Raw genomic sequence first — 111638 nt, 5'->3', positions numbered from 1 at the left:
TGCCGTGGCGCAGGGCCTGCTTCACGCTTTCGGACGAGCGGGCGTGGGCCACGCCGCGCTTGCCGCGGATCTTGACCTCGCGCATGGCGGCGGCCACTTCCTCGTCCAGCATCCAGGTGGTCTCGGCCGGCGACTGCGGTGTGAAGTTGTCACCTGAGAGGTTCAGCTTGATCGAGTCCACGCCGTACTTCAGGAACAGGCGCACGGCCTTGCGCATCTCGTCGGCGCCCGACACGTTCACGCCGAAGCTGAACTCGGGAAAAGGCAGGTGCGGCAGGGTCTCGTCGCCCAGGGCGCCCAGCACCGTGATCTCCTGGCTGGCGGCGAGGTAGCGCGGCCCCGGGATCTGGCCGGCGTTGATCGCGTTGCGGATCACCACGTCCAGCCGCGGCTTGGCGCAGGCAGCGCCCACGCAGGAGGTGAAGCCGGCCTGCAGGTATCTCTTCGCCACCTTGGCGCACCACAGCACGTGCTCCTCGAGCGGCATGGTCTGGATGGCAGCGAGCGTGGCCGCGTCGTTCCAGGAGAAATGCGTGTGGGCCTCGCACATGCCCGGCATCAGCGTGGCGCCGGCACCGTCGATCACCGCTGCGCTGCCGGGGGCGATGGGCGCGGTGCTACGGCCCACCTGGCGGATGCGGTTGTCGCGCACCAGCACGCTGCCGGTGTAGGGGTTGTTCTGTCCGGTGCCATCGAGGATGCGCACGTTGGTGAAGACCACATCTGCCATGTTCTTCTCCGGTGAAGGTTGTCAGGCGGCCCAGCGGGTCATGGGGGACATCGAAAGAGGCCGGGCGGCCGCATGCATCTCGGGCGCCCGGTGGAATTCGCCGTCCTTCATGACGGCCAGGATGCGCGACTTGTCCTGCAGCACCGTGATGTCGGCGAGCGGGTCGCCATCCACGAGCAGGATGTCCGCCAGGTAGCCCTCGCGGATGTAGCCCAGCACCTTGCCCATGCGCATCATCGGTCCGCCCCAGGCGGTGGCCGAGAGCAGGGCTTCCATGGTGCTCATTCCCACGTACTTGACGAAGTACTCCAGGTCCTTGGCGTTGGTGCCGTGCGGTGTCCAGGCAAAGCCGTAGTCGCCGCCGGGCAGGATGCGGATGCCGCGCTTGCGCATCGCCTTCATGCTTTCGACGGCGGCTTCCAGTTCGCGGTGGTAGCCCATGGCGCGCGTGCGCTCGGGCGTCAGGCCCCACTCGCTGGCGTTGTGGCAGGTGTTGATCAGCCAGGCCAGGCCGGGAGCGATGAAGTGCTCGGTCTTGTGGGCCTCCAGCATGTCCAGCGCCTCTTCATCCGTGAAGCTGGCGTGGTAGATCACCTCGATGCCCTGCCTGACGCACTCCTTGATCGACCAGGTGGAGCGCGCATGCGCCGCCACGCGCTTGCCCCAGGCCTTGGCCTCTTCCACGCACACGCGCACTTCCTCCGAAGTGAACTGGCTCATCTCGCTGGACATGCCGGTGATGGACTCGCCCGAGAGGTTGATCTTGAGCGAGTCCACGCCCCACTTGGCGAAGGTGCGCACGCAGCGGCGCATCTCCTCGGCGCCGCTGACCACCGCGCCGAAGGCGAACTCAGACTGGGGCAGGTGCGGCTGCGTGGTGTCGCCCAGGCCGCCGGGCACGGTGATCTCCTGGCTGGCCGCGAGGTAGCGCGGGCCGATGATGGTGCCGTCGTTGATGGCGTTGCGGATCACCACGTCCAGCCGCGGCTTGGCGCAGGCGGCGCCCACGCAACTGGTCCAGCCCATGTCCAGGTAGCGCTCGGCCACCTGGGCGCACCACAGGATGTGCTCCTCGGGCGGCATGCGCTGGATGGCGTCCAGGCTGGGCTGGTCGTTCCACGAGAAATGGGTGTGGGCCTCGACCATGCCCGGCATCAGGAAGGCGCCGGCGCCGTCGATGGTGCGCGCGCCCGCGATGGGCTGCGAGCGTGCGCCGAAGCCGGTCTTCACGACACGGGCGATGCGGTTGCCCTGCACCAGGACGTCGCCGGTGAAGGGCACCTCTCCGCCGCCGTCGAAGATGCGCACGTTGGTGAAGAGCACATCGGCCATGGCGTCAGCTCCTTGAATTGGCTTGCAGGAATTCACGCAGCTCCTGCTGGCATTCCTCGGGACGTTCCACAGGCGTCCAGTGGCCGCAGCGCGGCAGCACCACCACCCGCTTGGACGCTGCGTTGTGCAGCCGGTCGGCCATGGCGCGCACGGCCTGCGGCGGCGCCACGCCGTCCTCGTCACCCGTGACCAGCAGCACGGGGCAGGCAATGCTTTCCACCGGCGCGGGCTGTGCACCGGCCAGCGCCTCGCAGCTGCGCGCATAGGCTTCGCCGCTCTGGCGCATCAGGCTTTCGCGCACGTAGGCCACCGTCACGGGGCGGCGCTGGCGGGTGTCGGCGGAGATGGCGGCGCCGATCAGTGCCTCGGTGATCTCCTGCATGCCGTTCGGTGCCGAGCGTGCCTTCTCGGCACGCTGCAGCATGGCGCTGCGCGCCGCATCCGGCGGAGCGATCAGCGGGCCGAAGAGGGCCAGGCTCGCCACCAGCTTGGGCTGCGAGGTGGCCAGGTGCTGGCAAACGATGGTGCCCATGGAGTGGCCCAGCCAGTGCGCGCGCGTCACGCCCAGCCGCGCGCAGATGTTGACGAAGGACTGCGCGTAGTGCTCGATGCTCAGCGCACCTTCCGCGCCCTGCGAGCGCCCGCTGCCGGGCAGGTCCACGCGGATCACCCGGTGGCGCGCGAGCGCGGGCATCAGCGGGGTCCATGTGTTGGAACTGCCGCCCAGCCCGTGCACGCAGACCACCACCGGGCCTTCGCCTTCCTCCTCCACCGCCAGTCGCTCGATCAGGTGCAGTGTCATGGTGTGTACGCCTCAGCCGAAGGGGTTCTCGATGGCGCCGATGCCGTCGATCTCGATGCGCACGCGGTCGCCGGCGCGCAGCCATTGCGGCGGGCTCATGCCCATGCCCACGCCGGCCGGCGTGCCGGTGGCGATGACGTCGCCCGGGTACAGCGTGATGCCGCGCGAGCAGGTCTCGATGAGGGTGGGGATGTCGTGGATCATGTCGCGCGTCAGGCCGTCCTGGCGCAGCTGGCCGTTGACCCAGCCGCGCACGCGGGTGGCGTTGCCGTCCAGCTCATCGCCGGTGACGATCCATGGGCCCATGGGGCAGAAGGTGTCGAAGCTCTTGCCCAGGTCCCACTGCTGGTGGCGCATCTGAACGTCGCGCGCCGTCACGTCGTTGACGATCGTGTAGCCGCAGACATGGTCCATGGCGCGGCTCTTCGGGATGTCGATGCCACCCTTGCCGATGATCACCGCCAGCTCCGACTCGTAGTCGATCTGCACCGAAGTGGAAGGCGAGGGCAGGCGCACCGTGTCGTGCGGCCCCACCACGCATTCGGGCAGCTTGGAGAAGACGATGGGCCAGGGGTCTTCCTCGGGCATGGTCTCGCGGAACACCGTGCTGGCCAGCTCGGCCGCATGCGCGTGGTAGTTGCGGCCCACGCAGAAGAGGCTGCGCAACGGGTGCGGCAGCGGTGCGCGCAGCTCGATCACTTCCACCGGCAGGCGCGCACCCGAAGGCGAGGGGAGCGGTTCGCCGCGGGCCAGGGCCTGGATGAGCGGGAGCACGCCGCGCGAGGCATCCCGCACGGCCAGGGGCGTGGCTTCGCGCCCGTCTGCCGAGATGGTGCCCACGTGGTCACGTCCGCCCCATTGCCAGCTGGCCATGCGCATCGGCTTGTCTCCGTCTTGCCGCGCGGTCATGTCGGGGCCCACTGCTGTAGGCCTCGCGCCGCACGGTCAGGGAACACATGTGAGGCTGCACGGAAGCGCTGCGCGCTTCGACTGCCTCTTGCACCGCTTTTGAGACTTGCGTCTCAAATTAGGATGCGTGCATCATACGGCTCGAATCCAGGGTGCCACAAGCAAGGCCAGGCCTCCAACGAATACGGACAAACCCCATGGCTCGCCTCAAACACAAGCTCTCGGAGCCGCCCGCAGAACCCGCGAGCGGCGTCAAGGCAGCCACCTTCCGGCTGCTGCTGGACACGGCGATGGACATCATCCGCCAGGATGGCCACATCCCCTCGGTGGCCGAGGTGGCGGTGCGCTCCAAGGTGTCGCGCGCCACCGCCTACCGTTACTTCACCAGCCGCAGCGCGCTGGTCACCGCCGTCATCGACAGCTCGCTGGGGCCGGTGCGCACGCTGGCTTCGGACAACCCGAGCGGGCGCGAGCGGGTGCACGAACTGTTCCTGCAGACCTTCCCGCGCTTCAAGGAGTTCGAGCCGCAGTTGCGCGCCGCGGCGCAGCTCTCCCTGGAGCAATGGGCATTGGAGCGCGCCGGCCTGCTGGAAGAGGAGCCCTACAGGCGCGGCCACCGGGTGCGCATCCTGCAGCACGCCATCGCACCGATGACGCCGGCCCTGACGCCGGCCCTGCGCGACCGTCTGCACCACGCCCTGTCGGTGGTCTACGGCATCGAGCCCTACGTGATCCTGAAGGACATCTGGGGTCTGCCCGACCGCGAGGTGGAGCGCATCGCGCTGTGGATGGCCGATGCGCTCATCGATGCCGCGCTGCGGCAGTCGGCCGCGTTGGCGGAGCCTGCGAAGGCGGCCGCTCGCCCGCGCAACGGTGCCCGCAGCGGCGCGCTCGCCACACGCTGACAGCCCCTTCGCTCATGAGCCTGCGCACGCCCGCCTGGTACGACGAGCAGTACAACAGCCGTGCCCGCATCCCGGAGCACCCCGCCATCCTCCAGCACTGGGCCGACGCCTCCGCCGCCGCGCTGCATCGGCATCCGGAATTGGTCGAATTGGCCTACGGCGAGGCGCCGCGCGAGAAGATGGACATCTTCCCGGCCGGCACGCGCGGCGCGCCGGTGTTCGTCTACCTGCACGGCGGCTACTGGCGGGCCCTCGGCAAGCGCGACCACAGCTTCGTCGCACCGCCGCTCGTGGATGCCGGCGCGATGGTGGTGCTGCCCGACTATTCGCTGTGCCCCGAGGTGACGGTGGAGCACATCGTGCTGCAAACGGTGCGCGCCCTGGCCTTCGTGCACCGGCATGCGGCCGACTACGGCGGCGACCCGTCGCGCATCGTGGTGGCGGGCCATTCGGCGGGTGGGCACCTGGCGACCCTGATGCTGGCGTGCTACTGGCAGGCGGTGGATGAATCACTGCCGGCCGACCTGGTGAAGTCGGCGCTGTCCATTTCCGGCCTCTACGATCTGGAGCCGATGCGGCACACGCCTTTCCTGGCGGCCGACCTGGGCCTCACGGCCGCCTCGGCGCTGCGCGCAAGCCCGGCCTGGATGCCGCCGCCGGCCTCAGGCCAGCTGGCGGTGGTCGTGGGTGGCGAGGAGAGCGAGGAATTCCATCGGCAGGCCGAGCTCATCCGGGCGAACTGGGGCGCAAAAGTGGTGGCCTCGGAGGTCGTGTCGGGCCGCAACCACATGAACGTGCTGCACGAGCTCGCCAGCCCGGGAAGCAACACGCATCAGCTGGCGCTGGACTTGCTGGCAATCCGCCGCGACTGAGCGCGCGTTGCGCCGGCCGGTGCTGCTGTCGGCGCGGCGAGCAGCAGGCGTTCGTAGGCTTCGGGGTCTGCGGACCGCAGTTTTTCCAGCGCCCTGGCCGCGGTGCCCAGCAGCGTGGCACGCTCCTCGTCCTTCACCGCTTCGATGCGCTGCTGCGTCTCGCGAAGGCAGCGCAGCGATTCGGCAGCCTGGGCCTGCACCTGGGCGTCGGTGCTGTTCATGCCCAGCAGCACCTCGGTGATCCAGCCCAGCTGACGGCCGTAGGTCGCGACGTCGAAGATCTTGCGCTCCATCTCGGCGTTGCCGGCCGAAGGCGGAATGCCGGCAAAGAACCAGTCGGTGTCCGGCTCGATGCGCTGCGCGACGCTGCCGCTGAAGGGAAAGTAGAACTGCGGCGACCAGAGCCAGAACCAGGGGGGCATCGACTTCTCCTTCTTCGGGCGGCGCTACGTCAGAGTTTCTTCACCAGCACCTGGCTCTTGCGGTCCCAGTTGTACTTGCGCTTGCGCGCCTCGGGGAGCCAGTCGGGGTCCACCGTCTGGAAGCCGCGCTTGATGAACCAGTGCATGGTGCGGGTGGTGAGCACGAAGATGCTTTCCAGCCCCATGGCCTTGGCGCGCTGCTCCACGCGCTTGAGGATGCGTTCGCCGTCGCCCTGCGACTGCACGGCCGAGGACACGGTCAGCGCCGCCATCTCGCCGGTGCGCTCGTCGGGGTAGGGGTAAAGCGCCGCACAGCCGAAGATCACGCCGTCGTGCTCGATCACGGTGTAGTGATCGACATCGCGCTCGATCTCGGTGCGGTCGCGCTTGACCAGCGTGCCGTCGCGCTCGAAAGGCTCGATCAGCTGCAGGATGCCGCCGATGTCGTCCACCGTGGCCTCGCGCAGGCTTTCCAGCTTCTCGTCCACCACCATGGTGCCGATGCCGTCGTGCACGTACACCTCCAACAGCAGCGAGCCGTCCACCGAGAAGGGCAGGATGTGGCTGCGCTCGACGCCGCCCACGCAGGCCTTCACGCAGTGCTGCAGGTAGAAGGCGGTATCGGACGGGCTCTGAGCCGGTGCCAGGGTGGTCAGCAGCTTCTGCGCGGCGGCCAGCGGCAGCTCGGTGTCGATGGGGTTGTCTTCGCTGATCGGCTGGGTCGGGTCCAGCGCGATGCCGGGAATCTCGGTCAGGAAAATGAGCTTGTCGGCCTGGATGCCGATGGCCACGTTGGTCGCCACCTCTTCCATGGTCAGGTTGAAGGCTTCGCCTGTGGGCGAGAAGCCGAAGGGCGAGAGCAGCACCATGGCTCCGAAATCCAGTGCCCGGCGGATGCCCGCCACGTCCACCTTGCGCACCAGGCCCGAATGCTTGAAGTCCACCCCGTCCACCACGCCCACCGGGCGGGCGGTGATGAAGTTGCCCGAGATGACCCGCACCGTGGAGCCGGCCATGGGCGTGTTGGGCAGGCCCTGGCTGAAGGCGGCCTCGATCTCGTAGCGCAGCTGGCCGGCGGCTTCCTGGGCGCAGTCCAGCGCCACCGCGTCGGTAATGCGCATGCCGTGCGAATACTTCGCCTCGTGGCCCTTGGCCTTGAGCTGCTCGTTGACCTGCGGCCGGAAGCCGTGCACCAGCACCACCTTCACGCCCATGCTCTGGATCAGTGCCAGGTCCTGGGCGATGCTCTGCAGCTTGTTCGCCGCGATCGCCTCGCCCGCCATGGCCACCACGAAGGTTTTCCCCCGGTGCATGTGGATGTAGGGCGCCACCGAGCGGAACCAGGGGACGAAAGTGAAATTGAAGACAGTGGACATGCGCCGGGAACTAGCGGAGTAGACGACGGCCCGCCGCGCGGGCGGGGATAATTCCGCGATTGTCCCCCAAGCTTTCCCATGGGCGCCCGCGCTCAACCATTTGCCTTGTCTGCCGCCGCCCCCGCCACTCCTGCCCTGAAGATCGAATTCCCCGAATCGCTGCCCGTCTCCGCCCGGCGTGAGGAGATCGCGGCCGCCATCGAGGCGCACCAGGTGGTGATCGTCTGCGGCGAGACCGGTTCGGGCAAGACGACCCAGCTGCCCAAGATCGCGCTGGCGCTGGGCCGCGGCAAGCTCAACGCGCCGCCCGGCAAGGGGCGCCTGATCGGCCACACCCAGCCGCGGCGCATCGCCGCCAGCTCGGTGGCCAAGCGCATCGCCGAGGAGCTGAAGACGCCCCTGGGCGAGGTGGTGGGCTACAAGGTGCGTTTCCAGGACCGCCTGAGCCGCGATGCCTCGGTCAAGCTGATGACCGACGGCATCCTGCTGGCCGAGACGCAGACCGACCCACTGCTCAAGGCCTACGACACGCTGATCATCGACGAGGCGCACGAGCGCTCGCTGAACATCGACTTCCTCTTGGGCTACCTGCGCGAGATCCTGCCGCGGCGGCCCGACCTGAAGGTGATCGTGACCTCGGCCACCATCGATGCCGACCGCTTCGCGCAGCATTTCGCCTCGGCCAAGGGGCCAGCTCCGACGCTGTTCGTGTCGGGCCGCACCTTTCCGGTGGAGCAGCGCTACCGCCCTTTCGAGGAGTCGCGCGACCACGACCTGAACGACGCGATCGCCGACGGGGTGGACGAGCTGTGGCGCGATCCGCGCGCCGGCGGCGACATCCTGGTCTTCCTGCCCGGCGAGCGCGAGATCCGCGAGGCGGCCGAGCACCTGCGCAAGCACCTGTCGCACCAGCCGACGCTGCGCAACGCCGAGGTGCTGCCGCTGTTCGCGCGCCTGTCGCAGGCCGAGCAGGACCGCGTCTTCGACAACCACAGCGGCCGGCGCATCGTGCTGGCCACCAACGTGGCCGAGACCTCGCTGACCGTGCCGGGTATCCGCTACGTGATCGACACCGGCACGGCGCGCGTCAAGCGCTACAGCTTCCGCAGCAAGGTGGAGCAGCTGCTGGTGGAGCCCGTCAGCCAGGCGGCCGCCAACCAGCGCGCCGGCCGCTGCGGCCGGGTGGCCGACGGCATCTGCATCCGCCTGTACGACGAGAAGGACTTCGCCAGCCGCCCGCGCTTCACCGACCCGGAAATCCTGCGCAGCTCGCTGGCCGGCGTCATCCTGCGCATGAAGTCGCTGCACCTGGGCGATGTGGAGCAGTTTCCCTTCCTGGAAGCGCCTTCGCGCCGGGCCATCGCCGACGGCTACCAGCTCCTCAATGAGCTGGGCGCGGTGGACGATGTCAACGAGCTCACGCCCATGGGCGCCGAGCTGGCCAAGCTGCCGCTGGACCCGCGCGTGGCCCGCATGATCGTGGAGGCCCGCACGCGCGGCGCGCTCGAAGAAGTGCTGGTGATCGCCTCGGCCCTGTCCGTGCAGGACGTGCGCGACCGCCCGCTGGAGGCGCAGACCCAGGCCGACCAGGCGCATGCCAAGTTCGACGACGAGAAGAGCGAATTCAGCGGCTACCTGCGGCTGTGGAAGTGGATCCACGATGCGCGTGGCGGCCAGGCCGCGCCGCGCGGTCGCGCGGCGCCTGCCGGGGCATCACCCGTGGTCGGAGCCGAAGGCCCTCATCACAAGCTCAGCAACCGCCAGTACGAGCAGCTGCTGCGCCAGAACTTCATCAACGTGCGCCGGGTCCGCGAGTGGCGCGACATCCACTCGCAGCTGCTCACGGTGGTGACCGAGCACAAGTGGCGCATCAACACCCAGCCCGCCAGTTTCGAGCAGCTGCATCAGGCGATGCTGTCGGGCCTGCTTGGCAACATCGGCTGGAAGCTGGAAGACGACGAGGCCTACCTGGGCGCCCGAGGCATCAAGTTCTACCGCCATCCCGGCGCCCACCTGAAGAAGAAGCCCGGCCGCTGGATCGTCTGCGCCGAGCTCGTGGAAACCACGCGCCTGTTCGGCCGCGGCATTGCCAACATCGAGCCGCAATGGCTCGAGCAGGTGGCCGGCCACCTGCTCAAGAAGCAGATGCTGGACCCGCACTGGGAGAAGAAGGGCGCGCAGGTGGTGGCGCTGGAGCGCGCCACGCTCTATGGCCTGGTGATCTACAGCGGCCGCCGGGTGGACTTCAGCAAGATCGACCCGGTGGCGGCGCGCGAGATCTTCATCCGCGAGGCCCTGGTGGGCGGGCAGTGGGAAAGCAACCTGCCTTTCCTGGCCGCCAACCGCAAGCTGGTGCGCGAGGTCGAGGCGCTGGAGCACAAGTCGCGCCGCCAGGACGTGCTGGTGGACGACGAGCTGATCTACGCTTTCTACGACGCGCAGATTCCCGCCGACGTGAGCAACGGTGCGAGCCTGGAGCGCTGGTGGCGCGATACCTCGCATGGCCAGCCGCGCCTCCTGTTCCTCGCGCGCGACGAGCTGATGCGGCACCAGGCGGCCGGCATCACGACCCAGGCCTTCCCACCCACCCTCCGGCTGGGCGGCGTCGACTGCGCCGCCGCCTACCTGCACGAGCCAGGCGATGCCAAGGACGGGCTCACCGTCAGCGTGCCGCTCTTCGTGCTCAACCAGGTCAGCGAGGAACGCTGCGAGTGGCTGGTGACCGGCATGCTCAAGGACAAGATACAAGCCCTCCTCAAGAGCCTGCCGCAGCGCCCGCGCTCGCGCCTGGTGCCGCTGCCGGAGACGGCCGCGCGCTATGCCGAGCAGCTTTCGGCGCCCGAGGCCTTCGGCCACGGCTCGCTGACCGATGCCCTGCTGAAGATCGTGCGCGACGCCACCAGCCTGGACGTGAAGCGCACCGACTTCAAGCTGGACATGCTGGCGCCGCACCTGTTCATGAACCTGCGGGTGGTGGACGAGCATGGCCGCCAGCTGGGCACCGGCCGCAACCTGGGCGCCTTGAAGGCCGAGCTGGGCGCGCAGGCGCGCGGTGCTTTCCAGGCCCTCGCAGGCATCCAGGTGAAGAAGTCCGCCGCGCCGGCCGATGCGAAGCCGCAGGCCGGCACCGCCCCGCGCGGCAAGGTGGTGGAAACGGCCGCCAAGGCCGAGTCCACGCCGCAGCTGCCCGCCGGCCAGCGCTACACGGCCTGGACCTTCGGCGAACTGCCGGAACTGATGGAAGTGCGCCGCGGCGCGCAGTCCCTGGTGGGCTTCCCGGCGCTGGTGGATGCGGGCGACGCGGTGACCATCGAGGTCTTCGACGAGCCCGAGGTGGCCGCCGGCAAGCATCGCGCCGGCCTGCGACGCTTGTTCGCGCTGCAGCTCAAGGACGCACTCAAGTACCTGGAAAAGAACATCCCCGACCTGCAGAAGATGGCCGTGGCCTTCATGCCGCTGGGCACGCTGGAGGACCTCCGCGCCCAGATCATCGACGTGGCGCTGGAGCGCGCCTTCCTGCAGTCACCGCTGCCGACGGACGAGTTTGCCTTCAAGAAGCGGCTGGACGAAGGGCGTGGCCGCCTGACGCTGATCGCCAACGAAGTGGCGCGGCTGGCGGGCGTCGTGCTGGGCGAATACGCCACGGCTGCGCGGAAAATCAAGGACACGAAGATCCAGCCGGAGGCCACGCAGGACGCGGCACAACAGTTGCAGCGCCTGGTGGGCAAGCGATTCGTGGCCGACACCCCATGGATTGCACTGCAGCACTTCGCGCGCTATCTCAAGGCGATCACGCTACGGCTGGACAAGCTGCGCGCCGATCCGGCACGCGATGCATCGAAGCTGGCGGAATTGAAGCCCCAGGAACAGCGCTACTGGCGGCTGGTGGCCGAGCGCAAGGGCGTGGTGGACGAGCGGATGAGCGAATTCCGCTGGCTATTGGAAGAGCTGCGCGTGAGCTTCTTCGCGCAGGAGCTGCGCACACCCCAGCCCGTCAGCATCAAGCGTCTGGACAAGGCGTGGGCGCAGCTGGGGCACTAACTGGACAAGGCTGGCAGCTAGATCCTGCCCATGAGCAGCAGGACGATGACGATCAGCAGCACCAGGCCGACGCCGCCGCTGGGCACGTAGCCCCAACCGCGGCTGTAGCCCCAGTTGGGCAATGCGCCGATCAACAGCAGGATCAACACGATCATCAGAATGAAGGACAGGGACATGCGGCTTCTCCTTGTTTTGTAGGAGGCCCCATGGTGGCGGCCCGGCAAGGCGCCGGGATTGCGAGAACGGCGCCTTCGGCGGTCAGGCGCCGCCTACCGACGGTGTCAGCCGAGCGCCTCCGACGCGCGCCTCAAGTGGCAATCGGCATGCCCTGGACCAGGCGCCTGGCCAGGCGAGGCTGCTGGAACTGCTCCACCCACCACGCCAGCGCGCGACCCTCGTGCTCGCCTCGCCAGGCGATATACAGGGGGTTGGGTTCGCGGGAGTGCGCCATCTTCTTCTCGACAAGCTCCCCGCGCTGCAGCAGGGCGGCGACGCGGTGGCGCGGGAGCCAGCCGACGCCCAGCCCGTCGCGCTGCGCCAGCACCTTCGCGCGCATGGTGGGGACGGCCAGCACCGGTTGGCCGCCCAGCAGCCCGTAGCTGCGCGCGTCGTCGCGGCGCGCGGTGTCGGCGACCACCACGGCCCGGTGCGGCAGCACCTGCTCCTGTGCCAGCGGCTCCGGCAGCCGGGCGAGCGGATGCCGCGGCGCGACGGCGAAGACCCATTCCATGGCGCCCAGTTCGGCCCAGCGCAATTGCGGGATCGAGGGCGGCGCGCTGGTGGCACCCACCACCAGGTCGGCGCGACCCTCGCGCAGGGCCTCCCAGGTACCGCCCAGCACCTCGTGCGTGAACCGAAGCTGCACACCTGAATCCAGCCTGTCGAAGCTCTGGACCAGGGGCAGCAGAGTCTCGACCTCGAGGATCTCGTCGGTGACGATGGCCAGGCGGTCTTCCCAGCCGCCCGCCACCTGCTTCACGCGCCGAGTCAGGCGCGCCATGTCCTGCGACATCCGAGCCGACTCCTGGGTGAGCAGGCGGCCGGCAGGCGTGAGTTGCAGCCGGTAGCGTCGCCTGTCAAACAGCAGGGCATCGAAGCGGGCCTCCAACTGGCGCGCCGCGTGCGAAATGGTGGAAGGCGCCTTGCCCAGCCGCGCCGCTGCCCGCGAGAGGCTGCCGGCCTGCTCGACGGCCTCCAGCAGCGCCATTTCATCCTCACTCAACATGTTCGGATCCTTCGAACGAGTTCGTCGATCGGATGGTACGGCAAGCGATCGCATGAAGAACACCATTCGTGTACGGCAATTCGCCGGATTCGAAGGAGTTTGAAAATGAATCGCTTTGACTACAAGACAGTGCTCGTTACCGGTGGCACAAGCGGCATCGGCCTGGCGGCGGCGAAGGCCTTCGCGGCCGAGGGCGCACGGGTGGTCGTCACGGGCCGGGACGCAACGGCCCTGGAAGCGGCCCGCGCGCAGATCGGCGGCGCCACGCTCGCGCTGCGCAACGACGTGGGCGACACGGGCGCGGCAAGGGCGCTGGCTGAACGACTGGGAAAGGAAGGCGTGCGCCTGGATGCCGTCTTCATCAATGCCGGCATGGCGCGTTTCGCCTCGCTGGAAGATGCGGACGAAGCCCTGTGGGACCAGACCTTCGGCACCAACGTGAAGGGCGCCTACTTCCAGATCCAGGCGCTGCTGCCGCTGCTCAACCGCGGGGCCTCGATCGTGCTCAACGGCTCGATCAATGCGCGCATCGGCATGCCCAACTCGTCGATCTACGCGGCCAGCAAGGCGGCGCTGATCTCGCTGGCCAGGACCTTGTCAGCCGAACTGCTGCCGCGTGGCGTGCGGGTCAATGTGGTCAGCCCCGGCCCGGTGAGCACGCCCATCTACGGCAAGCTGGGACTCGACGCGGCGACCCTGCAGGCCACCGCCGCGCAGATCCAGGGCCAGGTGCCGCTGGGTCGCTTCGGCGCCTCCGAGGAGATCGCCTCCACCGTGTTGCACCTGTCGGCGGCCGAATCGGCCTACATCGTCGGCACCGAGATCGTTGCCGACGGTGGCATGAGCCAGCTCTGAAGCAGGCCTCACAGCCTCGCCAACCGCCCCAGCGCATTGTTCAGCGTCTCGTCCTTCTTGGCGAAGCAGAAGCGCACCACGCGCTGGTCGAAACCGTCGCCATAGAAGGCCGACAGCGGGATGGCGGCCACGCCGATCTCGCTGGTGAGCCACAGGCAGAAGTCGGCTTCGCTCTTGTCGCTCACCTCGGAGATGTCCACGCACTGGAAGTAGGTGCCTTCCGATGGCAGCAGCTTCAGGCGGGTCTTCGCCAGGCCAGCGGCGAACAGGTCGCGCTTGCGCTGGTAGAAGGCGGGCAGCTCCAGGTAGGGCCTGGCGTCGGCCATGTACGCGGCCAGCGCATGCTGCATCGGCGTGTTGACGGTGAACACGTTGAACTGGTGCACCTTGCGGAACTCCGCCGTGAGCGGCGCCGGCGCGGCCACGTAGCCCACCTTCCAGCCGGTCACGTGGTAGGTCTTGCCGAAGCTGCTGACGATGAAGCTGCGCGCTGCCAGGCCGGGGAAGGCGGCGGCGCTCTGGTGCTTCGCCTCGCCATAGACCATGTGCTCGTACACCTCGTCGCTGATGACGAAGATGTCGGTGGGCGCGAGCAGCTCTTCCAGCTGACGCATCTCCGCCGCGGTCCAGACGGTGGCGCTGGGGTTGTGCGGCGTGTTGATGATGATGGCGCGGGTGCGCGGCGTGATGGCCGATGCGATGCGGCCGAAATCCGGGCGGAAGGTGCCGGGCGTGAGCGGCACGCGCACCACCTTGCCGCCGGCCAGGTCGATGTTGGGCACGTAGCTGTCGTAGCAGGGCTCCAGCACGATCACCTCGTCGCCCGGGCGCACGATGGCGAGGATGGCGGTGATGATGGCCTGGGTCGCACCGGCGGTGACCGTGATCTCGTCGGCCGCGCGGTAGCCGTGGCCGTAGAGCGCGGCGATCTTGGCGGCGATGGCTTCGCGCAGCGACGGGATGCCGGGCATGGGCGGGTACTGGTTGTGCCCCGCGGCTATGGCGGCCGTCACGTCCTCCAGCAGCTTCGGGTCGCAGCCGAAATCCGGGAAGCCCTGGCCCAGGTTCACCGCGTTCTTCTCGGCCGCCAGGGCCGACATCACGGTGAAGATGGTGGTGCCGACGGCGGGCAGCTTGGTGTCGAGGGCGGGAGTGCGGGCGGTCACGTTGCTCACGATGAAGTGCTCAGAGTTCGTAGTCTTGGTGGTGTCCCGAGAGGGCCTTGGCGATCAGGTGGCGGTCCAGGCGGTCCGACAGCAGTTCGGCGAATCGGAACACGAAGTTGCGCAGGTAGGCGCTGCGCTTGAAGGCCACCCGCGCGATGTTCTGACCGAAGATGTGGCCCATGGGGCGCACCACCAGATCGGAGTTGGTGTCGTCGCGCACCGCCATCTCGGCCACGATGCCCACGCCCAGGCCCAGGCGCACGTAGGTCTTGATCACGTCCGAGTCGATGGCTTCCAGCGCGATGCGCGGCGTCAGCTTGCGGTTCGCGAAGGCATGGTCGATGCGCGTGCGGCCGGTGAAGGACGGGTGGTAGGTGATGAGGGGCTCGCTGGCCAGGTCTTCCAGCGAGACGCGCTCCTTCTCGGCCAGGGGGTGGTCCTTGGGCAGCACCAGCACGTGCTGCCATTCGTAGCAGGGCAGGGTGACCAGGTCGGGGTAGTCCGCCAGCGACTCGGTCGCGATGCCGATCTCGGCCACTTCGTCCAGCACCATGCGCGCCACCTGGTCGGGCGAGCCCTGGTGCAGGCTCACGTTCACCTTGGGATAGGCCTCGCGCAGCTTGGCCACGGGCACCGGCAGCACGTAGCGGGCCTGGGTGTGGGTGGTGGCGATGGAGAGAGTGCCGGTGTCCTGGGCGCTGAACTGCTCCCCGATACGGCGCAGGTTGCCCACCTCGCGCATGATCAGTTCGATGCTGGCGATGACGTGCTGGCCCGGTTCTGTCACACGCTTGAGACGCTTGCCATGGCGCGCGAAGATTTCCACGCCCAGTTCCTCTTCCAGTTCGATGATCGCCTTGGATACGCCCGGTTGCGAGGTATGCAGCGCCTTGGCCGCCTCGGTCAGGTTCAGATTGCGGCGGACGGCCTCCTGAACGAACTTGAACTGGTGCAGATTCATAACGATTCCATCTTTATTCTGGAATCATTATGCATTCGGAATCTATCCAATGGCCGCCCAAATCTCAGTTTTTCAGGGCAAGACGGGCGAGGACATCGATCACTTCGGGGCTTTCTCCAACGGCCGCCCGCAGGTTCAACCGAAGCGCGGGATGGACTTGTTGTAGATCTGCCACCAGCCGTGGCAGGTCTTCGCGCAGGTGCTTGCCCACGCCCAGAAAGATCGGCAGCACGTCGATTTTCGAGACGCCGGCTGTCGCCAGTTCGCCCACCGCAGTCGCCAGGTCGGGTGTCGCGGCCTCCAGGTAGGCGCAGCGTACCCGCAGGCCCGGCTCCAGCGCCAGGACGCGCGCCGCCACGGCTTCCACCGGCTCGCGCCAGCGGGCATCGCGCGAGCCGTGCGCGAAGAGCACGATGCCGCGGCTGTCGCCCATTCCGGCCCTAGCGCCTCAGCACCAGCCAGCCGAAGGCCGCCAGCGACATGATGGTGTAGATCAGCCCCGGCGCCGCCGAGGTTAGCATCGGCGACCAGTTGCCCAGGTTGCCGATGTAGCCGAAGACGTTGTTGAGCAGGAAGAAGCTGATGCCGATCATCACGCCGCCGAACACGTAGGTCGTGATGCCGCTCTGGCGGAAGTGCAGGTAGGCGAAGGGCAGGGCCAGCACCACCATCACCAGGCAGGAGAGCGGATAGAACACCTTGCGCCAGAACTCGATCTCGTAGCGCTGCGCGGTCTGGCCGTTGGCGTTCAGGTGGCGGATGTACTCGAACAGCGCGGCGGTGCTCATCCTGTCGGGCTTGAGCAGGGCCACCGACACCATTTCTCTGGTGAGCGTGCTGGGCCACGTGTAGGTGGGCATGGTCACCGTGTCGATGTGCGCGCGGTCGGCGTCGGCGCGGGTGTCGTAGAGCTGGCGCTCCACCTGCTCGAGGTGCCAGCTGCCGCCGCCGATGCGCGCCGACTGCGCCGTGGTCAGTGCGCTCAGGAAGCCGCGCTCGTCGAACTCGTAGATGCGCGGATTGCTCAGGTTGCCGCCCCGCGAGATCGATGCCACGTTGACCGCGAAGGACCTGTCATCCTGCTTTTCCTTCAGCCAGGCGCCGGTGGAGCCTGTGGCCGAGAACACGCCCTTGTAGCGCGCCTCCAGCAGCTGCGACACGCGGTCGGCCGCGGGCGTCAGGTAGTCGCCCGCGATGAAGGTCAGCACGACGAAGCCCAGGCCCAGCACCAGCAGCGTGCGCAGCGCCCGCCACGGCCCCAGGCCGCTGGTGCGCAGGATGGTGTATTCGGAGCTTTGCGCCAGGCGCGCCATCACGAAGATGGTGCCGATGAGCACGGCGATGGGCAGCAGTTCGTACAGGTGGTTGGGGATCAGCAGCGCGACGTACAGCAGGGCCTGCGGCACGCCATAGCCCAGCGAGTCGGGTTTGCCGATGGACTGCATCTCGTCCACGAAGTCGAAGAAGAAGAACAGGCATAGGAAGCCCAGGGCGACGAAGCCCACCGACTTCAACACCTCGACATAGATCAGGCGCCGGATGGTCCTCACGTCGCGGCCTCTGCGATCGTCTCAGGCCGGCGGGGCCGGCTGAACTTCAGCAGCGACCAGTTGTTGTGGCGCTTGGCCAGCCACAGTAGCGCGCCCACCAGCACCCCGCCATGCAGGATCAGCAGGTAGGTCCCCGGCTGGAACTGTCCGGCCGCGACCCAGTTTTCACCGAGGTTCAGCAGGTTGTAGTAGATGACGAAGGCAAAGGTCGCGAACAGCATGTTGGCGCTGCGGCCCACGCGCGGGTTCACGCTGGTCACGGTCAGGGCCAGCACCACGAAGTTGATGGCGGCCAGCAGCATGCCCACGCGCCAGCCGAACTGGCCCAGGTTGGCGGGGGTCGGGTCGCGCAGCAGGTCCATCGTGGGGCGCACGCGGGGCCGGTCGTTGGGCGCCACGTTTCCTCCGCCCTTCGAGTTGGCGCCCAGCCGTGCGCCGTAGACGCCGAACTCGCTGATCTGCAATTCGGACTTGTCCAGCGGGCGCTCCAGGCGCTGGCCGTTGCGCAGCATGAGGTAGCGCGAGTTGTCCATGTTCTCGATGCGCCCGGTCTGGGCCGAGGTGACGATCTGCGTGTCCTTCTCCACTTCGGAGATGAAGATGTTGTTGGCGGTGGTGCCGTCGGCCGTGTCCTTGTCGATGAAGAACACGCGGTTGCGGCCCGGCGATTCCTGGAACTCGCCCGGGGCCACGCGGTCGATGTCTCCGCGGGCCTGGTAGCGGTCGCGCATGCTCTGGGTCTGCGAGTTCGCCCAGGGCCAGCCCACCAGCGACAGCGCGGCGATCAGGATCAGGATCGGCCATGCGAACTGGAACAGCGGCCGCACGAAGGCGCCCAGTCCCTGGCCGGCGGAGAACCAGATCACCATCTCGCTCTCGGTGTACATGCGCGAGAGAGTGCCCACGATCGCGATGAACAGGCACAGGCTGAGGATGGTGGGCAGGTAGCCCAGCGAGGTATAGGACAGCACGAGGAAGACTTCGGACGGATTCACGCTCCCCTTGGCCGCCAGGCGCAGGGTGCGGATCAGCATCATCGTCACCACGATGGTGAAGAGCACAACGAAGGTCGCGCCGAAGCTTCGCGACAGTTCCTTGCGCAAGGAAGATTGGAATAACATCGACAGAGAGAAAAGAAAAAGATTATGGACTTTCAACTCAAGACCCTCACTCTTTCTCGGGCGGCGACCGAAAAAGCCGATGCATTGATCGTGCTTGCGGCCGATGGCGCGATCGCCGGCCAGGAGCCCCTGACCAAGCTGCTGGCCGATGCCCGCAAGGCGGGGGACCTCCCCGACAAGGCCGGCAAGGTCCTTTCACTTTACAAGCCGCTGGTGGGTGCGCCGCGCACGGTGGTGCTGGCTTCCTCGGGCGACGGCAAGGCCGGCGGGGTTCGCAGCGCCGTGATGGCGGCGCTGGGCGCGGTCAAGTCGGCCAAGCCTGCCCGTGTCGCCATCGTTTTCGCGCAGGCGGCTGACGAGGCCGGGGTGCGTGCGGCCGTGCTGGCCGCCTCCGATGCCTGCTATGTCTACCTCACCACCACCTCCAAGGCCGAGGCCAACCCGGTGCGCAACGTGCTGCTGGGCGTGGACGACGCGGGCGCGCTCAAGGCGGCCTTCGGCGAGGCCGTGGCGACGGCCGGCGGCATCGAGTTCGCCAAGGAATGGGGAAACCGCCCTGCCAACCATTGCACCCCGACCATCCTGGCGCAGGCGGCTCGCGGGCTCGCCAGGCAAGCCAAGGTCAAGTGCGAGGTGCTGGAGCACAAGGACGTGGTGAAGCTCGGCATGGGCGCCTTTGCCGGCGTGGCGCAGGGCTCCAGCGAGCCGCTGCGCTTCATCGTCCTGAATTACCAGGGCGCTGCCAAGAGCGAAGCACCGGTGGTGCTGGTGGGCAAGGGCATCACCTTCGACACCGGCGGCGTTTCGCTCAAGCCGGCCGCCGAGATGGACGAGATGAAGTTCGACATGTGCGGCGCGGCCAGCGTGCTGGGTGTGTTCCATGCGCTTGGCGAGCTGCAGCCCGCGTGCAACGTGGTCGGCCTCATCCCCGCCTGCGAGAACATGAACGATGGCAAGGCCATCAAGCCCGGCGATGTGCTCAAGAGCATGAGCGGGCAGACCATCGAGGTGCTCAACACCGACGCCGAGGGCCGCCTGATCCTGTGCGATGCGCTCACCTACGCCAAGCGCTTCTCGCCCGCGGCGGTGATCGACATCGCCACGCTCACCGGTGCCTGCGTGATCGCGCTGGGCGGCGTTCGCAGCGGCCTTTTCTCCAGCGACGACGCGCTGGCCAATGCGCTGCAGGAGGCCGGCGAGGCGTCCATGGACCGCTGCTGGCGCATGCCGCTGGACGACGACTACGCCGAAGGCCTGAAGAGCAACTTCGCCGACATGGCCAACATCGCCGGCCGTGCCGCCGGCGCGGTCACGGCCGCCAAGTTCCTGCAGAAGTTCACTGCCGACTTCTCCTGGGCGCATCTGGACATCGCCGGTACCGCCTGGAAGAGCGGTGCTGCCAAAGGGTCCACGGGCCGTCCGGTGGGCCTGCTGCTCACCTACCTGCTAAACAGCGCTGCCGGAGCGCAAGGCGCCGAGAAGGCGTCGGTACGCAAGAAGGCGAGCCGCAAGTCGCGGTCGGCAGCGTGACCGACATCGAGTTCCGGTTCAACCTGCCCGACCCGGTTGACTATGCCTGCCGGCTGCTGCGCAAGGGCGCCATGCAGGGCGGGGCGCAGCTGGTCGTCACCGGCAGTGCGGCCACGCTCGAGGCCATCGATGCCGCGCTGTGGCAGACCGAGCCCACCGACTTCGTCGCCCACTGCCGTGCGGACGCACCGGCCGAGGTCCTGCAGCGCTCTCCGGTCGTGCTGGCCGCCGCACCCGATGCTGCGCTGCCGCATCGCTCCGTGCTGGTGAACCTGGGCAGCGAGGTGCCCGCGGGTTTCGAGCGCTTCGAGCGCCTGATCGAACTGGTGGCCGAGGACGAGGCCGCGCGCGGCGCCGGTCGCGCTCGCTGGCGCCACTACAAGGACCGCGGTTACGGCATCCGCCACCAGGACGCCTTCGCCTCGGCGGGGGGCCGGGCCTGATGGTCACCTCCAACCGCACGCCGCCGCGCTTCGTGCCCACGCTCACCGCCGTGGTCGAGGTCCAGCCCGAAGCGCCGGCCGCGGCCCCCGTGCCGCCAGCAGCAGCGCCCGCCGCGCCGGCCAGCGAGGGCGGCAACATGATCGACGACCTGCATTTCGCCCCCCTGAGTCGTGCGCCCACGCCTGCGGCGGGCACGGCCGCCATGCAGATATCGGAAGAGGATGCCTTTCGGCTCGAAGAGGAATTGCTGCACCGCGTCTTGCAGCGCGTCGACCTCTCGCTGGAGGAGCGTTTGACCGACACGGTTTCGATCGCCGTGCAAAGGCAGCTCGACGCAATGATGCCCTTGCTTCGCTCGGAAATCGAGACGGTTTTGAGGTCGCTCGTCGTTGAAGCTTTGGCCCAGGAACTATCGGAAACCCCAGGGTCTGCGCCGCCTTTGAGACCCCCATCCTTGGGCTAAACTGCGCCGCGTTCATTGGCGCGAATTGGTGCCGACGAATTAAGGCGCGGCGCGGATATTGCTCCGTCAAAGCGCCCGGTCTCACGACCGGTTTTCTTGGTCTCTCGAAATTTCTCTATTCCATACCCTGGAGGTTTCCCATGCAATTGAAATGGACTGCAGTAGCTCTGGCAGCGATTACGCTCGTGGCTTGCGGCAAGAAGGAAGAAGCCGCCGCGCCGGCGCCGACTGCGGCAGCGCCTGCGGCAGCACCTGCGGCTGCGCCTCCTGCTGAAACTCTCGTCGTGAAGATCGGGCACGTCGGCCCCACGAGCGGTGCCATTGCCCACCTGGGCAAGGACAACGAGCTGGGCGCCAAGATGGCCATCGAAGACCTGAACGCCAAGGGCCTGAAGATCGGCGACAAGGTTGCCAAGTTCGAGTTGGTGGCCGAAGACGACGCCGGCGATCCGAAGCAAGGCACGGCCGTGGCCCAGAAGCTGGTCGACAGCAAGGTCAACGGCGTGGTGGGTCACCTGAACTCGGGCACCACCATCCCGGCCTCCAAGCTGTACAGCGACGCTGGCCTGCCCCAGATCTCGCCCTCGGCAACCAACCCCAAGTACACCCGCCAGGGCTTCAAGACCACCTTCCGCGTGGTGGCTGACGACACGCAGCTGGGTGGCACGCTGGGCAAGTACGCCGTGGAAACGCTCAAGGGCAAGAACATTGCCGTGATCGACGACCGCACGGCCTACGGCCAGGGCGTCGCCGAAGAATTCGAGAAGGCCGCAAAGGCTGCTGGCGGCAACATCGTCGGCCACGAGTTCACCACCGACAAGTCGACCGACTTCAACGCCATCCTGACCAAGCTCAAGGGCGAGAAGCCCGACGTGCTGTTCTTCGGCGGCATGGACGCCGTGGGCGGCCCGATGCTCAAGCAGGTCAAGCAGCTGGGCATGAACGTCAAGTTCATGGGCGGCGACGGCCTGTGCACGGGCGAACTGGCCAAGCTGGCCGGCGATGCCGTGGGCGAAGAAATGGTGGTCTGCGCCGAAGCCGGCGGTGTCGAAGGCGACTTCAAGCAGCCGCTGGAAGACTTCAAGACCAAGTTCAAGGCCAAGAACGGCGTGGACGTGCAGATCTACGCGCCGTACGTGTACGACGCCGTGATGGTGCTGGCCGACTCGATGGTGCGTGCCGGCTCGGCCGACCCCGAGAAGTACCTGCCCGAAGTCGGCAAGACCAACTACAAGGGCGTGACCGGCCCGATCGCCTTCGACGAGAAGGGTGACATCAAGAACGGCGCACTGACGCTCTACACCTACAAGGGTGGCCAGCGTACGCAGATCGCCGTGGTGCGCTGAGCATCAGCCGGCGCAAGGCGGGGCCGCAACGCCGCGCCAAAAAAGAAAAGGGCCTTCGGGCCCTTTTTTCTTTGCTGGTGGCAGTTGCTGCGGCTACCAGAACTTCCACCACGGCCGGTCCGTCTGGTACTCGGTCGTCACCGGCTCCAGGTCGACGTAGAAGCTGTCGCGCAGGCGGCGGCGCTGTTCCACCTCGAAGGACTGCGCCAGGCCGAAAGCCTCACGCTCGCCACGCAGCGCACGCGCACGCCAGTGGTGCGCCAACTCTGCCAGGTCGGTATCGCTGAAATTGCCAGGGTTGGGGTTCAGTTCACTCATTGCATCCGTCCGTCCTCGACCCGAGCATAGCCAGCTAGCGAAGCTCGATGACGCCGGTGACGGTTCCGTTCTGGTCAACGGTGCATTTGGAGAGACGGCCGGTACTTGTGTTGCGCAGACGCACCTCGTAAATCTCGGCCGCGGTGGTCACGCCGGAGCTTTCGACCACGAAGGAGTCGGGTGGCTGCTGAAAGCGCCGGGCGGCGGCCGAGACGCAATCCTGCTGGCCCTTCGCGGGGGCCTGGCTGCCCGGTGTGCTGATGGCGCAGGCGGCCAGCAGGCCGCACAGCGCGGCCGTGGTCAACATCGAATGGCGAAGGCGCATGGCGGTCGGTAGGGTAGGGAAGAAGCGCCGACCATACAACAAAGCGCCGGCAGCGGGCCGGTCATAGGACCGCAGCAATTCGCCGCGTGCAAGTCCCTAAAAAAGAAGAGCCCGCCGAAGCGGGCCCAAAGGTTGGCCTTGTTCCAACCGAGGAGAAACGACTGAAGAAATCATTCAGGCCCGGGCGGCGGCCTCCTGGTCCTTGGCGCGCTTGCGGGCAGCGGCCACCATGGCATCGAGGTCGGCCAGGGCGCCGGGAATGGTCACCAGGCGCAGCGCCTGGTCTTCCGGAAGGGCTTGCGTCTCGTAGAGGAAGCGGATCTCACAATCGCCGATCGTGATCATGTCGCCATTGCGCAAGGCTTGGCGGCGCACCTGCTTGCCATTCACGAAGGTGCCGTTGCGGCTGCCGGTGTCGATCACGGTGTAGTGGTCACCATCCCAGTCGATCACGGCGTGCGTGCGGCTCACCCGGTCGCTGTCCAGCACCAGGGAATTGCCTTCCTTGCGACCGATGGTCGTCAGGGCACCCTTGACGTTGATCTGGCGAATGCCTTGGCCCTTGGGGAGGATGATGAGTCGCGGCATGGTTGTTATTCCTTGTGGACCGAATGTGATCCGATGGCTGAACTTTAGGCGCCGAGTCCACCAGGGCGAAGGAAATATGTGGCGCTTTGGCGCAGGGGCGTGACGTGCCCATACATGAGCAGTAAAAAGTATGCGGAATTGCACACTTTCGCCCCCTGCGCATGGATTGAATCTCTTGCGCGCCACCATTCAGGCCCTCTTCGAGCCGCCGGAAAAAAAGAAAACCCGCCGAAGCGGGTTCAAACAGCATCTCGGGGATGGAGGGAGGAGGAGGGTCTTGGAGATGCCGAGGCCCTACTGTGGCGCGAATCGCAATTCAGCCGTTTAGGTCGGGAGACCGATCTCGCGTAGGACAGGGCGCCGCGCCGTGTCGTCCATGTCGATCGCGAGGAAAAGCCAACTGGGCGTCAGCGTCACTGCGCAGAAGCGAAAAACGGGCGCAAGGGCCCGTTTTCTCTTCCTGTTTGTGGCGGAGCAGGCGGGATTCGAACCCGCGGTGGGCTATTAACCCACACACGCTTTCCAGGCGTGCGACTTAAACCACTCATCCACCGCTCCGAGCCCACGATTCTAGCAGGGCGCGGAAGCGGTTTTTCTCTTGCACCCGGATATCGGCACCCGTTGGGGGCGCTCCCCTCAGGGCGCAGGCGTCTTGCCCGCCTGCACCATGCGCATCGCCGAGGCGATAAGCGTCGCCGTCTCGGTCATGTTGCTGGGCACGATGAGCGTGGAGGACGCGTCGGCCGCCACCTTGCTGTAGGCGTCCACGGCGCGCTCGGCGACCTTGAGCTGCACCGCCTGCTCGCCGCCCGGCTGCCGGATGGCCGCGGCGATGCGCTCGATGGCCCCCGCCGTTGCCTCGGCCACCGCAGAGATGGCGGCCGCTTCGCCCTGGGCGTTGTTGATCTGCGCCTGCTTCTCGCCCTCGGAACGGGCGATGAAGGCCTCGCGCTCGCCCGTGGCGATGTTGATCTGCTCCTGCCGGCGGCCTTCCGAGGCGGCGATGAGAGCCCGCTTCTCCCGCTCGGCGGTGATCTGGCGCTGCATCGCGTGCAGGATCTCCTTGGGCGGCGTCAGGTCCTTGATCTCGTAGCGCAGCACCTTCACGCCCCAGTTGAGCGCCGCCTCGTCGATGGCAGCCACCACCTGGGCGTTGATCACGTCGCGCTCCTCGAAGGTCTTGTCCAGCTCCAGCTTGCCGATCACGCTGCGCAGCGAGGTCTGTGCCAGCTGCGTGACGGCCACGATGTAGTTGGAGCTGCCGTAGCTCGCGCGCATCGGGTCGGTCACCTGGAAGTACAGGATGCCGTCCACTTGCAGTTGGGTGTTGTCACGGGTGATGCAGACCTGGCTGGGCACGTCCAGCGGAATCTCCTTCAGGCTGTGCTTGTAGGCCACCTTGTCGATGAAGGGGATGAGGAAGTTCGGTCCCGGCGACATGGTGCCGTGGTACTTGCCCAGGCGCTCGCGCACCCATGCGTTCTGCTGCGGAACGAACTTCACCGACTGGCTGATGAAGATGATGGCGATGACCAGGATGATCACTGCAACTTCCATGGTGGCCTTGTCCTTTCGTGTTGGCGCTATCTAGGGAGAAAAAACGGGTTCAGACCTTGTCGACCACCAGCCGGCTGCCGACCACCTCGGCCACCCGGTGCATGCCGGTGGCGGGCGAGGCGCCGGGGCGGGGCATGGCAGTCCACTGGGCGCCGCGATAGCGTACCGAGGCGGTTCCGTCCGGGTTCCAGGCTTCGATGAGCACGGTGCCGCCGATGTCCAGGTTGACGTCCGGGTTGGCCTGGCTGGGCGGGCGGGCAGCGCGTTCCTTGTGCCGGACCATGTACCAGGTGAGCACCGCGCCCACGCCGACCACGGCGGCCACCACCAGCTGGGTGGTCAGGCCGGCGCCCAGGTGGGCGGAGATGGCGGCGGCGGCAAAGCCGATGCCCAGGAGCAGCAGGTAGACGGTGCCGCTGAGCAGCTCGAGCACGATGGCGGCGCCCGCGATCAGCCACCAGACGGTGGGTTCAGCCATGGCACTTTCTTTCTTCAAACATTTCTGAGCCGATTCTGCGCGAAAGACGACAAGTCTCCTTCATCTGGATTCCGTACACTTCCGCCCTCATTGCCAGTTCGGAGCCTTCCCGCCATGAAATTTCGCTTCCCCATCGTCATCATCGACGAGGACTACCGCTCCGAGAACACCTCGGGCCTGGGCATCCGTGCGCTGGCCCAGGCCATCGAGGCCGAGGGCTTCGAGGTGCTGGGCGCCACCAGCTACGGCGACCTGAGCCAGTTCGCCCAGCAGCAAAGCCGCGCCAGCGCCTTCATCCTGTCGATCGACGACGAGGAGTTCAGCGTCGGTCCCGACCTCGACCCGGCGGTGCTCAACCTGCGCAACTTCATCGAGGAAGTGCGCCGCAAGAACTCCGACGTGCCGATCTACATCTATGGCGAGACCAAGACCAGCCGGCACCTGCCCAACGACATCCTGCGCGAGCTGCACGGCTTCATCCACATGTTCGAGGACACGCCGGAGTTCGTGGCCCGCCACATCATCCGCGAGGCCAGGAGCTACCTGGAAGGCGTGCAGCCGCCGTTCTTCAAGGCGCTGATCGACTACGCGGAAGACGGCTCCTATTCCTGGCACTGCCCGGGCCACTCGGGCGGCGTCGCCTTCCTCAAGAGCCCGGTGGGCCAGATGTTCCATCAGTTCTTCGGCGAGAACATGCTGCGCGCCGACGTCTGCAACGCGGTGGAAGAACTCGGCCAGCTGCTGGACCACACCGGCCCCGTGGCCGCCAGCGAGCGCAATGCGGCGCGCATCTTCAACGCCGACCACTGCTTCTTCGTCACCAACGGCACCAGCACCTCCAACAAGATGGTGTGGCACCACACGGTGGCCCCGGACGACGTGGTCGTGGTGGACCGCAACTGCCACAAGTCGATCCTGCACGCGATCATCATGACCGGCGCGATTCCCGTGTTCATGAAGCCCACGCGCAACCACTTCGGCATCATCGGCCCGATTCCCAAGAGCGAGTTCGAGCCCAGCGCGATCAAGCAGAAGATCCGCGCCAACCCGCTGCTCTCGCACGTCGATGCCGACAAGGTCAAGCCGCGGGTCATGACGCTCACGCAGAGCACCTACGACGGCGTGCTCTACAACACCGAGACCATCAAGAAGATGCTCGACGGCTACGTGGACACGCTGCACTTCGACGAGGCCTGGCTGCCGCACGCGGCCTTCCATCCCTTCTACGGCACCTACCACGCCATGGGCAAGCGCCGTGAGCGGCCGAAGGAGTCGCTGGTGTTCGCCACCCAGTCCACGCACAAGCTTCTGGCCGGCATCAGCCAGGCCAGCCACGTGCTGGTGCAGGACTCGCAGAACCGACAGCTGGACCGGGACCTCTTCAACGAGGCCTACCTGATGCACTCGTCCACCAGCCCCCAGTACGCCATCATCGCCAGCTGCGACGTGGCCGCCGCCATGATGGAGCCGCCCGGCGGCACCGCGCTGGTGGAAGAGAGCCTGCTCGAAGCCCTGGACTTCCGCCGAGCCATGCGCAAGGTGGAAGAGGAGTTCGGCAAGGACGAATGGTGGTTCAAGGTCTGGGGCCCCGAGAAGCTCATCGACGAGGGCCTTGGCCGCGCCGACGACTGGATCATCAAGGGCGAATCCCGCACGGCCAAGTGGCACGGCTTCGGCAACCTGGCCGACGGCTTCAACATGCTGGACCCGATCAAGTCCACCGTGGTCACGCCCGGCATGGACCTGAACGGCAAGTTCGCCAAGACGGGCATCCCGGCGTCCATCGTCACCAAGTTCCTGGCCGAGCACGGCGTGATCGTGGAGAAGACGGGCCTGTACAGCTTCTTCATCATGTTCACCATCGGCATCACCAAAGGCCGCTGGAACACGCTGCTGACGGCGTTGCAGCAGTTCAAGGACGACTACGCGCGCAACCAGCCCATGTGGCGCATCCTGCCGGAGTTCTGCCAGCAGCACCCCGGCTACGAGCGCATGGGCCTGCGCGACCTGTGCCAGCGCGTGCACGAGTTGTATGCCAAGTACGACATCGCGCGCCTGACCACCGAGATGTACCTCTCGGACCTGACGCCGGCCATGAAGCCCAGCGACGCCTTCGCCTATATCGCGCACCGCAAGACCGAGCGGGTGGAGATCGACGAACTGGAAGGCCGCATCACCACCAGCCTGATCACGCCGTACCCGCCCGGCATCCCGCTGCTCATCCCGGGCGAGGTGTTCAACAAGAAGATCGTCGACTACCTCAAGTTCGCGCGCCAGTTCAACCTGGAGTGCCCGGGCTTCGAGACCGACATCCACGGCCTGGTGAGCAAGATGGACGAGAGCGGCCATCGCCGCTACTACGCCGACTGCGTGCGCAAGGAAGGCTGAGCGAACTCGCCCGCCGGCGTCAGCCCAGCCGCAGGGACATGACGCCGGCCAGGATGACCAGCGTGCCCAGTGCGCGCTGCCAGCCGAAGTCCTCGCGCAGGAACAGCGTGCCGATCAGCGCGGCGAACAGCACCGAGGTCTCGCGCAGCGCGGCCACCACCGCCACGGGCGCGTGCGTCATCGCCCACAGCGCGATGCCGTAGCTGCCCAGCGAGGCGATGGTGCCCATCAGCGCGACCGGCCAGCGCCCGCGCATGTAGGCCAGCGCCTCGCGGCGCCGCCCCGGCCGGCGCCACAGCACCAGAAGCAGGAAGGGAATGCCATCGAACAGGAACAGGCCTGCGACGTAGGCCAGGGCGTCGCCGGCGATGCGCACGCCGATGCCGTCGACGACGGTGTAGAGGGCGATGATGGCCGCGTTGGACAACGCGAAGGTCAACGCCTTGCCGCGGTGCGAGCCTTCCACGTGCATGGCCGAGCGCGACAGCCCCAGCGTGATCACGCCCACGCAGAGCACCGCCACGCCGATCCACGCGGTGCGCGACAGGCCCTCGCCGATGAAGCTCAGGCTGCCCAGCGCCACCAGCAGCGGCGCGCAGCCGCGCATCAGCGGATAGGTCAGGCCCAGGTCGCCGTACTTGTAGGCGCCGGCAAGCGCCACGTAGTAGCCCAGGTGGATCACCAGCGAGGCCAGCATGTAGGGCCAGGCCCCCGGCTTCGGCAGGCCGGTGTGCATCAACAGCGGGATGGCGACGAAGAAACCCAGGCTGTGCACCAGCGCGGTGTCCAGCGCCTTGTCCTTGCCGGCCTTGATGAAGGCGTTCCAGCTGGCGTGCAGCAGGGCGCCGAAGAGGACGGCCAGGAGGATCGGCCCGCTCACAGGCTGCAGCGCCGGGCGCGTTCCAGGAAATGCGACAGCGGTGGGGTGGGGCGGTCCGATGCCTTGGCCAGGTCGTCCCACAGGCGCAGCTGCACGGCGTCCTGGGCATGCGGCCGGGCGATGAAAGCCTGTGCTTCTTCCGCCGAAAAGACGCCGCCCTGCAGGACGAGGCTGCGCCTGGAGTCTTCGGACAGCGAGGCCCAGTGCTCGGGCCGCGTCGCGCAGAGGTAGCGCTTGGCATCCACGTGCCACTGGATGGCATGCAGCAGGCGCTCGCCGAACAGGCCGCGAAGGAAAGGCAGGGCGAAATACTGGTGCAGGTCGTCGATGCCACGCAGCGAGGGCGTCTCGCCCTGCTCGTTCAGCAGGTGGCCCAGGTCGTGCAAGAGGGCGGCGGTGACCAATTCGTCGTCTGCCGCTGCGAGTTCGGCCAGGTGCGCCGTCTGCAGCGCATGCTGCAGCTGGGTGACGGGCTCGCCGCTGTACTGCTCTGCGCCGCGGCGCTCGAACAGGGTCTGGATGTCGTCGATGTCGAGGGCCATGGCGTCAGGCGGCGACGCGCGCAGGGCTGCGCCGGCTGGACGACCGGGTGGCCACGGCCTTGGCCGGCGCCGGCTCGCCCGCAGTATTCCTGTCGCGGTAATACGCAAGGGTCCGCTCGCGGCTGTTCATCACATGCTGAAACATCGCCTGCCCGGCCGCCTCGGGGTCGCCGGCGGCGATGGCCTTCACGATCTGCTTGTGCTCGCGCGTGTACACGGCCATCGATTCCGGCGTGAGGTTCTGGCGGCGGAACAGCGAGAGTTCGTTGACCAGCTTGCGGTAGGTGGTGGTGAGCTTGGCGTTGTCCGAGAGCTCCAGCAGGCGGTCGTGGAACTTGAGGTTGAGGCGGTGGTAGTCGCGGGCGTTGTCGCCCTTCACCGCCTGGTCCATGGCGTCCACCAGCTGGCGCAGCTCCTTGACCTGGGCCGGCGTGATGGTCTCGGCCAGCTTGCGGCCCACGTACAGGTCCATCACAGCGCGCACCTCGAAGATCTCCAGCGCCTCCTGCAGCGGCACGTCGCGCACGAACACGCCGCGGTTCTTGATGGTGCTGACCAGGCCGGACTCCTCCAGCATGCGGAAGGCCTCGCGCACCGGGCCGCGTGACACGCCCAGCTGGTCGGCGAGGGTGGATTCGGTCAGCTTCGCACCGGACTGGAGCTCTCCGTCCAGGATCATGCGCTCGATCTCGGCCTGCACCAGGGTGGTGAGCGAATGGCTCTGCAACTGGGCGATGGCGGACTGGCTGGAAAGAGGGGTGGCCATGCTGGGGAAATCGTAAGAGGTTGATGGGAGATTGTCTACGATCTACCAAAGACAATAGACAAAACTCTGACGCGGGCCCCGATTTTGCTTTGCAGTTGTGTCATGAAGATGACTTCTCGCGAAGCCACATTCCTTGTTTTCCAAGAACAGATGGAGTCCCGTCCCATGACCTACGCGAAACGCATCCTGGCCGCCGCCATCGGCCTCGTCCTCTCGGGCGCAGCCCTGGCGCAGAAGACACAGCTGACCGTCTATACCGCGCTGGAGACCGACCAGCTCAAGGCCTACCAGGAAGCCTTCAACAAGGTCGAGCCCAACATCGAGATCAAGTGGGTGCGCGATTCCACCGGCGTGGTCACCGCCAAGCTGCTGGCCGAGAAGGCCAACCCGCAGGCCGACGCGGTGTGGGGCGTGGCCGCGTCCAGCATGGCCCTCTTCGACAAGAACGGCATGCTGGAGCCCTATGCGCCGATCAACCTCGACGCCATCATGCCGCAGTACCGCGACAAGAAGTCGCCGCCGGCCTGGTGGGGCATGGACGTGTTCGGCGCCGTGGTGTGCGTCAACACCGTCGAGGCCAGGAAGAAGAACATCCCGATCCCGACCAGCTGGAAGGACCTGACCAAGCCCGAGTTCAAGGGACAGGTGGTGATGCCCAACCCGGCGTCCTCCGGCACCGGCTACTTCGACGTGGTGGCCTGGCTGCAGCTGTGGGGCGACGAGAACGGCAAGGGCGGCGGCTGGAAGTACATGGACGCGCTGCACGAGAACATCGCGCAGTACACCCACTCCGGCTCCAAGCCATGCAACATGGCTGCCGCCGGCGAGTACGTGGCCGGCATTTCCTTCGAGTACCGCGGCCACACCAACAAGGCCAAGGGCGCGCCCATCGAACTGGTGTTCCCCAAGGAAGGCCTGGGCTGGGACCTAGAGTCCTTCGGCATCTACAAGGGCACGAAGAAGCTGGACGCGGCGAAGAAGCTGGCCGACTGGGCCTCGTCCAAGGACGCGATGCTGCTGTACGGCAAGAACTTCGCAGTCACCGCGCAGCCCGGCGTGGCGCCCAAGCTGGCCAACGTGCCGGCCGACTACGAGTCGCGCTTGATCAAGGTGAACTTCGACCAGGCCGCGAGCTCGCGCGAGCGCACCCTGGCCGAGTGGACCCGCCGCTACGACGCCAAGAGCGAGGCGAAGAAGTAAGGCCACTGCCATGACCGACGCCAAGTACCTGCAGCTGCAGGGCATAAGCAAGCACTTCGGCGCCTTCACCGCGCTGGACAAGGTCGACCTGGCGATCCGGCGCGGCGAGTTCGTGTGCTTCCTGGGGCCTTCGGGCTGCGGCAAGACGACGCTGCTGCGCATCATCGCGGGCCTGGAGTCGCAGAGCACCGGCAGCATCCTGCAGGGCGGGCGCGACATCTCCGTGCTGCCGCCGGCCGACCGCGACTACGGGATCATGTTCCAGTCCTACGCGCTCTTTCCCAACCTGAGCGTGTCGGAGAACGTGGCCTACGGCCTGGTCAACCGCAAGCAGCCGCGCGCCCAGATCGCCGCGCGGGTGGAAGAGCTGCTCAGGCTCGTGGGCCTGCCGGGCAGCGGCGCCAAGTTCCCGGCGCAGATGTCGGGCGGCCAGCAGCAGCGCGTTGCACTGGCGCGGGCCCTGGCCACGTCGCCCGGCCTTCTCCTGCTGGACGAGCCCCTGTCGGCGCTGGACGCCATCGTGCGCGTGCACCTGCGCAACGAGATCCGCAGCCTGCAGCGGCAATTGGGCGTGACGACCATCATGGTCACGCACGACCAGGAAGAAGCGCTGTCGGTGGCCGACCGCATCGTGGTGATGAACCACGGCGTGATCGAGCAGGTCGGCACGCCCATGCAGGTGTACCGCGAGCCGGCCAGCGCCTTCGTGGCCAATTTCGTGGGCAAGGTCAACCGCCTGCGCGCGGTGGCCGAGGGCGACCACTGGTACCGGGTGGGCGACAAGCGCCTGCGCTGCCTGCCCGACGCCGATCCGGGCTGCAACGCCGGCCGCGAGGTCTCGCTGTACCTGCGCCCCGAGGACCGCGTGGTGGACGGCCTTCGCGAGGACGATCCGCTGCGCTGCGCCGGCCGGGTGCGCAGCGTGGAGTTCCACGGTGCCAACTGCATGGCCGAGGTGGATGTCGACGGCATCCCTGACCAGTCCATGCAGCTGCAGTTCTCGCTCAACCAGATGGACGAGTTCAACGTGCACGAGGGCGGCATGGTGCATTTCGCGCTGCGCGCCGACCGCCTGCGGGTGTTCCCGACGGCCGTCGCTTGAGCGTCGAGGTGTCCATGCACGGTCCTCTCGTCGGCGTCGATCCCGCCCAGGCGCTGCGCATGACGCGGCAGGTCAAGCTGCGCATCCACTGGACCGAGCGCGTGGCGCAACTGGGCCTGGTGGCCATCGCGCTGTTGCTGGGCCTGGCCATGGTCGCGCCGCTGTTCACGATCCTGGCCAAGGCGGTGGAGTCGCCCGACGGCTCCGGCCTGGGCGCCTTCGCTGCCTACCTGGCTTCGCCGGCCCTGCTCACCAGCCTGTGGCACAGCGTGTGGGTGTCGTTGCTGGTCACGCTCATCGTGGTGCCTTTGGCCTTCGGCTTTGCCTACGCGCTCACGCGCAGCTGCGTGCCGGCCAAGGGCATCTTCCGCACCATCAGCCTGCTGCCGCTGCTGGCGCCTTCGCTGCTGTCGGCCATCTCGATCATCTACTGGTTCGGCAACCAAGGCGTTGCCAAGGAGTTCTGGCTGTCGCTGGGCTTCCCGGGGATCTACGGCGCGCAGGGCATCGTGCTGGCCGAGTGCTTCGCCACCTTTCCGCATGTGCTGATGATCCTGGTCACGGCGTTGCGGCTGGCGGATGCGCGGCTGTACGAGGCGGCCGACGCGCTGGGCACGAGCACGGTGCGCAAGTTCTTCACCATCACGCTGCCGGGCGCCAAGTACGGCCTCATCTCGGCGGCGCTGCTGTGCTTCACGCTGGTCATCACCGACTTCGGCATTCCCAAGGTCGTGGGCGGAAACTTCAACGTGCTGGCCACCGACGTGTTCAAGCTCGTGATCGGCCAGCAGGACTTCCAGCGCGGCGCGGTGGTGGCGCTGCTGCTGCTCACGCCGGCGGCGCTGACCTTCCTGATCGACCATTTCGTGCAGCGCAAGCAGAACTCGGCCCTGTCGGCGCGCGCCGTGGCGCTGGTGCCGCGGCCCTCGAAGCGCTTCGACACGGCGATGACGGCCTACTGCCTGTCCATCGCGGCGCTGATGGTCGCCATGTTCGGCATGGCGGTGTTCGCTTCCTTCGCCAAGCTGTGGCCGTACAACCTGGCGCCCAGCCTGGACCACTACGTGGCCGGCCTGGTCGATGCCGGGCTGGGCGAAGCGCTGTGGAACAGCATCCGCATGTCGGCGGGCACCGCAGTGTTTGGCACCATCATCGTCTTCGTCGGCGCCTACCTCCTGGAGAAGACGCGGGGCCTCTCGGGCTTGCGCGGCGTGGTGCGGTTGATGGCCATGCTGCCGATGGCCGTGCCCGGCCTGGTGCTGGGCCTGGGCTACATCTTCTTCTTCAACGCGCCGGGCAACCCGCTCAATGGCCTGTACCAGACCATGAGCTTGCTGGTGCTGTGCACCGTGGTGCACTTCTACACCACCGGCCACCTGACGATGGTGACGGCGCTCAAGGCCATCGACCCGGAGTTCGAGGCCGTGTCCGCTTCGCTCAAGGTGCCGTTCTACCGGACCTTCTGGCGCGTGACGCTGCCCATCTGCCTGCCCACGCTGCTGGACGTGTCGCGCTACTTCTTCATCAACGCGATGACGACCATCTCGGCGGTGGTCTTCCTCTACTCGCCCGACACCAAGGTGGCGGCGGTGGCGATTCTCAACCTGGATGAAGCCGGCGAGACCGGCGCCGCCGCGGCGATGGCGGTGCTGATTGCCGGCGTGTCCCTCGTGGCGACGCTGCTCTTCCTGTTGCTGGGCAAGTGGCTCGAGGCCCGCACGCAGGCCTGGCGCGGTGCGTCGCGCGCTTGAACCCTTTCACTTCTTTCCAATGACAGACACGCGATTCGACCTGATCGTGGTCGGTGCCGGCATCGTCGGCCTGGCCCATGCCTACACCGCTGCCCGCCAGGGGCTGAAGGTGTGCGTGGTGGAGCGTGACGCCGCCTGCGTCGGCGCTTCCATCCGCAACTTCGGGTTCATCACCGTCACCGGACAGGGTGCGGGTGATACGTGGCGGCGCGCGCGCCGGGCGCGCGAGGTGTGGGGCGAGGTGGCGCCGGCAGCGGGCATCGCCACGCTGCACCAGGGCCTCTGGCTCAGCGCATTCAGACCGCAGGCACTGGCAGTGCTTCAGGAATTCATGGCCACCGAAATGGCCGAGGGCTGCGAACTGCTCGCCGTGGGCGAAGCCGCCCGCCGCGCACCGGCGCTCGAGCTGGCGGGCGCCCAAGGCGTTCTCTACAGCCCGCACGAAATTCGAGTCGAGTCGCGGACCGCCATCGGCCGACTCGCGCGCTGGCTGGCCGAGGCGATGGGCGTGCAGTTCCGCTTCGGCGAGGCCGTGCTCGAAGTCGCCGCGCCGCGCGTGCGCACCTCGCGTGCGCTGATGCATGCCGAGCGCGTGGCGGTGTGCACCAACACCGATCTCAACGGCCTTTTCGCCGAGAGCATCGCGCAATACGACCTTCGGCTGTGCCTGCTGCACATGCTGCGCGTACAGCCGCAGGACGACTTCAAGCTGCCGGGCTCGGTCATGTCCGACCTGAGCCTGGTGCGCTACCACGGCTACAGCAAGCTGCCCGCCGCGCAGAAGCTGCTTGCGCAACTGCAGGAAGAAGAGGGCGAGGCCCTGGCCAACGGCATCCACCTCATCGTGGTGCAAAGCGCCGACGGCTCGCTGGTGGTGGGCGATTCGCATCACTATGGCGCGGCACCGGAGCCCTTTGCCGACCAGCGTGTGGACGAGATCATCCTGGCGCACATGCACAAGGCGATCAAGGTGGCGCCGGGTTCGCGCGTGAGCGAGCGCTGGGTGGGCATCTACCCCTCGTCCGCCACCACCGACTGCGTCATCGATGCGCCCGACGACGCCACCCGCCTGGTGCTGGTGACCAGCGGCACGGGTGCCAGCACCGCCTTCGGCATTGCCGAGGAAGTCTTCGCCGCCTGGTAGCGGCCACTCAACGGATTCACTCATGACAGCAGCAGCAGCACATCCCCAGAAACTCTCCGCCGTGGTCTTCGACTGGGCGGGCACCATCATCGACTTCGGCTCCTGCGCGCCCATGGGCGCTTTCGTGAAGCTGTTCCGCCAGTATGAGATCGACATCAGCATCGAGGACGCACGCGGCCCCATGGGCATGGCCAAGTGGGACCACATCCAGGCCCTCGGCCGCCTGCCGCACGTGGCGGCGCAATGGCAGGCGCGCCATGGCAAGCCCTTCACCGACAGCGATGTCGATACGCTCTACGAAGTGTTCACGCCAATGAACGCGGCCATCGTGGCCGACTTCGCGGACTTCATTCCCGGCGCGCTGGAAGCCGTGCAGCAGATCCGTGCGCGCGGCCTGAAGATCGGCTCCACCACCGGCTACAACCGGCCCATCATGGACATCGTCACGCCGATCGCGGCCCGCGCTGGGTACGTGCCGGACAACCTGGTGTGTGCCGGCGACCTGGTCGCCGGCCGCCCGTCGCCGCTGATGATGTATCGCAGCTTCGCCGACCTGGGCGTGTGGCCGGCTTCATCGGTGGTGAAGGTGGACGACACCGGCGTGGGCATCGAGGAAGGCCTGAACGCCGGCACCTGGACTGTCGGCCTGGCGGTGAGCGGCAACGGGGTGGGACTGCCCCTGGCCGACTGGCAGGCGCTGCCTGCCGACCGGCAGCAGGCGCTGCGCGCCGCAGCCACGGAGAAGCTGAAGGCCTCGGGTGCGCATTTCGTGATCGACAGCGTCGCCGACCTGCTGCCGGTGCTGGACGAGATCGAAAACCGGCTCAAGGCCGGGCAGACGCCCTGAGCCTCGATCAGCCGAGGTCCGGCCGCTCGCGCAGGAAGCGCGCGAAGCGCGGCAGGCCGCTTTCGGTGGCGCCGTTGTAGCGGTAGCTGATCCAGCTGCCCACCGGCGGGGGTGCCTCGCGCTGCGCGTCGGTCAGGCCGGTGCCCAGCTTGAAGCGCCGCCCGTCGGGCATCTCCACGATCAGGGCGCCCAAGCGGCTCGCGTTGCGGCCCTTTCCGTTGACGTGGGCCACTACGCGGGCGTCGGCATCCTCGTAGGTCTTGACCTTGAGCAGGTCGGTGCTGCGCTCGGCCCGATAGGGGGCGCTGCCCAGGTGCAGCATCAGCCCTTCGCCGCCGCCACGCACGGTGCGCTCCAGCAACACCTGCAGGTCTTCCGGCGTGGTGGCGCGCTGCTGCGCGACCGGCACCAGCGAGGGCGCGGTGGCCACGGGCAGCAGGCGGCGCAGCACGGACAGCCGCTCGGTGAAGCTGCCGGGCTGGGCCGGCAGGTCGAAGACCATGAAGCGGACTTCGCGCCAGGCGGCGTCCTGCGGCGTTTGGCTGCGCGCAGTGGAGACCGCCTGCTCGAAGCGGCCGCGGCCGGCCCACAACTCGCCATCCATCGGCACGCCGGGCCAGTGGGCAGTGAACCATGCCGGGGCGACGACGCGTTCGCCGCCGCGCAAATAGAGTTGCTTGCCGTCCCAGTAGGCGCGCACGCCGTCGAATTTTTCGCTCACCCAGTAGTCGTTCAGCGACATGCCGGGCCGGTAGCCCGTGGCGAGCATCAGGGGTGGCGCGGCTGCGAGCGCCTTCACGCCCGGCACGAGCGCGCCCAGGGCGGCGAGCAGGAGCGAACGGCGATTCAGGGACATGGGAACTGGGGAGATGGGGCGAAGGAATCGGGCCTGAAGATGGACGGCTCGCATGAGTGCACCGATTGTCGGATGCCCTGGCCGGCCAGTCGCAGGCTGGCTGCCCTGGGACGGCGGTGAAATCGCGCCGGAATACGCAGATTCCGCCGGGACAGCGGCCCCGGCGGACGGGGGCGATCAGCCCTCGGACATTCCGCCCACGACGTTGCTGAAGCCGCCGTCGACGTAGGTGATCTCGGCGCTGACGCCACTGGCAAGGTCCGACAGCAGGAACGCAGCGACGTTGCCCACCTCGTCGATGGTCACGTTGCGGCGGATCGGCGCCACGTCGGCCACGGCCGAGAGCATCTTGCCGAAGCCCTTGATGCCGCTGGCGGCCAGCGTCTTGATCGGGCCGGCGCTGATGCCGTTGACACGCATGCCCTTGGGGCCGAGCGACTCGGCCAGGTAGCGCACCGAGGCTTCCAGGCTGGCCTTGGCCAGGCCCATGGTGTTGTAGTTGGGCAGCGCGCGCTCGGCGCCCAGGTAGGTGAGCGTCAGCAGGGCCGACTTGTCGTTGAGGTAGGGCAGGGCCGCCTTGGCCATGGCCGGGAAGCTGTAGGCGCTGATGTCGTGCGCCACCCTGAAGCCCTCGCGCGAGAGACCCTCGAGGAAGTCGCCGGCGATGGCTTCGCGCGGGGCGAAGCCGATGCTGTGCACGAAGCCGTCGAACTTGGGCCAGGTCTGCGCCAGGTCGGCAAACAGCTTGTCGATCTGGGCGTCATCGCCCACGTCGCAGTCGAACACCAGCTTGGAATCGAAGTCGGCGGCGAACTCGGTGATGCGGTCCTTGAAGCGCTCGCCCACGTAGCTGAAGGCCAGTTCGGCACCTTGCTGGTGGCACGCCCTGGCGATGCCGTAGGCGATCGAACGGTTGCTCAATACACCCGTGATGAGTAGTTTTTTGCCGGCGAGGAAGCCCATATGAATGCCTTTTGAAGTGACGCTTCGAAAATCTTGTGCAGAATTCTCGCATGCGAGCATTGTGGCTACTGGGATTGGCACTGCTGGCGGCCCCCTCGTGGGCCGCCCATGCCTACGCGCAATTCGGCGACATCAAGTATGCGCCGGGGTTCACGCATTTCGACTACGTGAACCCGGATGCGCCCAAGGGCGGCGAGATCCGGATGGTGCCGCCCACGCGGCCCACCAACTTCGACAAGTTCAATCCTTTCACGCTCAAGGGCACCGCGCCCGCGGGCCTGGGCAACCTGATGTTCGAAAGCCTGCTGGTGGGCAACAGCCAGGAGCCCACCACGGCCTACGGCCTGCTGGCCGAGGACGTGGAAGTGGCGCCCGATAGGCTTTCGGCCACCTTCCGGCTCAACCCCAAGGCGCGATTCAACGACGGCACCCCCGTGCTGGCCGCCGACGTGGTGCATTCCTTCAACACGCTGATGAGCAAGGAGGCGGCGCCGCAGTTCCGCGTGATCTACGCCGAGGTGAAGAAGGCCACCGCCGTCGGCGAGCGCACCGTGCGCTTCGACTTCGCCTCCGCCAACCCCGAGCTGCCGCTGGTGGTGGGTGGCATGCCGGTGTTCGGCCGCGCCTGGGGCGCGGGCAAGCCCTTCGACCAGGTCATCACCGAGCTGCCGGTGGCGTCGGGCCCCTACAAGCTGCCGAGCGCGCGCCTGGGCCGCGACATCAGCTACGTGCGCGACCCGAACTACTGGGGCGCCGACCTGCCGACGCGCAAGGGCCAGTTCAACTTCGACCGGGTCGCCTTCAAGATCTACCTGGACGAGACGGCCCGCTTCGAAGGCCTGAAGGCCGGCGAATACGACTTCATGCGCGAGTTCATCTCGCGCAACTGGGCGCGGCAGTACACCGGCAAGGTGTTCAACAGCGGCGAGGTGGTCAAGCGCGCCTTTCCCAACGGCAACCCCGGCGACTACCAGGGCTGGGTGTTCAACCTGCGCAAGGACAAGTTCAAGGACGTGCGCGTGCGCCAGGCGATCGGCCTGGCCTTCGACTTCGAGTGGCTCAACAAGCAGATGTTCTACGGCCTGTACAAGCGGGTCGAGGGCTGGTTTCCCAACAGCGAGTTCCATGCCGAGGGCCTGCCTTCGCCCGAGGAGCTGGCCCTGATGGAGCCGCTGCGGGCCAAGCTGCGGCCCGAAGTGTTCGGGCCGGCCGTCGTCTCGCCTACCACGGCGCCGCCGCACAGCCTGCGCGAGAACCTTCGGCAGGCGCAGAAGCTGCTGGCCGAGGCCGGCTGGACTTATCGCGACGGCGCGCTGCGCAATGCCAAGGGCGAGCCCTTCGCCATCGAGGTGCTCAACGACCAGCCCTCCACCGTGCGCGTGATGGCGCCCATGCAGGGCGCCCTGCGCAAGCTGGGCATCGACATGACTTTCCGCAGCGTCGACTTCTCGCTGGCGCAGCAGCGCATGGACAACTTCGACTTCGAGATGACCACCATCCGCCTGCCGGGCAGCAATGCACCCGGCAGTGAACTGCTGGACCGCTTCAGTTCCCAGGCTGCCCAGACACCCGGGTCGTCCAACATCTGGGGCATCCAGGACCCGGCCATCGACGCGATCGTGGGCAAGGTGGTCTCGGCCAAGACGAGGCCCGAGCTGGTCACGGCCATGCGCGTGCTCGACCGGGTGCTCTCGCATGGCCACTACGGCATTCCGCAGTACTACGGCGATGCCTTCCTGATCGGCTACCGGCCCGCGCCCTTCGTGTTGCCGCCGACCATTCCGCCCTACTATGACGCCGGCAACTGGGCTATGAGCACCTGGTGGGCCTCGCCCTCGAACAAGTAGAACAACAAGCGCCATGGCCAGCTACATCTTCAAGCGACTCCTTTTGATGCTGCCGACGCTTCTCGGCGTGCTGCTCATCACCTTCGCGGTGATCCAGTTCGTCCCCGGCGGCCCGGTCGAGCAGATGGTGGCGCAGCTTCAGGGCCGCGACTCGGGCGGCGAGGGCGCGGCCTCGTCCGGCGCCGGCTACCGCGGCCGGCAGGGCCTGGACCCGCAGCGCATCGAGGAGATCAAGAAGCTCTACGGCTTCGACAAGCCGGCGCACGAGCGCTTCTGGTCCATGCTCAAGTCCTTTGCGCGCTTCGACCTGGGCACCAGCTTCTACCAGCGCAAGGACGTGTGGACGCTCATCAAGGAGAAGCTGCCGGTGTCCATCAGCCTGGGCCTGTGGACCTTCTTCATCAGCTACCTGGTGGCGGTGCCGCTGGGCGTGGCCAAGGCCGTGCGCTCGGGCACGCGCTTCGACTTCGTCTCCACGCTGGTCGTGCTGGTCGGCTACGCCATCCCGGGCTTCGTGCTGGGGGTGGCGCTGCTGGTGGTGTTCGGCGGGCAGCTGCAATGGTTTCCGCTGCGCGGGCTGACCTCGTCCAACTGGGAGCAACTGGGCTGGGGCGCGCGCATCGTCGACTACCTGTGGCACATCACGCTGCCGCTCATCGCCATGGTGCTGGGCAGCTTCGCGGTGACCACCATGCTGACCAAGAATTCCTTCCTGGAGGAGATCCGCAAGCAGTACGTTCTGACGGCGCGTGCCAAGGGTCTGGACGAACGCAAGGTGCTGTGGAAGCACGTGATGCGCAATGCGCTCATTCCCATCATCACCGGCTTTCCCTCGGCCTTCATCGGCGCCTTCTTCGCCGGCTCGCTGCTGATCGAGACGCTGTTCTCGCTCGACGGCCTGGGCCTGCTGAGCTACGAGAGCGTGATCCGGCGCGACTATCCGGTGGTGCTGGGCACGCTCTTCCTGTTCACGCTGATCGGCCTGGTGACCAAGCTGATTTCCGACCTCTGCTACGTGCTGGTCGATCCACGGGTGAAGTTCGACTGACATGAGTTCCACGCCAACGGCATCCCTCAGCCCCGGCCGCCGCGCATGGCGGCGCTTCAGGCGCAACCGGCTGGGCTTCTGGAGCCTGGTGCTCTTCACCGCGATGGTGGTGCTCTCGCTCTTCGCCGAAGTGCTTTCCACCGACAAGCCGCTGGTCGTGCGCTACGAGGGGCAGACCTACTTCCCCGTGCTGCGCGACTATTCGGAGAAGACCTTCGGCGGCGACTTCGAGACGCCGGCCGACTACCTCGACCCCTTCATCCGCGAGCGCATCACCCAAGGCGGCAACTGGGCCGTCTACGCGCCCAACCCCTACGGGCCGCGCACGCTGAACTACTTCGCCAAGCAACCCAACCCGGCGCGGCCTTCGGCCGAGAACGTGTTCGGCACCGACGACCGGGGGCGCGACCTGCTGGCGCAGCTCATCTACGGCTTCCGGGTGAGCGTGCTCTTCGCGCTGGCGCTCACGGCGATCGGCGTGGTGCTGGGCATCGCCACCGGCGCAGTGCAGGGCTACTTCGGGGGCAAGACCGACCTGGGTTTCCAGCGCTTCATCGAGATCTGGGGCTCGATGCCGGAGCTGTACCTGCTGATCATCTTCAGCGCCATCTTCGCGCCCAGCGTCGCGCTGCTGCTGGTGCTGCTGAGCCTGTTCGGCTGGATGGGGCTGTCGGACTACGTGCGCGCGGAGTTCCTGCGCAACCGGCAGATGGACTACGTGCGCGCCGCCCGCGCCCTGGGCGTGAGCAACCTGCGCATCATGCGGCGCCACATCCTGCCCAACAGCATGACCCCGGTGGTCACCTTCCTGCCGTTCCGGATGAGCGCCGCCATCCTGGCGCTGACCTCGCTGGACTTCCTGGGCCTGGGCGTGCCGCCGGGCACGCCGTCGCTGGGCGAGCTGCTCAACCAGGGCAAGGCGAACCTGGACGCCTGGTGGATCTCGATCTCCACCTTCGCCGTGCTGGTGGTCACGCTGATGCTGCTGACCTTCATGGGCGACGCACTGCGCGACGCGCTGGATCCGAGAAAGATGGACCGATGAGCAAGCTCCTGGACGTGCAGGACCTGCATGTCGCCTTCGGCGGCAAGGAAGTGGTGCACGGCATCAGCTTCGAGCTGGCGGCCGGCGAGAAGCTGGCGCTGGTGGGCGAATCGGGCTCGGGCAAGACGGTGACGGCGCTGTCGCTGCTGCGCCTGCTCCCCGATGCGGACGTGTCGGGACGCGCGCTCTTCGCTCCAGGCGAAGGGCAGGGCGGTGGCCAGCCGCGCGACCTGCTGGGCCTGAGCGAGCGGCAGCTGCGCGGCGTGCGCGGCAAGGACGTCGCCATGATCTTCCAGGAGCCGATGACCGCGCTGAACCCGCTCTTCCCGGTGGGCGACCAGATCGCGGAGGTGCTGGAACTGCACGAGGCCATGTCCTCGGCGGCGGCCCACGAGGCCGCGGTGCAGCTGCTGGCCGAGACCGGCATTCCCGACCCGAAGCGGCGCGCGATGGCCTTCCCGCACCAGCTTTCCGGCGGCCAGCGCCAGCGCGCCATGATCGCGATGGCCCTGGCCTGCAAGCCGCGCTTGCTGCTGGCCGACGAGCCCACCACCGCGCTGGACGTGACGCTGCGCGTGCAGATCCTCGACCTTCTGGATGCGCTGGCGGCCAGGCACGGCATGTCCGTGCTCATCATCACCCACGACCTGAACCTGGTGAAGCGCTTCGCCGACCGGGTGGCGGTGATGGAGAACGGCCACATCGTCGAGCAAGGCCGGGTGGCCGAGGTGTTCGGTGCGCCGCAACATGCCTACACCCGCAAGCTGATCGACAGCCGGCCCACGCGCGACCCGGCCGAGGTGGCGCCCCGCACGGCGGAGGCGCCGGTGCTGAAGGCGCAGGGCCTGCGGGTGATCTACCCGGTGCCGCTTCCGGGCATCCGCGGCTGGTTCAGCAAGGGTCGCTTCGTGGCGGTGCAGGGCGCCGACCTGCAGGTGCGGCCGGGCGAGACGCTGGGCATCGTGGGCGAATCCGGCTCCGGCAAGTCCACCCTGGCGCTGGCGGTGCTGGGCCTGTTGCCGCACGAGGGCGCGCTGCAGGTGGACGGCCAGGGCTGGAGCGGCGGCAGTGCCAACCGCGCGCTGCGTCGCTTCGTCCAGGTGGTGTTCCAGGACCCGTTCTCTTCGCTTTCGCCGCGCATGACCATCGAGGAGATCGTCGGCGAAGGCCTCACGGTGCACGACAGCACGCTGGTCGAGGCGCAGCGCCGCGAGCGGGTGGTGCAGGCGCTGGCCGAGGTCGGCCTGGGCGAATCGCAGTTCCCCGGCCTGCTGGCGCGCTATCCGCATGAATTCTCCGGTGGCCAGCGCCAGCGCATCGCCATCGCCCGGGCCTTGATCGTGCAGCCGCAGCTGCTGGTGCTGGACGAGCCCACCAGCGCGCTGGACGTGACCATCCAGAAGCAGGTGCTGGCGCTGCTGCAGCGCCTGCAGCGCGAGCGCGGCCTGAGCTACCTGCTCATCACCCACGACGTGGAGGTGATCCGCGCCATGGCGCACCGCGTGATGGTGATGAAGGACGGCGCAGTGCTGGAAGCCGGCGAAGTCGACCGCGTGCTGGATGCACCGCAGGACCCGTACACGCGCAAGCTGGTGGCGGCGGCCCTGGATGTCTGAGCAGGGCGGCTACGACCGGCGCGGCGCCTGGCGCGCGGCCATGGCGTGCATGGTCTGCCTGGCGGTGGCCATGGGGCTGGGACGCTTCGCCTTCACCCCGGCGCTGCCGCTGATGCTGCACGAAGGCAAGCTGGACCTCCAGGGCGGGGGCGTGCTGGCCTCGCTCAACTACCTGGGCTATCTGGTCGGTGCGCTGTCCTGCGTCGCCATCCACGCACGGGCCTCGGCCATGGTGCGCATTGGCCTGGCGAGCACCGCCGTGCTGCTGCTGGGCATGGGCCTGCTGCATGGCTTCGGCGCCTGGGGCGTGATGCGCACCGCGGCAGGGGTGATGAGCGCCTGGACTTTTGTCTTTGCCTCCGGGTGGGGGCTGCGCCGGTTGGCCGAGACCGGCGCCCCCAAGCTCGCCGGCGTGATCTACGCCGGGCCAGGCGTGGGCATCCTCCTGGCGGGCGTGCTGGGCAGCGTCACCGGCCGCTGGGGCGCCGATGGTGCGTGGCTCGGCTACGGGCTGGCGTCCGTGCTGCTCAGCGCCTTGATCTGGCGGATATTCGACGACGGCGACCACCATGCACCGGCCGCGGCGGCCCCACCTGCTGCAGCGGGCGCCGCAGCCGGGGCGAACGCTGCAGCCGCGGCCAGCGACGCCCGCTGGCTGGTCGCCCTCTACGGCCTGGCCGGTTTCGGCTACATCATCACCGCCACCTTCCTGCCGGTGATCGCCCGCCAGGCGCTGCCCGGCTCGTCCTGGCCGGACCTGTTCTGGCCCCTGTTCGGCCTGGCGGTGATCCCAGGCGCCATCATGGGTGCCCGATTGCCCCTGCACTGGGACAACCGCCTCATGCTGGCCGGCGCCTATGCCATGCAGGCACTGGGCGTCCTGCTGTCCGTGGCCTGGCCGACGGTGCCTGGCTTTGCACTGGGCAGCCTGCTGCTGGGCCTGCCTTTCACTGCCATCACCCTGTTTGCGGTGCGGGACGCCCGGCGTTTGCGCGGCAACGCTTCGGCCGGGCTGATCGGCCTGGCAACGGCTTCCTATGGGGTGGGGCAGATCCTGGGGCCGCTGTTTGCGGCACCGCTGGCGCAACGGACCGGTTCCTTTTCGGTGCCCTTGCTGGCGGCGGCGGCGGTGCTTGCGGCTGGCGCCCTGCTGTTCGTAGCCGTCTGGTGGCAGAAAATTCGGGTCGCGGCGCGGTCGAATTGATCTGATTGCGCCTTCAGAGGCGATTACGCGCTAGTCATTTAGCACGAATTTCGCGCAGATGGCATATAATTTGAGGCTCACGACCAAAACGGGCGGGTACCAACCGCCCGTTTTTCGTTTGTGCATTCTTATTCGTGTGGCGCCCAGCGCAAACGCCATTCGAAGTACTTCAGGAAAACATCTAGACACGTGGCATTGCAGCAGACAGTGGAACAAACCGTGGCCGGGCTTGGCTACGACCTCGTCGAGATCGAACGCTCGGCCGGAGGCTTGCTGCGCGTCACGATTGATTTGCCCTGGGCCGGCCCCCAAGTAGGGGAGGCGGCAGCCGGTGCGTCGGAGCCCCTGGTCACGGTCGAGGACTGCGAGAAGGTCACGCGCCAGCTGCAGTTCGCGCTGGAGGTCGACAACGTCGATTACAAGCGGCTGGAGGTGTCCTCACCCGGCATCGACCGTCCGCTGCGCAATGAAAAGGATTTCGAGCGTTTTGTCGGCGAAGTGATCGACGTCACGCTCAAGGCGCCCATCGGCGCGGCGGGTTCGGGTGCCAGCACTCCGGTGGCTGCCAACCGCAAGAAATTCCGCGGCACGCTGGAGCGAGCCGAAGGCGGTGGTTGGCAGATCGTCTGGAGCGAAGAGCCGGCGGTCAAGCCGGGCCAGAAGGTGAGCAAGAAGCGCGCGCCGGCACCGCTGCAGGCGCTGGGCTTCGCCCTGGACGAGTTGCGCGAGGCGCGGCTTGCGCCGATCGTGGATTTCAAGGGCCGCAAGGCCAAAGCCCGTGAGGGTTCGATTGACAGTGCCGGTGGCGATGCTGCCGGCTTGACCGAGGAGAGTGGGGCATGAATCGCGAAATGTTGATGTTGGTGGATGCGATCTCGCGCGAGAAGAACGTCGAACGCGACGTGGTCTTCGGTGCGGTCGAGTCTGCGCTGGCGCAGGCCACCAAGAAGCTCTACCAGGGCGAAGTGGACATCCGCGTGGCTGTCGATCGCGACAGCGGTGAATACGAAACCTTCCGCCGCTGGCACGTCGTTCCCGACGAGGCCGGCCTGCAGCTGCCCGACCAGGAAATCCTCCTGTTCGAAGCCAAGGAAGAAATGCCCGACATCCAGATCGACGAGTACATCGAGGAATCGGTGGACTCCGTGCCGATCGGTCGCATCGGCGCCATGGCCGCCAAGCAGGTCATCCTGCAGAAGATCCGCGACGCCGAGCGCGAGATGCTGCTCAACGACTTCATGTCGCGTGGCGAGAAGATCTTCACCGGCACCGTCAAGCGCCTGGACAAGGGCGACATCATCGTCGAGGCCGGCCGCGTCGAAGGCCGCCTGCGCCGCAGCGAGATGATCCCCAAGGAAAACCTGCGCAACGGCGACCGCGTGCGCGCCATGATCATGGAGGTCGACCTGACGCTTCGCGGCGCGCCGATCATCCTGTCGCGCGCGGCCCCCGAGTTCATGATCGAGCTGTTCCGCCAGGAAGTGCCCGAGATCGAGCAGGGCCTGCTGGAGATCAAGAGCTGCGCCCGCGACCCCGGTTCGCGCGCCAAGATCGCCGTGCTCTCGCACGACAAGCGTGTCGACCCCATCGGCACCTGCGTCGGCGTTCGCGGCACGCGCGTCAACGCCGTCACCAACGAACTCGCCGGCGAGCGCGTCGACATCGTGCTGTGGAGCGAAGACCCGGCCCAGTTCGTGATCGGTGCCCTGGCTCCGGCCAACGTCAGCTCCATCGTGGTGGACGAGGAAAAGCACGCCATGGACGTGGTGGTCGACGAGGAAAACCTCGCCATCGCCATCGGCCGCGGCGGCCAGAACGTTCGCCTGGCTTCCGACCTCACCGGCTGGAAGATCAACATCATGGACGCCAACGAGTCGGCCCAGAAGCAGGCGCAGGAAACCGACAGCAGCCGCAAGCTGTTCATGGAAAAGCTGGATGTGGACGAGGAAATCGCCGACATCCTGATCGCCGAAGGCTTCACCAGCCTGGAGGAAGTGGCCTATGTGCCCATCTCCGAGATGCTGGACATCGAAGCTTTCGACGAAGACACGGTCAACGAGCTGCGCTCGCGCGCAAAAGATGCGCTCCTGACCATGGAAATCGCGAAAGAAGAAGGCGTGGAGAGCGTGTCGCAAGACCTGCGTGACCTGCCGGGCCTGGATGGCGACCTGATCGCCAAGCTGGCCGATTCCGGCGTGCATTCGCGCGACGACCTGGCCGACCTCGCGGTCGATGAACTTACCGATATCACCGGCCAGAGCGCCGATGACGCCAAAGCCCTGATCTTGAAAGCCCGCGAACATTGGTTCGCCGGCCAAGAGTGACGTGATGGAGCCCCGAACCACATATGTCCAGCACCACCGTTGCCGAGTTCGCCAGCGAACTCAAGAAGACTCCCGAAATCCTGCTTGATCAGTTTCGCAGCGCAGGCGTGCCCAAGGCTTCGCCTGGCGACGCCATCACCGAGGCCGACAAGCAGCGCCTGCTCGGCCACCTGAAGGCCGCGCACGGCACCGCCGAGCCCGAGCGCAAGAAGATCACCCTGGTGAAGAAATCCACCAGCGAGATCAAACAGGCCGACGCCACTGGCCGCGCCCGCACGATCCAGGTGGAAGTGCGCAAGAAGCGCACCTTCATCCAGCGTGACGAGCCCCATGGCGCACCCGTTGCCGAGGCACTCGTGCCCGAGTCGGCGCCGGTTGCTGCGCCCGCCGCTCCCCTGATCGACGAAGCCGAGCTGGCTCGTCGCGAGGAAGAGGCGCGCCGCCAGGCCGAACTGCTGCGCCGCCAGGAAGAAGAGCTGGTCGAGAAGCGCCGCGTTCGCGAGGAAGCCGAAGCGCGTGAACGCGAGCAGGCCGAGAAGGCCGAGCGCGCGGAGAAGGAAGCCCAGGCCCAGCAGGCGGCGCAAGCTGCCCAAGCCGCCAAGGCCGAGGAAGCGCGAAACAAGGTGGCTCCGGCGCCTGCCAAGGCTGCCGACGAGAAGGCCGTGGCCGAAGCTGCCGCCGCGAAGTCGGCTGCCGAGAAGGCTGCTGCCGAAAAGGCCGCTGCCGAAGCCGCTGCCGCGCAAGCCAAGGAAGACGCCAAGGCCAAGGCCGCCGCCGAATCGAAGGCACGCGCCGACGAGGAAGCTGCCCGCGCCCGCGACCTGGACGAGCGCCGCCGCAAGGCTTTGGCCGAGGCCGAAGCCATCCGCGCCATGCTGGCGCAGCCGGCCCGCGTGCTGGTGCCCCACAAGGCGCCCGAGAAGGTCGTGGCCAAGCCAGCCGTGAAGGGCACGCTGCACAAGCCCGCGACGCCCGCGGCTCGCCCAGGCGCGCCTGGTGCGGCCGCTGCGCCCGGCGCGGCAGCTGCCGCCGGTGCACCCGGCAGCAAGGACGTCAAGTCCGCCAAGCTGTCGTCCAGCTGGGCTGGCGATCCGGCCAAGAAGAAGGAAATCAAGACCCGCGGCGACGCCAGCGGCGGCGTGGGTCGTGGCAATTGGCGTGGTGGCCCGCGTGGCCGTCGCGGCAACGACCGTGGCCAGCACGAGCATGTGCAGGCCGCGCCGGTCGAGGCGCGCGTGATCGAAGTGCACGTGCCCGAGACCATCACCGTGTCCGAACTGGCCCACAAGATGTCGGTCAAGGCCGGCGAGGTCATCAAGCACCTGATGAAGCTGGGCCAGATGGCGACCATCAACCAGTCGCTGGACCAGGACACCGCGATGATCATCGTGGAAGAAATGGGCCACAACGCGGTGGTGGCGGCGCTGGACGATCCGGAAGCCTTCATCACCGAGGAAGCCGATGCGCACGCTGCAGAATCGCTGCCGCGCGCCCCGGTGGTCACCGTCATGGGCCACGTGGACCACGGCAAGACCTCGCTGCTGGACTACATCCGCCGCGCCAAGGTGGCGGCTGGCGAAGCCGGCGGCATCACGCAGCACATCGGTGCCTATCACGTGGAAACCGAGCGCGGCATGGTGTCCTTCCTGGACACCCCGGGCCACGAGGCCTTCACGGCCATGCGTGCCCGCGGTGCGCAGGCCACCGACATCGTGATCCTGGTGGTGGCGGCCGACGACGGCGTCATGCCCCAGACCAAGGAAGCCATCAAGCACGCCAAGGCGGCCAACGTGCCGATCGTGGTGGCGATCAACAAGATCGACAAGCCCGATGCCAACCTCGACCGCGTCCGCCAGGAACTGGTGGCCGAGGAAGTGGTGCCCGAAGAGTACGGTGGCGACACCCCCTTCGTGGGCGTCTCGGCCAAGACCGGCCAGGGCGTGGACGAACTGCTCGAGCAGGTGCTGCTGCAGGCCGAAGTGCTGGAACTGAAGGCACCGGTCGACGCACCGGCCAAGGGCCTGGTCGTCGAAGCGCAGCTGGACAAGGGCCGCGGCCCGGTCGCGACGGTGCTGGTGCAGGCCGGTACGCTCAAGACCGGCGACGTGGTGCTGGCCGGCTCGACCTATGGCCGCGTGCGCGCCATGCTCGACGAGGACGGCAAGACCATCAAGTCGGCCGGCCCCTCGATCCCGGTCGAGATCCAGGGCCTGACCGAAGTGCCGCAGGCCGGCGACGAGTTCATCGTGCTCAACGACGAGCGCCGTGCGCGCGAAATCGCCACCTACCGTGCCGGCAAGTTCCGCAACACGAAGCTGGCGAAGGCGCAGGCCGCCAACCTGCAGAACATGTTCAGCGACCTGAGTGCGGGTGAAGTGCAGATCCTGCGCATCATCATCAAGGCCGACGTGCAGGGTTCGCAGGAAGCGCTGGCGCAGTCGCTGCTCAAGCTGGCGACCGAGGAAGTCAAGGTGCAGATCGTCTACGCAGGCGTGGGCGGCATCAGCGAGTCCGACATCAACCTGGCCATTGCCTCCAAGGCGGTGGTGATCGGCTTCAACGTGCGTGCCGATGCGGGCGCGCGCAAGCTGGCCGAAGGCAATGGCGTGCAGCTGAACTACTACAGCATCATCTACGACGCCGTGGATGAGGTGAAGGTGGCGATGTCCGGCATGCTGGCACCCGAGCGCCGCGAAGAGATCATCGGCTCGGCCGAGATCCGCACGGTGTTCGTCGCCTCCAAGATCGGCACGGTGGCCGGCTCGTACATCACGTCCGGCCATGTCACCCGCAGCTCGCACTTCCGCCTGCTGCGCGACAACGTGGTGGTCTACACCGGCGAGGTCGAGTCGCTGCGCCGCGTCAAGGACGACGTGCGCGAAGTGCGCGAAGGCTTCGAGTGCGGTATCAAGCTCAAGAACTACAACGACATCAAGGAAGGTGATCAGCTGGAGTTCTTCGAGATCAAGGAGATCGCCCGGACGCTGTAAGCGCCCGACGCGAAAGTCGCCATGCCCAAGAGAAAAGCCGCAGCCCCCAACCGCGCGTTCAAGGTGGCCGATCAGATCCAGCGCGATCTGACGGAGCTGATCGCGCGCGAGTTGAAGGACCCGCGCGTGGGCATGGTGACCATCCAGGCCGTGGAAGTCACACCCGACTACGCCCACGCCAAGGTCTTCTTCAGCATTCTGGTGGGCGACCCCGAGGAAACCACCGAGGCGCTCAACCAGGCCGCCGGCTTCCTGCGCAACGGCCTGTTCAAGCGCCTGCAGATCCACACGGTGCCCACGCTGCACTTCCACTTCGACCGCACGACGGAGCGCGCTGCCGACATGAACGCGCTCATCGCCCAGGCCGTCGCCTCCCGTTCCAAAGAAGAATAGGCATGAACGCGCCACGCACCAGGGTGCAGCGGCGCCCTGTGCATGGGGTGTTGCTGCTCGACAAGCCGCTGGGGTTTTCCAGCAACCAGGCCTTGCAGAAGGCCAAGTGGTTGCTGCGCGCCGAAAAAGCCGGCCACACGGGCACGCTGGACCCGCTGGCCACCGGCGTGCTGCCGCTGTGCTTCGGCGCGGCCACCAAGTTCAGCCAATTGCACCTGGATGCGGACAAGACCTACGTGGCGACCGCGCAGCTGGGCATTCGCACCAGCACGGGTGACGCCGAGGGCGAGCGCCTGTCGGAGCGCGCCGTGAACGTCAATGCCGACGACCTGTTGCGCGTGACTGCGCAGTTCACCGGCCCGATCCGCCAAGTGCCGCCCATGCACAGCGCGCTCAAGAAGGACGGCAAGCCGCTCTACGAGTACGCCCGCGAGGGTGTGGAGGTGGAGCGCGCCCCGCGCGACGTCGTCATCCATGAGCTCGCGATCGCCTTCGAGCCCGACTTCGCCCAGAGCCAGCGCATCCGCATCACGGCGCGCGTGAGCAAGGGCACCTACATCCGCACCCTGGGCGAGGACATCGGCGAGGCGCTGGGCTGCGGCGCCCACCTGAGCAGCCTGCGCCGCACCGAGACCGGCGGCTTCACCGAAGACCAGTGCGTGAGCATCGAGGCACTGGAAGCCATGGACGAGGATGAGCGGCAGGCCCGCCTGCTACCCGCCCAGGCCCTGGTGGCCGATCACGCGCGCGTCACGCTCGGCCCCGAAGATTCCGGCCGCTTCCTCTCCGGCCTGCGCCGGCGCGGCCAGTGGCCCGATGCGCCGGCCGTGGCCGTGTGGGGCAGCCAGCCCGCCTGCTTCCTGGGCACGGCCCATGTGAAGGCCGGCGAACTCATTCCGGGGCGCTTGCTGAGCCCCATCGAAATCCAGCAAATCATTCTTCTCGAAAACGCATCGACCACTTGCGAAACAACACCATGAGTACCCAACAGATCCGCAACATCGCCATCATTGCCCACGTTGACCATGGCAAGACCACCATGGTGGACCAGCTGCTGCGCCAGTCCGGCACCTTCGCCGAGCACGAGAAGGTGGTCGACACGGTGATGGACAACAACGCGATCGAAAAGGAACGCGGCATCACCATCCTGGCGAAGAACTGCGCGGTGACCTGGAAGGGCATGCACATCAACATCGTCGACACCCCCGGGCACGCGGACTTCGGCGGCGAGGTGGAGCGTGCGCTGTCGATGGTCGACGGCGTGGTGCTGCTGATCGACGCGCAGGAAGGCCCCATGCCCCAGACCCGCTTCGTCACGAAGAAGGCGCTGGCCCTGGGCCTGAAGCCCATCCTGGTGGTCAACAAGGTGGACAAGCCCGGTGCGCGTCCCGACCAGGTGGTGAACGCCGCCTTCGACCTGTTCGACAAGCTGGGCGCCACCGACGAGCAGCTGGACTTTCCGGTCGTCTTCGCCTCGGGCATCAACGGCTGGTCCTCGAAGGAAGAGGGCGCGCCGGGCGAGCAGTGGGGCCCCGACATGTCGGCCCTGTTCGACACCATCCTGGAACACGTGCCGGCGCACGCGGGTGACCCGCAGGCACCGCTGCAGCTGCAGATCTCGGCGCTCGATTTCTCCACCTTCGTCGGCCGCATCGGCGTGGGCCGCATCAACGCCGGCACCATCCGCCCGATGATGGACGTGGTGGTGATGGACGGTCCCGACGGCAAGTCGATCAAGGGCCGCGTCAACCAGGTGCTGACCTTCCAGGGCCTGGAGCGCGTGCAGGCCACCGAGGCCGGCCCGGGCGAGATCGTGCTGATCAACGGCATCACCGACATCAACATCGGCAGCACGGTCACCGACCCGGCCACGCCGATGCCGCTGCCCATGCTCAAGGTCGACGAGCCGACCCTGACCATGAACTTCTGCGTCAACACCAGCCCGCTGGCCGGCCGTGAAGGCAAGTTCGTGACCAGCCGCCAGATCTGGGACCGCCTGCAGAAGGAACTGCAGCACAACGTTGCGCTGCGCGTGAACGAGACCGACGAGGAAGGCGTGTTCGAAGTGATGGGCCGTGGTGAACTGCACCTGACCATCCTCTTGGAAAACATGCGCCGCGAAGGCTACGAGATGGCCGTGTCGAAGCCGCGCGTGGTGTTCCGCGACATCGAGGGCGTGCGCTGCGAGCCGATCGAGATGGTCACGGCCGACATCGAAGACCAGCACCAGGGCGGCGTGATGCAGGCCCTGGGCGAGCGCAAGGGCGAGCTGGTCAACATGGAGCCGGACGGCCGCGGCCGTGTCCGCCTGGAATACCGCATCCCCGCGCGCGGCCTGATCGGCTTCACCAACGAATTCCTGAACCTGACGCGCGGCTCGGGCCTGATCTCCAACATCTTCGACGGCTACGAGCCGCACAAGGGCGACATCGGCGGCCGCAAGAACGGCGTGCTGATCTCCATGGACGACGGCGAGATCTTCACCTACGCGCTGGGCAAGCTCGACGACCGCGGCCGCATGTTCGTGCGCGCCAACGACCCGGTGTACGAGGGCATGATCGTGGGCATTCACAGCCGCGACAACGACCTGGTGGTCAACGCCACGCGCACCAAGCAGCTGACCAACTTCCGCGTGTCCGGCAAGGAAGACGCGATCAAGATCACGCCGCCCATCGACCTCACGCTGGAATACGGCGTGGAGTTCATCGAGGACGACGAACTGGTCGAGATCACGCCCAAGAGCGTGCGCCTGCGCAAGCGCTTCCTGAAGGAACACGAGCGCAAGCGCGCCTCGCGCGAAGCCTGATCGCCGCCGCGCGATGACGGTGCTGACGCACGGGCGTGCGGTGTGGCTGATGGTGGCCGTGACCCTCATGTGGGCCACGGCTGGGGTGGTCACGCGTCACCTGGAGCATGCGCGCAGCTTCGAGGTGACCTTCTGGCGCAGCCTCTTCACCGCCATCGCGCTGGTCATCATCCTGCCGCTTTGGCAGGGCCGCGCCGAAGTCACGCGCAAGGTGCGCCAGGGCGGGCGCGAGCTGTGGTTCTCGGGCCTGTGCTGGGCGGTGATGTTCACCGCCTTCATGGTGGCGCTGACGCTCACCACCACCGCCAACGTGCTGGTGACGATGGCCCTCGGGCCGCTGTTCACGGCCATGGTGTCGCGCTTCTTCATCGGACACCGGCTGCCGACGCGGACCTGGGCCGCGATCGTGGTGGCCGGCGCGGGCATCGCCTGGATGTACGCCACCAAGCTGGAGCAGGGCCAGATGCTGGGCACGCTGGTGGCGCTGTGCGTGCCGCTGGCCGCCGCCTGCAACTGGACCGTGGTGCAGCACGCGAGTGCCCACGGCCACAAGGTGGACCTTGTGCCTGCGGTGCTGATCGGCGCGGTGATCTCCGCCGCCGCCACGCTGCCGCTGGCCTGGCCGCTGCAGGCGAGCCTGCACGACATCTCGCTGCTGGCCTTCCTGGGGCTGGTGCAGCTGGCGATTCCGTGCACGCTTTCCGTGATGTGCGCGCGGGTGCTGAAGGCGCCCGAGGTCTCGCTGCTCGGCCTGCTGGAGGTGATCTTCGGCATCGCCTTCGCGTGGGTCGGCGCCAACGAAGTGCCGGCGCCGCAGGTGCTCACCGGCGGCACGCTGGTCATCGCCGCGCTGGTGGTCAACGAATGGCTGGGCTGGCGCGCGCGCAGCCTGCAACCGGCCTGATCCGGCGGGACGGGCGTTTGTCTGACAACGCGCGATGCAAGTCGCGCGTTCTGCTTTTGACAATCCAGAAAACTAGGATAGCTAATGCGAACTTTTGTGGTGGGTCTCACCCTGGCAGGTGTTTTTTCAGCCTTGCCGATGGCCGCTTCGGCCCAGGTTTCGGTCAACATCAACGTGCCCGGCGTGATCGCCGTGGCACCGCCTCCGCCGCGCGTCGAATACGTGCCGGCGCCGCGCCCCGGCCACGTCTGGGTGGAGGGCAACTGGTACTGGCAGCAGAGCGACTACGCCTGGCGTCCGGGCTACTGGCAGCGTGCGCGGCCGAACTACGCCTACGCGCCGGGCCGCTGGGTACCGGTGGGCGGCGGCTATCGCTGGGTCGACGGCGGCTGGAAGCCGCACAAGGGCGACAAGCACTACGACAAGCACTACGACAAGCACTACGACCGGCATGACGACCACCGGCATGGGAACAAGCACGGCCGTGACCATGGTCACGGACACGGCCACGGTCTCGATTGACGTGCGCCCGTTGCGGTCTTGACCTCGAGGAGAAGCACCCAAATGAAGAAACTGGTCCTGTCAGCTGCCCTGCTCGCGGGCATCGCCCCTGTCGCCGCAACGGCGCAGGTCTCCGTGAACATCAACGTGCCGGGCGTGATCGCGGTGGCGCCGCCGGCGCCGCGCTACGAGCCGATTCCGCCACCGCGACCGGAGCAGGTCTGGGTCCAGGGCAACTGGTATTGGGGCAGCCGCGACTACGCCTGGCGGCCCGGGCACTGGGAGCGCGCGCGACCCGACTATGACTATGCGCCGGGCCGCTGGGTGCGCGCGGACGGCGGCTACCGCTGGGTCGAGGGCGACTGGAAGCCCAAGGGAGGGCACGGCAATGGCCACTGTCCGCCGGGACAGGCAAAAAAAGGGCGCTGCTGAAAGCAGCGCCCCTTGCGTGACAGCAGGTTTCCGGCGGCTATCGATCAGGGACGTGCGAGCTTCCACACGCCGTTGAAGCCGTCGCCGGTGCGGTCACCGGCCTTGGCGTCCTTGGACCAGTAGTACAGCGGCCAGCCCTTGTAGGCCCACTGCTTCTTGCCGTCGTCGCGCGTCACCACGCTGTAGCCGCCCATGGGCTTGGCCGAGTCGGGTGCGGCCAGTGGCGGCCAGTTGGTGGCGCAGGGGCCGTTGCACGTCGACTTGCCGCTGCCTTCGGTGTCACGCGTGAAGGTGTAGAGCGACATGCCCGAAGGACCGATGAGCACGCCGTCGACCGTCTTGGTCGGCGTGTCGGCCGTGGGGGACATGCTGCCGCAGCCTGCCAGCAGGGCGGCGGCGAGGATGGAAGCGCTGACAAGTTTCATGAGGTCTTTCTCCTTGGTTGACGACTGAGACAAAAGGGATCTGACGCGTTGCAGTGTATGCGGGGCTTGCGTGCTCAAAGCTGCTTGTAGACCACGTCGGCAAGCGCGAGAAGCTTCTCCCGCGGCAGCTTGCCCGCCAGGGCGTAGCCGAAGCCCTGGTCGACCCAATAGAAGCTGGCCACCGGCTCGCCGGCGGCGAAGTGAAATGCGCTTTCCTGCGCGGACGCCCCCTTGCGATCGGTCAGCGCGCCGATGTAGAGCGTCACGCGCTGGCCGGCGCCATCCTCGAACATGAACTGCGCCCGCGCGCCCTCGGCCCCGGGCAGCAGGCGGCCGCCCACCAGCGCGTAGCCCTCGGCGTTCAGGTCGGGCACCTTCAATGGCTTGTCGAGCCGGCGCGAGAGCCACTGCACCAGGTGCTGCTGTTCGGTGGCGGCCACCTCCACCGGATGGCGCTTCTCGGGCGAATACACCGCATGGGCCACGGCCGCGTCGTGCGCAAAGGCCAGGGCGGGTGCTGCTGCACGCGTGGCCTGCGTGCCGACGGCGCTGCGCATGTTCCATTGGCCATGGCCGATCCAGCCCGCACCGAATGCCACGAGCACGGAAGCCGCGAGGGCACCGGCCTGCATCCAGCGGCGCGACCAGAAGCGTTGGTTTCCGGCCTGCTCGACCGTTTGCAGAAGGTGCTCGGGCACGGGCTCGTGCAGCAGTTCGCGATGCAGGCCGCGCAAGGCTTCGCGCTGGGCAGCCCAGCGGCGGGCATCGTCGTCGGAATCGGTGGGGGCACTCATGATGCGTTCGCCATGTTCGTTCACTTGAGCCGGCGCAGCGCAGGACGCGTGCTGGCCGGAGGCTGCCCGCCTTCCATGAGCTCCGCCAGGCGCGCGCGGGCACGCGAGAGGCGCGACATCACCGTGCCGGCAGGGATGTCCAGCACCTTGGCGATCTCCTGGTAGCTGAAATCTTCCAGTGCGGCCAGCAGCAGCACGGCGCGCTGCTCGGAGGGCAACTGCAGCAGGCAGCGCTGCAGGTCGATCATCAGATCGGGCTCGGCGCCGGGTGCCTGCAGGTCGTGCGCCACGTCGTCGATGTCCAGCAGCGTGCGTGCGCCGGCCCGGCGCAGCTGGTTGACCCAGACGTTGTGCATGATGGTGAAGAGCCAGGCGCGCAGGTCGCTGCCGGCGCGCCACAGGCTCCACTTGGCGCAGGCGCGCTCCAGCGTGTCCTGCACCAGGTCGTCGGCCGCCCAGGCGTCGCCGGTGAGCGCGCGCGCATAGCGGCGCAGGGCCGGGATGCAGGCGACGATGGGTGCGGTGTTCAAGATGGTGACAGCAGGTGTTGTGATGGGATCAACACCTGGTGCCAGCCGATTATTCCGTCACCCCGCAAAAAAACGTCAGCGGTTGCGGCTCTTCATCGCGCGCTCGACCTCGCGCTTGCCTTCGCGGTCCTTGATGGTGTCGCGCTTGTCGTGCTCGGCCTTGCCCTTGGCCAGCGCGATCTCGCACTTCACCTTGCCGGCTTTCCAGTGCAGGTTCAGCGGCACCAGCGTGTAGCCCTTCTGCTCGATCTTGCCGACCAGGCGCTTGATCTGCTCCTTGTGCAGCAGCAGCTTCTTGGTGCGCACCGCGTCGGGGTTGACGTGGGTGGAGGCGCTCTTGAGCGGATTGATCTGGCAGCCCACCACGAAGAGCTCGCCGTTGCGGATCACGACGTAGCCGTCGGTGAGCTGCACCTTGCCCTCGCGCAGGGCCTTCACTTCCCAGCCTTCAAGCACCATGCCGGCCTCGAAGCGCTCTTCGAAGAAATAGTTGTAGGCCGCCTTCTTGTTGTCGGCGATGCGGGAGTTGGTGTCGGTTTTCTTGCTGGTGGAAGCCATGGTCTCGCTGAGATGGGGTCTGCATGGCTTCAATACAATGCCGCAGGCCTGCCACGCGATTCTATGAAAACAGTCCACAAGTCCGTCCTCATCTGGTTCAGCGCTGAAGAAATGTATGCGCTGGTCACCGATGTGGCGCGTTATCCGGAGTTCCTGCCGTGGTGCGACAAGTCGCGGGTCCTCGAAGAGGACGAGGCCGGCATGACGGCTGAAGTGGGCCTGGCCTTCAGCGGCCTTCACCAGTCCTTCACCACGCGCAACACCCATGTGCCGGGGCGCGAGGTACACATCAAGCTGATCGACGGACCCTTCTCGCGCCTGGACGGCATCTGGAAATTCACGCCCGTGGGCGACGAGGGCGAGCGGGCCTGCCGCGTGGAGCTGGATCTGCACTACGGCTTCAACAGCGTCACCCTGCAGACGCTGGTGGGCCCGGTGTTCGACAAGGTGGCCTCCACGCTGGTCGATGCCTTTGTCAAGCGCGCCGAGCAGGTGTACGCGGCGGTGCCATGAGCATTCGCGTCACGCTGGTGTGCGCGCCCTCGCCGCGCGAGGTCCATGAAGAAGAGCTTGTGCTGACCGATGGTGCCAGCGCACAGGAAGCCGTGCGTGCCAGCCACCTCGCCGCGAGCCGTCCGGAACTGGATTGGCAGTCGCTGCAGCCGGGCGTGTGGGGCAGGGCAGTCGCGTGGGACTCGGCGCTGAAGGACGGCGACCGCATCGAGCTGTGTCGCGGCCTCCTGGTCGATCCGAAAGTGGCGCGCCGCGAACGGTTCGCGCGCCAGGGCGCGCGTGGCACCGGCCTTTTCGCCAAGCGCCGCACGGGCGCCAAGGCGGGCTACTGAGTCTTTACTTGCAGTCGCTGTCGATGACGGACTGAAGGCGCCGCATCTCCTGCGCGCGCATGTTGTCGTCGATGATTTCGCGCTCGCCCTGGGCATTGAGCCGCGCCACGCGGATGCCGCTGTCGTAGGTGGCCTTGGCCTGCCGTGCGCGATTGCAGTTCTCGGTCTTGGCCTGTGCGACCTTTTTCTCCTCGGCGGCCTTCTTCGCCTTTTCCTCTTCCTCGGCCTTCCGGGTCTTCTCTTCCAGTTCCTTGTCCACGCGGGGCTTTGTCTCGGGGGCGGGCGCCGGCGCAGCGGCCGTGGCGGCGCCCGGCGCCTTGCCCGCGTCGTCGCCGCCCAGGTTGACCACGCCTGGCGCCGGGCGCGGCGGCGGCAGGTTGCCGCGGCGCAGGATGTTCTTCTCGGGAACGTCCGGCGGCGGCGCGGTGTCGCTGAACACCGGCTTGCCGGTCTTGTCGATCCATTGCCATTGGGCCTGCGCGCCCATGGGCAGCAGCAGGCAGCAGCCCAGGCAGGTCGACAGCAGCGAGGCGAGTTTCATGGTCGGAAGTTTAGCGCCGGCTTACCTTTTGCAACGAGTTTGGATCGCACGCTTTGGGGCCGGCGCGGTGAATCCGCCACATACATTCGTATGCCTTGCGCCCGTGTAGGCCCATCGCGCAGCGGGTCGCGGGTTAGTACCGATCAATCGTTACAATCCGTCTTTTGGAGCCTCACCCATGCGCCTTCTTGGAAAAGCGCTCACCTTCGACGATGTGTTGTTGGTGCCAGCGTACTCCCAGGTCCTGCCCAAGGACACTTCCCTCGCCACCCGCCTTTCGCGAAACATCACGCTGAACCTGCCGCTGGTCTCCGCGGCCATGGACACGGTCACCGAAGCGCGCCTTGCGATCGCGATCGCGCAGGAAGGCGGCATGGGCATCGTGCACAAGAACCTCACTGCGCAGCAACAGGCTGCCGAAGTGGCCAGGGTCAAGCGCTACGAGTCGGGCGTGCTGCGCGATCCGGTGGTCATCACCCCCACGCACACCGTGCTGCAGGTCATGCAGCTGTCGGAAGAACTGGGCATCTCGGGCTTCCCGGTGATCGACGGCGGCAAGGTGGTGGGCATCGTCACCGGCCGCGACCTGCGCTTCGAGACGCGCTACGACGTGCCGGTGAGCGAGATCATGACGCCGCGCGAGCGCCTCATCACCGTGCCGGACGGCACTTCGCTGGTCGACGCGAAGGCGCTGCTGAACAAGCACAAGCTCGAACGCCTCCTGGTCATCGACAAGAACAACGTGCTCAAGGGCCTGATCACGGTCAAGGACATCACCAAGCAGACCAGCTTCCCCAACGCCGCGCGCGACCCCTCGGGCCGCCTGCGGGTGGGCGCAGCCGTCGGCGTGGGCCAGGGCACCGAGGAGCGCGTCGAGGCGCTGGTGAAGGCCGGCGTGGACGCGATCGTGGTCGACACCGCGCATGGCCACAGCGCCGGCGTGATCGAGCGCGTGCGCTGGGTCAAGGACAACTATCCGCAAGTCGATGTGATCGGCGGCAACATCGCCACCGGCGACGCCGCCCGCGCGCTGGCCGATGCCGGCGCCGATGCGGTCAAGGTCGGCATCGGCCCCGGCTCCATCTGCACCACCCGCATCGTGGCAGGCGTGGGCGTGCCGCAGATCATGGCCATCGACAACGTGGCCACGGCGCTGCAGGGCACGGGCGTGCCGCTGATCGCCGACGGCGGCATCCGCTACTCGGGCGACATTGCCAAGGCCATCGCGGCCGGCGCCAGCACCGTGATGATGGGCGGCATGTTCGCCGGCACCGAAGAGGCGCCGGGCGAGATCGTGCTGTTCCAGGGCCGCAGCTACAAGAGCTACCGCGGCATGGGCTCCATTGGCGCCATGCAGCAGGGCAGCGCCGACCGCTACTTCCAGGAAGCCACCACCGGCAACCCCAACGCCGACAAGCTGGTGCCCGAGGGCATCGAAGGCCGCGTGCCCTACAAGGGCTCGATGGTCTCCATCGTCTACCAGATGTCCGGCGGCCTGCGGGCCAGCATGGGCTACTGCGGCTGCGCCACCATCGACGAAATGAAGGCCAAGGCCGAGTTCGTCGAGATCACCACGGCCGGCATCCGCGAGAGCCACGTGCACGACGTGCAGATCACCAAGGAAGCGCCGAACTACCGCGCCGAATAATTCTGGCTACTTTCCTGATTCAGGCCAAATTAGTATAATTTGGCCTGTTTTCATTTTCAGGCCAGAACATGCAGACCATTCCCGTGCACCAGGCAAAAGACCGCTTCTCGGCGCTGCTGCAAGCCGTCGAGGCGGGTGAGGAAGTGGTCATCACGCGCCACGGCAAGAAGATTGCGCGCATCGTGCGCGAGGCGGATTCCCAGCCCTCCAGCACCGAGCGCGAGCGCCTGCGCCAGGAGGCGCTGGAGCGGCTGAGGGCCTTCCAGGCCCGGGTCAAGCCCGATCCGGACTACAAGGCCGGCGACTGGAAGGCGTACCGCGACGAGGCGCGGCGCTGAAGGCATGAAGCCCATCGTGATCGACGCATCGGCAGCGGCGCCCTGGTTCATTCCGGAGGAGCGCTCGGCGGTCTCGGAGCAGATCTATGTCGACGTCGTCACTTCGTCCGGCCAGTTTCGAGCGCCTTCGCTGTGGGTCTGGGAGACGAGCAACATCCTGCTTACCGCATTCAGGCGCCGGCGGATGTCGCAGGACGAGTTCGATGCCGGCCTGGCCCTGCTGGATGCCTGCCCGATCGAATTCGATCCCGCACCGAACCTGCACTACCGCTCGCAGACCCTGCGCCTGGCCCAGGCGCATGGGCTGAGCTTCTACGACGCGAGCTACCTGGAGCTGGCACTGCGTCTCAATGGCCAGCTGGCATCGCTGGACCGCGCCCTGGTCAACGCCGCAAAGAACTGCGGCATCCCCTGTCTGGACTTCTGATCATCATGCAACACGACAAGATCCTCATCCTCGACTTCGGCTCGCAGGTCACCCAGCTCATCGCGCGCCGTGTGCGCGAGGCGCATGTGCTCTCCGAAGTCCATCCCTGCGACGTGAGCGACGAATGGGTCCGCGAATACGCCAAGGATGGGCATCTCAAGGGCGTGATCCTCTCGGGCAGCCATGCCAGCGTGTACGAGGAATCCACCGACAAGGCGCCGCCCGCGGTGTTCGAGCTCGGTGTGCCGGTGCTGGGCATCTGCTACGGCATGCAGACCATGGCGCACCAGCTGGGCGGCAAGGTCGAGGGCGGCCACAAGCGCGAATTCGGCTTTGCCGCGGTGCGCGCGCATGGTCACACCGCGCTGCTCAAGGACATCGCCGACTTCACCACGCCCGAAGGCCACGGCATGCTCAACGTGTGGATGAGCCACGGCGACAAGGTCACCGAGCTGCCGCCGGGCTTCAAGCTGATGGCCTCCACGCCTTCCTGCCCGATCGCCGGCATGGCCGACGAGCAGCGCCACTTCTACGGCGTGCAGTTCCACCCCGAGGTCACGCACACCGTGCAGGGCAAGGCGCTGCTGGAGCGCTTCGTGCTGGGCATCTGTGCTGCGAAGCCCGACTGGGTCATGCGCGACCACATCGCCGAGGCGGTGGAGAAGATCCGCGAGCAGGTGGGCGAAGAGGAAGTCATCCTGGGCCTGTCGGGCGGCGTCGATTCGAGCGTGGCCGCGGCGCTGATCCACCGCGCCATCGGCGACCAGCTCACCTGCGTGTTCGTGGACCACGGCCTCTTGCGCCTGAACGAGGGCGACATGGTCATGGAGATGTTCGAGGGCAAGCTGCACGCCAAGGTCATCCGCGTGGATGCCAGCGAGCTCTTCCTTGGCAAGCTGGCCGGCGTGAGCGACCCGGAAGCCAAGCGAAAGATCATCGGCGGCGAGTTCGTCACCGTGTTCAAGCAGGAGGCGGCCAGGCTCAAGGCGGGCGACGGCGGCCACAAGGGCGCCACCTTCCTGGCGCAGGGCACCATCTACCCGGACGTGATCGAGTCGGGCGGCGCCAAGAGCAAGAAGGCCGTCACCATCAAGAGCCACCACAACGTGGGCGGCCTGCCCGAGCAACTGGGCCTCAAGCTCCTGGAGCCCCTGCGCGACCTGTTCAAGGACGAGGTGCGTGAGTTGGGCGTGGCGCTGGGCCTGCCGCCCGAGATGGTCTACCGCCATCCCTTCCCGGGCCCGGGCCTGGGGGTTCGCATCCTGGGCGAGGTGAAGAAGGACTACGCCGACCTGCTGCGCCGCGCCGATGCGATCTTCATCGAGGAGTTGCGCAACTTCCGCGACGAAGCGACCGGCAAGACCTGGTACGACCTGACCAGCCAGGCTTTCACGGTGTTCCTGCCGGTCAAGAGCGTGGGCGTGATGGGCGATGGCCGCACCTACGACTACGTGGTGGCGCTGCGCGCGGTGCAGACCAGCGACTTCATGACCGCCGACTGGGCCGAGTTGCCTTACGCGCTGCTCAAGAAGGTGTCGGGCCGGATCATCAACGAGGTGCGCGGCATCAACCGCGTGACCTACGACGTTTCGAGCAAGCCGCCGGCCACGATCGAGTGGGAGTAATCCGCGCCGGCCGATGACGGCAGGGGTGGGCGATGTTCTGCCCTCATATTGCAAATGAGAATTAATCGCATCTAAAATAGTCCGGTGAGCAATACACCGGGCACTTCTCGACATTCCATCGGCATTGCGCCGCAGCGCGCCTGGCGCTGGCGAACCCGGCTGGGCCTGGGCATCACGGGCGCCGGCGCGCTGGTGATGCTGCTTCAACTCTGGCACGCCATACGGGGCGATCCGGTTCTGGTCGGGGCGCTGCTGGGCGGTTCGGCTGCGGCGCTCGCCACTGCGCTGGGCACCTTGCCCGTCCTGCTGTCCCAGCGCCTTTCCGACCGCGTTCAGGACACGCTTTTCGGCTTCGGCGCCGGCGTGATGCTGGCCGCCAGCGCGTTCTCGCTGGTGATTCCCGGACTCGAGGCCGCGCGCAGCGCGGGCATCTTCGGGGGTGGCCGGTGGGCGGCGGGCGCCGTTGTCGGCTGCGCAATCCTGCTGGGCGCCCTGGCCCTGCTCGCCATGGACCGGCTGCTGCCGCATGAACACTTCTTCAAGGGCCGGGAAGGCGTTGCCGCGCGCAAGCTGCGCCGCACCTGGCTCTTCGTCATTGCCATCGCGCTGCACAACCTGCCAGAGGGCCTGGCGATCGGCGTGGGCTATGCGGGCAACGACGGCATGCGGGCGAACGCGCTGGCCGTGGGCATCGCCATCCAGGACGTGCCGGAAGGCCTGGTGGTCGCGGCCGCGCTGCTGGCCGCAGGCTACCGCCGCGCCTTCGCGGTCGCGCTGGGCGTGGCGTCCGGGTTGGTGGAGCCGATAGGCGCTGTCGCCGGCGCCGCCATCGTCGGCTACTCCGCTGCGCTGCTGCCCTGGGGGCTGGGCTTCGCCGCCGGCGCGATGCTCTTTGTGATCAGCCACGAGATCATCCCGGAGTCGCACCGCAAGGGGCACGAGGCCTTCGCCACGGCGGGCCTGATGGTGGGCTTCGTGCTGATGATGATGCTCGATACCGCGCTCGGCTGACGGCGCATCAACCGGGGAGAAGACAAGGACCATGCAGTCTCAGGCAGCCACCGATTTCGACCAACTGGCCGACGAGCACATCGCGCTGATGCGGGACTACGCGAGCGCACAGGTACGCTGCAGCGCACAACTGCGCTCCCAGGCCCGCGAGATCGAGCGGCTGAGTGCGCAAGCCGTCCGGTTGCGCGCGGCCGCGATCGTGCGCGAGACCGCGCTGGCCTGGGAGCGCGAGGACCGCGCGGCGCTCGAGGCGGCCATTCCCGGCCTGCCGAAGCGAGTGACGCTGGCCCGGCGCATCGATGCCCTGCTGGCTCGCATCCAGGATCTGATGCGCGAGCGCCTGCATTGGGAACGATCGGGTCGCCGCTCCCCACCGGCAGCCGTACCGGACCCTGCCGTCCCACGTTCCGACGATCCCGAAAGTCTGGAAGCAAGCCTGGGCGCCGCCGACCTGGTGATCTGCCAGACCGGCTGCCTCAGCCACGGCGCGTACTGGCGTGTGCAGGACCACTGCAAGCGAACCGGCAAGGCCTGCGTGCTGGTGGAAGAACCGGATGCCTTGCGTATCGTCCGGATCCATCGGGCGCCCGAAGGGCAAGGCAGGGCACGCATCGCGACGCTCGCGACGGAGCAGGGCGACTGACGCCGGCGGTCATTGCGGCAGCGGAGGATCTGCTGCAATGTGACGCGCATGCCCGCCGCCACTGACCGCCTGTTCTTCGCCCTGCGCCCGGACGCGCGCACCGCGCAGCGCATCGAGGCACTGGCGCAGGACGTCCGGCAGGCGCACGGCCTGCGCGGCAAGACCCTGGGGCCCTCGCGCTTTCACGTCACGCTGCACCTGGTCGGTGACTTCATCGGCCCCGTTCCGCAGGAGGTTCTGGACCAGACCCTGGCCGCGGCGCGGCCTGTGGCGGCCCGCGCTTCGCCATTTGTCATCGGTTTCGACAGCGTTGCAAGCTTCATCCGCAAGCGCCGCAACATGCCGCTGGTGCTGCTGGGCCAGGAGGGCTTGCAGGACGCGGCCCGGCTTCAGCAGGACCTGATGGCCGCCTTCGTCGATGCCGGCCTGGCGCGCGAGCCGCTGCAGCGCTTCACGCCGCACCTGACCCTTCTGTACGACGACATTCCGCTGGCACCGAGCCCGATCGAACCGGTGGCGTGGCCCGTGGACGCGCTGTTCGCAATGCGCAGCCTGCTGGGCCGCAGCCGCCACGAGGTCTTGGCGCGCGTGCCCCTGGGTGCCTGAGCGCGCGCCCTTACCATCTGCCTGCGCATCAAGGCGTGAGCAAGGAAAGACGAGGCACGGCGTGAGCATTCTGGTGGGCACCGCATCCTGGACCGACAAGACGCTGATCGATTGCGGCCGCTTCTATCCCAAGGAGGCGAAGACGCCGGAGGCGCGGCTGCGCTTCTATGCGTCGATCTTCCCCATGGTGGAGGTCGATTCGAGCTACTACGCCATTCCCGCGCCACCGGTGGCGGTGAACTGGGCCGAGCGCACGCCCGATCATTTCGTCTTCAACGTGAAGGCCTTCCGCCTCTTCACCGGTCATCAGACGCAGCCGATGGTGCTGCACAAGGACATCCAGCAGGAGCTGGCCCGGCGTGGTCCGGTGCCGCGCCAGATGTATTACCGCGACACCCCGCCCGACATCGTCGACGAGCTGTGGCGGCGCTTTCACGAGGCCCTCGCGCCGCTGAAGGCCAGCGGCAAGCTGGGCCTGGTGCATTTCCAGTTCCCGCCCTGGCTGATGCGCAACCGCGAGGGCGTGGCCCACGTCACGCATTGCGTGGAGCGCATGGCAGGGCAGACGGTGAGCATCGAGTTCCGCCATGCCTCGTGGTTCGACAGCGAGGCGCATCGCCAGAGCACGCTGGCGATGCTGCGTGAGCTGAAGGCGGTGCACACCGTGGTCGACGGGCCCCAGGGCTTTGCCAACAGCGTGCCGATGCTGGCCGAGCCGACGCACCCCGACTACGCGCTGGTGCGGCTGCATGGGCGCAACGCCGTCACCTACAACATCAAGGGTGCGGCCTCGGCGGCGGAACGCTTCGACTATGACTACAGCGACGCCGAACTGCGCGAGTTGGCCGCCGAGATCGTGCGCATTGCCTATCGCGTGCGCAACACGCAGGTGGTGTTCAACAACTGCGACCAGGACAAGGGCCAGCGCAACGGCATGTCGCTCATGAAGCTGCTCGAAAGCGTGGCGCCGCCAGCTGTGTAGGCGGCAGGAATTCACGTCTGCCGCGAAATTCCAACAGCCTGTAGTTCGTTGGTGTTAGTGCTCCGCGTTCGTACTCAAAAAGCACGACAGTGCATCGGAAGTTCCGGGTTACATTCAGTCGCAATTTGTCAACCGGACCCCGGAAAGATGAGCACGTCGGAAGCCAGCGTTCAGTCCACTTCGCCGTTCACGCGCGGCAGCAACCGGCGTCAGGTCCTGACGCGTGTCGCGGGCGCCGCGGCGGCGACCCTGCTGGGCATGCCGGTGTTCGCGCAGTCCAAGACCATCCGCATCGGCGCGAGCTTCGACAACAGCGGCGTCGAGAAGGCCAATGGCTCCGGTCTCTTCGCCGGCTCCAGCGCCTGCATCAATGCGATCAACAAGGCCGGCGGCATCAACGGCAGCAAGATCGAACTCGTGCTGGCCGACGACCAGTTCAAGCCCGACGTGGCCAAGTCCAACGCGCTGGCCTTTGCCAACGACGCCTCGGTGCTGGCGATGATCCACCCACTGGGCACGCGGCAGACCGCCGAGATCATGGACGCCGTGCCCGGCATGGCGGTGGTCGGTCCCAACACCGGCACCGTGGCGCTGCGCAAGAAGAACGCGCCCAACACCTTCTGGGTGCGGGCCAACTACGACCAGGAAGTCGACAAGCTGATCGCCACCGCCGCGGTGCTGGGCATCAACAGGATCGGCATCGTGCATTCGAACGACCCGCTGGGCCAGTCGGTGCTGGCCGCGAGCAAGGCTTCGCTGGCCAAGTACAAGCTGGAGCCCGCGGTGATCGCGACCACGCCCAGCACCATCAGCCCGGAAGTGGAGCCCGCGGCCGCGGCCATCGCCAAGGCCGCGCCGCAGGTGGTCATCACCGGCCTCGCGGGCACCGCGCCGGCCTTCATCAAGGCGCTGCGCAAGGCGGGCGGCAACAGCACGGTCTACGGCCTGTCGATCATGGCCAGCTCGCTCACGCCCATGGGCAACGAGGCGCGCGGCGTCGGCTTCGCGCTGATCGTTCCGTCGCCGTACTCCACGCGCTTCGACCTGGTGCGCCGCTACCAGGCGGACATGGAAGCCAGCGGCAGCAAGGACTTCTCGCTGCCCAGCCTGGAAGGCTACATGGATGCCAGCGTGCTGGTCGAGGGCCTGCGCCGCGCCGGCCCCGCGCCCACGCGCGCGGCGCTCATCGCCGCGTTGTCGAGCATCGAGACCTTCGACATGGGCGGCATCAAGATCAACTTCGGCCGCGGCAACCGCGAAGGCAACCAATTCGTCGACGTTGCGGTGATCGGAAGCAACGGACGCCTGGTGAGCTGAGGCCGCGGCGCTTATAGTGCACTAGCCCATGTCTTTGGTCCTGTTGCACAAGCTGTCGTTGGTCGAATTGCCCGTGGCCCTCACCGTGGGCGACGACGTGGACGGACTTCGCATCCTCAAGATGGCCGGCCACGTGACGGCGCAGATTCCACCGCCGGTTCGAACACTTTCGGGCTACGACCAGCCACCGGCGGTGGCCGTCGCCATCACGCCGATGGGGCGGCGCATGCTGGAGCGCTTCCCGCTGCGGCCCGGCGACCCGCTGGCCGCCTGAGGCCTTCGCGCTCAGGCGCCGGCGCTGATCGCCGCCTGCCAGCGAGCCGCCGTGTCTTCCGGATCTTCCGCGGTCACGATGGCGCGCACCACCGCGACCGAGCCCACGCCCGTGGCCAGCACCGAGGCCAGGCGCGCTTCGTCGATGCCGCCGATGGCCACCTGCGGATAGCCGCGCGTGAGCTGCGCATAGCCGTCGAGCCGGGCCACGCCCTGCGGCACGGTCGCCATCTTCTTGAGCGTGGTCGGGAAGACCGCGCCCATCGCGATGTAGCTCGGGCTCACCTTGTCGGCCCGCAGCATCTCGGCGTAGCCATGCGTGCTCACGCCCAGGCGGAGGCCGGCATCGCGGATCTCCTTCAACTCTTCGGCCGTGAGCGCGTCGAGGTCTTCCTGCCCCAGGTGCACGCCGTAGGCGCCGGCGGCGATGGCCGCGCGCCAGTGGTCGTTGATGAAGAGCAGCGCGTCGGTGCCGCTGACTTCGGCCACGGCGGCATGCACCTCGCGTGCGACGGCCTGCGCGTCCTCGGACTTGAAGCGAAGCTGCACCGTCGGCACGCCCATGCGGGCGCAGCGGCCCACCCAGGCGGCATCGGGCAGCACGGCGTACAGGCCCAGGTTCAGCGGGCAGGGCGGAAAGGCATTGGCGCGCGCGGCGGGCGGGAAGCTGCCCATGCCGAAGTCGGCAGCAGCAACGGGCCACGCCTGCGCAACGAAGCGGCCGGTTCGCCCGGTCTGCGCCTGCCAGGCGCGGCCCAGCACTTCGGCGTCGATCTCGATGAAGCCCAGGCGAAGGGCCGCCGTCTTGGCGGCGCGGTACACCGCGTCGTCGCTGCCGAACTGCGAGGCCTGCACGTGTGCGTCCGGCGAGACGCCGAAGCGCTGCGCGTGGGCCTGCACGATGGCCTGCGCCATCGCTTCCATGTCCTGCGGTCGGGTGCTGCTGTCGTTCATTGGCTTTGTGCGTGGTGCCAGAAGGGCGTGCCGAGCACCGGGGTGCTGGGCTGCGCGGATTCCTGCGCGGTCATGGCGCCCGCCAGGAAGGCGGCGCGGCCGGCAGCCACCGCGTCGGCGAAGGCGCCGGCCATCGCGACCGGGTCCTGCGAGAGTGCGACGGCCGTGTTGAGCAGCACGCCGTCGTAGCCCCATTCCATGACCTGGCAGGCGTGCGAGGGCAGGCCCAGGCCCGCATCCACCAGCAGCGGCACGTCCAGCCGCTCGCGCAGCGTGCGCAGCGCGTAGGGGTTGACGGGGCCGCGGCCGGTGCCGATGGGCGCGGCCCAGGGCATCACGGCCTGGCAGCCGACATCGACCAGGCGCTGGCACAGCACCAGGTCCTCGGTGCAGTAGGGCAGCACCTGGAAGCCCTCGCGGATCAGCGTCTGGGCGGCGCCCACGAGGTTGAGCGTGTCGGGCTGCAGCGTGTAGTCGTCGCCGATCAGCTCCAGCTTGATCCAGGGCGTGTCGAAAAGCTCGCGTGCCATCTGCGCGGTGGCGATGGCTTCCTCGGCGCTGTGGCAGCCGGCGGTGTTGGGCAGCACCGGCACCTTCAGCTCGCGCAGCATCTCCCAGAAGCCGTTGTCGCCGCCGGCGCTGCCGGGCGTGGCGGTCTGACGGCGCAGCGAGGCGGTCAGCATGGCGGGCTTCGCGCGGCGCACCGCGGATTCGAGCACGTCGGGCGACGGGTAGCGCGCGGTGCCCAGCAGCAAACGGCTGTCGAAGGACTGTCCGTACAGGACCAGGGTGTCTTTCTTGGAAGTGCTCATGCGTGTCTCTTTCTTTCTCAGCCGCCGGTGACGGGGCGGATCACTTCGATGCGGTCGTTGTCCTGCAACGCGCGGGCGTCGTACTGCGAGCGCGGCACGAACTGCCGGTTGACGGCCACCGCGAAGGGCGGCGTGGCCTGGATGGCGGCCAGCGCGTCGGGCAGCCGCGCGTCCTGCGCCAGCTCGTGAGGGGTGTCGTTGATGAGGACCTTCATGGGGTGGTGCCTGCCTTTTCCTGGCAGGACGCAAGCTGCAGCGTGCGCATGCCGGGCAGGCCGAAGCGCTCGGCCAGCGGCGAGCGGCCTTCGCTCAGGAGTTCGAGCACGATGTCCAGCACCGCCGGCGCGATCATGAAGCCGTGGCGATACAGGCCGTTGACCTGCAGCACGCGTGGCTGCGGCTGCCGCACGTCGGGCAGGTTGTCGGGCAGCGTGGGGCGGCATTGTGTGGCGATCTCCAGGATGCGCGCCTCGGCAAAGCCGCTGTGCACGGCGTAGGCGGCCGAGAGCAACTCCAGCGTGGAGCGCACGCTGGCGGGCGAGAGGTCTTCCGATTCGATCTCGGTGGCGCCAATCACATAGACGTCGCCCGGCTTGGGCGCGATGTAGAGCGGATAGCGCGGATGCACCAGCCGCGTGGGCCGGGTCAGCTTCACCTCGGGCGCATGCACCCGGATGACCTCGCCGCGCACGCCGCGCAGCGCGCGCCACTGCGGCTTGGCGCCCAGGCCGCGGCAGTCGATGACCCAGCCGGGCTGGCCGGCGGTGCCGGGCGCGAAATCTTCCGGTGCGCGCGGCGAGTTCCAGTGCAGGCGCACGCCGGGATGCTGCTGCAGGCTGGCGAGCAAGGAGGCGAGCAGGGCGCGGTTGTCCAGCTGGCCTTCCTGCGGCAGGAACAGGCCCTTGGCGAAGCGCGTGCCCAAGGCGGGCTCGAGTGCCGCGATGGCCGCACCGTCGATGCTCTGCATGGCGGGCAACTCGGGCACCGCTTCGCAGGTGCCTTGCAGGATGCGCGCGAGCCGCATGGCCTCGGGTGCATCCTGCCGATGCCACAGCACCAGCGTGCCTTCACGCTGGAAGAACACCGGCTGCGCCAGCGGCGCGATCAGCTCGGGCCAGCGTGCGAGCGCGTGATGGCCCATGCGCACCAGCGGCGCGGGCGCCACGGCCGATTCGGCCAGCGGCGCGAGCATGGCCGCGGCCACGCGCGCGGCGGCGCCCTCGGCTTCGCTGCTGCCGGCCTCGTGCACTTCCACCTTGCAGCCGGCCCGCGCCAGGCTCATGGCCAGCAGGCGGCCCATCAGCCCGGCGCCGAGGATGGCGACGGAGCCGAAGGGCAGGGCAGGCGTGCGCGAGGAATTCATGGCTTCAGGAAAACGCATGCGATGCGTGACAGATAATTTTCAACATGACCACGACATTCTCCGGCGCGACCGCTTCCGACACGACCAGCCTGCGCTATGCCCGCGTGCTGACCATCGCGGGCTCCGACAGCGGGGGCGGCGCCGGCATCCAGGCCGACCTGAAGACCTTCGCGGCCCTGGGCTGCTTCGGCATGAGCGCCATCACCGCGCTCACCGCGCAGAACACGCTGGGCGTGAGCGGCATCCACGGCGTGCCGGCGGCCTTCCTGAAGGCGCAGATCCAGGCCGTGGTGGAAGACATCGGCGTCGATGCCGTGAAGCTGGGCATGCTGCATGCGCCCGACATCGTCGAGGTCGTGGCCTGGGCCATCGACCACTACAAGCTGCCCAACGTGGTGCTGGACCCGGTGATGGTGGCCACCAGCGGCGACCGGCTGATCGCCGAGGAAACCGTGGCCGGCCTGGTGCGCGAGCTGTTCCCGCGCGCCGTGGTGGTCACGCCCAACCTGGACGAGGCGGCGCTGCTGGTAGGCCATCCCATCGAGGCGGCGCATGCGCTCGATTCGGCGGCCGCGGAGCTGCTCGCGCTGGGCGCACGTGCCGTGCTGCTCAAGGGCGGCCACCTCCCGGGCGACGAGGTGGTGGACCTGCTGGTCCAGCGCGACGGCCGTTCGCTGCGGCTGGCATCGGAGCGCATCGCCAGCCGCAACCTGCACGGCACCGGCTGCACGCTGTCCTCGGCCATCGCCGCTCACCTGGCGCTGGGCGCCGGACTGCCCGAGGCCGTGGCCAGCGCCCGCGACTACGTCATCGGCGCGATGCGTGCCGGTGCGCAGGTGCGGGTGGGCCAGGGCCACGGGCCTCTCAACCACGGCTTTGCGCCAGTGCCGACGCACCGCCTGCCGCTGACGCCGACGGACGCGTAAGCCAGGCCAGCAGGAAGGTCGCCAGCAGCGCCGGCAGGGCCGAGCCCCATTGCGGCATCAGCTTGCCGCAGGCGTGGTAGACCACGATGCCGCAGATCCAGATGAAGGCGGCGCTCCAGTCGATGCGCCGCTCGACCGCCTGGGCCCAGCGCGCGCCCGTGCCCAGGCGGCCCAGGATCACGCCGTACAGCGGCACGAACACCGAGCTCAGCAGCAGCAGGAAGGGCTCCAGGCTGTGCATGGGCAGCACCAGCGCCAGCGCGATGCACAGCGCGGCAATCACCAGGCCCCAGCGGCGCACGCTCCAGCGTGGGCGCAGGCTGTGGGCCGAGACCGAGCCCGAGTACACGTCGCCATAGGCGTTGTCGAGTTCGTCGATGAGGATCAGGCCCAGCGCCACCAGGCCGCCCTGCGCCAGCAGCAGGGCCGTCACCAGCGAGGTGCCGGGTTGCGCCACGCTCACCACCATGACGCCCAGCGCATAGCACCAGATATTGGCCAGCGCATAGCCGATCCACGTGCCGCTCATGGCACCGGCCGCGCCGCGCGGGCCGCGCTGGCCGTGGCGCGCGTAGTCGGCCACCAGCGGCAACCAGGAGACCGGCATGGCGATCACCAGGTCGAGCGCGCTGAACAGGCCCATGCTGCCGTCGCCCTGGCGCGACCAGAAGGCCGACATGCCCTGCGCATTGAGCTGCTGCGCGAACTGCCAGGTCAGCCAGATCAGCGAGAGCACCACCAGCGGCAGGCCGAAGCGGCTCACGAAGCGGCGCACCAGCTTCACCATCGAACCCGCGAGCAGGGCCAGCAGCACCGCGCCCCACAGCAGCGTGGTCAGCACCGTGCCCAGCGCGCCGTCGAAGCCCAGCCCGAAGGCCTGCTTGCCGATGGCCTGCGTGCTCTCGCGCATGATGACCAGCTCGAAGGTGGTCCAGCCCACCAGCTGCACGATGTTGAGCACCACCGGCAGCCGCGCGAAGGCGCTGCCGTAGGTGCGGTGCATGAGGCCGGCGCTGGCCAGGCCGCTCTCGCAGCCCAGGCGCGCCGTCCAGGCCAGCAGCCCCGCGCCGATCACCGAGCCCAGCAGGATGGCGATGACCGCCTCGCGCGTGCCCACCGCGGGCACCAGGTAGGCGCCGACCTGCATCACCAGCAGCCCCACGCCCAGGCTGAACCAGAGCGAGAGATGGTCGTGCCAGTGGAAGGCCCGGGCGCTGTCGGCGATGGGGGTCAGGGCCTCGTTCGGGCCCGTGCTGCTGTCGTTCAAGGTTGCCATTCAAGTGCTCCGCAATCAAGCAATGTTTGGCAGGTGGGCGAGGGCCCGGGGCAAAGGCCGCGACATGAAAGAGAACGCGGCCACCGAGCACCAGCTTCCCTGCGCGAGGATTACCTCAATCAGGTTCGAAGGGTTTTTTCTCAGCCAGCCTGCGATGCAGCCCGACACCCCTAGCAGCGGTCGATTCTACGCTTCGGCCCCTTGGGCGCCTTGACCTGGGACAGCTACCTCCCGTAGCACTTCCCAGGGTTTTCCCCATGGGGTTGAAGCCTCCAGTTTTCTATTATTTGTCCGAACAAATAGCCAAATAGGTCAAATCAGATGCTCACCGCTGTCCAGGTCAAACCGCAACGCTACGTGGCCAGCTACGGCCGCTACCTCGAGGATTTCGTCGTCGGCGATGTCTACGAGCACCGCCCCGGCCGCACCATCACCGAGGCCGACAACATCAATTTCTCGCTGATGACGATGAACGCGCATCCCATGCACTGCGATGCCAACTTCGCGGCCAGGAGCGAGTTCAAGAAGCCGCTGGTCAACAGCGGCCTGTCCTTGGCCATCGTGCTGGGCATGACGGTGAACGACGTCAGCGCCAAGGCCATTGCCAACCTGGGCTGGAAGGAGATCAAGCTCACCGCGCCCGTCTTCCCCGGTGACACGCTCTATGCCGAGTCGGAGGTGATGGAAGTGCGCGAGTCGAAGAGCCGCCCCACCCAGGGCATCGTGACCACCTGCACCCGCGGCTTCAACCAGGACGGCGTGAAGGTCATGGAGTTCATCCGCATGTCGCTCATTCCGCGCCGCGGCGCAGGCGTGGGCGACTGAGCCGCCCGCCTGCGCCCACCGCTTTCCATCATCGAGGAGACAAACCGATGCCTTTGCACAAGAACATCAAGGCCGTGGCCCTGGGCCTGGCCTTCACGGCCGCGGCCACCGCGGCGCAGGCCGCCTACCCCGACCGCCCGATCCGGCTGGTGGTCGGCTTCCCGGCCGGGCAGGCCACCGACATGATCGCCCGCGTGGCGGCCAAGAAACTGCAGGACGCGCTGGGCCAGCCGGTGGTGGTCGACAACAAGGCCGGCGCGGCCGGCATCATCGGCTCGGAGATCGTGGCCAAGTCGGCGCCCGACGGCTACACGCTGGTGGTGGGCTCCAGCGGCACGATGGCGATCAACCCCAGCCTGTATTCGAAGCTCTCGTACAGCCCGACGCGCGACTTCGCGCCGGTGAGCATGCTGGCGGTGGTGCCGCTGTTCCTCGCGGTGAACCCGGCCTTTCCGGCGCAGACCGCGGCCGACCTGGTCAAGCAGGCCAAGGCCAACCCCGGCAAGATCAACTACGGCTCGGCCGGCAGCGGCGTCACCAGCCACCTGACCATGGAGCTGTTCAAGCATGCGCAGGGCATCGAGCTCACGCACGTGCCTTACAAGGGCAGCCCCGCGGCGGTGACCGACCTGATCGCCGGCCAGGTGCAGGTGATGATCGACACCGGTCCCGCGCTGCTGCCGCACATGCGCACCGGCAAGGTCCGCGTGCTGGCGGTGGCCGCCAAGAAGCGCAACCCCGCCGCCCCCGAGGTGCCGACCATGGCCGAGGCCGGGCTGGGCAACTTCGAGGCACCGGCCTGGGTCGGCCTGGCCGCGCCCAAGGGCACGCCGCAGGAAATCATCGACACGCTCAACAAGGCCCTGCAGGCCCACTGGCGCGACGCGCCCGACGTTCGCGAGCAGCTCAACGCCCTGGGCGCCGAACCCTCGGTGACGAGTCCCGACGAGTTCAGCCGCTTCATCCAATCCGAGATCGACAAATGGGCGCTGGCCGTGAAGCTGTCCGGCGCCAAGGTCGACTGAAAAGAGAACCCAAGCTCATGACCCACGCCGAACCCGCGGCCCGCGCCGCCGCCACCACCCTGTCGAGCCAGCTGGCCGGCTTCGCCACTGGCCTGCGCCTGGAGGACGTGCCCGCCGGCGTGCGCTCGCGCGCCAGCTACCTGATGCTCGATGCGCTGGGCATCGCCCTGGCCAGCACGCAATGGGACTTCTCGCGGGTCACGCTGGCCGGCCTGCGCGAACTGGCCGGCGAGGGCGGCGACACGCCGGTCATCGGCTACGGGCAGAACCTGCCGATGCGCGACGCGGTGGTCATGAACGCGCTGCTGGTGCACGGCCTGGACTACGACGACACGCACCCGTCCGGCGTGATCCATGCCACCACCTCGGTGCTGCCGGCGGTGCTGGGCCTGGGGCATCGCCAGCGCGCCACGGGCGCCGAACTGCTGGCCAGCTACATCGTCGGCATGGAGACCGCCACGCGGCTGGGCGCCGCGGCCAAAGGCGGTTTCCACCAGGTGGGCTTCCACCCCACGGGCCTGATCGGCACCTTCGGCTGCACGCTGGCCGCTGCACGCATGCTGGGCCTGTCGGTGGACCACACCACCGACGCGCAAGGCATCGCGCTGTCCTTCGCCTCGGGCAGCCTGGAATTCTTGCAGGACGGCGCGTGGACCAAGCGCATCCACCCCGGCTGGGCCGGCGCAGGCGGCATCACCGCCGCCACGCTGGCGAAGAACGGCTTCATCGGCACGCGTGCGGCGTATGAAGGCCGCTTCGGCCTGTACCGCAGCCACCTCGGCCCGCTGGCCGATGCCTGCGACCTGTCGCTGGCCACGGCTGGCCTGGGCGAGACATGGGAGATCGAGCGCGTGGCCGTCAAGCCGGTGCCGGCCTGCCACTTCACGCATGCCTGCGCCGACGCGGCCGCGCGCCTGCATGCCGACTGGAAGGGTGCCCCCATCCGACGCATCGTCGCCAAGGTGCCGACCGGCGCCATGAAGACGGTGTGCGAACCCATCGAGAACAAGCGGCGCCCGGCCAATGCCTACGAGGCGCAGTTCAGCATTCCCTATTCGGTGGCCACCGGCCTGCGCCTGGGCGGCTTCACGCTCGATGCGCTGGAGCCGCGCGCCTACGAGGACGCGCAGACCCTGGCCATCGCCGCGCTGGTGGAATGCGAAGCCGACCCCACGGCCGACTTCCCGCGCTACTTCGGCGGCGAGGTGATCGTCGAGCTGGCCGACGGCCGCGTGCTGCGCCATGCCGAGCCCGTCAACCGCGGCGCCGAAGGCCGGCCGATCAGCGGCGGCGACATCGCCCGCAAGTTCACCGACAACGCGACGCGCGCCGTGTCGCAGGCGCACGCCGACCACATCCTCAATGCCGTGCTTGACATCGAGCGCGGCAACGCCGCCGAACTGGCCCAACTGCTGGGCACCCCCGCCCGTCTGGAGAAAAACGCATGAACGCCCGCCACCAACCCGTGGTCCACGATGCCGAGCAGGAGGAGCTGATCCTCGACATGCTCGACCGCTTCCTCGCCGTGGAGGTCAAGCCCCACGTGCACCAGCTGGAGCAGGACGACGAGTACCCCGCCGAGATCGTCGAGAAGATGAAGGAGATGGGCCTGTTCGGCTGCCTGATCGCGCCGGAGTACGGCGGCCTGGGGCTGTCGACACGCACCTACGCCAAGATCATCGAGCGCATGTCGACGGTGTGGATGTCCATCTCCGGCATCATCAACTCGCACCTCATCATGGCCATGGCGGTGCAGCGCGCCGGCACCGAGGAGCAGAAGCGCCACTACCTGCCGCGCTTCGCCAGCGGCGAGCTGCGCGGCGGCGTCGGTCTGACCGAGCCCGATGCAGGCACCGACCTGCAGGCCATCCGCACCACCGCCGTGCTGGACGGCGACCATTACGTGGTCAACGGCAGCAAGATGTGGATCACCAACAGCCTGCACGGCAACTGCATCGCGCTGCTGGTGAAGACCGACCCGAAGGCGCAGCCGCGCCACAAGGGCATGAGCCTGCTGATCGCCGAGAAGGGCGAGGGCTTCATCGTCAGCAAGAAGCTGGAGAAGCTGGGCTACAAGGGCATCGACACCTGCGCGCTGGCTTTCGAGAACTACCGCGTGCCGGTGGACCGCCTTGTGGGCGGCGTGGAAGGCAAGGGCCTGCAGCAGGTGCTGGGCGGGCTGGAGCTGGGCCGCATCAACGTGGCCGCCCGCGGCCTGGGCATTGCGCAGGCGGCGCTGGACGAGGCCATCGCCTATGCGCAGGTGCGCAAGACCTTCGGCAAGCCGATTTGCGAACACCAGGCCATCCAGCTCAAGCTGGCCGAGATGGCCACCCGCACGCAGGCCGCGCGCCTGCTGGTGAACGCCGCCGCCGAGGCCTACGACCGCGGCGACCGCTGCGACATGGAAGCCGGCATGGCCAAGTACTTCGCCACCGAGGCGGGCCAGGAGAACGCGCTGGACGCCATGCGCATCTTCGGCGGCTACGGCTACTCGAAGGAATACAACATCGAGCGCCTGTACCGCGACGCGCCTCTGCTGCTCATCGGCGAGGGCACCAACGAACTGCAGCGGATCATCATCGCCAAGCAACTGATCGAGAGGAACCCGGCATGAACGCGCCCGAGACCCTGGCCCACGCACGGGCACGCGAGGCCGCGCATGCGCATGTCGACACGCAGGCGAACCTGCCCCTGGCGGGCCTGCGCATCATCGCGGTGGAGCAGTACGGCGCCGGCCCCTTCGGCACGCAGCACCTGGCCGACCTGGGCGCCGAGGTGATCAAGATCGAGAACCCGCACGACGGCGGCGACGTCGGCCGCGCGGTGGGCCCGCACTACTTCGGCCCGGGCGACAGCCACTTCTACCAGTCTTTCAACCGCAACAAGAAGAGCATCACGCTGGACCTCAAGAAGCCCGAAGGCCAGGAGGCATTGCGCCGCCTGGCGGCCGAGGCCGACGTGGTCTTCAACAACCTGCGGGGCGACCTGCCGTCCAAGCTGGGCCTGACCTATGCGCAGCTCAAGGACGTGAATCCGCAACTGGTCTGCGGCCACCTGTCGGCCTACGGCCGCACCGGCTCGCGCGCCGCGTGGCCGGGCTACGACTACCTGATGCAGGCCGAGGCCGGCTACCTCTCGCTCACCGGCGAGCCCGACGGTCCGCCGGCGCGCATGGGCCTGTCGATCATCGACCTGATGACCGGCACCACCGCCGCCATGGGCCTGCTGGCCGGCGTGGTGGGCGCGCGGGCCAGCGGCGTGGGCCGCGACATCGACGTGAGCCTCTTCGACGTGGCGCTGCACAACCTGGCCTACGTGGCGACCTGGTACCTCAACGCGGGCAAGGCCATCGGACGCGAGACGCGTTCCGCCCATCCCTCGCTCACGCCCAGCCAGCTCTACAGGACGCAGGACGGCTGGATCTTCCTCATGTGCAACAAGGAGAAGTTCTGGGGCGTGCTGGCGCAGTGCATCGGCAAGCCCGAGTGGGCAGACGCGCCGGAGTTCAAGACCTTCAAGGACCGCCTGGCCAACCGCGAGCGCATCACGCAGGAACTGGACGCCGTGCTGCAGACCGCCACCACCGAGGAGTGGATGAAGCGCTTCGCCGGCAAGGTGCCGGCCGCGCCGGTGTACGACGTGGCGCAGGCACTGGACAGCGACTTCGTCGCCGAGCAGGAGCGCCTGCTCGAATTCGACCACGCCGGCGGCCCGGTGCGCATGGTGGCTTCGCCGGTGCGCGCGGGCGCGCACCCGACCCGGCCCGCGCCGGCCATGGGCGAGCACACCGACGAGGTGCTGCGCGGCGCCGGCTTCAGCGACCAGCAGATCGAGGCCATGCGCGGCAAGGGCGCCATCTGAGCAGGCTGGCCCCGCAGCGCACCCGCACAATCCGGGCATGACCACCGAGAACGCATACAGCCTCCCAGCCTCGTCCGCCTCATCCCTCGGCGCGCCGCAGCCGCGCTACATGCAGCTGGCCAAGACGCTGCTCAACGAGATCGAGGGCGGCAAGTACCCGGTGGGCTCGCAGCTGCCCACCGAGCTGGAGCTGTGCGAGCAGTTCGGTGTCAGCCGGGCCACCGCGCGCGAGGCGCTGCGCCGCCTGGTGCAACTGGGCCTGGTGGTGCGGCAGCCGCGCGTGGGCACCACGGTGAAGGCCACCAAGGCCGACGCCGGCGGCTACCGGCAGAACGTGGCGGACGTGAGCGACCTCTACCAGTACGCCACCGACACCACCCTGGTCATCGAGAGCAGCGAGACGGTGCTGATCGCCGACGAGCAGGCGCAGCGGCTGGAAGCCAATGCCGGCGAGACCTGGCTGCACCTGCGCGGCCGCCGCCATGCCGCCGCGCAGGCGCTGCCCATCTGCACCACCGAGCTGTGGCTGCACCCGGCCTTCCGCGCCATCCGCGGGATGATGGGGCCGCTCAAGGGCGCGGTGCACGCCGCCATCGAGCAACAGTTCGGCGAGCGCGTGGCGGTGGTCGAGCAGGAGATCCGCGCCGTGTCCCTCACGCGCGAGCAGGCCGCCATGCTGCAGGCAGCGCCGCGCAGCCCGGCCCTGTGGGTCTGCCGCCGCTACCGCAACCGGCACGGCCAGTTGGTCGAGATGTCGGAGAGCACGCACCCGGCCGACCGCTTCAGCTACAACACCCAGCTGCGCCGCGAGTGGGAGGCCGGGGGACGATGAACGAGCGCGCCTGGCTGCCGCTGGCCATCACCACCGCCATCCAGGTGCTCGTGTCGGCGGCCGTGCTGACGCTGCCCGTGATGGCACCGGCCGTCGCGCTGGCGCTGGGCACCTCGCCGGCCTACACCGGGGTGTACGTGGCCATCGTCTATGGCGGCGCCATGCTGGCCAGCCTGGCAGCGGGCACGGCGGTCACGCGCTTCGGGGCGATACGCATGAGCCAGGTCGGGCTGCTGCTGTGCGCAGCCGGCCTGGCTTTGTCGGCGCTGCCTTCGCTGCCGGCCATCGCGCTGGGCGCGCTGCTGATCGGGCTGGGCTACGGGCCCATCACGCCTTCCAGCTCGCACCTGCTGGCGCGGACGACGCCGGCGCATCGCATGTCGCTGGTGTTCTCCGTCAAGCAGACCGGCGTGCCGCTGGGCGGCGTGGTGGCCGGCGCGGTGGTGCCGGGCCTGATGCTGTGGGGCGGATGGCAGGCGGCACTGCTCGCCGTCGCTGCTGCCAATGTGCTGTGCGTGCTGCTGGCGCAGGTGCTGCGCAAGGAGCTCGATGTCGACCGCGACCCGCAGCAGAAGCTGGTGCTGGGCAACCTGGCGCGGCCGGTGCGGCTGGTGCTGGCGCATCCGGCGCTGCGCATGCTGGCGGGCTGCTCCTTCGTGTTCTCGATGTGCCAGCTATCGCTGACGGCCTACCTGGTCACCTACCTGGATGCGGTGCTCGCCTACGGGCTGGTCGCCGCGGGCCTGGCGCTGTCTCTGGCGCAGATCGGCGGCGTCATCGGCCGCGTGCTGTGGGGCTACGTAGCCGACCGCTGGCTGGGCGCGCGGCGCATGCTCACGGCCCTGTCGGTGCTGATGTGCGTGTCGGCGCTGGCCACAGCGCTGCTGGATGGCCGGCTGCCCTCGGTGCTGGTGCTTGCGGTGCTGATCGTGTTCGGCGCCTCGGCCATCGGATGGAACGGTGTGTACCTGGCCGAGACCGCGCGGCAGGCGCCGCCGGGGCAGGCCAGCATCGCGACCGGCGGTACGCTGGCCGTGACCTACTTCGGCGTGGTGCTGGGGCCGCCGGCCTTCGGCGCCCTGGCGACCGTCTTCGGCAGCTACCGCGCCGGCTTCTTCGCGCTGGCCGTGGCCACCGCGCTGTGCACCTTGGCGCTGCTGCGCGGCCGGCGCCAGGCCGCGGCCACCGGCGCCGCCTGAACCTTTATTTCGACAAAGCCATGACCGACCGCAGCTATCTTTTCGTGCCCGGTGACCGCCCGGAGCGTTTCGACAAGGCCCTGGCCAGCGGCGCCCACGCCATCGTGATCGACCTGGAGGACGCGGTGCAGCCCGCCCACAAGGACACGGCCCGCGCCGCCGTCCGCGACTGGCTGGCCACCACCGGCAAGACGGTGGTGCTGCGCGTGAACCCCGCCGGCACCCCCTGGCACGACGCGGATTGCGAACTGCTGTCCTCGCCGGCCGTGGCCGCGGTGATGCTGCCCAAGGCCGAGTCGGCTGCGCAGCTTCAGGCCCTGGCAGGCCGCCTGCGCGAAGGCCAGCGGCTGCTGCCGCTGATGGAGACCGTGGCCGGCCATTTCGCCGTGGCCGCGATGGCGCGCGTGCCCCAGGTGCAGCGCCTGGTCTTCGGCACGGTCGATTTCATGGCCGACGCCGGCATCCGCGGCGACGCGCAGGAACTGGACGCCGTGCGCACGCAACTGGTTCTGGTGTCGCGCCTAGCCGGCCTGCAGGCGCCGGTGGACGGCGTGACGCTCAGCACCGACGACGCGGCGCAGGTCGCGCAGGACACGCAGCGCTCGCGCCGCTTCGGCATGGGCGGCAAGCTGTGCATCCATCCGAAACAGGTCGCGCCGGTGAACGAAGGCTTTGCGCCCACCGAGCGCGAGATCGACTGGGCCCGCCGCGTGGTGGCTGCGCTGGCGGAAGGCCGCGGTGCCGTGACCGTCGACGGCAAGCTGGTCGATCGGCCGGTGGAATTGCAGGCCAAGGCGATCCTGACGGAGGCCGCGGGGCAGGGCTGAGGCGACGCTTGCGTATGGCACGGCACCGCGCGTGCCGGGTGAGGAGAATGCGGGGGAATGACCCGCCAGCTTTCCAATTCGTCGATGGGCGCCGCGCCGGATGCTTCGCACCCTGATCGCGGTGCAGCGACTGGGTCCGCGCTGCACGACATCTTGCAGGTGGCGCAGCGTCGCTACCGCATGCCGGCCTTGCCGGCGAACGCGGAGGACGCCGCTGCAACAGGGGGCGAAGCGGCGCTGGCCTTTGCCATCGAAGCTGCGCGACAGGCCCTGGTCCACGGCGCCACGCCGGACCCTGCGCTTCGGGATGCTTTCGCGCAGGCTTTGGCCGAGTTGATCCGACGCGCCATGGCGGTCGAAGGTGGCGACCCCGTGTTCCAGGCGCAGGTCCTGCACGCGCGCGACGCGCAGGTACAGGCCTGGGTGAAGCTCGGCGCGCTGGCCGCCGCCGACGAGCGCAGCCTTAGAAGCGCGGTCGATGCCTTCGCGCATCCCGGCAAGCTGCACGCGATGCCCGAGGGGCCGCAGCGCCGCGAACTCGAAACCCTGCATGCGCTGGCCGTCTCGGGCGACTGGCACGCGCTGGCCTCCACGGCGTCGTCGCTCGACCCGCAGCAAGCCGCGGACCTTCAGGAAGGATTGCGCAGGCTGATGGCCCAACCGGCGCTGCAACGCCAGCAGCAGGCGCAATCCCTTCGGCTGGCGGAGCCGGTGCGGCGCTACCTCGAACTTCGTGCGAGACGGGCGCCGGAGGCGGGCAGCGCCGCCGCGCTCGACCAGGGCCGTGTTTCGGCACGCGAGGGCGACCTCGCGGAGCACGCCGCAGCCAACGCACTGGGTCGCGTGGCCGAATTCCTTCACCGGCGCAGCGGGGTGGCGCACCGGGTGGCGCGGAGCCTGCGCACGCCGCGCCAGCTCACCGGTGGCGGCGCCGAGCGCGCGAAGGAAGAATGGGACGCCGCCATCGTGAAGGAGGCCGGCGCGGGTGCACAGGCACTGGTCCTTCTCGCGGAGGTGAAGGCCGCGCCGGCAGCGGCCACCACCGACCTGCCGCGCCTGCTGCGCGGGCTGGCGCAGTTGTCATCGGTCGATGCGCACGCCGTCCAGGAGTTCAAGTCAGCCGACGGGCCGCTGCGCCTTCGCGGCGATTCCTTGCAGGCGCTGCAGCCTGTGCAGGGCGCGCTGCCGGCGCAGGTGATCTATCTCAGCACCGCACCGGCCGAGGCGCGTGTGGCGCTCCTAGGCGCGGCGGCCCGGGCCAGGCTGATGGCCGAAGCGGCGAGCCTGCGCTTCGCTGCCGAGATCGAGGCGGGCCGCAAGCCTTCACCCGCCGCACTGGCGACTGTGTGGGAAGACCTCAGGCACGAGCCACGGCTGCGTCAGGTCCTGGAGCAATTCGACAACGCGCGGCGTGCGCGTGAAGCGATGCTTCACCCGGACGACCTGCTGCTTGCGTTGCGGGCGATCGATCGCTCGCCCTGAGCGCGCGGACGGGTCGGATGTTTTGTTTCTGCACCCCTCAAGTTTTCCGCAGAACTGCCGATAGGGATCAGTGGCCGACTTTCCGCGCTGCGCCTATCCCATGAAACTCAGAAACCGAATCCTTCTTCTTTGTGTCGCCGCCTTGCTCGGCATGGTTGTCCTAGCCGCCGTCTCGCTGTCCACGCTGCGCCAGTCGATGATGAAGGAGAGGACCGCGCAGCTCTCCACCCTGGTCGTGCTGGCGCACGCGTCCCTCGAGAGACTGCATGCGCAGGAAAAGGCCGGCGAACTCTCGCGCGAGCAGGCCCAGGCCGAGGCGAAGAAGCTCATCGGCAGCCTGCGCAAGGACGAGCTCTATTTCTTCGTCCGCGGCTACGCCAACGACGTGAACTACGTCCACCCCAATCCCAAGCGCATCGGCATCGTCGATGCCAAGGGCGGCAAGGAAGCGGGCGAGCGCTACCGCGCGGCGCTGGCCGGCCGCACCGTGGGCACCGTCGTCGCCCTGGGCACGCGGCCCGGCACCAAGGAAGAAGTCGAGAAGCTCTACGCCATCATCAAGTTCGAACCCTGGGACTGGATCGTGGGCTTCGGCGACTACATCGACGACATCGACACCGCTTTCTGGCGCAGCACGGTGATCCTGCTGTCCATCGGCGGCGTGCTGGTGCTGGTGCTGGGGGCGCTTGCGTGGAGCATGGCCCGCAACCTGTACCGCCAATTGGGCGGCGAGCCCGACTACGCCTCGGCGGTGGCCCGCAAGATCGGAGCGGGCGAGCTGGGCATCGAGGTGAAGGTCGGCCAAGGCGACCACCAGAGCCTGCTGCACGCCATGCAGCAGATGCAGCAGAACCTGGTGGGCGCGGTGCGGGAGATCCGCTCGTCGACCGACACCATCGCGACGGCCTCGGGCCAGATCGCCTCGGGCAACCAGGACCTGTCCTCGCGCACCGAGGAGCAGGCCAGCTCGCTGGAAGAAACGGCCGCTTCGATGGAGCAGCTCACCAGCACGGTCAAGCAGAACGCCGACAACGCACGCCAGGCCAACCAGCTCGCCGTCTCGGCATCGGAAGTGGCGGTGAAGGGCGGCACGGTGGTGGGCCAGGTGGTCGACACCATGGCCTCGATCAATGCGTCGTCCAAGAAGATCGTGGACATCATCGGCGTGATCGACGGCATCGCCTTCCAGACCAACATCCTGGCGCTCAACGCAGCCGTGGAAGCGGCACGTGCCGGCGAACAAGGTCGCGGTTTCGCGGTGGTGGCTTCCGAAGTGCGCAGCCTGGCCCAGCGCTCGGCCGCAGCGGCCAAGGAGATCAAGGGCCTCATCGACGACTCGGTGGGCAAGGTGCAGGCCGGCAGCGAGCTGGTGGGCGAAGCCGGCCAGACCATGCAGGAGATCGTGAGCAGCGTGAAGCGGGTGTCCGACATCATCGGCGAGATCACCGCGGCCAGCCACGAGCAGACCCAGGGCATCGAGCAGATCAACCAGGCCATCACGCAGATGGACCAGGTGACCCAGCAGAACGCCGCGCTGGTGGAAGAGGCCGCCGCTGCCGCGCAGTCGATGCAGGAACAGGCCGGCAGCCTGGTGCATGCGGTGAGCGTCTTCAAGGTCTGAGCGAAGGCTGCGGCCCTCCCTGCAGCCTGGAGGCAAAGGCCAAACCGCCGGAGGGCCACGGGCAACAATCACGATACTGTATATAATTACAGTATCGTGGCCGTACCCCTCCTGCGCAAGCTCGCCATCCTGGCCGACGCCGCCAAGTACGACGCTTCCTGCGCGTCCTCCGGCGGTGCCGCGCGCAACTCGCGCGACCAGCTCGGCATGGGCTCGACCACCGGAGCCGGCATCTGCCACAGCTACGCGCCCGACGGCCGCTGCATTTCGCTGCTGAAGGTGCTGCTGACCAACTGGTGCATCTACGACTGCCTGTACTGCGTCAACCGCGAGTCGAGCAACGTGGAGCGCGCCCGCTTCTCGCTGGACGAGGTGGTGCAGCTCACGCTGGACTTCTATCGCCGCAACGTCATCGAGGGGCTGTTCCTCAGCTCCGGCATCATCCGCTCGCCCGACTACACGATGGAGCAGCTCATCGAGGTGGCCCGGTGCCTGCGCGAAGACCATCACTTCCGCGGCTACATCCACCTCAAGACGATCCCGGATGCGAGCGCCGAGCTGGTGGCGCGCGCCGGGCTGCATGCGGACCGCCTGAGCATCAACATCGAGCTGCCCTCCCAGGCCTCGCTGGTCCAACTGGCACCGCAGAAGGACGCGGGCGCCATCAAGCGCTCCATGGCACGCATCCGCCTGCAGCTGGACGACAGCGCGCAGGAGCGCGAAAAGGCGAAGCAGACCCGCTCGATGGCCGCTGCGCCCGCGGCCCGGCCCCCGCCGCCGCGCTTCGCGCCCGCCGGCCAGAGCACGCAGATGATCGTGGGCGCCGACGCGTCGGACGACCGCGCCATTCTTCGCACCAGCGTCTCGCTCTACCGCAGCTACAGCCTCAAGCGCGTCTACTACAGCGCGTTCAGCCCGATCTCGCATGCCAGCGCGCTGCTGCCCGGCCGGCCGGCGCCGTTGATGCGCGAGCACCGGCTCTACCAGGCCGACTGGCTGATGCGCTACTACGGCTTCGAGGAGCAGGAACTGGTGACCGAGGACGGCATGCTGTCCCTGCAGATGGACCCGAAGCTGGCCTGGGCGCTGGCGCATCCGGACTGGTTCCCGGTGGACCTGAACCGGGCGCCAAAGGAAACGCTGCTGCGCGTGCCCGGCCTGGGCACGCGCTCGGTCGAGCGCCTGCTGGCCGCGCGCAGCACCCGGCAGATCCGCAAGGCCGACATCCAGCGCCTGGGCGGGCCGGCCACGCGGGTGCTGGCCTTCGTGGCGCTGCCGGACCATCGGCCGGCGAACAACGCAGGCGCCTTGCTGAGTGCGGCCGCCAGCCAGCGCGATTCCGGACGCACGCGCGCATCGCCGGATCGTGTCCAGGGCGATCTGTTCGGCACGGACGAGCCGCCGGTCGTGCCCTTGCCCGGCCTGGCTGGGGGCGGGAGGGCGTCGTCCTGGGTGCAGGAGCAGAGCGCAGGGATCGTCTGATGGCCGTGGCCTTGCACCTGGGCGCCCCCGACGATTTCGACGGATTTCTGGCGGCCTTGCGCGAGGCCTTGCAGCGCGGCTTGCTTCCGAACGAGGTCCGCTGGCGGGACGGCGTGGCCGACCAGTCCTCCCTGTTCGATCAGGAAGCGGCGTCTTCGCCGGCTCCGGTATCGCGAGTCGAGGAAGGCGGACTGCGCCTGCCGCGGGCCTTCATCGAATTGCTGCGCACGGCGATGCTGCACGACAGCCCCGGCCGCTTTCATGCGGCGCATGCGCTGGCCGAAGCCATCCTGCGCGATCGGCGTGCCTGGAAGGACACGCTGCGCGAAGAGCGGTTGCAGCTCGAGCGCATGGCGCGCGAGGTGCGCCGCGAGATCCACAAGATGCACGCCTTCGTTCGCTTCCGGCCGATCGTCGACGAGGCGGGCGAGTGCCATGTCGCCTGGTTCGAGCCGGAGCACCACGTGGTGCGTGCGGCGGCGCCATTCTTCGTCGACCGCTTCGCCTCGATGCGCTGGGCGATCCTGACGCCGCGCGGCAGCGTGCGCTGGGACCGGCGCGAGCTGGTCTTCGGCCCTGCCGCCGCGCGCGCCGATGCACCCGGCGCGGACGAAGGCGAGGCCCTGTGGCTGGCGTACTACCGCAGCGTGTTCAATCCCGCGCGCGCCAATCCGAACATGATGCGAAAGGAGATGCCCGTGCGCTTCTGGCGCAACCTGCCCGAGGCCGCGCAGATTTCCACGCTGCTTCGCGAGGCGGATGCGCGCACCGTCGAGATGGAGTCGCAGGTCAGCCCCGGGCGCGAGCGGCGGGCAGGCGTGGCGGCACGGGCCGCGGGACACGCGGCGGGGGTGGAAGCGACAGGCCGCCACGCATGCGGGCGTTCCTCGCCGGCTGCGCAGGGCGTGGAGCCCGCCGATCGGCTGGCCGGGCTGGCGCGGCTGGCCGCGGGCTGCGAGCAATGCGCCTTTGCCGCCGACGCCACGCAGACCGTGTGGGGCGAGGGCGCAGCCGGCGCGGCACTGATGTTCGTGGGCGAGCAGCCCGGCGACCAGGAAGACCTCGCGGGCCGCCCCTTCGTCGGCCCGGCCGGCCAGCTCCTGCGCCGGGCGATCGACAGGTTGCAGTGGCCGCCGGAGCAGCTTTACTTCACCAATGCGGTCAAGCATTTCAAGTACGAATGGCGCGGCAAGCGCCGCCTTCACAAGACCGCGGCGCAGCGCGAGGCGCAGGCCTGTTCCCAGTGGCTGGAGGCCGAGATCGCGGCGGTCCGGCCGCGCGCGCTGGTGGCACTGGGCCGCACCGCGCTCACCAGTCTGCTGGGCATGCAGGTGGGCATCGAGGCGAACGCTGGCCAGTGGATCACGCGCGCCTCCGACGGCTTGCCTGTCTTCGTGATGCCGCATCCGGCCGCCGTGCTGCGCAGCGCGGGCAACGACCTGGCGCAGCGCGAGCAGGAATGGACCGCATTGCTGGCGGATGCAGGGCAGGCCTTGACCGCATGAGCTGCCGGCGTCGGCCTACATCGCCCGGGCGCCAGGGTGCTAGCGTGGCACCACCACTACAGGAGACAGAGCATGAAGGGCAATCCGAAGCCGGGAGAAAAGGTGACATGGAACACCTCGCAGGGTGAGACCCGGGGCAAGGTCGTGCGCAAGGTCACCGGCACCGCGCACGCCGCCGGCCACGAGGCCAAGGCGTCGCCCGCCTCGCCGCAGTTCGAAGTGAAGAGCAGCAAGACCGGGAAGAAGGCCATCCACAAGGCCAGCGCCCTCAAGCGCGCCGGAAGCTGACTCAGCGCCGCAGCGCCGTCACGAAGTCGGTCATTCCCGCCAGCCCGGCGGCGAAGCGCGGCTCCAGGAAGGCGCCAAGCCGCGGCATCAGCAGCTCCAGCATGAAGATGCCGGCCAGCAGCGTCAGCGGGAAGCCGACCGCGAAGATGCTGAACTGTGGCGAGGCCCGGTTCAGGATGCCCATGGCCAGGTTGAGCGTGAGCAGCGCGGTGACCAGCGGCAGCGACAGCATCAGTCCGGTGGAGAACACCTGGCCGCCCGACTGCACCAGGAACATCCAGCCCTGCGCCGACAGCGGTGCATCGGCCACCGGCAGGGCCTGAAAGCTCCCGGCCAGTGCGGCGATCAGCGCCAGGTGCCCGTCCACCGCCAGGAAGATCAGCAGGGCAAGCATGTTCAGCAGGCGCGAGACCACGGCCGTCTGGCCGCCGCCGCCCATGGGGTCGAAGAAGGACGCGAAGGACAAGCCCATCTGCAGGCTGATGTATTCGCCGGCCGCCATCACCGCCGCGAACACCAGGCGCATGGTGAAGCCCATGGCCCCGCCGATGAGCACCTGCTGGATCATGATCCACAGGCCGCCGGCCGATACCACCGGCGTGTCCGGCATGGGGCCCAGCGTGGGGCCCAGCACCACCGCCAGCAGCACCGCGATGGCCACGCGCACCCGCCGCGGCACCCAGGTCTCGCCGAAGATGGGCGCGGTGCTGACCAGCGCGAGCATGCGCACGAAGGGCCAGAGAAAAGCCGCCATCCAGGCGGCCCATTGCACCGAGTTGACCGTGAAGACCGGTGGCATCGAAGGGAGTGCGCAGCGAGGGCGCGGGTCAGCCCACCAGCTGCGGAATGCTGGAGAAGAGCTGGCGCATGTAGTCCAGCATCTGCGCCAGCATCCACGGCCCGGCCACCACCAGCGTGATGAACACCGCCAGCAGCTTGGGAATGAAGGACAGCGTCGCCTCGTTGATCTGCGTGGCCGCCTGGAAGACGCTGATGATCAGGCCCACCACCAGCGCCACCAGCAGCAGGGGAGCGCCCAGCACCAGCGAGAGCTGGATGGCATGGGTGCCCAGGGTCATCACGGATTCGGGCGTCATGTGAAGAAGCTTTCCGCCAGTGCGGCGATGAGCAGCTGCCAGCCGTCGGCCAGCACGAACAGCATCAGCTTGAAGGGCAGGGCGATGCTGGCGGGCGGCACCATCATCATGCCCATGGACATGAGCACGCTGGCCACCACCAGGTCGATGATGAGGAAGGGAATGAAGATGGTGAAGCCGATCTGGAAGGCGGTCTTCAGCTCGCTGATGACGAAGGAGGGCAGTAGGATGCGCAGCGGCACGTCCTCGGGGCCCTGCATCTCCGGCACCTTGGCCAGGCGCGCGAACAGCGCCAGGTCGGTCTCGCGCGTCTGCTTGAGCATGAAGGTCTTGAAGGGCTCCACGCCGCGCTCCAGCGCCTTCTCGGCGCTGATCTTGTTGGTCGAGAAGGGCAGGTAGGCCTCGTCGTAGACCTTGTCGAACACCGGCGCCATCACGAAGAAGGTGAGGAACAGCGACAGCCCCACCAGCACCTGGTTGGGCGGCGAGGACTGCGTGCCGATGGCGGTGCGCAGCAGGCCCAGCACGATCAGGATGCGGGTGAAGCTGGTCATGCACAGCATCAGCGCCGGCAGGAAGGACAGCGAGGTCAGCAGCAGCATCGTCTGGATGCTCAGCGACCAGGTCTGGCTGCCGCCGGGGCCGGGCGTGGTGGTCAGGCCCGGCAGGCCCTGCGCGAAAAGTCCGGCGGGCAGCAGCAGCGCGCCCAGCAGCAGCGCGCCGTTGCGCAGCCGGCGCGGCAGGAAGACGGAAGAGCTCATGAACCGGCGCGCGCCTTGATGCCCAGCGACTGGCGCAGCAACTGCGAGAAGGCCTGCGTGGCGTTGGCCAGCGGCTCGGGGGCGCGCATGGCCGGGGTCGCCGGGTGTGCAGCCGGCGTGGCCTGCGCGGGCAGGGTGTGCAGGGTGTGGATGTTCTGCGGCGTCACGCCCAGCACCAGCCACTGGTCGGCCACCTCGACGACCACCACGCGCTCGCGCTGGCCCACCGAGGTGCTGGAGATCACCTTCACCACGTGGCCGCCGCCGAAGCGCTGCAGGCCGAAACGCCGCGCGAGCCATGCGCACAGCAGGATCAGGCCCAGCACGCAGGCCATGCCGAAGGCAGCCTGGAACAGCCCGCCCATGCCGACACCCGGAGCCGGCACGGGTGCTGGCGTGCTGGGCACCGTGGGCAGGTTGGCATGGGCCGCCATGGCGACCGTCCCCATGAGGACCGCGGCCGCCCGCCATGCACGCAGGACGAGCTTCATGCGCGGGACAGCTTCTGCATGCGTTCCGACGGCGTGATGATGTCCGTCAGGCGAATGCCGTACTTGTCGTTCACCACCACCACTTCGCCCTGGGCGATGAGGTAGCCGTTGATGAGCACGTCCAGCGGCTGGCCGGCCAGGCCGTCCAGCTCCACCACCGAACCCTGCGAGAGCTGCAGCAGGTTCTTGATGGTGATGCGCGTGCGGCCGATCTCGGCGGTGAGTTGCACCGGCACGTCGAGCACGCGCGAGATGTCCAGCGCGGACGCGGCTGCGGCCGTGCGGTTCTCCAGTTGCGGGAAGACCTGGTTGCCTGCCGGGGCGGCCGCGGGTGCGGGCGCCTGGGCCACCGGGGTCACCTGGGCCGCGCTGGTCTGCTCGGCCAGGGCGCTCGCCCAGTCGTCGTCGACGGCGGAGGCAGGGGTGGTGTTGTCAGTCATGGTCTTTCTTCAAATCGCTGTCTTGGTGGGAGATCATCTGTTGCACGCGCAGGGCGTAGTGCTCGTTGCTGACGCCGTAGCCGCACTCCATCACCGGAATGCCGTCGACCTTGGCGAGCACGCTGGCCGGCAGGTCGATGGGCAGCACGTCGCCCACCTCCAGGCCCATCACCTGGCCCACGGTGGAGGGCAGGTTGAGGAACTCGGCCACCAGTTCCACGTCGGCGCTCTGCATCTGCTGCGACATGGTCTTGATCCAGCGCTTGTCCACCTCGACCTGGTCCTGCATGGGGTTGGACAGCAGGTCGCGGATCGGCTCGATCATCGAATAGGGAATGCACACGTGCAGGAAGCCGCCCACCGGGCCGAACTCGATCTGCAGCGTGGTGTTCACCACCACCTCGTTGGGCGCCACGATGTTGGCCAGCTTGCCGTGCATCTCGGCGCGCACGTAGTCGAAGTCCAGCGGGTACACCGGCTGCCAGGCATCGCCGTAGCAGCCCAGCGTCAGGTCCAGCAGGCGGCGGATGATGCGCTGCTCGGTGCGGGTGAAATCGCGGCCTTCCACGCGCACGTGGTAGCGGCCGTCGCTGCCAAAGAGGTTGTCCACCACCAGGAACACCAGCTTCGGGTCGAACACGAACAAGGCCGTGCCGCGCAACGGCTTGAAGTGCATCATGTTGATGTTGGCCGGCACCGGCAGGTGCCGCACGAACTCGCCGTACTGCTGGATCTGCACCGGGCCCACCGAGATGTCGGGGCTGCGGCGCATGAAGTTCAGCAAGGCGCCGCGCAGGTGGCGTGCGAAGCGCTCGTTGATGACCTCCAGCGTGTGCATGCGGCTGCGCACCACGCGGTCCGGCGCGCCCAGGTCGTAGGCGGGCAGGCCGTCCTGCGGCGTGGCGGGCAGCGTGGACTGGTCGACCGCGCCGCCGGTAACGCCGCGCAGCAGCGCATCAACCTCGTCCTGCGAGAGGACCTGTTCATAGGCCATGGATCTGCTGTCCCGGCCCGCTTACTGGACGACGAAGGCGGTGAAGGACACGCCGGTCACGCCCTGGGGCGGCAGCGAGTCGTTCAGCGGACGGTTCAGCTCGGCCTGGATCTCGCCGGCCAGGCGCGACTTGTCGTCGGTGGTCTGCAGCGAGTCGGACTGGCGGTTGGACAGCAGCATCAGCGTGCGGCTGCGCAGTTCGGGCATGAATTCGCTGATCTGCGACTTGGACTTCTCGTCGCGCACCTTCAGCGAGATGCCCACGTGCAGGAAGCGGGGGCGCCCCTCGGTCTGCAGGTTGACGGTGATCGGTTCCAGGTTGAGGAAGATGGGCTTCTCGGCCACGGCGGCCTTGGGTTCGCTGCTTTCCGAACCCTGCGTGCGGGTCATGGCGTAGGCCGCCACGGCCAGGGCGCACAGGCTGATGGCGAGCACGGCGCCGATCAGCATCTTCGAGGTCCGCGCAGGGGCGGCGGCGGCGGGAGTTGTCGCAGGAGTAGGGCTGGTGGCCATGGGTCGCTCTTTGAAGTTGGGCTATTTTTTCCGGAAGGGACCGGATGCGAAGGGCCGAGCAAGAGGGAAAAAAGGGCTCATCTCCCCCATTGCCCGTCTTGGCGCTTCGCGTCGCGGTGCCGGATCGCGGCCCGAGGGCCGCGTGGATGTCAGGCGAAGGTATCGATGCCGGTGCTGGCGCGCGCACCGGAGCTGCTCGCACGCACCGCGAGCGGCGCGTCGTCGGCCGCGGTCTCGCGCTGCGCGCCGCGCAGGTTCGGGCGGCCCTGCTGCTCGAAGCCGCGCTCCTGCTGGCCGAAGGCCTGCTGCTGCTGCGTGCCGGCGTCCACCGAGGTCTGGCCGAGCTGGATGCCCTGGCTCGCCAGCGTGTCGCGCAGTTGCGGCAAGGCGGCCTCGACCGCGCGGCGCACGCTCTCGTGGGCCGAGACGAACATCGCCTGCGCCTGGTTGTCGCCCAGCGTCAGCGTGACCTTCAACGGGCCGAGACCGGCGGGGTTGAGGCTCAGCTCGGCCACATGGTTGCCGTCGGCGCCCATGCGGATCATCTGGCGCCCGACGTCGGCGCCCCAGCCCTCGCTGCCCACCGGCGTGGGCACGGCCAGGCGTGCGACGGGGGGCTGCTGGGCGGTTGAGGACGTGGCCGAGGCTTGCGCCATGGCGGCCTTGAAGTTCATCGAGGCGGGCAGGGTGCTGGCGGTGTCGGCCTCCGAGCTCGTGTCGGGCAGCGGCCGGTCATCGGCCCGCAGCGCAGCGGCGGCGGGTTCCGGTGCGACCTTGGGGTCGACCGCGGCGATGGCCGGTGCGGCATTGCCTGCCTTCGGCTCGGGGGCGCCAGTCGATGCGGCACCGGCGAGAGGCGCAGCCGGTGCGGCGGAGGCCGATGCGGCTGCCACGACGGGGGCGGACTGCGCGGTGATCTTGTAGTCGGATGTCGCGCCGGCGTCGGCCTTCACCTTCTTGCCGTCTTCCGAGGCGGCATCTGACCTGGCATCCGCCTTGGCGTCGGCGATCGGCTTGCCCGACGCCCTGGCTTGCGCGGTGGCCGCATCCTGCGGCTGCGAATCCGTGAGTGCCGTGTCGCCGGCGGCTGCGGCGAGCGGCGGGTCGGCTTTGGCGAGCGCGCTCGCATCGGCAGCGCCGTGCAGGGACGCGCCGGTGCCGTCGGCCGCCGCCTGGCGTTTCTGGGCGGCCTGCGTGGCGAAGGCCGGGGTCAGCATGGCCATGGCCAGCAGGTCCACCGGCGAACGCTCTTCCGTCGATTCCGCCGATGAGGCGCCGCGGCGGCGCGCCAGGGGCGAGGCCGAGGCGGCGTCGTCCTGCCGCTCGGTCTTCTCGCCGGCCTTCTGCCCGCGGGACTCGCGCGTGCGGGCCAGGGCGGCACCGAAGCTGTCGGTCGCGCCGGCCTGCGCGTCGCGCGCCCGCGCGGCGCCGCCGCTGGCCGAGGCGCTGGTGGAGGCGGGCGCGGCGTTCGATGCGGTGGGAATCGAGAGAAGCGGAGAACTCATGTGCTTGAACCTTGTGTCATTGCGCCGATGCGGCCTGCTTGGCCACGAAGAACTGGCGTGCGGCCCGTTCGTCGCTGTCGCGCTGCTCGCGCTTGGCTTGGACCATCTGCGCCTGGCGCCGTGCGCGCTCGGCCAGGGTGTCGAAGGAGTTGAGGCGGCGCTTGTTTTGCTGCCAGTCGTTGCGGCCATGCTCCAGCCGCAGATCCGCCTGCTGGGCGATGCCGCGCTGTTGGGCGATGGCGCCGTCGAGCGTGGTCAGGAAGTCCTGGTAGTTGAACCACTGCGAGGTGGAGACGCCCTGCTGCATCAGCACCTGCAGCTGCGCCAGGTAGTCCTGCCGGTACTGCACGAGGATGCCCAGCTTCTGCGTGGCGCTGAGCTGCGCGCTCTGCAGCGCGCCCAGGCGCCGCGCGGCGTCATCGGTCTTGTCGCGAGCCAACTCGATGAGCAGGTCCAGGGGAAGTTTCTGTGCCATGGGGTTCAGGCTCCTTGGGTGTCGAACAGGCGCTCCATCTCCACGATGGAGTCCTCGTAGCCGCTGCGCTCGTTCATGCCCTGCTGCAGGTAGGCCTCGATGCGCGGGTACAGGGCAATGGCCTTGTCCAGCTGCGGGTCGTGGCCGGCGGCATAGGCGCCCACGCTGATGAGGTCGCGGTTGCGCTGGTAGCGCGACAGCGTCTGCTTGAAGCGGCGCACCACCTCGAACTGCTCGGGCGTGATGAGCGCGGTCATCGCGCGGCTGATCGAGGCCTCGATGTCGATGGCGGGGTAGTGGCCCGCCTCGGCGAGGTTCCGGGACAGCACGACGTGGCCGTCCAGGATGGCGCGTGCCGAGTCGGCGATCGGGTCCTGCTGGTCGTCGCCTTCGGACAGCACGGTGTAGAAGGCGGTGATCGAGCCGCCGCGGCCGTGCGCGTCGCGTGCGCCGTTGCCGGCACGTTCCACCAGCGCCGGCAGCTTGGCGAACACCGAGGGCGGGTAGCCCTTGGTGGCCGGCGGCTCGCCCACGGCCAGCGCGATCTCGCGCTGTGCCATGGCGTAGCGGGTGAGCGAATCCATGATCAGCAGCACGTCCTTGCCCAGGTCGCGGAAGTACTCCGCCAGGCAGGTGGCATAGGCCGCGCCCTGCAGGCGCAGCAGGGGCGAGTTGTCCGCAGGCGCGGCCACCACCACCGCGCGGGCCAGGCCTTCCTCGCCCAGCGTGTGGTCGATGAAGTCCTTCACCTCGCGGCCGCGCTCGCCGATCAGGCCCACCACGATCACCTCGGCGCTGGTGTAGCGGGCCATCATGCCCAGCAGCACGCTCTTGCCCACGCCGGAGCCGGCGAACAGGCCCATGCGCTGGCCGCGGCCGACGGTGAGCATGCCGTTGATGGCGCGCACGCCGGTGTCCAGCACCGAGTCAATGGGCGCGCGCTGCAGCGGGTTGATGGGTGCCGTCGACAGCGTCACCTGCTTGTCGACGACCAGGGGGCCGCGTCCATCCAGCGGACGGCCCACCGCATCGACCACGCGGCCCAGCATGCCCACGCCCACCGGCAGGCGCTTGGTCTGCACCGCGCCGCCGGGCGAGCTCGGGTCGGCCATGCCGGGGCGCGCGAACACGCGTGCGCCGGGCAGCAGGCCGGCCACTTCGGTCTGCGGCATGAGAAAGAGGCGGTCGCCCGCAAAACCGACGACCTCGGCCTCGGCATGGCGCTGCGGATAGCCGGGCGGCAGTTCGATCAGGCAGTCGCTGCCCACCGGCAGCTGCAGGCCCACGGCCTCCAGCACCAGGCCGACGGCACGGGTCAGGCGGCCGGAGACCGCGGTGGGCACGCGACGGCCCACTTCGTGGCGAGCCTGGTTGATGGCGGCGTGCCAGGCGTTCAGGTGCGGGTTGGTGGTCGGCGGCGGCGCCGCGATCTGCTCAAGCATGGGCTGCCTTCGTCTCGCCGGCCAGGGCGGCGGTGACGCGCTCCAGGCGCGTTTCCAGCGTGGCGTCCACCTCGCTGCCGGTGGTCTGCACGCGGCAGCCGCCGCGTGAGATGTTGTCGTCGGCGCGCAGCTGCCAGCCGGCCTCCTGCAACTCGGTTCCCAGGCTCGCGCGCACCAGCGCCACGTCCTCGGGATGCAGCAGCAGGCGGGGCTCGCCCTGCAGCGCGTGCTCGGCGGCCAGCATCTGGCGCACCAGCGTCACGATCCAGCCGGGCTCCACGTTCAGGCTGTGATGGATCACCTGGCGGGCCACGTCCAGGGCCAGCGCGACCAGCGAATCCGACAGGTCGTTCTCTGCGCGTCGCAGCGCGGCGGGCAGGGACCGGGACAGGGTCAGCAGCTGCTGCGCGTGCGCGCTGGCCAGGGCCAGGCCCTCGGCGCGGCCTGCTGCCAGCCCTTCGGCATGGCCCTGGGCCAAGCCTTCGCGTCGGCCGTCGGCTTCGCCAATGGCGCGCGCGTCGATGCGCAGGCGCGCCAGCAGCTTCTCGTCAAGAGATGGCGTGAGCGCAGGGCGCGGCGCGGCTGCGGGTGCGCTCTCCGCCGCGGGGCGGGATCCCGTTGCGGCGCGGCGGCCCGCCGGCGTGCCGATGGACTGCATCTCCCAGCGTTGCCAGGCGGACTCGGCCGGGCCGGCGTGTGCGGTCGCGGTGGCGGCCTGTGCGCTGCCGCTGTTGCTGCGCTTCATCGCAGCGTAGGTGGCGGCCAGGCTGCTCGTGCCGGCAGAGGCTTGCTTAGATGAAGTCATCGGTACCCGGGGCGGCTATGGTGACTTCGCCGGCGTCGGCCAGGCGGCGCACCACCTGCAGGATGGTCTTCTGCTCGGCCTCGACCTGCGAGACGCGCACCGGTCCGCGCAGGTCCATGTCCTCGCGCAGGGTCTCGGCCGCGCGCTGCGACATGTTCTGCAGGAACTTGTCGCGCAGCTCCTGCGGCGCGCCCTTGAGGGCGATGATGAGCGACTCGGCCTCGATGTCCTTGAGCACGCGCTGGATGCCGCGGTCGTCCAGGCCCATGAGGTTCTCGAACACGAACATCTCGTCGATGATGCGCTGGGCCAGGGCCTCGTCCTGCGCACGCACATGGGCAATGGCTTCCTGCTCCTGCGTCGTGTTCATCAGGTTGACGATCTCGGCGGCGGTGCGCACGCCGCCCAGGCGGCTGCGCTTGAGGCCTTCGCCCGAGAGCATCTCGGACAGCACCTCGGTCAGCTCGGCCAGCGCGGCCGGCTGCACGCCGCCGAAGGTGGCCACGCGCACGATCACGTCGTGGCGCAGGCGTGCCGGCAGCTTCTCCAACACTTCCGATGCCTTGCTGCGGTCCAGGTGCACCAGCAGGGTGGCCAGGATCTGCGGATGCTCGTCGCGGATCAGCTCGGCGACTTCGCCGGCTTCCAGCTCGTTGAGGCGCTCGATGCCGCCGCGCGGCGAATCGGGCTGGAGGATGTCTTCCAGCAGGTTGCTGGCGCGTTCGTCGCCCAGGGCCTTGGTCAGCACCGCCTTGATGTAGCTGCCCGAGCCCAGGTGCAGGGCGGACAGCTGCTCGGTCTCGGCGCGGAAATCGGCCAGCACCTGGGCCAGCTCGTCGTTGGACACATGGCTGAGCTGCGACATCGCCACGCCCACGGACTGGACCGTCTGGGTGGGCATGTGCGCGAGCGTGGCGGCGGCGCGGTCTTCGCCCAGCGCCATCAGCAGGATGGCGGCTTTGCGCTGGTTTGCGGTGTCATTCATGGGGGGTCATCCAATGCTTGATCAATGCAGCAACCAGGCGCGGGTCTTCCTGCGCGAGCTGCTGCGCGTATTCCAGGTCGACGCGCTGGCGTTCGGATTCACGCAGGCGCAGCTGCTCGCGGGCGTCCTGCTGCTGCTGCTCCTGGAGCGCGGCCTGCTCGGCCGGCGGCAGGGAAGGCGCGCCGTCCGCGGCGGGCAGCAGCTCCTGCTGCTTGCGCTTGCGGGGGCGCAGGAAGCTCAGCCACAGCACCAGCACCACCAGGGCGATCAGCGCATACTGGCCGATGCTCTTGCCCAGCTCGATGGCCTGCGGGTCCTTCCACAGCGGCAATTCCACCGGCACCGGCTCGCGTTCCTGGATGAAGGAGCTGTTGACCACGTTGAGCGAGTCGCCGCGCTCCTGGCTGAAGCCCATGGCTTCCTTCACCAGGTTGCGGATCTGGTCCAGCTCGGCGGCGGTGAGGGCGGTCGATGCCGGCTTGCCTTCGGTGCCGGCGCCTTCGCGGTTGTTCACCACCACGGCCACCGACAGGCGCTTCACGCCGCCGGCACCTTGCTGCACGTGGCGGATGCTGCGGTCGAGCTCGTAGTTGGTGGTGCTGTCCTTGCGCGAGTTGCTCGGGCCGCTGCTGGCCGTGCTGCTGGCGGTCTGTGCAGCCGGCGCGGCTGCTCCCGGCGCACCGGGGGCGCCCGGCTTGCCGGGTGCATTGGGCGCGGCGGCCGTGCTGATCGGCGCGCTCGGGTTCGTGGGCGGCTGGTTCGTCAGCGCGCCGGGCACACCGCCGGGCGGCGTGCCGCCCTGCTGGGCCGACTCGCTGGACTGCTGGCTTCGCACCGCCTTGGCCTTGGGATCGTCGTTGGGGCGGAACTTCTCGTCGGTGTGTTCCACCACCGTGAAGTCGATGTCGGCCGCCACCTGCGCACGCACGTTGCCTGCGCCCAGGATGGGCTGAAGGATCGACTCGATGCGGCGCACGTAGGTCTGCTCGATCTCCTGCGCGAACTTGAGCTGGCTCACGTCCAGGCCGCGCGCGCCGCTGTTGGCGGCCGAGAGCAGGTTGCCGCGCTGGTCCACCACCGTCACGCTCTTGGCGTCCAGGTCGGGCACGCTGCTGGAGATCATGTGGACGATGGCGCTGACCTGGCCTTCGTCGATGCTGCGGCCGCGCTGCAGCGTCAGCACCACCGAGGCCGAGGGCTTCTTCTGCTCGCGCACGAAGAGCGATGGCTTGGGCAGCGCCAGGTGCACGCGCGCCGCTTCCACCGTGCCGATGGATTCGATGGAGCGCACCAGCTCGCCTTCCAGCGCGCGCTGGTAGTTGACCTGCTCGGTGAACTGGCTGGTGCCGAACTTCTGGTTGTCCATCAGCTCGAAGCCCACGCCGCCGCCCTTGGGCAGGCCCTGGGACGCCAGCTTCAGGCGCAGCTCGGGCACCTTGTCGGCCGGCACCATGATCGCGCCGCCGCCTTCGGCGAATTTGTAGGGCACGTTCATCTGCGACAGCGAGGCGATGATGGCGCCGCCATCCCGCTCGGTCACGTTGGCATAGAGCACCTTGTAGTCAGGCGCTCGGTTCCACAGCACGAAGGCCGCCAGGGCGGCCACGAGTGCGGCGCCGCCGAGGATCATCGGCAGCTTGGGCTGTGCGCGCAGCCGCTCCACGAAGGGCAGGGCGGTCGGCAGGCCGGAGACGGGTGCTCCGGTCGGCAATGCGGGGACGGGCGCGGCAGTGGTGGCGGCGCTCATTCGGCTTGGCTCATGGCTTGATGGATGCCCGCGTGGTGCAGAGGCACGCACGTAGAAGGAAGTCGTCGTTCTCGATGAGAGTTCATGGCCTTGTGGCCGGGTGCTGTCACCAGGCCGCTTTGTCGTGTGCGATGGATTCTCCGCACCCCTCTTCAAATCGATTGGGCGAACAGCCCGGGCTTTTCCCTTCAGTTGCCTTCATGCGAAAGAGAGGTGCGTCGCTACGCTTCTCCGGTCGCGGGTGCACCCATGCGCCCCTGTGAGTTCGCTCTTGCGAGCCACGCATCCCACAACATCAGCAGAAAGGTTTACACACATGTCGATCGCAGCCATCGAGTCCGTGTTGCATCAGATGCGCGCCACCGCGCTCCAGGGCGGCTTCGCCCCCCGCATGGATTCCGGCGCATCCGAGGCCGTGCAGGGCAGCGGCGGCTTTGCCGGTGAATTCAAGCGCACGCTCGAGCGCATCAACGGCACGCAGCAGCAGGCCTACGGCAAGGCCGAGGACTTCGAACTGGGCAAGCCCGGCGTGGCGCTCAACGACGTGATGGTCGACCTGCAGAAGGCCAACGTGGCTTTCCAGACCGGGCTGCAGGTGCGCAACCGCCTGGTGGCGGCCTATCAGGAAGTGATGAGCCTGCCGGCTTGAGCGACGGGGACATAGGTTGAAGACCCCGGTTTCATCGGCCCGCAGAAATTTTGCAAACGCCCCTAAAGCTTTGAAAAGGCCTGCCGATAACCAAACCAACGATGGCTTGAGTCCTCCCATGGTGGGAGGAATGACCAGCGTTACGGCCCCAGGCCGGAGTCACCAACCTTAAGTCACAGGAGTTTGAAATGGCGCAAGTCATCAACACCAACAGTCTCTCCCTGCTCACGCAGAACAACCTGAACAAGTCGCAGTCGTCGCTCAACACGGCGATCGAGCGACTGTCGTCCGGCATGCGCATCAACAGCGCCAAGGACGACGCAGCTGGCCAGGCCATCGCCAACCGCTTCACCGCCAACATCAAGGGCCTGACGCAAGCCACCCGCAACGCCAACGACGGCATCTCGATCGCCCAGACGACCGAAGGCGCCCTGACCGAAGTCAACAACAACCTGCAGCGCGTTCGCGAACTGTCGGTGCAAGCTGCCAACGGCACGAACTCGGCCAGCGACCTGGACTCGATCCAGGCTGAAATCTCGCAGCGCCTGGAAGAAATCAACCGCGTTTCCGAACAGACGCAGTTCAACGGCGTGAAGGTCCTGTCGGCCGACGCTGGCAAGCTGACCGTGCAAGTCGGCGCGAACGATGGCGAAACCATCGACATCGACCTGAAGGAAATCACCGCCAAGACGCTGGGCCTCGACGGCTTCAACGTGAACGGCAAGGGCGTTTCCGCCAACAGCAAGGCCACGGTCACGAACCTGCTGGCTGCCGGCGGCGTCGCTTCGGGCAACGACTACACGGTCACGACCACGCATGAAGCCGTGACGGCCGACCAGGCCTTCGCCAAGCTGAGCTCCGGCGACGTCGTGACCCTGAACGACGGCACCAACGACATCGCCTACACCTACGACGCTGCCTCGAAGAGCTTCTCCTTCACCCACGCAGTCCTGGCAGCCGACGTCACGGCCGAAGCCACCAAGCTGACCCCGACCACGGGCAAGGTCTCTGGCGTGTACGACAACGGCGGCACCGGTGCCACCGCTTCCTTCGAAGTCGATGCCCTGGGCGCCGTCACGATCGGTGGCCAGAAGGCCTACCTGGCCGCCACCGGCGAGCTGAGCACGAACGACCCCGGATCGGGCGCGCAAGCCTCCCTGGACGACCTGATGACCGGCGCTGCCGGCACGGCAGGCAGCACGGTGACCGTGGGTGCCGTCAAGTACACCAGCGACGGCACGGACCTGTCGTACAAGGACACCATCGCTGCCGACGCGCTGAAGGCCGACTTCGCTGCCGCCACCGGCGTGACCGCCACGGTCCAGCTCAAGAGCGGCCTGCTGAACGCCACGATGGCCTTCGACGCCGGCGAATCCACCGACACCTATGTCGATGGCGAGGGCGAGTTCACCACGACCGCCAGCTACGACACGGTCTACACCGTGGACCCGGACACCGGCGAAGCCACCGTGAAGAGCACCGATGCCGCCATCGCTGGCACCAAGTACGAAGACAAGGTCGGCGCCACCGCCTATGTCAACAGCAAGGGCCAGCTGACGACCGACACGACCAGCAAGGGTGCCAAGACGGAAGACCCGCTCAAGGCCATCGACGCCGCCCTGGCGAAGGTCGACGAGCTGCGCGGTTCGCTGGGTGCAGTGCAGAACCGCTTCGACTCGGTGATCGCGAACCTGGGCACCACCATCACCAACCTGTCGTCCTCGCGTTCGCGCATCGAAGACGCGGACTACGCGGTGGAAGTGTCGAACATGACCCGCGCGCAGATCCTGCAGCAAGCCGGTACCTCGGTGCTGTCGCAAGCCAACCAGACCACGCAAGGCGTGCTCTCCCTCCTGCGTTAATCCACAACAGAAAGGTATGGAAGTGCCGGGCCCGCTCCGAAAGGGGCGGCTCCGGCAGCCGCAGACCCCCGGGTCTGCGCTGTCCCCTGAGGCCACGCGCCTGGCCGAGGCCTCAGCGGACAGCGAATCTTCCAGTCAAGGTGCAACCCATGTCGAACCCGCTCCCAGCCATTCCCGCCAAGGAAAGCCCCTGGACCCAGGTGCTCGCCGGTCGCACCGCGCCGCCGCTTGCAGCAGAAGGCGCCGAGCCGACTGCCGAGCGTGCAGGGGAGGCGACACCCCCTCAGGTCGAGGCCGCGGTGAGCGAGATCAACGACGTGCTCCAGAGCCGCTCGGTCAGCCTGCAGTTCGAGATCGACAAGGACACCGACAAGGTCATCGTGAAGGTTGTCGACCAGACCAACGGCGTGGTGATCCGCCAGATTCCGACCGAGGAAGTGGTCCACATTGCCAAGGTCATGGGCAAGGCGCCCGGCCTCCTGGTGAACCAGCAGGCCTGAAGCCCGCGGCACCCCAACACACGAATTCGAGGACATCCAGAACATGGCGACCATCAGCAGCGTAGGCGTAGGCTCCAACCTGGACCTGAGCAGCCTGCTCACCCAGCTCCAGACCGCGGAAAACGCGCCGCTCGCGGCGCTGCAGACCAAGGCCAAGAGCTTCACGAGCAAACTGTCGGCCTACGGACAGATCCAGAGCGCGCTCGAGTCGCTGCAAAACGCGGCCAAGAAGCTGGGCGACCCGGCGCTGTTCCAGGCCGTGACGGGCACGCCCACGGTGAGCGGCATCCTTTCCGCCTCGTCCACCGACGCCAGCGCCGCGGGCAACTACAGCATCACCGTCTCGCAACTGGCGCAGGCCCAGTCGGTGATCGCCAAGGGCCAGTTGACCTCGAGCACCGCCATCGGCAGCGGCAAGGTCACCATCGATTTCGGCACCGTCAGCGGCGGCACGCTGGACCCGGCCACCGGCACCTACAGCGGTGCCAGCTTTGCCTCCGACCTGACCCGTCCCGCAAAGTCGCTCACCATCGATTCGACCAACAACACGCTCACCGGCATCCGCGATGCGATCAACGCGTCCGATATGGGGGTGTCCGCCAGCATCGTGAACGACGGCAGCGGCACGCCCTACCGCCTGGTGCTCCTGTCGAAGGAGACGGGAGAGGCCTCGAGCATGCGGATCAAGGTCGACGGCGACGCAGCGCTTCAGAACCTGCTGGGCAACGACCCGGCCGGCACGCAGAACCTGCAGCAGACCCTGGCGGCACAGAACGCCAAGCTCAACGTCAACGGCATAGCGGTCACCAGCGCCACCAACACCGTGAAGGAAGCCATCCAGGGCACCACGCTGACCCTGGTGCAGACCGGCACCACCGGCCTGTCGATGAAGGCCAACACCACCGCCATGACGACGGCGATCAACGACTTCGTCAAGGCCTACAACAGCCTGCAGGGCACCGCCAAGACCCTCACGACCTACGACGCCGACACGAAGAGCGGCTCCGCGCTCACCGGCGATTCGACGCTGCGCAACCTGATGAACCGCGTGCGCGGGGTGCTCAGCTCGCCACAGGCCAGCGGCAGCAACGAGGTCAAGGTCCTCAACGAGATTGGCGTCGCCTTCCAGAAGGACGGCACGCTGGTTGTGGACAGCACCAAGCTGGGCAAGGCGCTGGACACCAACCTGGCCGGCGTCTCCAAGCTTTTCGCCAGCGGCACCGGCAGTACCTCCGGCTACGGCAAGCAGCTGGATGCACTGGTGACCTCCCTCACATCCACCGGCGGCAGCCTTCGGGTTGCATCGGATGGCGTGACCGCGACCATCAAGGACCTGGACACGCAGTACGACGCGATGGAAACGCGCATCGAGGCCACCATGGCGCGTTACAAGGCGCAATTCACCAGGCTCGACGTGATGATGAGCAGCATGAACAGCACGTTGAGCTATCTCTCGCAGCAGTTCGAGGCGATGAACGCTTCCGCCAGCAGCAAGTAAGTCGAGGCACACGCCATGTACACACACCACAGTTACCGCAGCGGCGCCGGCGCCTATGCGCGCGTCGGCATCGAATCGAGCGTGATGAGCGCCTCGCCGCACCAGTTGATCGTGCTGCTTTTCGATGGCGCCAAGACCGCCATCGGCATGGCACGCCACCACATGGCGCAGAACGAGATCCAGGCCCGCGGCAACGCGATTTCCAAGGCCATCAACATCGTGGACAACGGCCTGCGTGCCAGCCTGGATGCCAAGGCAGCAGGCGCCGAGGCGGCCAAGCTGGTGGAGAACCTGTCGGCGCTCTACACCTACATCGTGCAGCGCCTGCTGCAGGCCAACCTGCGCAACGACGCAGCCGCGCTCGACGAGGCCGACACCCTGCTGGACAGCATCGCATCGGCATGGCGGGAGATCGGCGCAGCGACTGCGCCGGGCAATTGAACAGATCACGAAAGAGAGAGACACCATGTCCGTCAACAGCGAAGTCGTCCATTGCTACGACCGGCTCGCCACCCTCACAGAGCGCATGCTGGAGCTGTCGCGCGAAGAAGAATGGGGCCAGCTTCCCGGGGTCGAGTCGCTTTGCGCCGCCCTCATCGATCGCCTCAAGGAGATCGAGCCCGCTACCTCGCTGGACACTTCCCAGCGCGACCAGGTGCGCCGCTCCCTGCTGCGCGTGCGCGCCGACCAGGAGGAAGTCTGCCGCCTGGTCAAGCCCCAGCTTCGCATCCTGCTGGGCAGCATCGCGCAACTGCAACAGCAGGACAGCGTGAACAAGGCCTACGGAACCACGCACTGAACCCGGCCATGACCGCACCCCTTGCCAAGGTTGACGCACTCCAGGCGGCGCGAATCGCGCCGTGGGTGGAGCTGCTGTCGCCCAAGGCACCCGCGGGTGCCGGTCCTGCCCAAGCCGTCCTGAATGCCCCCCGTGTCGACAACGATGTCCTCCTGCCCCAAGGCGCCGCACTGCGGCCCCAGGGCGCCGCTGCCGGCGAGCCGCGCAGTGAGGGCGTCGCTGCGAGTGTGCGCCCGTCGAGCAGCACGGAACTGTCGGCCGCGGCACGCGTCATCCTCGACCTGCTTTCCGAGCACGCCGACAAGAATGCCGGGCCGGTGCGGGGGCAGCATCCGCTGTGGCCTGCTGCGCAACGCGCGCCGAGTGCAGCGGTGCTGGCGAGCGCGCTCTCGCAGCAGGTCTCGGACTCGGGCCTTTTCTACGAATCGCACCTGGCGCAGTTCGCCGCTGGCGCGCGCAGCCTTGCACAGATGCAGCGTGAGCCGCAAGCCGGCCTGGCGCGCGCGGCAGCAGAAGCCGCACGCACGACCGCGCAAGAAGATGGCGCGCCGGCAATTCCGCAGCTGCCGCGGCAGCCTGCGGGCGAGCTGGTGTCCGTGGCTGTGGCGCAAGCGTCGGCCCCAACCATGCCCGCGCTCCTTCCCGCGGCACCGGTAACGGCTGCACCCATGACGAATACGCAACAGGGCCCCGAGGCTGCGCACGCCGACCCGGCGAATCCGACCGAGCTGCAGGATGACGCGGCCGAGATGCCGCAGCGCGTGGCACATGGCGCGCCAGCCCTCGCTCCGGCTCCAGCGGCGAACGCCGCGCTCGCCAGGTATGCCGATTCCGCGCAGATGGCCGATCGCACGCCCGCCTTCGCAGCCGCTTCCGACCTGCCCGCCGTGAACGCGGTCCATCCGCAGGCGGCACCGCTGGTGCACCAGCAGCTCGACCTGCTGGCCAGCGCGATGTTCCGCTGGAGCGGTGAAGCCTGGCCCGGCGTGGCGATGGAATGGTCGGTGCAGGAGGAGGGCGCCCGCGCGCACGGTGAACCGGAGCAGACGGCAGCGCCGCAGTGGTCCACCGCTCTCACGCTGCAGCTGCCGCGCCTGGGTCGGGTCGACCTGCGCATGCAGTTGGACGGCAACAGCGTTCGTGCCCAGCTCGCGGCGCCGCAGGCCGATGCATTGATGCAACTTCGCGTTCATCGCTCGACGCTGTCGCAGCGCATGGCTGCCGCGGGCTTCGAGCTTCGCGCACTGCAACTGGACCCGGAGCTGGCCGCGTGAACGGCGAAGCGATCAACCAGCGCCTGAGCGCGGTGGCCTTGTCACATCGCGACCCGGACCGTGCGCCGATGGTCGTGGCCAAGGGCTACGGCGCCGTGGCCGAACAGATCATGCGCGCGGCGCGCGAGCACGGCCTGTACGTGCATGCCTCGCCCGGGCTCAACCAACTGCTGATGCAGGTGAAGCTCGACGCGCAGGTGCCGCCGGCCTTGTACGAGGCGGTGGCCGAAGTGCTGGCCTGGCTGTGGCGCATCGAGGAGGGCGGAACGCCCGAAATTGCGTCGCGGATGGATTAAGTAATGCGCATTTATTACAAACCAACCCAGTACTTTAATCCTAATACACGAACTTATTACTTTTCATAGAGGAAGCGACTGTGGAATTATTCCGCAATATCCCAAGTGATGTTCAAAACTGTGACCTCCGTCACTCCAGTGACGTACAGAAAATTGAAACACTGTGATACAGTTTCTTTAGTTAACAAAGTTTGTGAATTGGATGGAGAGAGCGACGTGAATATTAATGACAACTCAATTGCGTTGAACAACGAAATTGCCCGTGAGATAAACGACATCAATCTGGCCTATATCCTGCTGGCCCAGAAAATGGTCAAGCAAGACAAGGCGGCTTCGATGATCCGCTTGGGCATCGGGACCAAATTGGCCGACATGCTGGCGAATATGTCGATTACCCAGATCATCAAGCTGTCTAATTCCAAATTCCTCATTTTCAGCCCCCGACTTGACGACGAAGCCTCAATTCACGCAGTCGGAAATGAAGAAAAAGATTCGGCGCTGCAGCGTGCCCATATGTCGATCCTGATGGCCGGCCGCCACAGTGCGGCGAAAAATCAAGCGTAATCAGAAATGAGCCAAAAAAGCGTTTTAGGTGAAGTCAGGCAGGTCCAGCTCGCCGTGGACCTGATCAATCTCGGGGCCCGCCTGCAGTTCCTGGAGGCCGAAGTCGGCCTGAGCCGCGAGCGCCTGATCCGCTTGTACAAGGAAATCAAGGGTGCTTCGCCGCCCAAGGGGCTGCTGCCTTTTTCGGCCGACTGGTACATGACCTGGCTGGCCAACATCCACTCGTCGATGTTCTACAACATCTACCGGTTCATGCGCAGCCACGACGACGGCGGTGACCTGCAGGCGCTCATCAAGAGCTACCGCATCTACCTGGAACAGGCCGACCTGCCCGAGGGCAGCACGGTGCTGGACTTCACCCGCGCCTACACCATGGTCCGTTTCTTCGACAGCGGCATGCTGCAGCTCAACAGCTGCTCGCGCTGCAACGGCGAATTCGTCTCCCATGCCTACGACGACAAGCACGACTACGTGTGCGTGCTGTGCCGTCCGCCTTCGCGCGCCGGCAAGGTCCGCACGGCCGACAAGCCGGCGCAGCCACGCCGCACAGGGCGCAGCGCGCTGGGTCGCCCGGGCCTGACGGCAGGGCTTGCCGGCGTGGCCCTGGGCTGCAGCGCGGCCGCGGGCTGAGTTCATTCAATCAACAAGGGCCTGAGGGTCGAAGGGGAAGCTCGTGCTCGTTCTGGTGGGTTATCTGGTGGTGCTGGGCACCGTGTTCGGTGGCTACGCCCTCATGGGAGGCCACTTCGGTGTGCTCTTCCAGCCCATCGAAGTGCTGATGATCGGCGGCGCTGCGCTGGGTGCCTTCATCGCGGGCAACAAGGGCAAGACCATCAAGGCCACCTTCAAGGAGCTGCCGCGCCTGCTGCGCAGCACCAAGCGCGACCGCCAGCTCTACATGGACCTGCTCGGGCTGCTCTACGAACTGCTGGCCAAGGCGCGCAAGGAAGGCATGATGAAGCTCGAGTCGGACGTGGACAAGCCCGAGGAGAGCGAGATCTTCAAGCGCTATCCCAGCATCACGGCCGACCCGGGCGTGATGGAGTTCCTGCGCGACTACCTGCGCCTGGTCATCAGCGGCAACACCGATGCCTTCGAGATCGAGGCCCTGATGGACCACGACATCGAGACCATCACGCACGAGGCCCTGGTGCCTTCTCACAGCATCGCCCGAGTGGCCGATGCGCTGCCGGCCCTGGGCATCGTGGCCGCGGTGCTGGGGGTGGTGCACGCGCTGGGGTCGGCCAACCTGCCGCCGTCGGAGATGGGCGAGCTGATCGCGCACGCCATGGTGGGCACCTTCCTGGGCGTGCTGCTGGCCTACGGCTTCGTCACGCCTCTTGCCTCGCTGATCGAGCAGCGGGTGGCCGAAGGCATGAAGGTGTACCAGTGCGCCAAGGTCACGCTGCTGGCCAGCCTGAACGGCTATGCGCCGCAACTGGCGGTGGAATTCGGCCGCAAGGTGCTGTTCTCGACCGAGCGTCCTTCGTTCATGGAGCTCGACGAGCACGTGCGCGAAGTCAAGGCGCGCTGACGCCAGGATCGGGGCGCTGACATGAGCGAAGAAAAGAAGATCGTCATCAAGAAGGTGCATGGCGGCCACGGCGGCGGCCATCACGGCGGCGGCTGGAAGATCGCCTACGCCGACTTCATGACGGCCATGATGGCCTTTTTCCTCGTGATGTGGCTGCTGTCCATCTCCAGTCCCAAGCAGCGCGAGGGCATCGCCGAGCATTTCCGCATGCCGTTGAAGGTGGCCTTGAGCGGCGGCGAGAAGGTGGCCATGAACTCCAGCGTGGTGCCGGGCGGCGGCGCCGACCTGCAGCACGTGGACGGCGAGGTGAAGCTGGCCGAGAAGGACGACGACGCGGACGCCGATCGCCTCGACCAGATGAAGAAGAAGCTGGAGGACCTGATCGAGAACAGCCCCAGCTTCAAGCAGTTCCGACACCAGATCCTGATCGACATCACCACCGAGGGCCTGCGCCTGCAGATCGTGGACAACGACAAGCGGCCCATGTTCGATCTGGCCAGTGCACGCGTGCTGCCGCACATGCGCACCATCCTGCACGAACTGGGACCGTGGCTCAACGAGCTGCCCAACAAGATCACCGTGTCGGGCCACACCGACGCCGTCATCTATTCCAACGACCGCAACTACGGCAACTGGGAGCTCTCGGCCGACCGCGCCAATGCCTCGCGCCGCGAACTGCTGCTGGGCGGCATGGGCGACACCAAGGTGCTGCGCGTGGTGGGCCTGGCCGACAGCATGCACCTGGACCGCGCCGATCCGAAGAACCCGATGAACCGGCGCATCAGCATCATCGTTCTCAACCACCGCACGCAGGACCGGATCGAGCGGGAGAACAGCATGGACCCCACACTGGTGCTGCAGGGCAAGCTGCCGGTGAGGCCGTCCTAGGCCGCAACACATACAGCGCCGGCGCCGTCCGGCGATCAAGAAGACAAGACCATGGATCTCAGCCAATTCACCCAAGCCTTTTTCGTCGAGGCCGTCGAACTCCTGGGCGAGATGGAGCACCTGCTCCTCGAACTCGACCTGGATTCGCCCGACGCCGAACAGCTCAACGCCATCTTCCGGGCGGCGCATTCGATCAAGGGCGGCGCGGCCACTTTCGGCTTCACCGCGCTGACCGACACCACGCACCTGCTCGAAACCCTGTTGGACCGCGCCCGCCATGGCCAGCTCAAGCTCAGCTCGCCCATGGTCGACGCATTTCTGGAAACGAAGGACGCCTTGCAAGAACAAATGACGGCCTACCAGGCGGGCAACGAACCTGAGCCTGAACGAGTGGCGCACATCTGCGCCGTGTTGCAGCAGCTCGCCCTCGAGCATGGCAACGGCGAGCAGGCCTCGGCCCCGGCACCAGTGGCCGCGCCTGCGCCCGTGGCTGCACCGGCCGCCGAAGCCGCCGAAGCCGGCGAAGGCGGGGAGGGCGTGCTGAACGTCAGTTTCACCGGCCTGTCCGACAGCGAGACGAACCTGCTGTCCGAAGAGCTGGTCAATCTCGGCCAGGTGCTCTCCAGCACGCCCGGCAAGGGCTCCCTGGACGTGCGCCTGCGCACCGCCTGCGCGCCCGACGACATCGTGGCCGTGTGCTGCTTCCTGATCGACGAATCGCAGATCCGCATCCGGCGCGAGGCGCCGGCGGACGCCGTGGCGCAGCCCGCACCCGAGGCGGCCGTGCCCGTCGCCGCCGCACCGGTGGCCGAGGCCGTGCCCGCCAAGGTGGCGGCGGCTCCGGCGCCGGCCGCTGGCGGCGCCGCTGCGGCAACGGCGTCCAAGGAATCGAGCTCGATCCGCGTGGATGTGGAGAAGGTGGACCAGCTCATCAACCTGGTGGGCGAGCTGGTGATCACGCAATCGATGCTGACCCAGGCCGCCACCAGGCTGGACCCGGTGGCCTACGAGCAGTTCCTCAGCGGCCTGGGCCACCTGGAGCGCAATGCGCGCGACCTGCAGGAATCGGTGATGTCCATCCGAATGATGCCCATGGACTACGTGTTCAGCCGTTTCCCGCGCGTGATCCGCGACGTGAGCGCCAAGCTGGGCAAGCAGGTTCGCCTTGACACCTTCGGCAAGGAGACCGAGCTGGACAAGGGCCTGATCGAGCGCATCGTCGATCCGCTGACGCACCTGGTGCGCAACAGCCTGGACCACGGCATCGAGACGCCGGATCAGCGCACCGCCAAGGGCAAGGACGCCACCGGCCAGCTGCTGCTGTCGGCGCAGCACCACGGCGGCAACATCGTGATCGAGGTGAGCGACGACGGCGCGGGCCTGAACCGCGAGAAGATCCTGGCCAAGGCCCTGCAGAAGGGCCTGCCGGTGAGCGACACCATGCCTGACGAGGAGGTGTGGCAGCTGATCTTTGCGCCGGGCTTCTCCACCGCCGAGCAGGTCACCGACATTTCGGGCCGCGGCGTGGGCATGGACGTGGTCAAGCGCAACATCCAGGAAATGGGCGGCCACGTGGAGATCATCTCCCGCGAAGGCGCGGGCACCACCACCCGCATCGTGCTGCCGCTGACGCTGGCCATCCTCAACGGCATGTCGGTGAAGGTGGGCGAAGAGGCCTACATCCTGCCGCTGTCCTACGTGATCGAGTCGCTGCAGCCGCTGTCCGAGCACCTGCACTCCATCACCGGCGAAGGCCGCGTGATCAAGGTGCGCGGCGAATACCTGCCGCTCATCGAGCTGCACCGCGTGTTCGACGTGGCCGGCGCCCAGGACGACGCCACCCAGGGCATCCTGGTCATCGTGCAGGCCGAGAACAGCCGCTTCGCCCTGCTGGTGGACGAGTTGCTCGGCCAGCACCAGGTGGTGGTGAAGAACCTGGAGACCAACTACCGCAAGGTGCCGGGCATCTCGGCCGCGACCATCCTGGGCGACGGCAGCGTGGCCTTCATCATCGACGTGGGCGCCATGCCGCGCATCCGCCGCGCCCAAGCCGCGAGTGCCGTGGCCCTGGCCGACGCCGCGCGCACCGAAGCCGTTTCCGCCTGAGCCAGCCCCGGGCCCCGCGAGCCGTCGTGCCGCGCGGGCCTTCGATTCGTGAAAAACCGAGAGAGAACAAGCAATGGCCGTTGAAACACTCAGGAGCGCGCAGCACGATGACCTGGCCAACCTGATGGCGGGCCCCACCGGCTACCTGACCCACACGATGATGCTGGACGCACGCCGGCGCGTGGCGGGCTACCGGATGGCCTGGCACGAGCCTGCCGCCCAGGGCAAGTCGGGGCAGGCCGCACGCCTTACCGCGCTGGCCGACTACCTGGCCGAGCACCTCAACCCGCGCAGAACCGGCTGGCGGCTGGGCCGCACCTCGCTCTTCTTCGACGTCACGGCCGACCCCTCGCTGCTGGCGAGCCTGCAGTCGCTGCCGCAGGAGCACGTGGTCCTGTGCATCGGCCCGGAAGACTTCCTGCCCGAGGCGATTCCGGCGCTGCAGTTCATCCGCGAACATGGGTTCGGCCTGATGCTGTGCCGCGCGCCGGAGCTGCCCGGCCCCAGCCCGCTGCGCGACCTGCTGACGCATTTCGACGTGGGCGCTGGCAACCCCGCGCTGCTCGAGCGCATGGGCCGTGAGCTGGAGGAGGACGGCCTGCTGCTGCGCCCCATCATCACCGAGGCCGTCGTGGACACGGGCGAGGCGCCACAGAAGTCCGACGAGGTGGACGAAGCCACCATGCACCCCGAGTCGATGCTGA

At 67.9% G+C, this 111638-nt stretch carries 114 protein-coding genes, 1 tRNA gene and 1 riboswitch (2 of these 116 only partly in view); of the genes, 68 read left to right on the top strand and 47 right to left on the bottom strand.

From position 1 onward, the window contains the following. The 4 genes in view from BM345_RS14665 to BM345_RS14650 are tightly spaced (at most 21 nt apart) and all read right to left on the bottom strand, a layout consistent with a single transcriptional unit that may run on beyond the window. A protein-coding gene (locus BM345_RS14665; RefSeq protein WP_093380594.1) for a metal-dependent hydrolase family protein crosses the window boundary here: on the bottom strand, positions 1-730 show its 5' portion. The gene continues 557 nt to the left of window position 1, outside the view; the window shows 730 of its 1287 coding nt (coding positions 1-730); it begins with the start codon at positions 728-730; its stop codon lies off the left edge, out of view. A 21-nt stretch (positions 731-751) separates the two neighbouring features. Further along, entirely contained in the window at positions 752-2062 is a 1311-nt protein-coding gene (locus BM345_RS14660) for a metal-dependent hydrolase family protein (RefSeq protein ID WP_093380592.1), read from the bottom strand. Positions 2063-2066: 4 nt separating this feature from the next. Next, positions 2067-2864: an alpha/beta fold hydrolase gene (locus BM345_RS14655; protein WP_093380591.1), complete on the bottom strand. Its 798-nt coding sequence runs from the start codon at positions 2862-2864 to the stop codon at positions 2067-2069. Between the two features lie 12 nt (positions 2865-2876). Beyond that, positions 2877-3743, bottom strand: coding sequence for a fumarylacetoacetate hydrolase family protein (locus tag BM345_RS14650; RefSeq protein ID WP_093380589.1), 867 nt, complete (start codon positions 3741-3743; stop codon positions 2877-2879). Between the two features lie 227 nt (positions 3744-3970). Here BM345_RS14650 and BM345_RS14645 point away from each other — a divergent pair, with 227 nt between their 5' ends. Together BM345_RS14645 and BM345_RS14640 are read left to right on the top strand one after the other, a co-directional pair. Further along, entirely contained in the window at positions 3971-4678 is a 708-nt protein-coding gene (locus BM345_RS14645; protein ID WP_093380588.1) for a TetR/AcrR family transcriptional regulator, read from the top strand. 14 nt (positions 4679-4692) lie between these two features. Continuing rightward, positions 4693-5550, top strand: a complete 858-nt coding sequence (locus tag BM345_RS14640) for an alpha/beta hydrolase (protein ID WP_093380586.1) — start codon at positions 4693-4695, stop codon at positions 5548-5550. Here BM345_RS14640 and BM345_RS30130 read toward each other — a convergent pair. Together BM345_RS30130 and argA are read right to left on the bottom strand one after the other, a co-directional pair. Continuing rightward, on the bottom strand, positions 5511-5972 hold the full coding sequence (locus tag BM345_RS30130; RefSeq protein WP_175545014.1) for a hypothetical protein: 462 nt from the start codon (positions 5970-5972) through the stop codon (positions 5511-5513). The genes BM345_RS14640 and BM345_RS30130 overlap by 40 nt on opposite strands. A gap of 29 nt (positions 5973-6001) precedes the next feature. Next, a complete protein-coding gene (gene argA / locus BM345_RS14630; RefSeq protein ID WP_093380585.1) occupies positions 6002-7348 on the bottom strand; it encodes an amino-acid N-acetyltransferase in 1347 nt (448 codons plus the stop codon). A 105-nt stretch (positions 7349-7453) separates the two neighbouring features. Between argA and hrpA the strand changes: the two genes are divergently transcribed. Continuing rightward, entirely contained in the window at positions 7454-11389 is a 3936-nt protein-coding gene (gene hrpA / locus BM345_RS14625; RefSeq protein WP_093380583.1) for an ATP-dependent RNA helicase HrpA, read from the top strand. A 17-nt stretch (positions 11390-11406) separates the two neighbouring features. Here hrpA and BM345_RS14620 read toward each other — a convergent pair whose 3' ends face one another. Next, positions 11407-11565: a DUF3309 family protein gene (locus BM345_RS14620; RefSeq protein ID WP_093380582.1), complete on the bottom strand. Its 159-nt coding sequence runs from the start codon at positions 11563-11565 to the stop codon at positions 11407-11409. A gap of 131 nt (positions 11566-11696) precedes the next feature. Then, a complete protein-coding gene (locus BM345_RS14615; RefSeq protein WP_093380580.1) occupies positions 11697-12614 on the bottom strand; it encodes a LysR family transcriptional regulator in 918 nt (305 codons plus the stop codon). Between the two features lie 105 nt (positions 12615-12719). Between BM345_RS14615 and BM345_RS14610 the strand changes: the two genes are divergently transcribed. Further along, on the top strand, positions 12720-13469 hold the full coding sequence (locus tag BM345_RS14610; RefSeq protein WP_093380579.1) for an SDR family oxidoreductase: 750 nt from the start codon (positions 12720-12722) through the stop codon (positions 13467-13469). A gap of 8 nt (positions 13470-13477) precedes the next feature. On the opposite strand, the gene BM345_RS14605 is transcribed toward BM345_RS14610, so the two are convergent. From BM345_RS14605 to lptF, 5 genes are all read right to left on the bottom strand, one after another. After that, on the bottom strand, positions 13478-14647 hold the full coding sequence (locus BM345_RS14605) for a pyridoxal phosphate-dependent aminotransferase (protein ID WP_093380577.1): 1170 nt from the start codon (positions 14645-14647) through the stop codon (positions 13478-13480). Between the two features lie 7 nt (positions 14648-14654). Continuing rightward, positions 14655-15596 (bottom strand): CysB family HTH-type transcriptional regulator, encoded by a 942-nt coding sequence (locus tag BM345_RS14600; RefSeq protein WP_093380576.1) that lies wholly within the window; start codon positions 15594-15596, stop codon positions 14655-14657. A 64-nt stretch (positions 15597-15660) separates the two neighbouring features. Beyond that, a complete protein-coding gene (locus tag BM345_RS14595) occupies positions 15661-16029 on the bottom strand; it encodes a sirohydrochlorin chelatase (protein WP_093380574.1) in 369 nt (122 codons plus the stop codon). Positions 16030-16036: 7 nt separating this feature from the next. Next, positions 16037-17146 carry an LPS export ABC transporter permease LptG gene (gene lptG, locus BM345_RS14590; protein WP_093380572.1) on the bottom strand — a complete coding sequence of 370 codons (1110 nt, stop codon included), beginning with the start codon at positions 17144-17146 and terminating at the stop codon, positions 16037-16039. Beyond that, positions 17143-18267 (bottom strand): LPS export ABC transporter permease LptF, encoded by a 1125-nt coding sequence (gene lptF, locus BM345_RS14585; RefSeq protein WP_093380571.1) that lies wholly within the window; start codon positions 18265-18267, stop codon positions 17143-17145. Before lptF ends, lptG begins: the two co-directional genes overlap by 4 nt. A gap of 24 nt (positions 18268-18291) precedes the next feature. Here lptF and BM345_RS14580 point away from each other — a divergent pair, with 24 nt between their 5' ends. The 4 genes from BM345_RS14580 (at position 18292) to BM345_RS14565 (ending at position 22050) form a co-directional block, all read left to right on the top strand. Beyond that, positions 18292-19797, top strand: a complete 1506-nt coding sequence (locus tag BM345_RS14580; RefSeq protein WP_093380569.1) for a leucyl aminopeptidase — start codon at positions 18292-18294, stop codon at positions 19795-19797. After that, the gene (locus BM345_RS14575; protein WP_093380568.1) at positions 19794-20240 is read left to right on the top strand and encodes a DNA polymerase III subunit chi; all 447 of its coding nucleotides are present in this window, start codon (positions 19794-19796) and stop codon (positions 20238-20240) included. The genes BM345_RS14580 and BM345_RS14575 overlap by 4 nt, the downstream gene beginning before the upstream one ends. After that, entirely contained in the window at positions 20240-20704 is a 465-nt protein-coding gene (locus BM345_RS14570; protein WP_093380566.1) for a beta/alpha barrel domain-containing protein, read from the top strand. Before BM345_RS14575 ends, BM345_RS14570 begins: the two co-directional genes overlap by 1 nt. A 140-nt stretch (positions 20705-20844) precedes the next feature. Further along, positions 20845-22050: a branched-chain amino acid ABC transporter substrate-binding protein gene (locus BM345_RS14565; protein ID WP_093380564.1), complete on the top strand. Its 1206-nt coding sequence runs from the start codon at positions 20845-20847 to the stop codon at positions 22048-22050. A gap of 93 nt (positions 22051-22143) precedes the next feature. Here the strand turns inward: BM345_RS14565 and BM345_RS14560 are convergent, their stop codons facing one another. The 6 genes from BM345_RS14560 to BM345_RS14535 form a co-directional block, all read right to left on the bottom strand. Beyond that, positions 22144-22368 (bottom strand): hypothetical protein, encoded by a 225-nt coding sequence (locus BM345_RS14560; RefSeq protein ID WP_093380562.1) that lies wholly within the window; start codon positions 22366-22368, stop codon positions 22144-22146. 34 nt (positions 22369-22402) lie between these two features. Beyond that, entirely contained in the window at positions 22403-22675 is a 273-nt protein-coding gene (locus tag BM345_RS14555) for a hypothetical protein (RefSeq protein ID WP_093380560.1), read from the bottom strand. A gap of 192 nt (positions 22676-22867) precedes the next feature. After that, positions 22868-23281: an FHA domain-containing protein gene (locus tag BM345_RS14550; protein WP_175545012.1), complete on the bottom strand. Its 414-nt coding sequence runs from the start codon at positions 23279-23281 to the stop codon at positions 22868-22870. A 467-nt stretch (positions 23282-23748) separates the two neighbouring features. Beyond that, positions 23749-23839, bottom strand: a tRNA-Ser gene (locus tag BM345_RS14545). Positions 23840-23917: 78 nt separating this feature from the next. Continuing rightward, on the bottom strand, positions 23918-24838 hold the full coding sequence (locus tag BM345_RS14540; RefSeq protein ID WP_093380557.1) for an SPFH domain-containing protein: 921 nt from the start codon (positions 24836-24838) through the stop codon (positions 23918-23920). Positions 24839-24887: 49 nt separating this feature from the next. Beyond that, a complete protein-coding gene (locus BM345_RS14535; RefSeq protein WP_093380556.1) occupies positions 24888-25316 on the bottom strand; it encodes an NfeD family protein in 429 nt (142 codons plus the stop codon). Between the two features lie 114 nt (positions 25317-25430). On the opposite strand from BM345_RS14535, the gene BM345_RS14530 reads away from it, so the two are divergent. After that, positions 25431-27704 carry an arginine/lysine/ornithine decarboxylase gene (locus BM345_RS14530; protein ID WP_093380554.1) on the top strand — a complete coding sequence of 758 codons (2274 nt, stop codon included), beginning with the start codon at positions 25431-25433 and terminating at the stop codon, positions 27702-27704. 19 nt (positions 27705-27723) lie between these two features. On the opposite strand, the gene BM345_RS14525 is transcribed toward BM345_RS14530, so the two are convergent. The 3 genes from BM345_RS14525 to BM345_RS14515 are packed head-to-tail and all read right to left on the bottom strand — an operon-like array spanning position 27724 to position 29892. Next, positions 27724-28584 carry a DMT family transporter gene (locus BM345_RS14525; protein ID WP_254789738.1) on the bottom strand — a complete coding sequence of 287 codons (861 nt, stop codon included), beginning with the start codon at positions 28582-28584 and terminating at the stop codon, positions 27724-27726. Further along, positions 28581-29126 carry a phosphonate degradation HD-domain oxygenase gene (locus tag BM345_RS14520; RefSeq protein WP_093380553.1) on the bottom strand — a complete coding sequence of 182 codons (546 nt, stop codon included), beginning with the start codon at positions 29124-29126 and terminating at the stop codon, positions 28581-28583. The genes BM345_RS14525 and BM345_RS14520 overlap by 4 nt, the downstream gene beginning before the upstream one ends. 4 nt (positions 29127-29130) lie before the next feature. Continuing rightward, positions 29131-29892: a phosphonate utilization associated transcriptional regulator gene (locus BM345_RS14515; protein WP_093380551.1), complete on the bottom strand. Its 762-nt coding sequence runs from the start codon at positions 29890-29892 to the stop codon at positions 29131-29133. A gap of 165 nt (positions 29893-30057) precedes the next feature. Here BM345_RS14515 and BM345_RS14510 point away from each other — a divergent pair, with 165 nt between their 5' ends. Genes BM345_RS14510 through phnX form a run of 5 tightly spaced genes read left to right on the top strand, consistent with a single transcriptional unit; the run spans position 30058 to position 35936 of the window. Next, complete coding sequence (locus BM345_RS14510) at positions 30058-31092, top strand: putative 2-aminoethylphosphonate ABC transporter substrate-binding protein (RefSeq protein ID WP_093380550.1); 1035 nt, start codon at positions 30058-30060, stop codon at positions 31090-31092. 10 nt (positions 31093-31102) lie between these two features. After that, positions 31103-32194 (top strand): putative 2-aminoethylphosphonate ABC transporter ATP-binding protein, encoded by a 1092-nt coding sequence (locus BM345_RS14505; RefSeq protein WP_093380548.1) that lies wholly within the window; start codon positions 31103-31105, stop codon positions 32192-32194. A gap of 59 nt (positions 32195-32253) precedes the next feature. Next, complete coding sequence (locus tag BM345_RS14500; RefSeq protein ID WP_093380746.1) at positions 32254-33945, top strand: putative 2-aminoethylphosphonate ABC transporter permease subunit; 1692 nt, start codon at positions 32254-32256, stop codon at positions 33943-33945. 19 nt (positions 33946-33964) lie between these two features. Then, entirely contained in the window at positions 33965-35089 is a 1125-nt protein-coding gene (locus BM345_RS14495) for a TIGR03364 family FAD-dependent oxidoreductase (RefSeq protein ID WP_093380547.1), read from the top strand. Between the two features lie 22 nt (positions 35090-35111). Beyond that, positions 35112-35936 carry a phosphonoacetaldehyde hydrolase gene (phnX, locus tag BM345_RS14490; protein ID WP_093380545.1) on the top strand — a complete coding sequence of 275 codons (825 nt, stop codon included), beginning with the start codon at positions 35112-35114 and terminating at the stop codon, positions 35934-35936. Positions 35937-35943: 7 nt separating this feature from the next. Here the strand turns inward: phnX and BM345_RS14485 are convergent, their stop codons facing one another. Together BM345_RS14485 and fabI are read right to left on the bottom strand one after the other, a co-directional pair. Then, positions 35944-36792, bottom strand: coding sequence for a DNA ligase (locus BM345_RS14485; RefSeq protein ID WP_093380544.1), 849 nt, complete (start codon positions 36790-36792; stop codon positions 35944-35946). A gap of 177 nt (positions 36793-36969) precedes the next feature. Further along, positions 36970-37755: an enoyl-ACP reductase FabI gene (gene fabI, locus BM345_RS14480; RefSeq protein WP_093380542.1), complete on the bottom strand. Its 786-nt coding sequence runs from the start codon at positions 37753-37755 to the stop codon at positions 36970-36972. Positions 37756-37805: 50 nt separating this feature from the next. On the opposite strand from fabI, the gene BM345_RS14475 reads away from it, so the two are divergent. The 14 genes from BM345_RS14475 (at position 37806) to BM345_RS14410 (ending at position 54865) form a co-directional block, all read left to right on the top strand. Next, positions 37806-39602: an extracellular solute-binding protein gene (locus BM345_RS14475; RefSeq protein ID WP_093380540.1), complete on the top strand. Its 1797-nt coding sequence runs from the start codon at positions 37806-37808 to the stop codon at positions 39600-39602. Positions 39603-39615: 13 nt separating this feature from the next. Next, positions 39616-40650 (top strand): microcin C ABC transporter permease YejB, encoded by a 1035-nt coding sequence (locus tag BM345_RS14470; protein ID WP_093380538.1) that lies wholly within the window; start codon positions 39616-39618, stop codon positions 40648-40650. A 1-nt stretch (position 40651) separates the two neighbouring features. Continuing rightward, positions 40652-41695, top strand: coding sequence for an ABC transporter permease (locus tag BM345_RS14465; RefSeq protein ID WP_093380536.1), 1044 nt, complete (start codon positions 40652-40654; stop codon positions 41693-41695). After that, positions 41692-43311, top strand: a complete 1620-nt coding sequence (locus tag BM345_RS14460) for an ABC transporter ATP-binding protein (protein ID WP_093380534.1) — start codon at positions 41692-41694, stop codon at positions 43309-43311. Before BM345_RS14465 ends, BM345_RS14460 begins: the two co-directional genes overlap by 4 nt. Next, positions 43304-44515, top strand: coding sequence for a YbfB/YjiJ family MFS transporter (locus BM345_RS14455; RefSeq protein ID WP_093380532.1), 1212 nt, complete (start codon positions 43304-43306; stop codon positions 44513-44515). Before BM345_RS14460 ends, BM345_RS14455 begins: the two co-directional genes overlap by 8 nt. 189 nt (positions 44516-44704) lie before the next feature. Continuing rightward, positions 44705-45358, top strand: a complete 654-nt coding sequence (rimP, locus tag BM345_RS14450; RefSeq protein ID WP_093380530.1) for a ribosome maturation factor RimP — start codon at positions 44705-44707, stop codon at positions 45356-45358. Next, positions 45355-46839, top strand: a complete 1485-nt coding sequence (nusA, locus tag BM345_RS14445) for a transcription termination factor NusA (protein ID WP_093380529.1) — start codon at positions 45355-45357, stop codon at positions 46837-46839. Before rimP ends, nusA begins: the two co-directional genes overlap by 4 nt. Positions 46840-46862: 23 nt before the next feature. Beyond that, a complete protein-coding gene (gene infB, locus BM345_RS14440; RefSeq protein WP_093380527.1) occupies positions 46863-49829 on the top strand; it encodes a translation initiation factor IF-2 in 2967 nt (988 codons plus the stop codon). Positions 49830-49850: 21 nt separating this feature from the next. Next, the gene (gene rbfA, locus BM345_RS14435; RefSeq protein WP_093380525.1) at positions 49851-50222 is read left to right on the top strand and encodes a 30S ribosome-binding factor RbfA; all 372 of its coding nucleotides are present in this window, start codon (positions 49851-49853) and stop codon (positions 50220-50222) included. 2 nt (positions 50223-50224) lie between these two features. Continuing rightward, on the top strand, positions 50225-51202 hold the full coding sequence (gene truB, locus BM345_RS14430; protein ID WP_093380524.1) for a tRNA pseudouridine(55) synthase TruB: 978 nt from the start codon (positions 50225-50227) through the stop codon (positions 51200-51202). Beyond that, a complete protein-coding gene (gene typA / locus BM345_RS14425; protein WP_093380522.1) occupies positions 51199-53028 on the top strand; it encodes a translational GTPase TypA in 1830 nt (609 codons plus the stop codon). The genes truB and typA overlap by 4 nt, the downstream gene beginning before the upstream one ends. Positions 53029-53041: 13 nt before the next feature. After that, positions 53042-53932: a DMT family transporter gene (locus BM345_RS14420; protein ID WP_093380521.1), complete on the top strand. Its 891-nt coding sequence runs from the start codon at positions 53042-53044 to the stop codon at positions 53930-53932. A gap of 138 nt (positions 53933-54070) precedes the next feature. Next, entirely contained in the window at positions 54071-54454 is a 384-nt protein-coding gene (locus BM345_RS14415; protein ID WP_254789737.1) for a DUF2076 domain-containing protein, read from the top strand. A gap of 42 nt (positions 54455-54496) precedes the next feature. Continuing rightward, on the top strand, positions 54497-54865 hold the full coding sequence (locus BM345_RS14410; protein WP_093380518.1) for a YXWGXW repeat-containing protein: 369 nt from the start codon (positions 54497-54499) through the stop codon (positions 54863-54865). Positions 54866-54909: 44 nt separating this feature from the next. On the opposite strand, the gene BM345_RS14405 is transcribed toward BM345_RS14410, so the two are convergent. From BM345_RS14405 to smpB, 4 genes are all read right to left on the bottom strand, one after another. Continuing rightward, on the bottom strand, positions 54910-55290 hold the full coding sequence (locus tag BM345_RS14405; protein ID WP_093380516.1) for a COG4315 family predicted lipoprotein: 381 nt from the start codon (positions 55288-55290) through the stop codon (positions 54910-54912). A gap of 74 nt (positions 55291-55364) precedes the next feature. After that, positions 55365-56084, bottom strand: a complete 720-nt coding sequence (locus BM345_RS14400; RefSeq protein WP_139237522.1) for an anti-sigma factor family protein — start codon at positions 56082-56084, stop codon at positions 55365-55367. Positions 56085-56104: 20 nt separating this feature from the next. After that, the gene (locus BM345_RS14395; RefSeq protein ID WP_093380512.1) at positions 56105-56614 is read right to left on the bottom strand and encodes an RNA polymerase sigma factor; all 510 of its coding nucleotides are present in this window, start codon (positions 56612-56614) and stop codon (positions 56105-56107) included. A gap of 75 nt (positions 56615-56689) precedes the next feature. Next, positions 56690-57172 (bottom strand): SsrA-binding protein SmpB, encoded by a 483-nt coding sequence (gene smpB, locus BM345_RS14390; RefSeq protein ID WP_093380510.1) that lies wholly within the window; start codon positions 57170-57172, stop codon positions 56690-56692. A 63-nt stretch (positions 57173-57235) separates the two neighbouring features. On the opposite strand from smpB, the gene BM345_RS14385 reads away from it, so the two are divergent. Both BM345_RS14385 and BM345_RS14380 read left to right on the top strand, forming a co-directional pair. Next, a complete protein-coding gene (locus tag BM345_RS14385) occupies positions 57236-57685 on the top strand; it encodes a type II toxin-antitoxin system RatA family toxin (RefSeq protein WP_093380508.1) in 450 nt (149 codons plus the stop codon). Beyond that, positions 57682-58017, top strand: a complete 336-nt coding sequence (locus BM345_RS14380) for an RnfH family protein (RefSeq protein ID WP_093380507.1) — start codon at positions 57682-57684, stop codon at positions 58015-58017. Before BM345_RS14385 ends, BM345_RS14380 begins: the two co-directional genes overlap by 4 nt. 4 nt (positions 58018-58021) lie before the next feature. Here BM345_RS14380 and BM345_RS14375 read toward each other — a convergent pair whose 3' ends face one another. Continuing rightward, on the bottom strand, positions 58022-58558 hold the full coding sequence (locus tag BM345_RS14375) for a DUF4124 domain-containing protein (RefSeq protein ID WP_093380505.1): 537 nt from the start codon (positions 58556-58558) through the stop codon (positions 58022-58024). A gap of 178 nt (positions 58559-58736) precedes the next feature. On the opposite strand from BM345_RS14375, the gene guaB reads away from it, so the two are divergent. The 10 genes from guaB to BM345_RS14325 all read left to right on the top strand — a co-directional run bounded on the left by guaB (position 58737) and on the right by BM345_RS14325 (position 67429). Then, the gene (gene guaB / locus BM345_RS14370) at positions 58737-60206 is read left to right on the top strand and encodes an IMP dehydrogenase (RefSeq protein ID WP_093380503.1); all 1470 of its coding nucleotides are present in this window, start codon (positions 58737-58739) and stop codon (positions 60204-60206) included. A 68-nt stretch (positions 60207-60274) separates the two neighbouring features. Next, the gene (locus BM345_RS14365; RefSeq protein ID WP_093380501.1) at positions 60275-60544 is read left to right on the top strand and encodes a type II toxin-antitoxin system Phd/YefM family antitoxin; all 270 of its coding nucleotides are present in this window, start codon (positions 60275-60277) and stop codon (positions 60542-60544) included. A 4-nt stretch (positions 60545-60548) separates the two neighbouring features. Beyond that, positions 60549-60971, top strand: coding sequence for a type II toxin-antitoxin system VapC family toxin (locus tag BM345_RS14360; RefSeq protein WP_093380499.1), 423 nt, complete (start codon positions 60549-60551; stop codon positions 60969-60971). Between the two features lie 5 nt (positions 60972-60976). Next, positions 60977-62596: a glutamine-hydrolyzing GMP synthase gene (gene guaA, locus BM345_RS14355; RefSeq protein ID WP_093380497.1), complete on the top strand. Its 1620-nt coding sequence runs from the start codon at positions 60977-60979 to the stop codon at positions 62594-62596. A 171-nt stretch (positions 62597-62767) separates the two neighbouring features. Next, entirely contained in the window at positions 62768-63607 is an 840-nt protein-coding gene (locus BM345_RS14350) for a ZIP family metal transporter (RefSeq protein ID WP_254789744.1), read from the top strand. A 31-nt stretch (positions 63608-63638) separates the two neighbouring features. Beyond that, positions 63639-64250: a DUF2325 domain-containing protein gene (locus BM345_RS14345; protein ID WP_093380495.1), complete on the top strand. Its 612-nt coding sequence runs from the start codon at positions 63639-63641 to the stop codon at positions 64248-64250. A gap of 48 nt (positions 64251-64298) precedes the next feature. Beyond that, positions 64299-64856 carry a 2'-5' RNA ligase family protein gene (locus tag BM345_RS14340; RefSeq protein ID WP_093380493.1) on the top strand — a complete coding sequence of 186 codons (558 nt, stop codon included), beginning with the start codon at positions 64299-64301 and terminating at the stop codon, positions 64854-64856. Between the two features lie 61 nt (positions 64857-64917). Further along, positions 64918-65838 carry a DUF72 domain-containing protein gene (locus BM345_RS14335; protein WP_093380491.1) on the top strand — a complete coding sequence of 307 codons (921 nt, stop codon included), beginning with the start codon at positions 64918-64920 and terminating at the stop codon, positions 65836-65838. 147 nt (positions 65839-65985) lie between these two features. Beyond that, positions 65986-67155 carry an ABC transporter substrate-binding protein gene (locus tag BM345_RS14330; protein ID WP_093380489.1) on the top strand — a complete coding sequence of 390 codons (1170 nt, stop codon included), beginning with the start codon at positions 65986-65988 and terminating at the stop codon, positions 67153-67155. A 28-nt stretch (positions 67156-67183) separates the two neighbouring features. After that, a complete protein-coding gene (locus tag BM345_RS14325; protein ID WP_093380488.1) occupies positions 67184-67429 on the top strand; it encodes a hypothetical protein in 246 nt (81 codons plus the stop codon). Between the two features lie 11 nt (positions 67430-67440). Here the strand turns inward: BM345_RS14325 and BM345_RS14320 are convergent, their stop codons facing one another. Genes BM345_RS14320 through BM345_RS14305 form a run of 4 tightly spaced genes read right to left on the bottom strand, consistent with a single transcriptional unit; the run spans position 67441 to position 70557 of the window. Beyond that, entirely contained in the window at positions 67441-68382 is a 942-nt protein-coding gene (locus BM345_RS14320) for a thiamine phosphate synthase (RefSeq protein ID WP_093380486.1), read from the bottom strand. Then, on the bottom strand, positions 68379-69194 hold the full coding sequence (locus BM345_RS14315) for a thiazole synthase (RefSeq protein WP_093380485.1): 816 nt from the start codon (positions 69192-69194) through the stop codon (positions 68379-68381). The genes BM345_RS14320 and BM345_RS14315 overlap by 4 nt, the downstream gene beginning before the upstream one ends. 17 nt (positions 69195-69211) lie before the next feature. Beyond that, a complete protein-coding gene (thiS, locus tag BM345_RS14310; protein WP_093380484.1) occupies positions 69212-69409 on the bottom strand; it encodes a sulfur carrier protein ThiS in 198 nt (65 codons plus the stop codon). Then, positions 69406-70557 carry an FAD-dependent oxidoreductase gene (locus tag BM345_RS14305; protein ID WP_093380482.1) on the bottom strand — a complete coding sequence of 384 codons (1152 nt, stop codon included), beginning with the start codon at positions 70555-70557 and terminating at the stop codon, positions 69406-69408. Before BM345_RS14305 ends, thiS begins: the two co-directional genes overlap by 4 nt. Positions 70558-70601: 44 nt before the next feature. Between BM345_RS14305 and thiD the strand changes: the two genes are divergently transcribed. After that, positions 70602-71483, top strand: coding sequence for a bifunctional hydroxymethylpyrimidine kinase/phosphomethylpyrimidine kinase (gene thiD, locus BM345_RS14300; protein ID WP_093380481.1), 882 nt, complete (start codon positions 70602-70604; stop codon positions 71481-71483). Here thiD and BM345_RS14295 read toward each other — a convergent pair. Continuing rightward, complete coding sequence (locus BM345_RS14295; protein WP_093380480.1) at positions 71422-72759, bottom strand: purine-cytosine permease family protein; 1338 nt, start codon at positions 72757-72759, stop codon at positions 71422-71424. The genes thiD and BM345_RS14295 overlap by 62 nt on opposite strands. Positions 72760-72838: 79 nt before the next feature. After that, positions 72839-72941: riboswitch (TPP riboswitch) on the bottom strand. Between the two features lie 139 nt (positions 72942-73080). On the opposite strand from BM345_RS14295, the gene BM345_RS14290 reads away from it, so the two are divergent. The 13 genes from BM345_RS14290 to BM345_RS14230 all read left to right on the top strand — a co-directional run bounded on the left by BM345_RS14290 (position 73081) and on the right by BM345_RS14230 (position 87709). Beyond that, positions 73081-73584: a MaoC family dehydratase gene (locus BM345_RS14290; RefSeq protein ID WP_093380479.1), complete on the top strand. Its 504-nt coding sequence runs from the start codon at positions 73081-73083 to the stop codon at positions 73582-73584. A gap of 47 nt (positions 73585-73631) precedes the next feature. Beyond that, positions 73632-74609 carry a tripartite tricarboxylate transporter substrate binding protein gene (locus BM345_RS14285; protein WP_093380477.1) on the top strand — a complete coding sequence of 326 codons (978 nt, stop codon included), beginning with the start codon at positions 73632-73634 and terminating at the stop codon, positions 74607-74609. Between the two features lie 17 nt (positions 74610-74626). Further along, a complete protein-coding gene (locus BM345_RS14280) occupies positions 74627-76057 on the top strand; it encodes an MmgE/PrpD family protein (protein ID WP_093380475.1) in 1431 nt (476 codons plus the stop codon). Next, a complete protein-coding gene (locus BM345_RS14275) occupies positions 76054-77226 on the top strand; it encodes an acyl-CoA dehydrogenase family protein (protein WP_093380474.1) in 1173 nt (390 codons plus the stop codon). Before BM345_RS14280 ends, BM345_RS14275 begins: the two co-directional genes overlap by 4 nt. Continuing rightward, a complete protein-coding gene (locus BM345_RS14270; protein ID WP_093380472.1) occupies positions 77223-78473 on the top strand; it encodes a CaiB/BaiF CoA transferase family protein in 1251 nt (416 codons plus the stop codon). Before BM345_RS14275 ends, BM345_RS14270 begins: the two co-directional genes overlap by 4 nt. Before the next feature lie 37 nt (positions 78474-78510). Continuing rightward, the gene (locus BM345_RS14265) at positions 78511-79305 is read left to right on the top strand and encodes a GntR family transcriptional regulator (RefSeq protein WP_093380471.1); all 795 of its coding nucleotides are present in this window, start codon (positions 78511-78513) and stop codon (positions 79303-79305) included. Next, a complete protein-coding gene (locus BM345_RS14260; RefSeq protein WP_093380469.1) occupies positions 79302-80504 on the top strand; it encodes an MFS transporter in 1203 nt (400 codons plus the stop codon). The genes BM345_RS14265 and BM345_RS14260 overlap by 4 nt, the downstream gene beginning before the upstream one ends. A gap of 20 nt (positions 80505-80524) precedes the next feature. Continuing rightward, the gene (locus BM345_RS14255; protein WP_093380743.1) at positions 80525-81331 is read left to right on the top strand and encodes an HpcH/HpaI aldolase/citrate lyase family protein; all 807 of its coding nucleotides are present in this window, start codon (positions 80525-80527) and stop codon (positions 81329-81331) included. 57 nt (positions 81332-81388) lie between these two features. Beyond that, complete coding sequence (locus tag BM345_RS14250) at positions 81389-82813, top strand: hypothetical protein (protein ID WP_254789736.1); 1425 nt, start codon at positions 81389-81391, stop codon at positions 82811-82813. A gap of 151 nt (positions 82814-82964) precedes the next feature. Beyond that, on the top strand, positions 82965-84434 hold the full coding sequence (locus BM345_RS14245; RefSeq protein WP_368086482.1) for a methyl-accepting chemotaxis protein: 1470 nt from the start codon (positions 82965-82967) through the stop codon (positions 84432-84434). 96 nt (positions 84435-84530) lie between these two features. Continuing rightward, on the top strand, positions 84531-85916 hold the full coding sequence (locus tag BM345_RS14240; RefSeq protein WP_093380468.1) for a putative DNA modification/repair radical SAM protein: 1386 nt from the start codon (positions 84531-84533) through the stop codon (positions 85914-85916). Next, entirely contained in the window at positions 85916-87421 is a 1506-nt protein-coding gene (locus BM345_RS14235; RefSeq protein WP_093380466.1) for a UdgX family uracil-DNA binding protein, read from the top strand. The genes BM345_RS14240 and BM345_RS14235 overlap by 1 nt, the downstream gene beginning before the upstream one ends. Before the next feature lie 72 nt (positions 87422-87493). Next, complete coding sequence (locus BM345_RS14230) at positions 87494-87709, top strand: hypervirulence associated TUDOR domain-containing protein (RefSeq protein WP_093380464.1); 216 nt, start codon at positions 87494-87496, stop codon at positions 87707-87709. A gap of 1 nt (position 87710) precedes the next feature. Here the strand turns inward: BM345_RS14230 and fliR are convergent, their stop codons facing one another. The 13 genes from fliR to fliF all read right to left on the bottom strand — a co-directional run bounded on the left by fliR (position 87711) and on the right by fliF (position 98964). Then, positions 87711-88508, bottom strand: coding sequence for a flagellar biosynthetic protein FliR (gene fliR / locus BM345_RS14225; protein ID WP_093380463.1), 798 nt, complete (start codon positions 88506-88508; stop codon positions 87711-87713). 28 nt (positions 88509-88536) lie between these two features. After that, positions 88537-88806, bottom strand: coding sequence for a flagellar biosynthesis protein FliQ (gene fliQ / locus BM345_RS14220; RefSeq protein WP_093380461.1), 270 nt, complete (start codon positions 88804-88806; stop codon positions 88537-88539). Then, the gene (fliP, locus tag BM345_RS14215) at positions 88803-89567 is read right to left on the bottom strand and encodes a flagellar type III secretion system pore protein FliP (protein WP_093380460.1); all 765 of its coding nucleotides are present in this window, start codon (positions 89565-89567) and stop codon (positions 88803-88805) included. Before fliP ends, fliQ begins: the two co-directional genes overlap by 4 nt. Further along, complete coding sequence (fliO, locus tag BM345_RS14210; protein ID WP_093380458.1) at positions 89564-90058, bottom strand: flagellar biosynthetic protein FliO; 495 nt, start codon at positions 90056-90058, stop codon at positions 89564-89566. Before fliO ends, fliP begins: the two co-directional genes overlap by 4 nt. Continuing rightward, complete coding sequence (fliN, locus tag BM345_RS14205; protein WP_093380457.1) at positions 90055-90498, bottom strand: flagellar motor switch protein FliN; 444 nt, start codon at positions 90496-90498, stop codon at positions 90055-90057. Before fliN ends, fliO begins: the two co-directional genes overlap by 4 nt. Beyond that, entirely contained in the window at positions 90491-91492 is a 1002-nt protein-coding gene (gene fliM, locus BM345_RS14200; protein WP_093380455.1) for a flagellar motor switch protein FliM, read from the bottom strand. The genes fliN and fliM overlap by 8 nt, the downstream gene beginning before the upstream one ends. A gap of 21 nt (positions 91493-91513) precedes the next feature. Beyond that, on the bottom strand, positions 91514-92005 hold the full coding sequence (fliL, locus tag BM345_RS14195) for a flagellar basal body-associated protein FliL (protein WP_093380454.1): 492 nt from the start codon (positions 92003-92005) through the stop codon (positions 91514-91516). A 149-nt stretch (positions 92006-92154) separates the two neighbouring features. After that, positions 92155-93510: a flagellar hook-length control protein FliK gene (locus BM345_RS14190; protein ID WP_093380452.1), complete on the bottom strand. Its 1356-nt coding sequence runs from the start codon at positions 93508-93510 to the stop codon at positions 92155-92157. A 16-nt stretch (positions 93511-93526) separates the two neighbouring features. After that, positions 93527-93985, bottom strand: a complete 459-nt coding sequence (fliJ, locus tag BM345_RS14185) for a flagellar export protein FliJ (protein ID WP_093380451.1) — start codon at positions 93983-93985, stop codon at positions 93527-93529. A 5-nt stretch (positions 93986-93990) separates the two neighbouring features. After that, complete coding sequence (gene fliI, locus BM345_RS14180; RefSeq protein ID WP_093380449.1) at positions 93991-95427, bottom strand: flagellar protein export ATPase FliI; 1437 nt, start codon at positions 95425-95427, stop codon at positions 93991-93993. After that, positions 95420-96232: a flagellar assembly protein FliH gene (gene fliH, locus BM345_RS14175; RefSeq protein WP_254789735.1), complete on the bottom strand. Its 813-nt coding sequence runs from the start codon at positions 96230-96232 to the stop codon at positions 95420-95422. Before fliH ends, fliI begins: the two co-directional genes overlap by 8 nt. After that, entirely contained in the window at positions 96219-97217 is a 999-nt protein-coding gene (gene fliG, locus BM345_RS14170) for a flagellar motor switch protein FliG (RefSeq protein ID WP_093380448.1), read from the bottom strand. Before fliG ends, fliH begins: the two co-directional genes overlap by 14 nt. After that, positions 97210-98964, bottom strand: a complete 1755-nt coding sequence (fliF, locus tag BM345_RS14165; RefSeq protein ID WP_093380446.1) for a flagellar basal-body MS-ring/collar protein FliF — start codon at positions 98962-98964, stop codon at positions 97210-97212. The genes fliG and fliF overlap by 8 nt, the downstream gene beginning before the upstream one ends. Before the next feature lie 316 nt (positions 98965-99280). Between fliF and fliE the strand changes: the two genes are divergently transcribed. The 14 genes from fliE to BM345_RS14095 all read left to right on the top strand — a co-directional run. After that, the gene (gene fliE, locus BM345_RS14160) at positions 99281-99613 is read left to right on the top strand and encodes a flagellar hook-basal body complex protein FliE (protein WP_093380445.1); all 333 of its coding nucleotides are present in this window, start codon (positions 99281-99283) and stop codon (positions 99611-99613) included. A 188-nt stretch (positions 99614-99801) separates the two neighbouring features. Continuing rightward, positions 99802-101475 carry a FliC/FljB family flagellin gene (locus tag BM345_RS14155; protein ID WP_093380443.1) on the top strand — a complete coding sequence of 558 codons (1674 nt, stop codon included), beginning with the start codon at positions 99802-99804 and terminating at the stop codon, positions 101473-101475. A 149-nt stretch (positions 101476-101624) separates the two neighbouring features. Continuing rightward, positions 101625-101975, top strand: coding sequence for a flagellar protein FlaG (locus BM345_RS14150; RefSeq protein ID WP_093380441.1), 351 nt, complete (start codon positions 101625-101627; stop codon positions 101973-101975). 43 nt (positions 101976-102018) lie between these two features. Continuing rightward, on the top strand, positions 102019-103473 hold the full coding sequence (gene fliD, locus BM345_RS14145) for a flagellar filament capping protein FliD (protein WP_093380440.1): 1455 nt from the start codon (positions 102019-102021) through the stop codon (positions 103471-103473). 15 nt (positions 103474-103488) lie between these two features. After that, complete coding sequence (gene fliS, locus BM345_RS14140; protein ID WP_093380438.1) at positions 103489-103914, top strand: flagellar export chaperone FliS; 426 nt, start codon at positions 103489-103491, stop codon at positions 103912-103914. Positions 103915-103939: 25 nt separating this feature from the next. After that, positions 103940-104272: a flagellar protein FliT gene (locus BM345_RS14135; RefSeq protein WP_254789734.1), complete on the top strand. Its 333-nt coding sequence runs from the start codon at positions 103940-103942 to the stop codon at positions 104270-104272. Positions 104273-104280: 8 nt separating this feature from the next. Continuing rightward, positions 104281-105546, top strand: coding sequence for a flagellar hook-length control protein FliK (locus BM345_RS14130; protein ID WP_093380436.1), 1266 nt, complete (start codon positions 104281-104283; stop codon positions 105544-105546). Continuing rightward, positions 105543-105842 carry an EscU/YscU/HrcU family type III secretion system export apparatus switch protein gene (locus BM345_RS14125; protein WP_254789733.1) on the top strand — a complete coding sequence of 100 codons (300 nt, stop codon included), beginning with the start codon at positions 105543-105545 and terminating at the stop codon, positions 105840-105842. The genes BM345_RS14130 and BM345_RS14125 overlap by 4 nt, the downstream gene beginning before the upstream one ends. 216 nt (positions 105843-106058) lie before the next feature. After that, on the top strand, positions 106059-106406 hold the full coding sequence (gene flhD / locus BM345_RS14120) for a flagellar transcriptional regulator FlhD (protein ID WP_254789732.1): 348 nt from the start codon (positions 106059-106061) through the stop codon (positions 106404-106406). 6 nt (positions 106407-106412) lie between these two features. Next, positions 106413-107036, top strand: coding sequence for a flagellar transcriptional regulator FlhC (gene flhC, locus BM345_RS14115; RefSeq protein WP_093380433.1), 624 nt, complete (start codon positions 106413-106415; stop codon positions 107034-107036). A gap of 43 nt (positions 107037-107079) precedes the next feature. Next, complete coding sequence (gene motA, locus BM345_RS14110; protein WP_093380432.1) at positions 107080-107940, top strand: flagellar motor stator protein MotA; 861 nt, start codon at positions 107080-107082, stop codon at positions 107938-107940. Positions 107941-107961: 21 nt separating this feature from the next. Next, positions 107962-108828 (top strand): flagellar motor protein MotB, encoded by an 867-nt coding sequence (gene motB, locus BM345_RS14105; RefSeq protein ID WP_093380430.1) that lies wholly within the window; start codon positions 107962-107964, stop codon positions 108826-108828. 51 nt (positions 108829-108879) lie between these two features. After that, positions 108880-110934: a chemotaxis protein CheA gene (cheA, locus tag BM345_RS14100; protein WP_093380429.1), complete on the top strand. Its 2055-nt coding sequence runs from the start codon at positions 108880-108882 to the stop codon at positions 110932-110934. A gap of 73 nt (positions 110935-111007) precedes the next feature. Beyond that, positions 111008-111638: the 5' portion of an EAL and HDOD domain-containing protein gene (locus BM345_RS14095; protein ID WP_093380427.1), read on the top strand. 605 nt of this gene lie beyond the right edge of the window; only the first 631 of its 1236 coding nucleotides appear in the window; the start codon lies at positions 111008-111010; the stop codon falls past the right edge of the window.

The sequence above is a fragment of the Variovorax sp. OV329 genome (assembly GCF_900114785.1).
Lineage (GTDB): Bacteria > Pseudomonadota > Gammaproteobacteria > Burkholderiales > Burkholderiaceae_C > Variovorax.
Note: the sequence above shows the minus strand (reverse complement) of the source record. Positions and strands in the feature narration are given on the sequence as shown.

What these genes read in the sequence shown, in the direction of transcription:
- BM345_RS14655 (WP_093380591.1), bottom strand. Translation starts at nt 2,864, where the DNA reads ATGACACTGCACCTGATCGAGCGACTGGCGGTGGAGGAGGAAGGCGAA.
- phnX (WP_093380545.1), top strand. Translation starts at nt 35,112, where the DNA reads ATGACAGCAGCAGCAGCACATCCCCAGAAACTCTCCGCCGTGGTCTTC.
- BM345_RS14280 (WP_093380475.1), top strand. Translation starts at nt 74,627, where the DNA reads ATGACCCACGCCGAACCCGCGGCCCGCGCCGCCGCCACCACCCTGTCG.
- BM345_RS14375 (WP_093380505.1), bottom strand. Translation starts at nt 58,558, where the DNA reads ATGAAACTCGCCTCGCTGCTGTCGACCTGCCTGGGCTGCTGCCTGCTG.
- BM345_RS14470 (WP_093380538.1), top strand. Translation starts at nt 39,616, where the DNA reads ATGGCCAGCTACATCTTCAAGCGACTCCTTTTGATGCTGCCGACGCTT.
- smpB (WP_093380510.1), bottom strand. Translation starts at nt 57,172, where the DNA reads ATGGCTTCCACCAGCAAGAAAACCGACACCAACTCCCGCATCGCCGAC.
- fliP (WP_093380460.1), bottom strand. Translation starts at nt 89,567, where the DNA reads ATGAGCTCTTCCGTCTTCCTGCCGCGCCGGCTGCGCAACGGCGCGCTG.
- guaB (WP_093380503.1), top strand. Translation starts at nt 58,737, where the DNA reads ATGCGCCTTCTTGGAAAAGCGCTCACCTTCGACGATGTGTTGTTGGTG.
- nusA (WP_093380529.1), top strand. Translation starts at nt 45,355, where the DNA reads ATGAATCGCGAAATGTTGATGTTGGTGGATGCGATCTCGCGCGAGAAG.
- BM345_RS14340 (WP_093380493.1), top strand. Translation starts at nt 64,299, where the DNA reads ATGCCCGCCGCCACTGACCGCCTGTTCTTCGCCCTGCGCCCGGACGCG.
- BM345_RS14255 (WP_093380743.1), top strand. Translation starts at nt 80,525, where the DNA reads ATGACCGACCGCAGCTATCTTTTCGTGCCCGGTGACCGCCCGGAGCGT.
- BM345_RS14250 (WP_254789736.1), top strand. Translation starts at nt 81,389, where the DNA reads ATGACCCGCCAGCTTTCCAATTCGTCGATGGGCGCCGCGCCGGATGCT.
- BM345_RS14230 (WP_093380464.1), top strand. Translation starts at nt 87,494, where the DNA reads ATGAAGGGCAATCCGAAGCCGGGAGAAAAGGTGACATGGAACACCTCG.
- BM345_RS14510 (WP_093380550.1), top strand. Translation starts at nt 30,058, where the DNA reads ATGACCTACGCGAAACGCATCCTGGCCGCCGCCATCGGCCTCGTCCTC.
- BM345_RS14550 (WP_175545012.1), bottom strand. Translation starts at nt 23,281, where the DNA reads ATGCCGCGACTCATCATCCTCCCCAAGGGCCAAGGCATTCGCCAGATC.
- fliM (WP_093380455.1), bottom strand. Translation starts at nt 91,492, where the DNA reads ATGGCCTATGAACAGGTCCTCTCGCAGGACGAGGTTGATGCGCTGCTG.
- fliJ (WP_093380451.1), bottom strand. Translation starts at nt 93,985, where the DNA reads ATGGCACAGAAACTTCCCCTGGACCTGCTCATCGAGTTGGCTCGCGAC.
- fliQ (WP_093380461.1), bottom strand. Translation starts at nt 88,806, where the DNA reads ATGACGCCCGAATCCGTGATGACCCTGGGCACCCATGCCATCCAGCTC.
- thiD (WP_093380481.1), top strand. Translation starts at nt 70,602, where the DNA reads ATGACCACGACATTCTCCGGCGCGACCGCTTCCGACACGACCAGCCTG.
- BM345_RS14385 (WP_093380508.1), top strand. Translation starts at nt 57,236, where the DNA reads ATGAAAACAGTCCACAAGTCCGTCCTCATCTGGTTCAGCGCTGAAGAA.
- BM345_RS14330 (WP_093380489.1), top strand. Translation starts at nt 65,986, where the DNA reads ATGAGCACGTCGGAAGCCAGCGTTCAGTCCACTTCGCCGTTCACGCGC.
- BM345_RS14320 (WP_093380486.1), bottom strand. Translation starts at nt 68,382, where the DNA reads ATGAACGACAGCAGCACCCGACCGCAGGACATGGAAGCGATGGCGCAG.
- BM345_RS14505 (WP_093380548.1), top strand. Translation starts at nt 31,103, where the DNA reads ATGACCGACGCCAAGTACCTGCAGCTGCAGGGCATAAGCAAGCACTTC.
- BM345_RS14325 (WP_093380488.1), top strand. Translation starts at nt 67,184, where the DNA reads ATGTCTTTGGTCCTGTTGCACAAGCTGTCGTTGGTCGAATTGCCCGTG.
- BM345_RS14460 (WP_093380534.1), top strand. Translation starts at nt 41,692, where the DNA reads ATGAGCAAGCTCCTGGACGTGCAGGACCTGCATGTCGCCTTCGGCGGC.
- BM345_RS14315 (WP_093380485.1), bottom strand. Translation starts at nt 69,194, where the DNA reads ATGAGCACTTCCAAGAAAGACACCCTGGTCCTGTACGGACAGTCCTTC.
- lptF (WP_093380571.1), bottom strand. Translation starts at nt 18,267, where the DNA reads ATGTTATTCCAATCTTCCTTGCGCAAGGAACTGTCGCGAAGCTTCGGC.
- BM345_RS14400 (WP_139237522.1), bottom strand. Translation starts at nt 56,084, where the DNA reads ATGAGTGCCCCCACCGATTCCGACGACGATGCCCGCCGCTGGGCTGCC.
- BM345_RS14540 (WP_093380557.1), bottom strand. Translation starts at nt 24,838, where the DNA reads ATGGAAGTTGCAGTGATCATCCTGGTCATCGCCATCATCTTCATCAGC.
- BM345_RS14295 (WP_093380480.1), bottom strand. Translation starts at nt 72,759, where the DNA reads ATGGCAACCTTGAACGACAGCAGCACGGGCCCGAACGAGGCCCTGACC.
- BM345_RS14130 (WP_093380436.1), top strand. Translation starts at nt 104,281, where the DNA reads ATGACCGCACCCCTTGCCAAGGTTGACGCACTCCAGGCGGCGCGAATC.
- truB (WP_093380524.1), top strand. Translation starts at nt 50,225, where the DNA reads ATGAACGCGCCACGCACCAGGGTGCAGCGGCGCCCTGTGCATGGGGTG.
- BM345_RS14265 (WP_093380471.1), top strand. Translation starts at nt 78,511, where the DNA reads ATGACCACCGAGAACGCATACAGCCTCCCAGCCTCGTCCGCCTCATCC.
- BM345_RS14135 (WP_254789734.1), top strand. Translation starts at nt 103,940, where the DNA reads ATGTCCGTCAACAGCGAAGTCGTCCATTGCTACGACCGGCTCGCCACC.
- infB (WP_093380527.1), top strand. Translation starts at nt 46,863, where the DNA reads ATGTCCAGCACCACCGTTGCCGAGTTCGCCAGCGAACTCAAGAAGACT.
- fliH (WP_254789735.1), bottom strand. Translation starts at nt 96,232, where the DNA reads ATGACTTCATCTAAGCAAGCCTCTGCCGGCACGAGCAGCCTGGCCGCC.
- fliD (WP_093380440.1), top strand. Translation starts at nt 102,019, where the DNA reads ATGGCGACCATCAGCAGCGTAGGCGTAGGCTCCAACCTGGACCTGAGC.
- fabI (WP_093380542.1), bottom strand. Translation starts at nt 37,755, where the DNA reads ATGGGCTTCCTCGCCGGCAAAAAACTACTCATCACGGGTGTATTGAGC.
- BM345_RS14190 (WP_093380452.1), bottom strand. Translation starts at nt 93,510, where the DNA reads ATGAGTTCTCCGCTTCTCTCGATTCCCACCGCATCGAACGCCGCGCCC.
- BM345_RS14420 (WP_093380521.1), top strand. Translation starts at nt 53,042, where the DNA reads ATGACGGTGCTGACGCACGGGCGTGCGGTGTGGCTGATGGTGGCCGTG.
- BM345_RS14495 (WP_093380547.1), top strand. Translation starts at nt 33,965, where the DNA reads ATGACAGACACGCGATTCGACCTGATCGTGGTCGGTGCCGGCATCGTC.
- BM345_RS14565 (WP_093380564.1), top strand. Translation starts at nt 20,845, where the DNA reads ATGCAATTGAAATGGACTGCAGTAGCTCTGGCAGCGATTACGCTCGTG.
- thiS (WP_093380484.1), bottom strand. Translation starts at nt 69,409, where the DNA reads ATGAAGGTCCTCATCAACGACACCCCTCACGAGCTGGCGCAGGACGCG.
- fliO (WP_093380458.1), bottom strand. Translation starts at nt 90,058, where the DNA reads ATGAAGCTCGTCCTGCGTGCATGGCGGGCGGCCGCGGTCCTCATGGGG.
- BM345_RS14365 (WP_093380501.1), top strand. Translation starts at nt 60,275, where the DNA reads ATGCAGACCATTCCCGTGCACCAGGCAAAAGACCGCTTCTCGGCGCTG.
- fliF (WP_093380446.1), bottom strand. Translation starts at nt 98,964, where the DNA reads ATGAGCGCCGCCACCACTGCCGCGCCCGTCCCCGCATTGCCGACCGGA.
- guaA (WP_093380497.1), top strand. Translation starts at nt 60,977, where the DNA reads ATGCAACACGACAAGATCCTCATCCTCGACTTCGGCTCGCAGGTCACC.
- BM345_RS14660 (WP_093380592.1), bottom strand. Translation starts at nt 2,062, where the DNA reads ATGGCCGATGTGCTCTTCACCAACGTGCGCATCTTCGACGGCGGCGGA.
- BM345_RS14405 (WP_093380516.1), bottom strand. Translation starts at nt 55,290, where the DNA reads ATGAAACTTGTCAGCGCTTCCATCCTCGCCGCCGCCCTGCTGGCAGGC.
- BM345_RS14595 (WP_093380574.1), bottom strand. Translation starts at nt 16,029, where the DNA reads ATGGGCGACAGCCGCGGCATCGTGCTCTTCGCGCACGGCTCGCGCGAT.
- BM345_RS14245 (WP_368086482.1), top strand. Translation starts at nt 82,965, where the DNA reads ATGGTTGTCCTAGCCGCCGTCTCGCTGTCCACGCTGCGCCAGTCGATG.
- BM345_RS14415 (WP_254789737.1), top strand. Translation starts at nt 54,071, where the DNA reads ATGGCCGCTTCGGCCCAGGTTTCGGTCAACATCAACGTGCCCGGCGTG.
- BM345_RS14465 (WP_093380536.1), top strand. Translation starts at nt 40,652, where the DNA reads ATGAGTTCCACGCCAACGGCATCCCTCAGCCCCGGCCGCCGCGCATGG.
- BM345_RS14620 (WP_093380582.1), bottom strand. Translation starts at nt 11,565, where the DNA reads ATGTCCCTGTCCTTCATTCTGATGATCGTGTTGATCCTGCTGTTGATC.
- BM345_RS14560 (WP_093380562.1), bottom strand. Translation starts at nt 22,368, where the DNA reads ATGAGTGAACTGAACCCCAACCCTGGCAATTTCAGCGATACCGACCTG.
- argA (WP_093380585.1), bottom strand. Translation starts at nt 7,348, where the DNA reads ATGTCCACTGTCTTCAATTTCACTTTCGTCCCCTGGTTCCGCTCGGTG.
- BM345_RS14645 (WP_093380588.1), top strand. Translation starts at nt 3,971, where the DNA reads ATGGCTCGCCTCAAACACAAGCTCTCGGAGCCGCCCGCAGAACCCGCG.
- fliG (WP_093380448.1), bottom strand. Translation starts at nt 97,217, where the DNA reads ATGAATGACACCGCAAACCAGCGCAAAGCCGCCATCCTGCTGATGGCG.
- BM345_RS14475 (WP_093380540.1), top strand. Translation starts at nt 37,806, where the DNA reads ATGCGAGCATTGTGGCTACTGGGATTGGCACTGCTGGCGGCCCCCTCG.
- flhC (WP_093380433.1), top strand. Translation starts at nt 106,413, where the DNA reads ATGAGCCAAAAAAGCGTTTTAGGTGAAGTCAGGCAGGTCCAGCTCGCC.
- rbfA (WP_093380525.1), top strand. Translation starts at nt 49,851, where the DNA reads ATGCCCAAGAGAAAAGCCGCAGCCCCCAACCGCGCGTTCAAGGTGGCC.
- BM345_RS14650 (WP_093380589.1), bottom strand. Translation starts at nt 3,743, where the DNA reads ATGCGCATGGCCAGCTGGCAATGGGGCGGACGTGACCACGTGGGCACC.
- BM345_RS14260 (WP_093380469.1), top strand. Translation starts at nt 79,302, where the DNA reads ATGAACGAGCGCGCCTGGCTGCCGCTGGCCATCACCACCGCCATCCAG.
- BM345_RS14485 (WP_093380544.1), bottom strand. Translation starts at nt 36,792, where the DNA reads ATGTCCCTGAATCGCCGTTCGCTCCTGCTCGCCGCCCTGGGCGCGCTC.
- cheA (WP_093380429.1), top strand. Translation starts at nt 108,880, where the DNA reads ATGGATCTCAGCCAATTCACCCAAGCCTTTTTCGTCGAGGCCGTCGAA.
- BM345_RS14500 (WP_093380746.1), top strand. Translation starts at nt 32,254, where the DNA reads ATGACGCGGCAGGTCAAGCTGCGCATCCACTGGACCGAGCGCGTGGCG.
- BM345_RS14155 (WP_093380443.1), top strand. Translation starts at nt 99,802, where the DNA reads ATGGCGCAAGTCATCAACACCAACAGTCTCTCCCTGCTCACGCAGAAC.
- fliE (WP_093380445.1), top strand. Translation starts at nt 99,281, where the DNA reads ATGTCGATCGCAGCCATCGAGTCCGTGTTGCATCAGATGCGCGCCACC.
- BM345_RS14410 (WP_093380518.1), top strand. Translation starts at nt 54,497, where the DNA reads ATGAAGAAACTGGTCCTGTCAGCTGCCCTGCTCGCGGGCATCGCCCCT.
- fliN (WP_093380457.1), bottom strand. Translation starts at nt 90,498, where the DNA reads ATGACTGACAACACCACCCCTGCCTCCGCCGTCGACGACGACTGGGCG.
- BM345_RS14555 (WP_093380560.1), bottom strand. Translation starts at nt 22,675, where the DNA reads ATGTTGACCACGGCCGCGCTGTGCGGCCTGCTGGCCGCCTGCGCCATC.
- BM345_RS14455 (WP_093380532.1), top strand. Translation starts at nt 43,304, where the DNA reads ATGTCTGAGCAGGGCGGCTACGACCGGCGCGGCGCCTGGCGCGCGGCC.
- BM345_RS14235 (WP_093380466.1), top strand. Translation starts at nt 85,916, where the DNA reads ATGGCCGTGGCCTTGCACCTGGGCGCCCCCGACGATTTCGACGGATTT.
- fliI (WP_093380449.1), bottom strand. Translation starts at nt 95,427, where the DNA reads ATGCTTGAGCAGATCGCGGCGCCGCCGCCGACCACCAACCCGCACCTG.
- BM345_RS14305 (WP_093380482.1), bottom strand. Translation starts at nt 70,557, where the DNA reads ATGAATTCCTCGCGCACGCCTGCCCTGCCCTTCGGCTCCGTCGCCATC.
- BM345_RS14610 (WP_093380579.1), top strand. Translation starts at nt 12,720, where the DNA reads ATGAATCGCTTTGACTACAAGACAGTGCTCGTTACCGGTGGCACAAGC.
- BM345_RS14150 (WP_093380441.1), top strand. Translation starts at nt 101,625, where the DNA reads ATGTCGAACCCGCTCCCAGCCATTCCCGCCAAGGAAAGCCCCTGGACC.
- BM345_RS14360 (WP_093380499.1), top strand. Translation starts at nt 60,549, where the DNA reads ATGAAGCCCATCGTGATCGACGCATCGGCAGCGGCGCCCTGGTTCATT.
- BM345_RS14615 (WP_093380580.1), bottom strand. Translation starts at nt 12,614, where the DNA reads ATGTTGAGTGAGGATGAAATGGCGCTGCTGGAGGCCGTCGAGCAGGCC.
- BM345_RS14530 (WP_093380554.1), top strand. Translation starts at nt 25,431, where the DNA reads ATGAAATTTCGCTTCCCCATCGTCATCATCGACGAGGACTACCGCTCC.
- BM345_RS14570 (WP_093380566.1), top strand. Translation starts at nt 20,240, where the DNA reads ATGGTCACCTCCAACCGCACGCCGCCGCGCTTCGTGCCCACGCTCACC.
- typA (WP_093380522.1), top strand. Translation starts at nt 51,199, where the DNA reads ATGAGTACCCAACAGATCCGCAACATCGCCATCATTGCCCACGTTGAC.
- BM345_RS14640 (WP_093380586.1), top strand. Translation starts at nt 4,693, where the DNA reads ATGAGCCTGCGCACGCCCGCCTGGTACGACGAGCAGTACAACAGCCGT.
- BM345_RS14580 (WP_093380569.1), top strand. Translation starts at nt 18,292, where the DNA reads ATGGACTTTCAACTCAAGACCCTCACTCTTTCTCGGGCGGCGACCGAA.
- BM345_RS14285 (WP_093380477.1), top strand. Translation starts at nt 73,632, where the DNA reads ATGCCTTTGCACAAGAACATCAAGGCCGTGGCCCTGGGCCTGGCCTTC.
- BM345_RS14275 (WP_093380474.1), top strand. Translation starts at nt 76,054, where the DNA reads ATGAACGCCCGCCACCAACCCGTGGTCCACGATGCCGAGCAGGAGGAG.
- BM345_RS30130 (WP_175545014.1), bottom strand. Translation starts at nt 5,972, where the DNA reads ATGCCCCCCTGGTTCTGGCTCTGGTCGCCGCAGTTCTACTTTCCCTTC.
- fliR (WP_093380463.1), bottom strand. Translation starts at nt 88,508, where the DNA reads ATGCCACCGGTCTTCACGGTCAACTCGGTGCAATGGGCCGCCTGGATG.
- BM345_RS14380 (WP_093380507.1), top strand. Translation starts at nt 57,682, where the DNA reads ATGAGCATTCGCGTCACGCTGGTGTGCGCGCCCTCGCCGCGCGAGGTC.
- BM345_RS14290 (WP_093380479.1), top strand. Translation starts at nt 73,081, where the DNA reads ATGCTCACCGCTGTCCAGGTCAAACCGCAACGCTACGTGGCCAGCTAC.
- fliL (WP_093380454.1), bottom strand. Translation starts at nt 92,005, where the DNA reads ATGGCCACCAGCCCTACTCCTGCGACAACTCCCGCCGCCGCCGCCCCT.
- motB (WP_093380430.1), top strand. Translation starts at nt 107,962, where the DNA reads ATGAGCGAAGAAAAGAAGATCGTCATCAAGAAGGTGCATGGCGGCCAC.
- BM345_RS14520 (WP_093380553.1), bottom strand. Translation starts at nt 29,126, where the DNA reads ATGGCCCTCGACATCGACGACATCCAGACCCTGTTCGAGCGCCGCGGC.
- BM345_RS14600 (WP_093380576.1), bottom strand. Translation starts at nt 15,596, where the DNA reads ATGAATCTGCACCAGTTCAAGTTCGTTCAGGAGGCCGTCCGCCGCAAT.
- BM345_RS14535 (WP_093380556.1), bottom strand. Translation starts at nt 25,316, where the DNA reads ATGGCTGAACCCACCGTCTGGTGGCTGATCGCGGGCGCCGCCATCGTG.
- BM345_RS14345 (WP_093380495.1), top strand. Translation starts at nt 63,639, where the DNA reads ATGCAGTCTCAGGCAGCCACCGATTTCGACCAACTGGCCGACGAGCAC.
- BM345_RS14270 (WP_093380472.1), top strand. Translation starts at nt 77,223, where the DNA reads ATGAACGCGCCCGAGACCCTGGCCCACGCACGGGCACGCGAGGCCGCG.
- BM345_RS14515 (WP_093380551.1), bottom strand. Translation starts at nt 29,892, where the DNA reads ATGGCCACCCCTCTTTCCAGCCAGTCCGCCATCGCCCAGTTGCAGAGC.
- fliS (WP_093380438.1), top strand. Translation starts at nt 103,489, where the DNA reads ATGTACACACACCACAGTTACCGCAGCGGCGCCGGCGCCTATGCGCGC.